This window comes from Pseudoalteromonas sp. PSi26 (assembly GCF_054960575.1).
Window position 1 is genome coordinate 57,329 of the sequence record NZ_JBHNYT010000008.1, and the last position, 115,343, is coordinate 172,671.

Here is a 115,343-nt window from a genome sequence, read left to right on the forward strand (position 1 = left end):
TGCGGGTAAAACATTTTGTGTACGTGCAAAACGTATAGGCCAACACGACTTTACCTCAACTGATTTAGAGCGTTACGTTGGTGGTGGTTTAAACCAGCATGTTGAAGGTGCTCGCGTAAAGCTTAGCCGCCCAGAGGTGACTATTCGTCTAGAAGTAAAAGATGACAAAGCCTATATTGTTACGCAAACACACTTAGGTATGGCGGGCTTCCCTTTGCCAACTCAAGAAGATGTGCTGTCGTTAATGTCGGGTGGGTTTGACTCAGGTGTTGCTAGCTACCAAATGATACGAAAAGGTGCGCGTACGCACTTTTTGTTCTTTAATTTAGGTGGCGCTGCCCACGAAATTGGCGTTAAACAAGCGAGTTACTTTTTATGGAAAAAATACAGCTCTACTCATAAAGTAAAATTTATTACGGTCGACTTTGAACCTGTTGTTGCCGAAATTTTAGAAAACGTTGAGAACAGCCAAATGGGCGTTGTACTCAAGCGTATGATGATGCGTGCCGGTAGCGCAGTGGCTGAAAAGCTAAATATTCAAGCACTTGTAACGGGTGAGAGTATTGGGCAGGTGTCTAGCCAAACGTTGGCTAACTTAAGTGTTATTGACCGCGTAACTGAAACGCTTATTTTACGTCCACTTATTCAGCACGATAAGCAAGAGATTATTAATATTGCGCGCCAAATTGGTACCGCTGAAATGGCTGAAACTATGCCAGAATACTGTGGTGTTATATCTAAAAAGCCAACGGTAAAAGCAAAAATAGACGTGATTAAAGGCGAAGAAGAAAAGTTCGACTTTGATGTACTTGATACCGTTATAGATAACGCGCGTGTTATGGATGTTCGTGATATCGACGTAGAAGCTAAGCAAGAGCTTAAAGAGGCTGAGTCGGTTGCCGATTTACCGCCTGGCTCTGTGGTTGTTGATATTCGTTCACCAGAAGAAGAGGACGCCGCGCCGCTTGAAATTGAAGGTATTGAAGTAATCCACTTACCGTTTTTCCGCTTAGCTACTAAATTTGGCGACCTACCAAAAGATAAAGATTATTACCTGTATTGCGATAGAGGTGTAATGAGCCAGTTGCAAGCGCTTATTTTACACGAGCAAGGCTTTACAACGGTAAAAGTGTATCGTCCTTAAAGGGTAAGTAAATACGTTAATAGTTTATAAAGCGTGGTTTATACCACGCTTTTTTTTGCCTGAATTTTAGCAAGTAGCTCATTATTTGTAGGGGTATTAATGTTGTAGCGTTTGCCTTGCTCGCTAATATACCCACAAATGGCCTTTATTTCTGTTGGTCTGTTATTAGCAATATCTTGCTGCATTGAAGAGTAATTTTCAGCGGTAAGCGCCATTACGGTGTAAGCATTATTTAACGCATCAGCTAAAGCAATATTCAACCCTTTTGCGTTAGCAACTCTGCAGCCCTCATAAAGTAAACTCATTATCGTTGCGCTAAATACAGGGGCACGCAATTGGCCGTTTTTTATATTGTGAAGTGCAGTTAGTGGGTTAATAGCCACATTAACCAACAGCTTTTCAAATCGAAGTTGCTCAATGTTATTGACCACTTTTAAATTGGGAATTGCTTGAAGTAGTGGTGATATAAATTGTGGGTTTTTAGCTGCAAGTTTATTACAGCCACCAATCATGCTTTGCCCTTCACCGGTATGTTGCACAATGTACTGGGTAGACTTGAATCCGGCCATGCTGGTGGTTAAAAAGTATAGTGCTTGCTTAGTGTGTAACTGAGGAATAAGCTCTTCAATATTTCCCATTCCATTATGAGAAATTACCAGTGTTGAATTATTAGCTAGGTAAGGTTTTACTTGTGTAAACGCGTCTTGAACCTGAAAAGCTTTAACTGTAAAAATAACAACATCATAACGAGGTTGCTGCACCAGTTCACCTAAATTAATAAAGCGTGCATTAATGTTATGTGAAGGGGCATTTTTACGGCTATAAAAACGCGTATTGCAGGTTGGTTTGCGTGTTAAAACATGAACATTATTTTTGTGACTTAAAAAGTGGCTTAGTAACAAGCCAATAGCGCCATCGCCTACAATTAAAATATTAGTCATAGGGATTCTTTTTTCGAGGTGTAAAAATAACTCTTAGTAAAAAGTAACTAGCAGCACCAGCAAAATCAGCGATAAAATCGCCTATAGAGGCTTGCCTATAGGGAAGTGCATCTTGCATTATTTCAATTGATGCGCCGTAACCGGCCAATAACAAAATTTGTGCGTACAAAGGAAGCTTAAACGCTTTATCCATAATAATAGCAAGCACAAAAAAAATCCCAAAATGGGCTACTTTATCAATGTGTGGAAATAGGTTAGCTGCGCCTTTTATTTCTTTGGCAAATAAAAAAGTAAACGCCACGATGCTGAGCAAAAAAACAGCTTGGTAAACACGCCTTGTCACGTAAAATCCTAGAGTAGCTTAAAAAAGAAACTTGAGTATATCAAACTAAATGAGTATCGCACCTGAACAAGATGCAGAAAAATGTAAAGATTTATAGTTTTAGCGTTATAATTGCGTCATAAAAATTAAGATTGAATAGTTAGGAGAAAACCAATGCCTTCATTTGATATTGTATCTGAAGTAGAAATGAACGAAGCACAAAATGCGGTTGATAACGCAAACCGTGAACTTGAGACTCGCTTTGACTTTAGAGGTGTTGATGCATCTATTGAGCTAAACGACAAAACAATTAAACTTAAAGCTGAAGCTGATTCACAGGTTATGCAGTTGTTTGATATTTTAGCCGGTAAAGTTTCTAAGCGTGGTATGGATGTAGCTAGCTTAGAGTTGCAAGATATTAGCCGTGCAGGTAAAAATGTATTTCGTAACGTTGCGCTAAAGCAAGGTATTGAAAAAGATGTGGCTAAAAAAGTAGTAAAAGCCATTAAAGATTCTAAAGTAAAAGTGCAAGCGGCTATTCAAGGCGAGGAAGTACGCGTAACGGGTAAAAAGCGTGATGACTTACAAGCTGCTATGCAAGTGGTGCGTACTGCCGATTTAGGTCAGCCATTTCAGTTTAAAAACTTCCGCGATTAATTATAAAAGCCTTTTTGGGCGCTTTATAAATAAAAAGCCAAATAGCCGCGCAGGTTATTTGGCTTTTTTATAAACGCTACATAGTTTTTGTTTTTAATTGATTCGCTTTTTAGCTGTATAGACGTCCGTTGACATTTTTTATTAAACTCCTCACAATAGCGGCCTATTTTCAAGGTGCTTATTAATCTTTTCAATGGTTTGATTTTTTTAATAAGATAATCGGGAAGTTGGTGCGTTTTCATGATGACTACAATCCCAACACTGCCCCCGCAACGGTAAAGTAATACATAAAGCTATGTACTTACTGAGTCCGGAGACCGGCCTTGATGTAATCTTACTTAGTTCTTTGCGGTGGGCAAAGAAGGGGAACTTCATGTTAAAAAAAACAACTCTTGGCGTTGCAATTACTGCTGCGCTGTCACTATCTGTATCTGCTGCAGAGCAATCAATCGAAACCATTACGGTAACCGCTAATAAGTTTGAACAATCAATTACTAATGTATTAGCGAGTGTAAATGTTATAACTCGTAATGACATTGAAACCAGTAATGTTCGCGACTTACCAACGCTATTAACCACTCAAGTTGGGTTTCAGGTTAACCCTAACGGCGGTTTTGGTCAAAATGCAGGTGTTTCATTGCGCGGTACAGGGTCAGGTGATACGCTCATTTTAATAGACGGTGTACGCACCGGTTCGGCAACGCTTGGTCAAAAAGCATTAAGTAATGTGCCATTAAATAGTATTGAACGCATAGAAATAATTAAAGGTTCACGTGCAGCTATTTATGGCTCTGATGCGTTAGCAGGTGTTATTAATATTATTACTCGGGAGTCAGATAACCTTTCGGTTAGCGCTACGTTTGGATCTGACGCGTACCAAGACTACCAGATTGCTGGCTCTGTAAAAGCAGGCGATGTAACAACGGCTTTTAATGCTGGGTTTGAAAAAACAGATAACTTTGATGTACTCCAAGGTGTTGCTCCCGATGAAGACGGCTTTGAAAACAAAAACCTTGGCTTTAAAGTAAACTATACCGACACACATTTCGGTAACTTTAAGTTACTAGGGCAATACAGTGAAGGCTTTGCTGATTACGACAGCCGCTTTAGTCCTGCCGATAGTACGATTGAGCGAGGGGATTTTAAAAATTACCAGCTTTCGGCTGGTTGGAATAAAGACTATAAAAACCAAACTCACAGCCTTGATATAGCATTTGCAACGGATGATTCAGACAACCGTTATGTTGATTTTTCTCAAGGGCCAACAACGAGTACCTTTGTTACTAAGCGATCACAAATTGACTATAACGGTCAATACCGTTTAAACGACACCTTAAACATTAGTGGTGGCGTTAATTGGTACAACGACGATGTATCGCAAAGCTCAACCATGTTTGAAGTAGAGGAACGTGATGTATTAGCGGTATTTGTTGGCGCCTATTACGATGCGGACGAGTTGCTTGCCAATTTAACCGTTCGCCAAGATGACGATGAGCAATTTGGTAATGAAACAACGTACACAGCGGCAGCTGGCTATCACTTATCTGAAGACGCAACTTTCAGAATAAGCCAAAGCACGGGCTTTAAAGCGCCAACATTTAATGATTTGTACTTTCCTCTTTACGGCAATGCCAATCTTCAACCTGAAACGTCAGTAAATCGCGAGCTTGGCTTAAACATTGACTTTGAAACCGCACGTGTTGATGTCGCTATTTTTAGAAATGAAATTGAAGATAAAATTGCTTACGACACTAATTTTGCACTCACCAATATTAATGAGGCTCAATATGAAGGTGTTGAGTTTAGCCTGGTTAATCAAATTTTTGGTTTTGATAGTAATGTGAATTTTGCTTACCTAAGTGCCGAAGATAAAGAAACAGGCGAAGCGCTTAGAAACGTTGCCAAACGAACCTTTAATTGGGAGTTTGCAAAACAGCTTGGTGCATTTGATATGAGCCTAGCAATGCAATATCGCGGTGAGCGAGCTGGGGCGGTTTCGCAATTGGGTTCGTATACGCTTTGGAATTTAGCGGGCAATTACCAAGTAAATGATGAAATTACGGTGTCGCTTCGTATAGAAAACGTATTCGATAAGGAATACAACGCAGTCGATTCTAACGCTGATTTTACAACAGGGCAGGTGTATTACTACAACACGCCAGAGCGCCGCTTTTTTGCTGGCATAGATTACCAGTTTTAAATAATCTAAATAAAAAGCCCGGTTTTACCGGGCTTTTTTGTGTTTTTACTCAGCTAAAAACTCTTTAAATACGGTTTCAAACTTATGTAATTTTGGTGCGATTAACATACTGCAATAACCCTGTTGTGGGTTTTCGTTGTAGTAATCTTGATGATAGTGCTCAGCAGGGTAGTAAGTTGTCACTGGGCTGACTTCGGTAACAATAGGCTCACTAACATGGGTTTGTAGCTGTTCAATCATAGTGTTAGTAAGCGCAAGTTGTTCGTCATTATGGTAATAAACAACACTTCGGTATTGTGTGCCAATATCGTTACCTTGGCGATTTAATTGCGTAGCATCGTGCAGTGTAAAAAACATCGCGAGCAATGTTTCAAAGCTTACAATAGTGCTATCAAATTCAACTTTTACTACTTCGGCATGGCCCGTTGTACCACTGCATACTGATTTGTATGTTGGATTGTCAGTATTGCCACCGGTATAACCCGAGCTTACATCAGACACGCCATTTACACGCCTAAATGCTGCGTCAATACACCAAAAACAGCCACCACCAAAGGTTGCTACTTGCGTTGTTGAACTCATAATTATTCCTAATATTTGACAAAGGTCACGCAAAGCATAAAGCTTAGCGCCATAACAACAAGGTTACGACGCGTTAGCTTGCTTAGATCTCTTCAAGCGGTTTTTCGGCTGCTTGTTTATTAAGTTTTTGTTGTAAATATTCAGGCGATTGTGTGTTACGAGCAAGCGCATAATACGCTGCTGGCACAACAAATAAAGTAAGTAGCGTTGAAACAATAACCCCGGTAAATACCACAACACCAATTACCATACGGCTTTCAGCGCCAGGGCCTGATGCTAATACCAATGGCACTGAGCTCATAACCGTTGTTAGCGATGTCATTATTATTGGGCGTAAACGTTGTGTAGCCGCTTGTAATATTGCTTCGCTAAATTCTACACCTTTGTCGCGTAATTGGTTGGTAAATTCGACAATGAGTATCCCATTTTTAGCGCTTAACCCTATGAGCATAACAATACCAATTTGGCTGTAAATATTAAGCGTAAGTCCGGTAGACCAAAGGCCAAACATCGCGCCCATTAAACCAAGCGGTACTGTTAGCATAATTACAAATGGGTGCATAAAGCTTTCAAATTGCGCTGCCAATACCAAAAAGGTAACTGTTAGCGCTAATACAAATACGTAGGTCATTGCTGATGCGCCTTCGTAATAAAGCTGAGATTCACCTTTGTAGTCTATTGCGCCGTCAATATCATTTTCTTCTGCGGCAACATTGTTTAAAAAGTTAAGTGCTTGTTCGAGTGTGTAACCATCGGCTAAGTTTGCGCTTAAGGTTATTGAGCGCATACGGTTGTAACGGTTTAAGCGTGAGGCCGTTGCTTCTTCTTTTAAGCTGATTAAGCTGTCTAGCGGAACAAGCTCACCACTGCGTGATTTAAGGTATATATTTGAAATATCGGTCGGGTTATTAAAGTCTTCTTTTGTACCTTTCAAAATTACATCGTATTCTTCACCTCTATCTATAAAGGTTGTCACACGACGCTGACCCAGCATGGTCTCGAGTGTACGACCAACATCAGACACAGACACTCCTAAATCGGCCGCTTTATTTTTATCAATACTTACTAAAAACTGTGGGAATGTTTCTTTGTAATCATGATCGATTCTAACAAGGCCTGGGTTTTGTTCTGCACGTTTGATAATACGGTCACGCCAATCGGCAAGCTGATCATAATCATTACCTTGTAGAACAAATTCAATAGGGCGAGATGAACCGCCACCGCCAATACCTCTGCGCATAATAGCAAACGCACGTACATCGGTGACTTCGCGCATTTTGCCACTAATTTCATCCATTACTTCCCACGTAGAGCGCTTGCGTTTGTCCCAATCAGCCATACCAACAATGGCAACACCGCCGCTACCGCCCCAGCCAGGAACACGAACAAGCACACGGCTTAGCTCGCCAGACTCGGAGTAAGGCATAAGGCGCTCTTCAATTTTTGCCATATTGGCGGCATTATTTTCGTAGCTAGCACCCTCAGGCCCGCTCATCATAATGAAAAAGGTGCCGCGGTCTTCTTTAGGTGTTAGCTCTGATGGCACTTGCAGTAACAGTGAATAACTCACAAAACCCGCTAAAACTAAGCTGACTAACAAGCCCCACTTTTTGGTCATATTTGTTGAAAGTGAATGACGGTAACTGCGCTCTAATTTAGTAAACTGGCGGTCCATCCATTGGCTGAATTTATTTGGCTTGTCGGCGCTTTTTAGAACTTTTGAACACAATGCTGGTGCAAGCGTAAGCGCGGTAACACTTGAGAAAAATACAGCGGCGCTGACAGCCATTGCAAATTCGGTAAATAACGCACCTATTCGGCCATCCATAAATACTAAAGGAACAAACACCGAAATAAGCACCAATGTTGTTGCTACAATTGCAAAACCTACTTCTCGTGCGCCTCTATATGCTGCAAGTAATGGTGGTTCGCCAAGCTCTATGCGGCGGTGAATATTTTCAAGCATTACAATAGCGTCATCAACAACCAAGCCAATAGCAAGAACTAACGCAAGTAGGGTTAGTAAGTTGATAGAATACCCCATAGCGAGCAAAAACATAAAGCTACCTACCAAGGCTACCGGTACAGTAACAGCAGGAATAAGCGTTGCACGAATGTTGCCTAAAAACAAAAATATCACTAAAACAACTAAGCCCATAGAAATGGCAAGCGTGCTATATACTTCGCTAATCGATTCTTTAATGAATACAGACGAGTCGTAACTGTCTTGAATTGTTGTGCCTTCAGGTAGGTTTCGTTTGATTTTTTCAAGCTCACTACGTGCGTTGTCTACCACGGTTAATGTGTTTGCTTTAGCTTGTTTTACAATACCCAGGCCAATCATGTTGCGGCCGTTACCACGGAACAAACTTTCGTCGTCGGCGGCCTCTAGTTGAACATCGGCTACTTCGCCAAGGCGAACTAGATAGCCATCTTCGCCACGTTTAATTACTAAATTTTTAAAGTCGCGCTGATCTTTGTAGCTTCGGGCTGTGCGAACGGTAAAATCGCGATCAATTGATTCAATTTCACCAGCAGGTAACTCAACATTTTCTGTGCGCAGAGTGTTTTCTATATCGCTTGAAGTTATGCCGCGCGCAGCCATTGCTTGGCGGTTTAACCAAATTTTCATAGCGTATTGACGCTCGCCGCCAATTCGTACATTAGATACGCCATCCACAACGGCTAAGCGGTCAACAATAAAGCGCTGTGCATAATCAGAAAGCTGTAATGAGTCCATGGTTTCACTATTAAGTACAAACCATGCAATAGGGCTTTCATCACTGTTTGATTTAGATACCTCAGGCGGACGAACTTGCTCAGGTAAGCTGTCGAGTGCACGTGCGACACGTTCACGTACATCGTTAGATGCTGCATCTATATCGCGGCTAATATTAAATTCAATAGTAATGTTTGAGCGACCATTACGGCTCGACGAATTAATACTTTTAATACCCTCAATACCCGATATACGGTTTTCGATAACTTGGGTTATTTTAGTTTCGATTATCTCCGCTGATGCCCCGGTATATGAGGTGCTGATATTTACAATCGGAGTTTCTATATCGGGGTATTCGCGAAGCGGTAACATGCTAAATGCCACTAAACCAAAGGTGAGTAGCAATAAGTTAATTACAATCGCAAAAACGGGGCGTTTAACGCTAGTGTCGGTAATTTTCACGTATTACCCCTTAACACTAACTTTACTGCCCGAGCGAATTTTAATCAGCCCTTCAGTAATAATTTGCTGGCCATCGGTTAAGCCTTCATCAATAGCTACCCAACCGTTATTTCTGCTTGCAACGTGTACTTCTATTTTGTTTGCTACGCCATCTGTAATTTTAAACACGTAGTGTTTGTCTTGTAGTGGTATAACGGCTTTTTCAGGAACCATAAGTGCTTGGCTTGTACTTAGCTCAAGTGCCGTATTTAGCAACATCCCAGGGCGTAATAGGCCCGATTTATTGGCAAAACTAGCGGTTACTTCAATGCTGCGTGTTACGGCGTCAATACGTGAGCTAATATGCGTTACTTTTCCTGTGAATGTTTGACCGGGGTAAGCGTCGTTTTGCGTTAATACTTTCATGCCAATGGCAAGTTGCGCTAAATATTTTTCAGGGACTTTAAAGTCTACTTTTATAATACTAATATCATCAAGGGTAGTGAGTATGGTTGCATTATTAACATAAGCACCTACAGATATTTCACGTTTACCTAGCAGGCCAGAAAAAGGCGCACGAATGGTCATTTCGCTTAAGGTTGTTTTAGCGCTTTCGAGCTGTGACTTGGCCGCGTCTACAACAGATAACTGCTCTTCTAGCAACGATTTAGCTGTAGACTGTGTACGTGAAAGTTCTGTAAGGCGGTTAAGCTGACGCTTTTCTTCTTGTAAATTAATGCTGAGTTCTTCAACGGCCAATTCTTCTTGTCTGCTTTGCAGTTGCACAAGTTTTTGACCTTTACTCACTAAGTCACCATCTTTGAAAAATATGTCGGTAACGTAGTCGTTTTGTGCGCTTTTGATATAAATAGCTTGATTTGCGCGTGCGCTACCAATTGCTTCTATCATTACAGCGTTTTCTTGGGAGGTGACTGTGTGTGCAGAGACCTGTGTAGACATGTTAGAAAAATTAGCTTGTTCGCCATGGCTTGAGGGTAAATATAAGTAAACACTAAATATTAAAAGTAGTGTAATAATGAATGGAAAAAGAGCTTTGCCTGATTGTCTAGAGTACATCGTTTTCATACCTGAAAATTAATTATAAGTATTGTACGAAATAAGACCGGATAAAGTCTGTTATGTGTCTCATAATTTTGTGCGTTAGGCGTAAAAGTAAGTAATATTAAAGGTGTGTACCGGTTTTTATTTAATTAAAGCGATAAATATATGAATTTTAAAACATCTTGTAAGGCCTGTTTGACAGCCAGAAAGGTAATTTTATGGGCTATTATTATGTTTATATTTTATATGGTTTTTTATCAGTATGGATAAACACACTAAAAAGCGCATTAAATACCGTGCGCAAGGTTCACGTAATGGTATTGAAATCCTGATAGTGGGCGCTATTGGTTTAGTATTTATTATGACATTTAATTTACTAAGATCAGGCGCAATCAGCATTGTTGAAATTTTTTTAGTCAGTGCCTGCCTTGGGGCTATTTTTGTAGGTTTTTTAAAAACCCAAGAACCTTATTACAGCGTAATTTTAAGTGAATCTGCTATTGAATATAGGCATAAATATGGCCGTTGGTGTTTATCTCATAACAACTTTCATTCTTGCGGTGTTCCAAAAGTAGAAAAAGGCTTAGAGCATATAGAGCTAAACGCGGTTGGGATAAAACTAAATGATATTGATGAGTTTTTAATGAATATAACCCCTAGAATTGCGGGTAAATTACTTATAGAACAACGACATTTTTTTATGCAGGCTGTTCAAAATCATTGCAAAAATGGCAATTGCCCATCAGAATGGTTAGTAGAAGATACACAACATCGATCTGCGCGTGGAATTAGCTATAATGGTTTAATAGCTATGTTTGCAAACAGAACCAAGCACTTTAAGTTGTTAACAGGGTATGATTTATTACTACCTGCCAGTGTACTAGATACCGATATTTGGGCTTTTAGCGCTAATTTAAATAAATGGAAGCGCGAGCCACATCAGTTTATAGCGTCGCAGCTTAAAGATTAAACTGCGGCTGTAGGAAAAGACAATGAGCCAAGAAAGAGCCTTTTTAAAAAGTGGTCGTAATACCATAATACATAAAGACAAAAAACTTGATTTAGTGGTTGTTAACTCTGACATCCACCCACGAATTAAAGTAACTCAAAACGGGTTAGAGCCCTTTAAAGAAGAGTTACCAAAAAATAGACGCGACGCAAAAGACCGTTACCTAGAAATGGTATATATAAGTAGTGCTGAAGTCTTTGGTGAAGAAAAGCAGTTACTTTTTATTCAGTCGTTAGATGGGCGGGAATATAAAGTTGATTACAGTAAAATTGGCACTAAATTGTTTGTTCGTATTCATCAAGACGCTTATATGTAAAGCTTAGTGGCACCTTTATTGCTTAAATCACGTCATAGTAATTATTTGACACTTTAAGGTGCTACGAATGAAAGCGTTAGCGTTAATCCCTCTTTTTTCCTGCATTTTTATCACAGCATGCGGCGGTGGCGGCGGTGGCGGCGGTGGTGACAGTACCACAAATATTGAATCCTCTGTGAATGCTGGTCCGGACATACAAGTAATCGAAAAAATTGATTTTACAATTACCGCCCAAGGCTCTCCTGCCGACGGTACTTTTACGTGGCAGCAAGTAAGCGGGCCAAGTATAGACGGCTTTCCACTTGAAGGCGCAGAGCAAACACTTACGGCACCGGATGTTAAAGCAGACAGTGAAATTGTACTAAGGGTCAGCTATCAAAGCACTGGCAATAGCACAGTAAGTGACGACGTTTTAATTTCGGTTAGCTCTAATAATCAGCTCCCTATTGCTGTAATAACACAAACAGCACCAGCTACGCTCCCTTCTGTATACCAAGATACCATTATACTGAGCGGCGTTGATTCCAGTGATCCGGATGAAAATGGGATGGTTAATAGCTATTTTTGGGAACTTATATCAGGCCCTGACTTAGATATTTCCAGTTTTGATGATTCAACATTAAGCTTTACTCACCCTTTATTAGAAGCAAACACGACATTGCTTTGGCGTTTAACGGTTACAGACGATGAGGGTGGCGAAGCCAGTACTCAATTCACGATGAGCCTTAATAAAACCAATGAATTAGTTGCGGCAAATGCAGGGGATGATCAAAATGTTGAAGAATTTGACCAGGTAACATTAGATGCAAGCAATAGCGAAACAGTTACTGATACATACCAGTGTGAATGGCAACAATTAACCGGGAATGCCGAAACACTCAGCAATAGCAAACAGTGTGTATCTAGCTTTTTTGCCTCCGATGTGGACACCAATACCACAGTTAGCTTTGAAGTAACCGTTACCGATTCGAAAGGACGCACCGATACAGATACTGTGTTTATTGATATAACGCCAAAGGCGCTTGGCCTGATAAACGATAGTGGTATGGGAGAATGTTACAACAATACGCAGCGCATAAATTGTGGCAGTGATGACTTTCCTGAGCAAGACGCAGAGCTCGGTCGAGATAGCTTTGCTAACCGCATAGATAAAGCAGGTATAGGTAATCTCGCGTTTGATTATACAAAGCTTAATCAGTTTGCCGACGAGGTGGATGACTCAAGTGAAGACTTTAGCTGTATTCGTGACAACGTAACTGGGCTTGTTTGGGAAGTTAAATCACCGTCGTCTGGTACCTTACCAAACACAACGTTACGGGATGCACAAAACAGCTATTATTGGGACATTGGCGACACAACTACCGATGCAGATAGTACAGCAAATACAACATGCCCTAACGACACAAGCTGTGGCCTACAAACCTATATAAATGAAGTTAATGCTATCGATTTTTGTGGGGGAACAAATTGGCGAGTACCCACGTATACAGAGCTTTTGGGGTTAATTGATTATGGGAAACAAGGGCAAAGCGTTTTAATTGACTTAGCTTTCTTTCCAAATATGTCAGAAGCGGGTGCTATTGATAATGTTAATTTACCTTATTGGACATCTCAAACTGCAGCAGATGGCACCAGTTTATCGCAAGCTTATATTATTGATATGAGCAATGGTAATGACCTTGCCTATCCAAAAGAGAACAACGCATATGTTCGTTTAGTCAGAAGCCGATAGGAGAGTGTTATGAAATTAAAATTATTAAATACGTTTATAGTTTTTGGCTTTAGTTTTAATGTAGCTGCGCAAACATGTTATGGCGGTGCTGACACAACAACCCCAACCGATAGGTTTACCGTTAATGCTGATGGTACAGTATCTGACACTGAAACTGGCCTAATGTGGCAGCGTTGTAGTTATTCTCAAACCTATAATACAGAAACATTACTCTGCGAAGGGTCTACGCCTGCAGTGACGTGGCAAGAAGCTTTACGAGGCGCGACTAACGATACAACTGCAAATTATGATGATTGGCAGGTGCCTAATATTAAAGAGTTAGCCAGTATTTTAGAGCACAGCTGCACAGAGCCAAGCATAAATGAAGTTGTATTTTTAGGCACTAAATCTCAAAACTATTGGTCAAGCACGTCGGGTGTTAGTAGTATGAGCTCGGCCTGGGTGTATCAGTTTGCTAGTGGGCTAAATAGTTTACGCCCTAAAACCAGTGATGTTTATTTACGACTAGTTCGCTACGAAAAATAAATACCAAACAAGTTTGATTAAAAAGCATAGTTATCGGAAGTCGTTTCTGTAGCTGCGCTTTTTTGTTTTTACATAAATTTACTTTATTTCAACAATAAAGCGCTCACAATGATGTTACTGTGCGCGTTTTTTTGCCATTATAGGCGGTGATTTAATTACGAAGGAACATCGCGGTGTATTTAAGCTATTTTGGTCTGAACGAAAAACCTTTTTCGATTTCGCCTAATCCTCATTATTTATTTTTAAGCGAGCGCCATAAAGAAGCCTTAGCACACTTAACCTACGGATTGGGTGAAGACGGTGGTTTTGTATTACTGACGGGTGAAGTAGGCACCGGAAAAACAACAATCACCCGCAGCATGCTAGAGCAATTACCTGAAAATACACAAGTAGCGATGATTCATAATCCTGCTCTATCAGAACTAGAGCTGTTAGCCAGTATTTGTGATGAATTGAAGATTAGTTATGACGCACACAACGCGACGCTTAAAAGTTTAACTGACATAATTAAAAAGCACTTAGAGAGTAATAACAAGGCTGGTGGCCATACTATTTTAATTATTGATGAAGCGCAGTTACTTGCCCCCAATGTGCTAGAGCAACTTCGTTTGTTAACTAATATAGAAACCGATCATAAAAAACTGCTGCAAATCGTGCTAGTAGGTCAGCCTGAATTACAAGATTTACTAAAACGTAATGAGTTACGGCAGCTTGCTCAACGGATCACAGCGCGTTATCACTTATTACCTTTAACACAAGGGCAAACAGTCGCGTACATAAAGCATCGTCTACATATTGCAGGGTGTGATAAAGGTTTATTTTCAATGGATGCAATGCAGATGGTTCATAAAATGACAGGCGGTGTACCACGGTTAATGAATTTAGTATGTGAACGTGCTTTGGTGGGAACGTTTTCTAAGCAGCAACTCGTTGTCGATGCCGACATTGTTAAACAATCTGCGCAAGAGTCATTACCTACCGACTTTGTTGCAACAACGAATAAACCTGAGCAGTCGCCATCGATTTTAATTTATTGCTTTGCTTTTGGCGCTTTGTTTGCCGCAGGTATTGGGCTTTCCTTTATTTTATAGTTAGGTGATGTATGTCTTATTTACTAGATGCATTAAAGCAATCTCAACAAGCTGATATGAGCGCCGAGCAATACGATTTACAATCGGAGCAGTTAAAACAGCAACAAGCACTCGCTCGTTACCGCCGTATCGCCTTTGTTTTGGGTGGTAGCTTGGCTGCCTTTGTAACGGTGGCGGCCGGATTTACTTTTGGTAAATGGGTGCAATCACCTGGCTCTGTTGAACTCTCAAATGTAGTTAGCACTCAAAGTAATGAACAAGTAACGACCGAGTTACAGACAGCAGCATTATCTGCCACTGAACAAGCTGAGGTGAATGTAAAGCCTAAACCTGAAAAAGCGCCAAGCAACACAGCGACTATTGAAGGGCAGTTAGTGCATGTGCAAACACCTACGGGTATTCAGCAAATGCTATTAACGCCAACGGGGCAGTATATTCCGATGCCATCAACAGGTGCAGCTAACGGCATTCAACAAATTTATAATCAGTCTCAGCTTTTAAATACGCAAAATTATAATCAGCTAAACCAAGGTCAACTTAATTCAAATACACAGTTAACTTATAACCAAGGTGGTTTTGAACAAACTCAAAGTACGTCGTCAGCAAGTATTGATATGAGTAAATATAAAGTGTTGGGTAAGCCAATTAATGATGTAGCGCAAGCTGAACCTAAAAGTGACCCTGAGCTTGATGCTGTACCAACTACACTTAAAAATGCGTTTGCCCAGGCAGTGCAAGATGTCGATAGAAATCAAGATTATGAGGTAACCCAGGCCTCTAAATCGTCATCTCGGGTAGAGCCTGTAGAATTGTTACCAGATGGCCTACAAGCCATGCTACCAAGTATTAAATACCAAGCACATATTTATTCATCAAGTGCAGATAAACGCTGGATAAAGCTAAATGGGCGAGAGCTTCACGAAGGTGATAGCATTGGTGCATTAATGGTTAAAGAAATTACACCTGAGCAAAGCGTGATTGATTTTGACGGTTATGAGTTTAGTTTGAAAGCCCTCCAAGACTGGCCAGAGTGACAAGCAAGTATAAGCTCAATGAGTAAGTAACATTGAGCTTATAATGACAATTTAAGGTAATACAGAGTTTTTGTAAAAGCGCTCTAAATCAATATTGAAATCGCTGGCTTTTACGGTTGTTTCGAGTGAGTCTTCAGTTCGTTTGTTCGATAAATCAATATCAAGCACTTCTGTGTAACGGCTGTGCTTTGCACTATAAAACGTTTTAACAACCGGCTTTAATGGCATCGCTGGGTTACTTTCTGTCACAAGCCCAACTTTTTGGCTTGAAAGCTTTACTAATGTGCCCACTGGGTGAATTCCAATACACTGAATAAACTTAGTTAGTAAAGCGCCGTCAAAGCTATCTGGGCAGCCATCTTTTAATATTTTAAATGCCTTGATGGGTTCCATGCCCGATTTATAAACTCGCTCTGCTGTTAGGGCGTCGTAAACATCTACAATAGAAGCCATGCGAACATACTGGCTTATTTCACTCCCTTTTTTACCAAAAGGGTAACCAGTACCGTCAATACGTTCATGGTGCATGCCTGCAATATCTACAGCAATACCCGTTAAACCTGACTCTTCTAAAATTTGTTTAGAGTAAACCGCATGCTGCTTCATTATTTTAAATTCTGCTTCGGTTAAACGCCCAGGTTTATTGAGGACTTCATCTGGCGTTTTTATTTTACCAATATCATGAAGTAAGGCCCCCGTTGTAAGCTCAACGATGATATCTTTTTCAATATTAAGGTGTTTTGCAAAAATACCCATTAAAATAGATACGTTAATGGAGTGCTCAAGCAAATATGCATCTTTTTGGCGCATTTGCGTAAGGCAGGCTAGGGCATCTTGGTTTCTAAAAACTGAATCCATAAACCCATTAGCAAGCTCTCTAAATGGAGCAATATCGATGTTCAGGCCAGACTTTATATCTTTAAATGCTTTTACTTGCAGTGTTTTAGCTTCGTCATAAAGCTTTTTAGCTTTATTCATTTCTTGAGCTGCACTATGCGTTTTTTGCCAAGGGTCGCGTTTTATTTTTGTGGCAGGTGCTTTGTTTTGTTCTTTTTCAGGTACTGTTTCGGTGAGTGTTTTATCTGGGTCGATTTCGACCTCTAAAATACCCGCTTTAATTAGCTTATCAATACTGGTTTGGGTTTTTACCCAGCCTTGGCTTTTTATTTTTACTCTGCCCGTTTGTTTTGTAACGTTTTGCACAAACATTCCGGGGAGTAATTTAGAAACAGGGAGCTTTTTCAATTTTACTGCTTAACTAACAAATCTGTATTAAATGTAACAAACTTTACGCGTTATAAATAGAAAAAAGGCACCTAAAGGTGCCTTTTATATACATATTAAGTAATTAGTACTAGCTTAATTAATCATCATCTTCAACTAAAGTCATCAAGGATGTATTTCCACCCGATGCCGTTGTATCTACACTAATTGTTTTTTCAGTGATAAGACGTTTGATTAATGTGTCGTAATACTCAGAACTGATCACCGGTAATATAGCGCCTTTACGTTGCGCAAGTTGTTGGCTGAAGTAACCCAAACGAGATGAACGCGCTGCAACAACTGCGCCGGCTAAATGAGGGTGGGCCAAAATAGCTTGTAACTGATTAGGCTTAGCTACTTGAAACACCCCTTCGGCAACACCTGTAGCAATAAACTTCTCTCTGAATGCTTCGGCTTCTTCGTAAAACATTTCAGAGGCAACTGTAATTACCGTATTACCAGCGGCCAAGGCTGTAATGATAGATAACGCCCAAAAGTTAAAAGACGTGCTCTTATCGGCATAACAAACAACACAGCCGCGTGCTTCTAGATGAAGAGTATTAGACTCACCCGTAGGCCCAGGCAGCGTTGTAAATTTACGCATATGCTTTTCGAGGCGATTAAGCTGTGCACGCGCATCTGCTAGCGTTAAAGCTAAATCGTCAGCAAGGTCATCAATAATTTCAACCGTAGCAATTTTGGCTAGTAGCTGACGAACAGCAGATACACGATCGTTTAGCGGGGTTGCTCGCCAAATTTTTTCATCGCGCATTGAATTAGCCATTAGCTTTTCTACTTGGGCATTTGCACCGCTGTAGTGGTGTAAGTCAAGCTCATCTGGGGTGAGGTTTGTCATTTGCACGTTTTCTGGTGATGCTTTTTCTTTCACCAAACGCTGTAGGTAGTTAGGGCCACCGGCTTTAGGGCCCGTGCCCGATAGACCTCGGCCACCAAATGGCTGCACACCAACAATTGCGCCAATCATATTACGGTTTACGTATACATTACCTGCACGAGACATTTTAGCAAGGTACTCGCAACGCTCTTCAATACGTGAATGCACACCCATTGTTAAGCCGTAACCTGTATTGTTTATTTGATCAATTACGTCATCAAGTTGATTCGCTTTGAAGCGAATAATATGAACACATGGACCAAATACTTCGCGCTTAAGTACAGAAAGGTCTTTTATTTCGTACAAACGAGGAGCAAAGAAGTACGCACCATTTTCACTGTTGTCCGGAATTTTACATTCGTAATGAAGTGTTGCGTTGCCTTTTAAGTACTCAACATGGTTTGTTAAGTTTTTAAGTGCTTTTTCATCGATTACAGGCCCTACATCAGTAGATAACAATGACGGATCACCAATATGTAATTCAGCCAAGGCACCTTTAATCATTTCAATGATGCCGTCGGCTACGTCTTCTTGAATAAACAATACACGCAGTGCTGAACAGCGTTGACCAGCGCTTTGGAAACCAGAACTTATAACATCATCAACAACCTGCTCAGGCAGTGCTGTTGAGTCAACAATCATACAGTTTTGACCACCTGTTTCGGCGATTAATGGCACTTGTATATCGTTTCGTGCTGCAAGCGTTTGAGAAATTAGTGTGCCGGTTTCAGTTGAACCTGTAAACATAACCGCTTGAATGCGCTCATCAGGAACAATTGTTTTACCCACTTCACTACCGCGTGCAATAACAGGTTGGACGACGTGCTCTGGTAAACCCACAGATAGCATAAGTTCAATGGTACGCAATGCAATTAAGCTTGTTTGTTCAGCCGGTTTTGCAATAACAGTGTTACCCGTAACAATGGCAGCAGCCACTTGGCCTAAGAATATAGCGAGTGGGAAGTTCCATGGACTAATACACAGAATTACACCCCGTGCTTCAAAGCGCTCATCTTCTGAGAGTTCTTCGGCACGTGCAGCGTAGTAACGACAAAAGTCGACTGCTTCACGTACTTCGTCTATGCCATCTTGTGCTACTTTACCCGCTTCTTTAATACAAATAGCAACGAGCTCGTCGTGATGACGCTCTAAAATATCAGCAATGCGGCGTAATAAATTAGCGCGGTCTTTAACCGGTGTTTGCGACCATGGCTCAAACGCAGCTTCTGCATTAGCAAGCAGTGTTTTCATTTCATCGCTGCTTTGTAGTTTTACATGGCCGATAATTTCTTTATGGTTTGCAGGGTTTTTAACAGCAAGTGATCCATCAGGGACTTGGCTTTGATCTATTAGGTGCTCGTTAAACCAGTTGTCTAGGTTTTCTTTAAATGGGGTGATAACGTTTATATCGGTTAAGTCCATGCCTTTAGAGTTGGCGCGTTCTTCGCCGTATAAATCAATTGGCATTTTAATTTGCGTATTGTATTTGTTGCGAAGCCCTTGCAGCGTTTCTACCGGATCTGGCAGCAGTGCTTCGACCGGCTTAGAGGTATCAACTATGGCATTTACAAACGATGAATTTGCACCATTTTCTAGCAAACGTCTAACAAGGTATGCCAATAAGTCTTCGTGTTGGCCAACTGGGGCATACACTCGACATTGAATTTTTTCTTCAGTTACAATCTGGTCAAATAACGATTCACCCATACCGTGTAAACGCTGGAATTCAAACCCTGTGTTATCGCCTTTAGCAACTTCTAAAATAGTTGCTGCTGTGTATGCGTTGTGAGTTGCAAACTGCGGGTATAGTACATCGCGTGCTTCTAGCATTTTAATTGCACAGGCTTTGTATGATACGTCGGTTGTGGCTTTTCGGGTAAATACAGGGTAGTGATCTAAACCATCTTGCTGTGTAGTTTTAATTTCAGTATCCCAATAGGCACCTTTAACCAAGCGCACCATTAGTTTACGACCTACACGCGTAGCAAGCTCTGTTAGCCATTCAATAACGAAAATCGCACGTTTTTGATATGCTTGAACAGCTAAGCCAAACCCTTGCCAGCCATCCAAATCTTTATCGCTAAATACGGCTTCGATAATATCCAGTGAAATATCTAAACGGTCAGCTTCTTCAGCATCTACTGTAAAACCAATATCGTACTGCTTTGCAGCCAGAGCAAGCTCTTTTAGCTTAGGTACAATTTCTGACATTACTCGGTCTCTATGAGTGAACTCATAGCGCGGATGAATAGCTGAAAGTTTTACAGAAATACCCGGACTTTTAATAGGACCACGGCCATTTGCCGCTTTACCAATTGAGTGTATTGCATTCATATAGCTGTCAAAGTAGCGTTTAGCATCTTTACTTGTGCGTGCGCCTTCTCCAAGCATATCGTAAGAGTATACATAGCCTTTTTGCTCTGTATCGGCAGCACGTTCAATTGCTTCGTTTATGGTACGACCCATAACGAATTGCTTGCCCATAATTTTCATTGCAAAGTTCACAGACTTGCGAATAACTGGCTCACCTAAACGACCAATGGTCTTTTTAAGCATACCAAACTGTTGGTCTTTGGTTTTATCTGTGTAGTTAACCATTTTACCGGTTACTAATAGACCCCAAGATGATGCATTTACAAATAAAGAGTCGCTACTACCTAAATGAGAGCTCCAATCACCTTTTGCTAACTTGTCGCGAATAAGGGCTTCTTGGGTTTCTTTGTCTGGTACGCGAAGCAGCGCTTCGGCTAAACACATTAACACGACGCCTTCTTCACTTGAAAGCGAAAACTCATTAAGTAGCGCATCTACACCGCCTTGACCATCTTGTTCTTTACGAATATTTAAAACAATTTGGCGAGCTCTTTCCCAAGCACGGCTTCGTGCTTTAACGCCTACTTCTGCAAGCGGTAAAATATGATCGATAACCGCATTTTCGTCTATGCGGTAAAAGTCACGGATTTTTTGTCTTATAGGACAGTCAGTTGTTAAATCGCCGTTGAATAACATAAGCAACCCTTAGCAGTGTTAAGATTTAAAGTAAATTTAATTACCAATAAAATACCAGTGATATTGAGAGTGCATTCTAAATAAAATTCAGCAGAATATGCTGGTTAAATTTGTCGATTTACGATAATTTACAGGGCATAAATTTAACTTATCCGCATAAAATTCTGTATGACAAATCCAAATAGATTACGCATGCTAGATCGCATTGATTTAGCAATTTTAGACGTTTTGCAAAAAAACGGCAGAATTTCTAACGTTAACTTAGCAAAACAGGTTAATTTAAGCCCAAGCCCATGCCTTGATCGCGTAAAGCGATTAGAGCAAGAAGGCTATATTGAGGGTTATTATGCTAAATTAAGCGAAGCTAAGTTAAACCAAAGCTTAGTGGCTCATGTTCAAGTGTCGTTGGTTACCTCAAATACTGCTGTATTTAAAGTATTTAAAGAACACATATTAAGGATAGATCAAGTTGTAGAATGTGACATGGTCGCAGGCGGTTACGATTACTTATTAAAAATACGTGTATCTAATATGGAAGAGTACAGACAAGTGTTGGGAGACTTAGTTGATATCCCCGGTGTAGGCACACACCATACTTATATGGTTATTGAAAAAGTAAAAAAAGATGAAGGGTTATTAATCGAAATTTAATCTCACTCATCTTAGAACATACATAATGGTTGTGTACTTTAGTATTCATAGTTTCTCAACTTCTTTCCCTTTATGTTTTCTAATACCTTAATTTCATATTTTTAATTTATATAAAAATAATTAGTACCGTCTTTGCTTTGCCCATACAATGCGAAAAATAGCATGCACATCTTTAATAAAGTACGGTTTTTCCTGCAATTTTTAATTGAGAAGGTAAACTGTAAATAATGTGCTTTTTAATTTTAAGGTTTTTTTAATGATTGAGTATCCGGTAGATCAGCTTCCACAGCTCATAAACGACTTACTGCAATGCGACACCACAGAACGTAAGAATAAACTGTTGATCGACGCACAAAGCACACTTTCTACAGAGCATCTATCGTTATTGTTTGAAGCAATACCCAAAGAGCAGCGACTCGAAATTTGGCAATTACTTGACGAAGATACACAGCATGAAATTTTTGTAAATTTAAGCCCTGACAGTTGTTTATGGTTACTGCAAACACTTGATGACAGTGAGGCATTTAAATTACTTGATGAAGTAAATGTAGAAGAGCTACTCGAATTAGAAGAAGTTATACCAGAGCGGTTTGTTGAATATGCAAAAAAGCAGCTAGATGAAGCGCAAACCAAGCAGTACGAGCTAGCACAACAATACCCACCAGAACAACTCGGTCACTGGCTAGGTTTTGATATTTTAAAAGTGTCTGACAAGTTAACAGCTGGTGGTGCAAAAAAACTTTTACTAAAAGGTGTACCGCAATACAGCGAAGTTATTTATTTAGTGACCCGAAAAGGCAGTTTAATTGGTGAAGTGGCCATTAACGATCTTGTTAAAGCACACGATAACGATAATTTAATGACACTGGCAAATCATGATTTTTCATCGTTGCATGCAGACGATGATTTATATGAAGCTGCTGAAGTGGTAATTCACTCTGAGCAAATGGCTATGCCGGTTGTAAATTCAGATAATAAATTATTAGGGCGATTAACAATTGCCTCTGCTTACGAACTTCGCCAAGAAATAACCGATGAAGCCACCGCAAAGGCCGGTGGTTTACGAGAGGACGAAGATTTATTTGCCAGTGTACGAAAAAGTGCTAAAAACCGTGGTATTTGGCTAGGTATAAACTTGGCCACTGCATTTTTAGCATCGTGGTTTATTGGTTTATTTGGCGCCACTATAGAACAAGTGGTTGCTTTAGCGGTACTTATGCCGGTTGTAGCCTCAATGGGGGGAATTGCGGGTAGCCAAACATTAACCGTTATCGTGCGTGGTTTGGCTTTGGGGCAGGTGACTGATTCAAACCGCAATGCGTTACTTAAAAAAGAACTAAGAGTCGGGGCTGTTAACGGTTTAGTGTGGGCATTTGTAATTGGCTTGCTTACCTACTTATGGTTTAACGATTTGATGTTAAGTGTAACGATTACAGTCGCTATTTTATTAAACTTAGTAGCGGCCTCGCTCGCGGGAGTTGTAATACCATCGATTTTAGACAAAATGAAAATAGATCCAGCGTTATCAGGCTCTGTTATTTTAACTACGGTTACCGACATTGTTGGGTTTGTGACCTTTTTAGGTTTAGGTAGTTTGTTGTTGCTTTAAACTTTCTAGCCGAATAAAAGCCCATAAAAAAGCCGCAAGTAGCGGCTTTTTTATTAAACAATTTTCATTTTATTTATTCATGCCCAACCTTCGTAACGCTTACGGCGCGACAAAACAATGGTTAAAATAATTCCCAAAAACAGACCCAAAAATGCAATCGCACCGCCATAGGTTAGTAGTTGGCGTTTTTCTTTTGAGCTGGCGGCTTCTTTTTGCGTGCGCTCTTGCGCGAGTGTTGTTTGCAGGCTTGTAATTTGCGCAGATAATTGCAGGTTTTGATCGGTTAAAGTTTGGTTTTGTTTTTGTAGCTGCGGTAGTTCTATTTGAGCAAGGCGTAAATTTTCCTGCATGGTGCTCATTTCGCTGCTTAAAACTTGGTATTGTTGATGTAACCCAGGTGTAGTAGAAATAAATTTAGTTTCAATCCAACCTTCGCGGTCTTTATCGTCTTTTATTTTAATAAAGCCGTTTTCTTCGCTAGATAGTACGGTTATTTTTGTTCCTGCGTCTACAGAGCCAAGTAGTCGATAATTTTTGCTCGCGCCTGAACGCATAAATGTATACAAATTATCAATAACGTAAGCGGTATTTGCATCTGATGAGCTCGCTGTTTGTGCTTCATCTTGTGCGTAGCTTATAAACGTAGTGGCTGTTAAAAGTAGCCCGAATAAACAATGTTTTAGCATTTATCTACCTTGTTGTTCTTACTGAGTCCGTTATGAACATGGTTTTTTAATTCACATATAATGCAAGATAGTAGGGATTTAGCCTTTTAAAAGCAAGGCTGATATTGTAACCCTGACATGATTAAAGCACTTAATAAGCCTAAAAAATTTGCATTGTTAGAGCGCTTTGTTTATTTTGACTACTTATTTTTTTTAAAGGTAATCCGCAAACCGAATGGATACTGAGATAGAACTGAAATTTTTGGTATCAGATGCCGTTGTCCCACTGATCCCCTCACTAATTACTCAATTTGCTAAAACGGTTATAAATAAACCATCCCGTAGTTTGCAAAATGCCTATTATGATACGCCAAGCCGTGAACTACGAGCACTTGATATTGGCTTTAGAACCCGTTGTTCTGACAATCAGTGCGAACAAACTATCAAGCTTGCCGGCGAAGTTGTAGGTGGTCTTCATCAGCGCCCAGAATATAACTTACCTATTGATTCCAGCCGCCCTAATTTAATGGCGTTTAGTGCTGATATTTGGCCACATGGCATGCAAGTAGATGCAATTTCACAAAATTTGTATCCTATTTTCAGCACTAACTTTATTCGCCGTACGTGGTTAATTGAAACGCAAGCTGGTGCAAAAATTGAAGTGGTGCTTGATAAAGGCGAAATCGCAGCCTCTGGGCAAGTTGAGATGATCAGCGAGTTGGAAATAGAATTAATTGAAGGCAGCCGCAATGAGCTGTTTGCTTTGGCTGATATTTTAGTTAGCCAAAACTGTATCCGACTCGGTTTGTATTCAAAAGCAGCACGTGGCTACCGTTTAGCCGACGACAACCCGCTTAAGCCTAGTAAGTCGATTGGCTTTGTTAAGCTTCCTCGCTCTGCAACCCAAGAAAGCGCTTTAAAAGAAGCAATGAACTTTGGTATTCGGTTTGTGCAAAAGCATGAACAGTGTTACTTCGATAAACCGAGTTTAAAAACCTTAAAAAGGGTAACTGATGGTATTAGTTTAATTCGTCATACCTTTTGGTTGTTTGACGATATAGTCTCTAAGGACAGTACTGAACAGCTTCGTACTGAGCTTAAGTGGCTTTTGAGTGAGTTAGCATGGGTAGAAAATGCAATTCAGTTAAAAACTTATACGTCAAAACGCCATGCATTTTATAAAAAAATAAATGCGGCGCCAGCTTTGGCGCAAGTTATTAACGATTTAAAAGAGCTGCAGCCTAGTATTGATGACATTAATGCGCTTTTTCATAGTGCTCGTTACAATCGTTTATTGCTCTCGTTAACAACGTGGTTGATTGACAAGCAATGGCGAAAAGATTGGGGGCAGGTAGAGCTCCAAGCTGCAGAAAATCCAGTGTCTTCTATTGCTGAAAGATTGTTTAATAAAGACTGGAAAAACCTGCATCAATTATTGCCTAAAGAGCAAACGCTAGGTGTAGTTGACTACCTTAATTTACGAATGCAGCTTGAAAACAGCTTGCTAAGTGGTAACTGCTTAGGATCGATGTTCGATAAAGAAGAGCGTCTTGAGTTTAGGTTGCCGTGGTTAGATATTTCGCATGGTGTTTATGAACTCAGTACCCTTGAGTACTTAAAGCAATTATGCGCAGGCCAAGACGATGAGCAACTTGCAAAAATTCAATCTTGGCTTGAGCAAAAGTCTGAATATTTAGTCAGTGCAATGGAGCAAAGTAGACTTGCTTCTTATGACATAGCGCCTTATTGGCAAAAATGATGATAAAGCACTTTTGCAAATTAACCCCTATGCAAAAGTGCATTAGTTTATTAATTATTTTGTTAAGCTTTAACGCTTACTCTGAGCCCAGTTGGTTTTTATATAAAAACGAGCAAGGAGTAAGCATTGAATATCAGCAATTCTCTGATGATATATTTGTTGTAAAAGGTCAGCTTAATATTGAAGATGTAACAGCAAATGACTTTTTAGATTTATTAAGTGATACGCGTATTGCTTCAAGCTGGCTTGAAAACACGTCTAAAGTACGTGTAATTAAAACTCTAAGCCCTTCAGAAAACCTCGTTTATAGCTATATCGACTCTCCTTGGCCAGTGGCAAACCGTGATGCCGTTACCTATTCGTGTTACTCAAGATTATCTCCTCAGCAAACTAAGCTTTCTATTGAATCGCGTCCTGAAGAGTTACCATTAACTAAGCAGGTAGTTAGAATAAAAACCTTAAACGCACATTGGTTACTTACACAAAGTGGCGAAGATTTAAATATTGAATATCAGGTTTACGCCTTGCCCGGGGGAAATATTCCAATTTGGCTATACAATAAGGTGGGACTTAAAAGTACCTTTAAAACGCTCGTTAATTTACGCACAATGTTAGAAACTAAAATCTACACCGCAATCGAACCGGTTATTAAAGTTGGAAGTTGTAATCTACGCGAACTAACCGTCAAATAAGTCATTGCAAAACTGGATGGGTGTGCACCTATAAATGACTCAGGTAAGCCATTTATAGGTGGTTGATCAATATTTTAATATTTGGCAGCTTTAGATTCTTTAGGTAGTGAGTTTTGTATAAACTCCCTTAAGTCGTTATTTGAGCTTTCTAAATCGGCGTGGCGAAGATACATCATGTGCCCACTTCTGTAGCCTTTAAAGCTTAGACGGTCTTTCATTTTTCCACTTGGATCTAATTGCCACATTGTGTATTTGGCATCAAAGTAATTAGTTGCACCATCGTAATAACCCGCCTGTACCATTACATTCAAGTAAGGGTTTTGAGCCATCGCAAGACGGAGGTTTTCACCAGTATTATTACCACTTCTATCCCAAGGATGAACGTTACCAAATAAGTTATATTTGATGTCGGTTTTATAGTTTAACTCCTCGCGTAGGTAGTAATTAATTGCTGGCGTAAATGAGTGCAACCATGAAGTCAGCTCTGCCCAGTAGTCAGGTGAGTCACCAGCATCGCGTTTGTCTATACCTAGGTAGCGAGAGTCTAAACGGCCGACTGTTTGTCCTCGGTCACGCAATAATTCCTTCCAGAAGAATTGTGTAGGGATATCGAGGTTGTTTTGATCGACAAAGGTTTCTGAAAGGCCTGCATACTCAGCCATTTTTTTAATAATACGACGCTTTTCGTCTTGCGCTAAAAAACCGCCCTTTGCTAATGCTGGTATTAGTTCATTTAAAGTAAACTGCTCAACTTCAGGAAGGAGTTCATCTAAGTCTTTTGCTTGTAAGTCGGCGTTTAGTGCTTTGTGATACCACGCTGTGGCTGCAAAGTACGGCAAGCGATTTGCCGCTTTAACTGGGCCTTCGCGTTTGATACCAATGTCTGTTGGTGACACTAATACAACACCGTTGATATACATCCATTGGCTATTTTGTAATTCATGTGCAAGGCCTGATACGCGTGTTGTGCCATAACTTTCGCCAATTAAAAACTTTGGAGAGCGCCAACGTTCTGTTCTGTTTACAAAAGTATTTAACCACTCGCCAAGGTATTTAATGTCGGCGTTAACGCCAAAAAACATGTCTTTTTGTTGAGCTTTCGAAAGCATTTCGCCTTTTTCGTTTTCAATAACTCGCGAATAACCTGTATTCACAGGGTTTACATAAACAATGTCGGCAACATCAAGTACAGAGTATGGGTTGTCTTTAACACCATAGGGTTGAATAGGGTAGCCTTCATCATCAATTTTTAATACGCGAGGGCCTGTGTAGGCTAAGTGCATCCAAACTGAGGCTGAGCCAGGGCCACCATTAAAAGAAATGAGCAATGGGCGTTTGGCTCTATCTTCAACTTTATCGCGCGTGTAATACGTGTATTGAAGCGTAGCAACGGCATCACCTTTGTCGTCCCATACGGGTTGAGTGCCTGTGGCAACCGTATAATTAAAGCGTTGGCCATTAATTTTAGCTTTATGTTGGGTGACTACTTTACTGTCTACATCAATACGGCGCTGATTATTAGCATCAGCAAGCGGGCTGAGCATTAATGCAAAAACCGTGATTGGTAAAATACGACTAAGCTTCATGGGGAGTCCTTATTATAGTTGATAACCTATTAAAGATAAAAATAAGCTAAATAACAAAAGTAATGAGACTAGCTGCCGATATTAATGGTTGAGTTAATTAACATAACCCTATAAGTAAAATAATCAATTATTTATGGTGTAAATTTTTGTTTAATTATTTAGCTAAGAATTAAAATCGGGTATATTTGCCAGCAAGTTTGTTTTTATTACGATTATTGATTTACAAGCTTGTAAATGGAATGTGCTTTAATATTTAAAGTGTTAAATAACAATGACTCTGGGATGTTTTTTATTTACTTATTTTTGCTGCTTAAAGTGTGGTACCAGTAAGTTTTATTATTTTGTATTTGCAGCAGATGTTGCAAAAATAATGAGAACAAAGAGAAGGTCTATGCAAAGAGTATTAGTGGTTGAAGACAGTAAAGTAGTCCAACAGGTTTTACGCCACTTAACTGCCCAGTATTTAGATGTTGCCGTCGATTTTGCCTGGTCATTAGCTGAATGTCAGGATCACGTAGAAAAGTTCGACTATTCATTAGCGCTTGTTGACCTGACTCTCCCCGATGCCCCAAATGGCGAAGTTGCCAAATATACGCTTTCTAAAGCAATTCCTACGGTTGTGCTTACATCAAAAATAGACGAGTACAAACGTCAGCAAATGCTAGAAGATGGTGTGGTAGATTACGTTATAAAAGATAACCGTGATTCTTATCATTATGCCGTTAAGTTGGTTTCTCAACTTTTAAGAAACCAAGGTTGTAAGGCATTAATTGCGGACGATTCTATGTTGAGTCGTTCGTTAATGAAGCAAATGCTCGAAAAGCAATTGTTTGATGTAAGCACCGCAAATGACGGCCAGCAAGCACTTGAAATATTAAAAGCTGATCCAGACATAAAGCTGCTTATGACCGATTACGCCATGCCAACAATGGATGGTTTTGAACTAGTTAAAGCAGTTCGTAATTTTAGAGGACGAGACGATTTAGCTGTAATTGGTTTATCTGGAGCGGGCAAGCACGGTTTATCAGCACGCTTTATAAAATATGGCGCAAACGACTTTTTGACTAAACCCTTTATGAATGAAGAATTTCACTGCAGGGTGTTGCAAACAATGGAACAGTTATCACTGATTGCAGATATCAAAGAAAGTGCTTTTAGAGATCACTTAACCGGTTTATACAATCGACGTTATTTTTATCAATATGCTGAAAAGTTATTAAAAAATAAAAATCAAAATAATACGCTTGCTTTACTCGACGTGGACTTTTTCAAAAGTATAAACGATACATTTGGTCACGAAGGGGGCGATCAGGCGCTTAAACAGGTTGGCTCACTTATTCGCTCAACCTTTGCAAAATTTACGGTAGCAAGAGTCGGTGGAGAAGAGTTTGCCATTGTGTTACCTGACATAGATTTAGCGAGAGCTCGCGAGTACCTTGAAGCATTTAGAAAAAAAATGGCGAGTTACGATTTTTCTATCAGTGACAAGCCATGCACGATAACAGCGAGTATTGGGCTTGCAGAGTTTCAAAATACCAATTTAAAAGATGCGATGCGTGTTGCCGACAAGGCGTTATATGAAGCAAAAAGTAAAGGTAGAAATTGCATAGGATAAAAACGTGTTAAATTTTGGTGCAGTGTGACATGTGCACCAATGTAGCTAAGTTGTTAAAAAATCGCACCTAAATGGTGCGTTTTTTTTGTGGTAAAGCAAAGTATATTAATTAAGTTGTTGTTTTTAAATTAGATTAAATAGTGGCACAAAGGTTGGATTATGTAACCCAACAGGATAACAATAAAGAGTCCGAGGGGGCCGCTATGAAAATGATTAGTGCAATCATAAAACCATTTAAATTAGATGATGTGCGTGAAGCACTCGCTGATTTAGGAATTGAGGGGATGACTGTAGTTGATGTTAAAGGTTTTGGACGTCAACGAGGTCATACAGAGTTATATCGTGGTGCAGAGTACCAAGTCGATTTTATTCCAAAGATCAAACTTGAAATTGCAACTCGTACAGAAAATTGCCAACGCGTAGTTGAAGCTATCACTAAAATTGCATCAACAGGCAAAATTGGTGACGGCAAAATTTTTGTGTACGACTTAGATCAAATTGTTCGTATCCGTACTGGCGAACTTGACGAAGAGGCAATTTAAGAGGGGCTTATGGAAAATACAATTGTAGAACTTAAATTTTCACTCGATACATTTTACTTTTTGATATCGGGTATATTGGTAATGTGGATGGCAGCAGGTTTTGCCATGTTGGAAGCAGGCTTAGTTCGCTCTAAAAACACCACTGAAATTTTAACTAAAAACATCGCGCTTTATTCAATCGCATGTACCATGTTTTTGTTAGTTGGCTACAACATCATGTATGTAGACAACGCTGAGGGCGGAATCATGCCATCACTGGGTGCGTTAATTGGCACGCAAGCAGCTGATGCCGACCACTCTTTAGAGTCTGATTTTTTCTTCCAAGTGGTTTTCGTTGCAACAGCTATGTCAATTGTATCGGGTGCGGTTGCTGAGCGAATGAAGCTATGGGCTTTCTTAGCATTTACTGTTGTGTTAACTGGCTTTATCTACCCAATGGAAGGTTACTGGACATGGGGCGGTGGTTTCTTGTCTGAAATGGGGTTTGTTGATTTTGCAGGTTCTGCCATTGTTCATGGTGCAGGTGCAGCAGCAGCACTAGCAGGTGTTATTTTGTTAGGCGCTCGTAAAGGTAAATACGGTAAAAACGGTGAAGTTTACCCAATTCCAGGTTCTAACTTACCGCTTGCTACTTTAGGTACATTTATTTTGTGGATGGGTTGGTTTGGTTTTAACGGTGGTTCGCAGTTACTACTATCTGATAAAGAAAACGCAACGGCTGTAGGTCAAATCTTACTTAACACTAACGCGGCTGCGGCAATGGGTGCAATTGCGGCACTATTTGTATGTAAAGTATTATGGGGCAAAGCAGATTTAACAATGGTACTTAACGGTGCGTTAGCGGGCTTAGTTGTTATTACTGCAGACCCTCTTTCACCTTCTCCATTAATGGCTTGTTTACTAGGCTTACTAGGTGGTTCATTAGTTGTATTTAGCATTATAGCTTTAGATAAAATTAAGATTGATGACCCAGTAGGTGCTATTTCTGTACACGGTGTATGTGGTGCATTAGGTATTATGCTGGTTCCACTTTCAAACGGTGATGCAAGCGTTATCAATCAGTTAATCGGTTTAGTAACTATCTTGGCATTTGTTTTTGTAGCATCACTTATTGTGTGGGCTATATTAAAATACACAATGGGTATACGTGTTACAGAAGAAGAAGAGCTAAACGGTATGGATCAGCACGACTGTGGTGTAGAAGCTTACCCTGAGTTTGTATCTGTTCGTAATAACTAAATTTATATAGTGTGTTCATCAAAGCTCTACTTTAGGTAGAGCTTTTTTTCGTTTCAGGGAAGGTTAATTTTTCAGGTGTTAGGGTTATGGCCAATATGCTAAGCTCCCCTTTGTAAATAAACCGTTGGAACACATTACACTTACATGGCTGATAATAAAAAAACACCTAGTAGTAAAACACCTTCTAAACGTGCAACGAAAGCAAGCAGTTCGCCACGTAAAGCTAAACCCAAATCTACAAAAAAAACGGCAACTACTGTTGTTAAACGCTCATTTATGAGAAAAACATGGTCAGTTTTTTGGAAGCTGAGTTTGGCTGTTTTTATTGCTATGGCCATGTACTTTATTTATTTAGATTCAAAAACCACACGTGTATTTGAAGGAAATAAATGGCAACTCCCCGCTCAAGTGTATGCGCGTGCAATGCAGTTTTACCCAGGGCAATTCTTATCAAGTCAAGAAGTGGAATTTGAACTCGAACGTCTAAATTATTCATCGGTCAATAGGCTCAGTCGGACCGGCCAATACGTAAAAACGGCCGATAGCATTAAAATTTATCGGCGTGAGTTTGAATTTTATGATGGGCTGGAGGAGTCTAAGGTTGTTGAACTGCGTTTTGCAGGGCAAAAGGTAGCCTCTGTAAAAGATAAATTTGGTAGGCGCTTGAACAACGCTCGATTAGAGCCTGTTCAAATAGCCCGCATTGGTAACGATTCGAAGCAAGATAGGGAATTTGTTCCCCTTGATAAGTTTCCTGCTATGTTAAAAGACACTTTGCTAGTGGTGGAAGACCGTAATTTTTATGAACACCACGGTGTCTCTGTTTTTTCTATTTTACGCGCTTTGTATACCAATATTAGAGCAGGGCGAACAGTCCAAGGCGGTAGTACATTAACGCAGCAACTCGCTAAAAATATATATTTAACCCGTGAACGTTCGCTGCTGCGAAAAATAAATGAGGCGTTTATAGCGCTTATTCTGGATTATCGTTATTCAAAAGACCAAATATTAGAGGCCTACTTAAACGAGGTTTATTTAGGGCAATCGTATAACCAAGGCGTGCATGGCATGGGCTTGGCGTCTGAGTTTTATTTTTCAAAACCCGTTGATGAGCTTGAATACGACCAAATAGCGCTGCTAGTAGCTATGGTAAAGGGCCCGTCTTATTACAATCCTCGCCGTTATAAAGAGCGCACTATGGAGCGTCGCGATTTAGTGCTTCGCCTTATGGTAGAAAACAAATTAATAAGTACAAAAGAATACCGAGCATCGCTAAAGCGCTCAATAGACATTGCGCCAATGAAAGAAAGTTTACAAAAATCATACCCAGGGTATTTAGAATTGGTGAACCGTGAATTAAATAAATTACTACCCGATCAGCAAATATTAGATGCTGGCGTTAGAGTTTTTACTTACTTTGATTTACAAAAACAAACAGCAATGGAAAATTCGGTTGAGAAAAGCTTACCGTATTTAGAGAAACACCCTAAAACAGATAAACTTGAAGTGGCTATGATCTCTGTAAACTCAGATAAGGGGGGGGTATCGGCCCTTGTAGCAGGGCGTGACGTTCGATATTCAGGCTTTAATAGAGTGCTTGATACAAAGAGAAATATAGGATCTTTAGTTAAGCCCGCAGTTTATTTAACAGCACTACAATCACCAAATTATAATTTAGCCACATTACTTGATGATTCGCCGTTACAGGTAACAAACGAAGAAGGTAATGTATGGCAGCCTGAAAATTTTGATCGCCAATACCGTGGTGCAATCCCACTTTATCAAGCATTTAGTAATAGTATTAATATTCCTGCTGTTAATTTAGGCTTAGATATAGGAGTGGATAAAGTTGCAAACACGCTTAAATCACTCGGAGTGGAAGATCAAATAGATGAATACCCGTCTCTACTCTTAGGTGCTTTAGAGTTATCTAGCTTTGATGTTGCCCAGCTTTACACCACCATAGCAAATGATGGCGAATATAAGAAGTTGACGTCTATATCAGCACTTACCGACTCGGTAGGTAACGTGCTATATAAACATCAGGTGAGTGCAGAGCCTCGTTTTGATGAAGCCTCTGTGTACATGACCAAATATGCAATGAAGCGTGTAACAAAAGACGGGACAGCAAGGCGGTTAAACTTACACTTTCCGTCTATTCAATTAGCTGGCAAAACAGGCACCAGCAACGATTTGCGCGACAGCTGGTTTGCTGGATTTGATCAAAATACGGTAACTGTTGCATGGCTTGGCCGCGATGATAATAAAAGCACAGGTTTAACTGGCAGCGTAGGGGCACTTGAGGCTTATATTCGTTATTTAAAACCACTTAACCCACAAGCTATTGCTGATACTCGTCCACCTTCAATTCGTTGGGCTTTTGTAAACGAACACACAGGTAAACAAGCTCCGCCAGGATGTGGCAAAGTGATACAGCTTCCATTAAGAGTGAGTGAATTTGAGCCAAGGCCGCGCTGTATAAAATGACAACTCAAACAACACAGCCGCTATTTAGCGGCTGTGTTGTTTATAGATATTAATAACTAAGATTTAAAAAAGCGCATTGACGTTGTTAAGTCGTTCGATAAGCGTGAGAGCTGCTCCGCGTCTTGCAGCGTTGATTGTGCTGAGACGAGTGTATGGTCAGCCAAGTTATTAACTTCTTGCGAGTCATTTAGAGCCTGAGTTGTCGCATTGGCTTGTTGCTTAACTCGTTCAGCGATTACCTCGCCTTGATGCTTTATATCACCCATACTACTTTCCGCACTTTGCAGTACCGTATTTGTTTGGTTTGCGGCTTCAACAGATAACTCCATTTTTTCAACGCTTGAACGCATTTTAACTTGTGTATCGTCAGATGCTTTTTGCAGAGAGCTGATAATTTGGTGAATTTCTTGTGTTTGTGTTTGAGTACGTAACGCAAGTGTTCTTACCTCATCTGCGACTACCGCAAAACCTCGTCCGTGTTCACCGGCTCTGGCCGCTTCAATTGCTGCATTTAGCGCTAATAAGTTTGTTTGGTCGGCAATTTCACTGATCCCTTTACTGACTTTGCTTATTTCTTGGCTATCTTGGGCTAGTCGGTCGAGTGCTTGTTGGCTTTCGGTAAACTCCATTTTTAAGTCTTGCATATATTGAGCAAGCTCCATGGTATTGCTCGACCCTTCTTTTACATGCTCTGCGGCATTTTGAGCGGTGAGGGTTGCTTGATGAGCCGATTCTTCAATTGTATGTGCAGTTTGCGCCATATCGCTTAATGCATGGCTAATTGCATTTATCCGCGTTTGCTGTTTTATTACGTCGTCGCTGGTTTGGCTACTGGCATGCGAAAGAGACTTAGTGGCATCGCAGAGTGCTTTTGTGCTGGTTTTAACATCTGAAAGTAAATGTGAAAAGGCATTGAGTAGAGCGTTGTATTGCTCAGCAATAACGCTCATTTCGTCATTCCCGATTGAGTTAAGGGTTGCTTTTAAGTCACCGTTAGCCGCTTTAGTGGCTGCTTTAGTGAAGCGACTTATGGTATCAACGACTGCAAAATAAAACCCAACCATTAAATAAAGTGCAAATAATAAACTCACTATTGAGGCAACTAATACGGTGTTTCGGGTCCACTGCTGGGTTTGTATTTTATTACTAATTAAGGATTCTAGAGTTGGAATACTGATGTTGATTAAAGTGCTAATATTTTTTTGAACCTCGTCAGTGAGTGCTGAAAATTCACGCTGAGTTAACTCTATATCGTCGGGTTCTAGTAGCTTTTTATCTATCGCGTTCTTAAATGCTGAGACTGATTTTTGTAGTTCATTTAAAGTGGGAGAAAGCGCTTTATTTACCGATTTATCCGCTGACGTTGCAATAGCTAGTGTTTTTAAAAGTTGCTGCTCAAATTGGGGTAACGATTTACTTAGGTTTGAAAGTGCAATAAAGGTATCTGGTGTAAATTGGTTATTGTTCAGTACTGTATTTGCGCTCACGGCAGTTAGGTTTATTTGAGTGATAAAAGCAGGGACACGGGTTACCAATGCACGATTTAAATAGGCGCTGGCAAGTTCGCTATCTAGCGCTAAGTTAGATTGAATAGACATAAGTTCAAGGACATCGTCTACTTCGCTGTCTTTAATTTTAAAGCCCAGCGAGCGTGCCACATCTATATTTTTATCGGTTGTCCCTTGTATTTGATTGGTAAGTATTGCCCGATAGCCTTTTAAACCTTGCTGTTCCATTTTCGACACATCAATACTTTTACTCAATAACGACACCAAAAAAAACATGCTTAGTGCTAGTGGGATCAAGAGAATGCCAAACGTGATGCTTATTTTAGTTTTGTATTTTAGATTCGCCATTAAGCGCATTGCAGGCGCAGCTAACTGCCGTAATCCAGACATAAGACTCTCTTGTATTTAATAAAGTAGGGTGAAAATAAGTAGACCTTGTTATGCTTAATTATCATTCAATTATATATATTTACAAATAAAAAAAGCCCTTAAAGGGCTTTTTCAATCTTTAGTATTGATTGCCTGTTTTAAAAGTAGGTATATAAACCCCGTTTAGGCAATGCTTGCGATTAAAGTTTTGCGAAACAGCGCTCTGCTGCAGCTATAGTTTCTTGTACTTCCTGTTCCGTGTGCGCAGCACATACAAAACCAGCTTCAAATGCTGATGGCGCAAGGTATACGCCTTCTTCAAGCATAAGATGGAAAAAGCGTTTAAAACGCTCTAGGTCACACTCAGTCGCTTGTTTGTAAGTGGTTACCTTTTCAGCATCAGTAAAGAAAAAGCCATACATGCCGCCCGCGTAGTTTGTTGTAAGTGCGATACCTGCTTTTTTAGCGCCTGCTTCAAAGCCTTCACATATTGCTTTTGAAATAGCTTCTAGTTTGTCGTGTAATCCAGGCTCACTTAATAGCTCTAATGATTTTAAACCTGCAGCCATAGCTATTGGATTACCAGACAGTGTTCCGGCTTGATATACTGGGCCAACAGGAGCAATGTAATCCATAATTTCAGTTTTGCCGCCAAATGCGCCTACCGGCATGCCGCCGCCTATTACTTTACCTAAACATGTTAGGTCAGGTTTTATGTTGTAATACGCTTGTGCACCACCAAGAGCTACACGAAAACCGGTCATTACTTCATCAAAAATAAGCACCGATTTGTATTCATCACATACTGCGCGCAGGCCCTCTAAAAAGCCTTCAACAGGTGGAATACAGTTCATGTTACCCGCTACCGGTTCAACGATAATACAGGCAATTTCGTCAGCGTATTTTTCAAAAATAGCTTTCACTTCTTCAATGTTATTAAACGATACTGTTAATGTGTGCTTAGCAAAGTCTTCAGGAATACCTGGTGAATTAGGCACGCCCATAGTTAATGCACCTGAGCCCGCTTTAACTAAAAGTGAGTCGGCATGGCCGTGGTAACAGCCTTCAAATTTAAGAATTTTGTCACGATTAGTAAAACCACGCGCTAGGCGAATTGCGCTCATAGTTGCTTCGGTACCTGAGCTAACCATGCGTACTTTTTCAATTGATGGTACAAGCGCTTTTACTTTCTCAGCCATTAAAATTTCAGCTTCAGTTGGCGCGCCATAGCTAAGGCCGTTCTCAACTGCTTCATGAACCGCTTTTTTTATAGCAGGGTGATTGTGGCCCATGATCATTGGGCCCCACGAACCTACGTAATCGATATAGCGATTACCATCGGCATCAAAGGTGAATGCACCTTCTGCTTTTGTGATAAATAATGGTGTGCCACCTACGCCATTAAAAGCGCGCACTGGTGAGTTTACGCCACCAGGAATTGAGGTTTGAGCGCGTTCAAATAAGTCTTGGCTAATTGTCATGAAAAATCCTATAAATTGTCACTTAAAAAAGGGTTAGCTGTCGCGTTTACGGCTAAACCAAGGCACGTCTACTTCATATTGCTCAACTTTGTTTTCTACGCCGAGTGTCAAAGCAAACAATGCCATACGAATTAATACGCCGTTTTGTACTTGGCGAAATATAGCTAAATTGTCGTTGCTGTTTAAGTCGTTATCAAGCTCGTTAGCTTCAGTACGACTATCACGAGGAAGCGGATGCATAAGCACTGAATTAGGCTTACAGTGAGCGTTATAAATTGACTGGCTAATTCTAAATCCGCCACGGTATTTATTTGCTTCTTCTTGAGATGGAAAGCGTTCTTCTTGAATACGTGTTTGATACACGATATCGGCCGCTAAGTTACCTTCCATTTTGTTCACTAGTTCTATTTTATGACCAGCATTTTCTACTGCATCTAAAATACTGGTTGGCATTTGCAAGCCATCGGGTGCCACCATTGAAAATTTAACGTTTTTGTAATGACACAATAGTTTTGATAGCGAATGAACAGTTCGACCGTATTTTAAATCGCCAACCAAAGCGATGTGCATACCATCAATGTTTTGATCAAAGCGGTGTAATTCACGTTCAATAGTAAGTAAATCTAGCAGTGCTTGAGTGGGGTGTTCATTTGGGCCGTCACCGCCATTAATTACAGGTACGGTACAGCCTTCGGCAAATTCACTAACCGAGCCTGCGTCTGGGTGGCGCATAGCTACCGCGTCTGCATAGGCTGAAATAACACGGGCTGTATCGTATAAAGATTCACCTTTAGCAAGAGCTGAACTTTGCATGCCTGTTGTTTCACGCACGCCTCCACCAAGCAGGTTAAACGCGGTACCAAAACTAACGCGTGTACGAGTGCTGGGTTCAAAAAACAAATTAGCTAAAATGGCGCCCTCAAGCACCGTTGTTTGCTTTTGCTTTTTAGCATAAGGCTCCATCTTTTTTGCTACTGCAAAAATACGTTCAATGCAGTCTCTGTCTAACTGATTAACAGACAGAATATGTTCACCTTGGAAACTTAACATGGGGTTATTCCTAGTTTTTCAAAAGGGCGCGATAATCCATAATATGGGGCACGCAATCGCGCATATTAGATTTTAAGTCGTGTGTAATTAATGCGGTATTTTTTATACCAAATAGCTTAAAGGCTCGGTTTAATTACTGCCAGTGCAACTATAATAAGTAATGCAATAACAGGTAATTCATTAAAAATTCGGTAAAAACGATCTGTTTTAGTATTTCTGTCGTGTTTAAAGTCGGCTAGTAATTTAAAGCAGTACGCATGGTATAAATATAAAATTATAACTAGCACTAGTTTATAGTGCAGCCACATACTGTATTTAAACCATTCACGGCCATATTCCACAATCGTTAGTACACCAAAAACAGCCGTTAAAATAGCAAATGGCGTTACAAAATAAAGGAGCCTGCGTTCCATTACTTTTAGCATAGAGTTACATGCACGCTCTTGGCTCATTGCGTGGTAAACAAATAACCGTGGTAAGTAAAAAATGCCTGCAAACCATGCAATCATAAAAAATATATGCAGCGTTTTATAAATCAGTAATGCGCTCATAATAACCCTTATTATTTATAGTAAGCTGTTACGAATGGTTAAAATATGATGAATTTGATCCCAACGTAACAGCCCCATTATTTGTTGATTATCTAACAGGTTGTATACATATAAAGCGCCACTGCGCTTATCTTTTAGTATATCAAAGGCATCAGCTAACGTTGCTTGACTGCTAATACCTTGTAAGTTTACATAGTTCAGGTTGATTGCTTGATCAGACATTAAGCTTAAATCGTATTCTGCAAGTCGATACCCGTTTTCTTCGTCAAACACAATCAATGGCGTTTGGCTGTCCATGGCATCGAGTGTATTTTTTATTTGCTCTTTGTCGTTTGAAAAAAGCAATTTAAAGTTTTCATCCATATCATCCATTATCCCCACCTTTTGTAGTGCCTCTGTGGCAGGGGAAACATGATAGGGAAGGCCCTGAAAATCTAGTTGTTGCAAAAATATAGAGCGATTACCAAATACTTGTAATGCGGTTACATAAGCCGTTGTTATAACAAGCATGGCTGGGACAATTATTTCTGGCGACGATGTAAGCTCCATCACTGTCGTTAACGCGGCAAGTGGTGCATGTAATGTAGCGGCCATTAACCCCGCCATGCCCAATACACCGTAGGTGCCAGCTATATCAGTACCGGGGCTAATAAACTGGGCAAAAAACGCCATCATCGTTCCAACTAAAACGCCTAACCCAATAACAGGACCAATTAACCCTCCCGGTATACCCAAACCTATAGCAAATAAAGTTGCTAGTAATTTAGCAATTAAAATAGTGGTGAGTAATTGCACATTATCTGGCGACTCCACCGCAATAGCTATCGCGCTCATGCCAGATCCCATTGCTTGTGGAACGGCATAAGCAATTAAACTTGCGATACAACCTGCAATGAGTAAACGAGGAAACATACTTAAAGGTTTAAATGTTTTAATAATTAACATTAAGTTTTGATTAAAGCTGTATGCAATAGCGCCCAGCGCCATACCGCATAAAATTAAATATGGATAGTGCCAGCCACTCAAAGGAGCAATTGTTATGAGTGCAAGCTCTGACCCTTCTCCAAAGACGAACTGAGTAGCAAGCGCGCCTGTTACTGCAGCAAGCATAATAGGCACAAAAATATGAACTTTGTATTCTCTTAACACCACTTCCATAACAAAAATAACGGCGGCAAGAGGGGTATTAAAGGATGCTGCAATACCCGCAGCAACACCGCAACCACTTAATGTACGCATGGAATTGTGAGGTAGGTGTAGTTTATCGGCTAAAATACTGGCTCCAGTCGCTCCCATATGAACAGATGGACCTTCACGTCCAACTGAAAAGCCACTGATTAATGCCAGAGCCCCCCCAACAAATTGGTTGAGTGTATTGTATAAAGGCATTTGCCCGTAGTGACGTTTAATGCGATGAATTACGAATGGGATACCTAACCGGTAATGCTTGAAACCAGTAAAAGCTGCAAATGACGCAATTAAAAATGCGGCAATTAAAGGCATTAAAACACGTTCAAGAGTTGGTAAGGTTGTGAAGTCGTCTGGTGTTTCTAAAAATAAGCTTTGAAAAAAAAGAATTGTTAAGCGGAATAAAATAATAAAAAATGCAGCAATTAACCCAGCAACTACGCCTAATAGGCATAATTGTATAGATGTTTTAGGTTGTGCGAGTCGACGCCTGAGCTGCTCCAGCCACATGCATTATTTCCCCAGTGCATTTTTCAGTTGTATTTTAGCAAAAGCCAACCACTAAGTCCTTGTGATTTTATAAAATTATTAACTTAAATTAACTATTTAGGGCAAATAGTAAAACTAAGACTTTTTAGTTAAAATAATTACTCATTTAATATGCAACTAGTTGCATATTAAAGTGCTGTATTTTTTAGTTCACATAACTGATATTCATATATTTTTTAATGTATTTATGGATATAACTTAGAGTAAAGCGTTAATTGACTATACTTGATTAAAACACTCGGGTATTGGATAATCACACCATTACGATATTGAGGGTTTTAAAATGTCAGAAGAATTACCAATTCAGTTTAGCGATGCCGCTGCTGTTCGTGTTAAACAATTAATCGACGAAGAAGAAAACCCAGAACTAAAACTGCGTGTTTACGTAACCGGTGGTGGGTGTTCTGGCTTTCAGTACGGTTTTACTTTTGATGAAAAAGCAAATCCAGGTGATTTAGAAATTGTTAAAAACGGCGTAACTTTAGTGGTTGATCCTATGAGCATTCAATATTTAGTTGATGGTGTAGTTGACTATACTGAAGGCTTAGAAGGCGCGCGCTTTTTTGTATCTAACCCGAACGCAACCACGACGTGTGGGTGTGGCGCAAGCTTCAGTGTGTAAATAGATATCAATTTATAAAAAGCCGCATTAGCGGCTTTTTTAATGCCTATAAATTAGTGGGAGCGTACTCTGTTATTTGCATTATGAGCACAAAAAAACCTAATACAAATGCCGACAGCGCTAAAATATATAGAAAGCCTTTCTTACCTTGCTTAATAGGAATCCCATTGTGACGCAAGAAAAAGTACCACCCTGCGCATAAAATAATCGGTAATAAAAAAAGAAGCCTGAACATTGTGTAACCTTTTCTGCGTTGATCATTGTCTAATATTAAACACAAAACGTTAATATGAAATAAATTTGTTATAAAAATTACGTGCTAATATTTCAAACATAATAAATTTATTTTTAATGATTTTGATAACTTAGCTGAAATATTCAGTGTTTGTAAATGTTTGCCTAGGTTGATTTTGAGTTGAAAAGACAATTAACTATTCAACCAAAGTGTTAATAGTATATAATGTATCCAAGAATGAGACGGGCAAAATTTCATTCTAATAACAAAAACCTTTTACCACATTTTAAGCGCCGTTTTTAGCTATGTGGGTGGGAGTGAGTAGCAACCAGTGCTTTAAGAAGCGATAGATTGCTATTTAAAACATAAGTTACTGCTTACTTGCCTACAGCTATGATCACGACTGCCGCTTTTGTGGGGTTGTCTAATCGTCTAGTAGGAGATGTAAAATGATGGGGAAAACCGTTTCTTCAGAAGAGAACGCTAAGTTAACAACATGGCTTAAAAGTAAACGTCATGAAAAAGGCCACACAATGAGAAGCCTTGCACAGGTGCTTGGAACGCCTCACTCGTTTATCGGCAAAATTGAAAATCAAGAACGCCGTTTAGATGTGGTTGAGTTTGTTCGTTATTGTACTGCGCTTGAAGTTGACCCACATGAAGCACTAAGCCTGCTTAAAGTAGATTAATAGTGTATTGCTTAGTTCATTTAGGGGCATATTAAATGTGCTAAGCAAAATATTAATGCATGGATGCATTAAGCCTAATAATTACTATGGTAGTTTTTCTCAAGCTCATACAATTTGTGTCTTATTGCATACAAAAATAGTAAAGAGGGGAGCACCATTAAAGCAGTTAATACAAAAAATAACGACCAATTTCCCATTAGCCAATCATCAATTACAACCCCACTGTAACTCGAAAGTAATGTTCTTCCTAAATTCCCCAGCGACGCCAACAACGCATAATGTGTTGCACTAAATGCTCTGTCACATAGCATAGATATAAACGCGACCATAGCAACGAGAGACCATGCTTGTGTAAAGCCATCAATTACTATAGCAAAAGCATATAAACCTAAGTTAGGGCCCACTAACGCAATAGCAGAAAATGCTAAGTTAGATGCAGCCATGGCTAAACCACTAACAAATAACCCCTTCACAATGCCATACTTTTGATTAAATAAGCTGCCTACAAAGGTAAAAGCAATGGTAAGCACTGCGGTGCCAACTTTTGAAAAAGTAGCTATATCGCTATTGCTAAAACCTATTTCTTTATAAAAAACAATCGACATTCGTCCTAAAAACGCTTCGCCAATTTTAAATAAGAAAATAAAAGCAAGTAATGCGAGTGCAGTTTTAACCCCGTTTTTTGCAAAAAATGTTCTAAAAGGGTCAATAACTGTAACAACCAACCAGGCAACGACTTTATTGAGAGGTGTTTGATTAATAGTAGCAAGCTTTTCAATGTAAACACGTTCTAGTTCTTCGTGAACGGCTTCTCTATTAGAGGCGGGCTCTTTAGCAAATAGCACTCCTCCCATTAATAGCAATATCACAGCAGCTAAAAAGTAGTAAACTTGTGGCCAACCAAGTGAAGGAATATCTGCCATATAAAATGGAATCGCACCCAATAACGCGTAGCCTGTCCACCATCCTGAGGTGGCCATGGCTGCGGCAGCCGTTGCTTTGTGTGATTCACTTTCGCTTAGGGTATCTATTCTAAATGCGTCTATCGCAATGTCTTGTGTAGCAGATGCAATTGCAATTAATAAACACAGTGCTGCAGCAATCGCCAAGTTAGCTTTGAGATCAAGACCAGCAAGAAATAATGTGCCTAAAAACATGAAGCTTTGGCAAAATAATATCCAGCTACGGCGTTGGCCTAGCCACTTATATAAAATAGGCAGTTTTGTACGATCGATTAAGGGCGACCATAGAAAGTTGATGCTGTAGGCACCAAATACAATACCAAATAAGCCTATCATGCTTCGGCTCAGGCCTTCATCTTTTAGCCATGCCGACATTACAGAGCCAATTAATACCCAAGGAAAACCACTGCTAATACCAAAAATAAACACATTAATTAAACGTTTATCTTTAAAATACGAAAAGTATTCGCTGAAAGAGAGAGTATTGCTCATAGGGCCTTCATTGGCGAGTGGGCGCAGCTTTACTGCACCTCATTAATTATAATGGTGTTGGTTCAATCATTTTAATATTTAAAATAACCACCGGTGTTTCTGGCACAAAGTCATAACCAATTTTTTCATTATAAACTGTTTTAACAGCCATAATTTTATCTAGGGTTTCGTATCCTTCCATTACAGTTCCAAATACCGCAAATCCCCAGTCTCTTCCTGGGTTTAAATGGTCATTGTTATCCATGTTAAAGAAAAACTGGCGAGTACCTGAGTGCGGTTGTCTATCTTGGTATGCCATGGCAATGCTGTACATATCATTCTTCAGGCCGTTCCCGCTTTCATTAAAAATAGGGTCGTTTTGATATAAACCTTCCATGTCTTTGTCATATCCACCACCTTGAATAACAAAGTCGCGTTCGTTTTCTTCGTCGCGTTCCACGCGATGAAAAATACTACCCTGATAACTTTTATCTGAAACATAAGTTAAAAAGTTATTGACTGTAATAGGGGCCCGAGAACGGTCTAGCTCAACAATAATACTGCCTAGTGATGTCACTATTTCAACACGTGGAAACATATTGTCTTTTTGTATAAATCTGCCCTCTTGGGCTGCTAAACTTCCTGCGCTAAAATAAAGAGCTAAACAAAGTATAAAAAGTCGTTTCATGGTTAACCTTCTAAAAACTGTATTAATTCAGGATCTGACACAATGCGGGTTATCATTTGTTCAGTCAACTTATTGAGTTGACCTTCTATTTTTGCTCTGTCATGGCCAAGCGGGCCTTCTAGCGCTGCATTACCGCTATACTTTTTTGTAAAATTACTTGTAGCACGGATTACGCGAACAATCAGTTCAATTTTTGCTTCACTTTTATGGCTTACTAAGGTTTCAGTAACCACTGCTTGTAAGGCATTTATATCTAGCTCAAATCGAGTGGTGGCTAAATTTGAAATGCTCGCGCCATTACGGCTAAGAGCACTGTCTAGGGCACTTTTAATCGACTCAGTAATACCTTGGCTTGCAAATGTTTTGGTTTTGTCTGACTCAACTAGAGTGAGGGTAGAAGTATCGCCACGTACATCAATAACACTCGTACTCAGGCTACTATTTATTGTGCTCACTTGGCCATTTTGGTAAACCGGATTAAGTATGACTTGGCTAGGTTGGTTTGCACAGCCTGCTAAAATACAAAATGCAGCGCAGCCAAATATACGGTTTATTATTGTCATTGTTATAACACCCCACTATTTTTAGTTGAACTTAAAACTACAAATTTTTTGTTTGAACCTAATAGCTTACAGTTACCAAACATACGGTTTAACTTGTCATGATAATCTAAATGACGATTACCAATAATACGCAGCTCACCACCTTCTTTTAACGTGTCTTTTGCTTGTTTAAACATTTGCCAAGCAATGTGATCAGTAACCGCTTGTGCTTGGTGAAATGGTGGATTACATAGCACCATATCTACACTGTTCTTTTCAAAGCCGGTTAGGCAATCATTTTCGATAAATTCACAATCATCAAATCGTTCTGTCATGTTTTGCTCTACGTTAAGTCGTGCAGACTCAACTGCCATGTACGACTCATCAACAAACGTTACAGACGCTTTAGGGCAGCGCGCTAAGGTCATAACACCAACTACGCCATTACCACAGCCTAAATCGATAATTTTTTTAGCTTTTGGTGTTTGCGGCAAGTAGTTAAAAAAGAAGCGCGCACCAATATCTAACGAATCACGCGAAAACACATTTGCATGGTTTGTAATAGTATACTCGGTGCCTTCAAGTTGCCATGAAACAGGGTAATCAGCAGCTTTATAACCGCCTTTTGCGCTACTTAAAATAAGGCGTGACTTTTTCACCGCTAAGCTTGTTTTAGTTTCACCAATAAACTGTTCAAACGCCTTAATTGTTGAGTTGTGAATATCTTTGGTTTTACCAGCTGCAATAACAGGTGTGCCTGGTGCAAGAACTTCGCTTAACTCACTTAATTGAAACTGCAAAAAGCCAACATTACGTGGTATTTTGATTAACACTAAATCTACGTCTTCTGGAAGTGCCGAGAGGCTGTCCAATTGCGTAAATTGCACAGTAGACAGCTTATTCTCTTGTAAATTATATGCCGCGGCTTGGTGGCTAATATACGAGTCATTAACTGAACAAACCGTTAATTGATTAAAACTACAGGCAAGAGCACCAAAGCTGTCATTTAAAATAAGCAATGAGCGACAATCAGGATGATGTTCGTTAACATAATTGATAAGGTACTCATCGCCCGAATCCCACGCTTGTAAACTGCGGTTTTTTTGATCCAAAGGGAAGCGTTCAAGAGTAAAAGTTTTATCGCCTAGCTGGGCTTGCGTCGTCATAGTGGTTTTTGTATCAGTAAACTAATGTAGGTAAATTCTAACATGCAACGGCAAAACGCCAACCCCCAACAGTTGCCAAATGGCTTTTCTTATCAAACAAAGGCGCTTAGCGCACAAAAAAGCCTCGATTTATTTTATTATCTGCAAAAAAACCTTAAGTGGCAGCAGCCAGAAGTCACGGTTTACTCTAAAACTGGACCAATCCCACGCCTGCAATGCTTTATTAGCGACCATAAAATTGAATACGGTTATTCAAACAGTAAGTTAATAACTGAACCTTGGCCAAGTATATTAATGGCTATGCGAAAACGATTAGAGGCACATTTAAACCAGCCGTTTAATTCGTTGTTAGTTAATTATTATCGTGATGGCAACGACACTATGGGGTGGCATAGTGATGATGAAATAGAGTTGGGTCAGCAACCCACTATTGTGTGTATATCGTTAGGGGCTGAACGTGTATTAAAGCTAAAAGACAAAGCCAATAATAAAATAACGGATTTAAAGTTACACAGTGGTAGTTGTTTGGTCATGAGCGGCAATAGCCAGCGAGATTTCCAGCATGCTATTTTAAAGCAAACCACCTTAGCCCATCCACGCATAAGTTTAACCTTTAGGTATATCAAACAAGGTTAGTTGCATAATTTAGTTAGCCAATGGGCAGGGCAGCTTGCTATGATAAGTTCATAAATTAGCTATAAATAATGGTTTTATATGTCAATGCAGCAACAAATCCAAGAGAAAATCAGCAATGTTATTGCTTGTAAGCATTTAAATGTAATTAACGAAAGTCACATGCATAGCAAGGGCACTGACTCACATTTTAAAGTTATTGTGGTAAGTGAAGAGTTTTTAGGTAAGCGCCTTTTGCAACGTCATCGTCAAATTAATGAAATTTTAAAAGAAGAGCTTTCAAACCATATACATGCATTGGCTATTCATACGTACACTCCGGATGAATACGCTGAACATGATAGCGAAGCCCCAGCGTCGCCAAACTGTTTAGGCGGGTCTAAATTAGATTAATTAATTGAGGTTTGACAGCTATTTACCTTGTATTTAACTGATCAGATCAGTGTTTTAAGTATTAGCCTTTAAACTAGCGCTAATTTTTATAGTAAAAGATATAGGATCATCAATGGTCATTAAGCCAAAAATTCGTGGATTCATTTGTACAAACGCTCACCCAGTAGGCTGTAGTGAACATGTGCAAGAACAAATTAACTATGTAAAACAACAAGGCGCATTAAAAAACTCGCCGAAAAATGTGTTAGTTATTGGTGCATCGACAGGCTACGGCTTGGCATCGCGTATTACGGCAGCATTTGGTGGCGGTGCTAAAACATTGGGAATTTTCTTTGAAAAAGAAGGTACCGAGCGTAAAACAGGGTCAGCAGGTTGGTACAATACGGCTGCTTTTCAAAATGCGGCAGACGAAGCCGGTTTGTGGTCTAAAAATATCAACGGTGATGCCTTTTCAAACGAAATAAAACAAAAAGCAATTGATACGATTAAAGCAGATTTAGGCAAGGTTGATCTGGTCATTTACAGCTTAGCGTCGCCTCGTCGTACTGACCCAAACACGGGTGAAGTTTACTCATCAACCTTAAAGCCAATCGGCAACGCAGTTACAACAAAAAATCTAAATACGTCAAAGCGTGAAATTGACGAAATTACTTTAGAGGCTGCAACACAAGACGATATCGACAACACCATTAAAGTAATGGGTGGTGAAGATTGGGAAATGTGGATTGACGCTTTAAAAGAAGCCGATGTACTTGCTGATAATTTTAAAACGACTGCTTATACTTATATCGGTAAAGAGTTAACGTGGCCAATTTACGGGCACGCGACTATTGGTAAAGCAAAAGAAGACTTAGACCGTGCAACGGTTGCGATAAAAGAGTCAACTAAAGCGTTAAATGGTCAAGCATATGTTTCATCACTCAATGCTGTTGTAACACAAGCGAGCTCTGCCATACCAATTATGCCATTGTATATTTCAGCTTTATTCAAGGTAATGAAGGCGGACGGAACATACGAAGGCACCATTGAGCAAATTCATGGCTTATTTACCGAAAACCTGTACGGTGAAAAGCCGCGTTTTGATGATGGCGGACACTTATTTCAAAACTACAAAGAACTTGAAGACGATGTTCAAGCACGTATCCAAGCAGTATGGGACAAAGTAGATACTAGTACGATTGATGAACTGACAGATTACGTTGGTTACCACAATGAGTTTTTACGCTTATTTGGTTTTGGCATTGAGTCAGTTGATTACGACCAAGATGTAGAGCCAGTTCAAGCAATTGCAAATATGATTGATTAATCAATTAAGTGAATAGTCAGGGCTTGTTTGTCTTTTTTGGTAAAATGTTAAGTAACCTGTTTGGCATTTCGGTAATACAGAGCTGATGTTGTGTGGTTATTTCCCATAAATAAGTATTATTGCTAAACAGGTACCGCCTTAAGATTTAGTAAGCTTCAATCCTATAAGGTCAACATGCCCTAATTTAAAAGTCGCTGCATGCGACTTTTATCAATTAAAAAACCTCATTCTTTGCTTAAGCTACCACTTTGGTCTAACTTAAATTTTATTAAATCTAGCTAACAAAACCAAATAAGCGTTTCAGTCGTATAATTTTCATAAATACACTCGCATAGTCACCCACAATGGTGTTAAAATTAAGGCAATATGTGAAGAGTTTTTACCGCGTTGCCTGTTTAATGACCAAAGCGAGTTTTTCTTTTATACATTGAAATAACTTGGGGTAGCTTAAATGGCGACGTGGTTGGTACGATTTTTCAGTTTCTTTCCGTTAATGTAGTGCAAGTGCGTATGATCAACATAAAAAAAGGTCTGGATTTACCATTAGATGGCGCACCTCAGCAAGTTATTCACGACGGTTCACCCGTCAAAAGAGTAGCCGTGCTAGGTGAAGAATTTATAGGTATGCGTCCAACCATGCATATTCGTATGGATGACCAAGTTAAAAAAGGCCAGGTACTTTTTGAAGACAAAAAGAACCCAGGCGTCCTGTTTACCGCACCAGCTTCTGGTGTTGTAAAAGAAATAAATCGTGGTGCTAAACGTGTGCTGCAATCTGTTGTTATTGAAGTAAACGGCAGTGAGCAAATCACCTTTGACTCTTTCTCTGAATCTGAGCTTACAAGCTTAGATCGTGAAAAAGCTAAAGAAGTACTTATTCAGTCAGGTCAATGGACAGCACTACGTGCTCGCCCATTCAGCAAAGTAGCGGCTTTGGATGCAAACCCTAGCTCTATATTTGTTACCGCTATAGACACTAACCCTCTTGCTGCAGATCCTGCAGTGATTATTGCTGAAAATGCGCAAGCGTTTGAAGCAGGCTTAGCTGTTGTATCGCGTTTGACCGATGGAAAAGTATTTGTTTGTAAGCAAGCTGGCAGCCAAATCCCTAGCTCATCTATAGCTCAAGTAGAAGTGCATGAGTTTGGTGGTGTGCATCCGGCTGGCCTTGTAGGCACTCATATTCACAACCTTGACCCTGTATCTGCTAGCAAGCAAGTTTGGCATATCGGTTACCAAGACGTTATTGCGTATGGTCACTTATTCCTTACTGGTGAAATCTACACAGATCGTGTTGTTTCTCTTGCAGGTCCTCGCGTTAAAAATCCACGTTTAGTGAAAACACAGCTAGGTGCTTCATTAGATGACTTAGTTGCAGGGGAATTAGAAGACGGTGATAACCGTGTTATTTCTGGTTCTGTACTTGCAGGTGCTACGTCGTCTGGTGTTCATGCATTCTTAGGTCGTTACCATGTTCAAGTATCTGTTTTACTTGAAGGTCGCGAAAAGGAATTGTTTGGCTGGATTGCACCAGGTAGAGATAAATTCTCTGTAACGCGTACATTCTTGTCTCACCTTACGCCGAGTCGTTTATTCAAAATGACAACGTCTACGGGTGGTTCAAAACGTGCCATGGTTCCACTTGGAAGCTACGAGCGTGTTATGCCACTTGATATTTTGCCAACGCTATTACTACGTGACTTATTGTCTCGTGATTTAGACAGTGCAATTTCATTAGGTGCGCTTGAATTAGATGAAGAAGATTTAGCGTTATGCACCTTCGTTTGTCCTGGCAAATACGAGTACGGCGCAGCCCTACGCGATTGCTTAACTACGATCGAGAAGGAAGGCTAAAATGGGTTTAAAAACTTTCTTAGAAGATATCGAACCGCATTTTGAACCAGGTGGAAAACACGAAAAATGGTACGCACTGTATGAAGCAGCCGCGACTATTTTTTACACACCAGGTTATGTAAATAAAGGTTCAACTCACGTTCGCGATAACATCGACCTAAAACGTATGATGATTTTAGTGTGGATGGCGACGTTCCCTGCCATGTTTTTTGGTATGTTCAACATCGGTCATCAAGCAGCTATGGCGCTTGGTAATGGTTTTGAGCTAGCTAACATTTGGCAAGTAGGTTTGTTCCAGCTACTAGGTGGTGATTTGACTGCCGATGCAGGTTGGGGCGCAAAAATGTTCTACGGAGCGTGTTTCTTCCTACCTATTTATGCAACAACATTTGTTGTTGGTGGTTTTTGGGAAGTGTTGTTTGCTTCTGTGCGTAAGCATGAAGTAAATGAAGGTTTCTTCGTAACATCAGTGCTATTTGCACTAATTTTGCCTGCTACAATTCCTTTATGGCAAGTTGCACTAGGTATTACTTTCGGTGTTGTAATCGCGAAAGAAATATTTGGTGGTACTGGTCGTAACTTCTTAAACCCTGCTCTTGCAGGTCGTGCGTTCTTATTCTTCGCATACCCAGCGCAAATTTCAGGTGACACAGTATGGACTGCCGTAGACTCGTTCTCTGGTGCAACTATGCTAGGTCAAGCATTTGCAGGTACGTTAGGTGGTGACTTAGGTTACGCTAACATGCAAATGTGGTGGAATGCGTTCTACGGCTTTATCCAAGGTTCTATGGGTGAAACGTCAACGCTTGCTGTACTTATTGGTGGTTTATTCTTAATTTACGTTCGCATTGCTTCGTGGCGTATTGTGCTAGGTGTATTCCTAGGTATGGTGATCACTTCATCAATACTAAACACAATTGGCTCAGAAACTAATGCAATGTTTGCTATGCCTTGGTACTGGCACATGGTACTAGGTGGCTTTGCATTTGGTATGTTCTTTATGGCAACTGACCCTGTATCTGCTGCATTTACTGATAAAGGTAAATTAGCATACGGTGCGCTCATTGGCTTTATGGTTATCATGATCCGTGTTGTTAACCCTGCATACCCTGAAGGCATCATGCTGGCAATCTTGTTTGCTAACTTGTTTGCACCATTATTCGATCACTTTGTAGTGCAAGCTAATATCAAGCGGAGGTTGGCACGTAATGTCTAGTAATAACGAATCAATTGGCAAAACGCTAGCTGTTGTTGTCTCATTATGTTTGGTGTGTGCAGTAATTGTATCGCTAACGTCAGTGCAACTTCGCCCTTTGCAAAAAGCAAACAAAGCAAAAGATATTCAAAGCAATATTTTAGCAGCCGCGGGTATTAGCAAAGTTGATAACGTTGCTGAAACGTTTGAAGCTAAAATCGAAACTCGCTTTATTGATATGCAAAGCGGTGATTTTGCAGACCCTGTAGAAGACTTTGACTTTGAAAAAAGCAAATATGATGCAGAGCTGAGCAAATCTTTAAAAGAGAATGGAATTAAGGACATCGCTGGTATACAACGTATTACTAAGCGTGCGCCTGTTTACATCTCTAAAAAAGACGATGGCTCTACAGATGCAATTATTCTTCCTATCCAGGGTTATGGTTTATGGGGTTTGATGTACGGTTTTATCTCGCTTGAAAGCGATGGCGAAACAATTAAAGACATCATCTTTTATAAGCACAACGAAACACCTGGTCTAGGTGGTGAAATTCAAAACCCACAGTGGACTGCAACGTGGGAAGGTAAAGAATTACCAATCCAGATCGTTAAAGGAACTGCGGGCGGTGATGAGCATAAAATCGATGGTCTTTCAGGTGCTACATTAACATCTAACGGTGTTGATCACGCGGTTGATTTTTGGACTGGCGAAAACGGCTTTGGCCCTTTCCTTGCTAAAGTACGTAATGGAGCATTGAAATAATGGCTGATACTAAAGAAATGAAGGCGGTCCTGTTTGGGCCAGTTTTCGCTAACAACCCAATTGCACTTCAAGTACTCGGTATTTGTTCTGCGTTGGCTGTAACGTCTAGCTTAAAAAACGCATTAATTATGTCAATCGCATTGACATTGGTAACCGCGTTTTCAAGCCTTTTTATCTCGACTATTCGTAATCACATCCCATCGTCAGTACGTATTATCGTACAAATGACGATTATTGCGTCATTAGTAATCGTAGTTGACCAAGTACTGCAGGCTTTCTCTTATGCTACGGCAAAAGAGCTTTCTGTATTCGTTGGTCTGATTATCACTAACTGTATCGTAATGGGTCGTGCTGAAGCATACGCGATGAAGTCACCACCATTAATGTCTTTCCTTGATGGTATTGGTAACGGCTTAGGTTACTCTGTAGTACTTCTTACTGTTGGTTTCATTCGTGAGCTATTCGGTAAGGGTTCACTATTCGGTGTTGATATTATTCCATTAGTACAAAATGGTGGTTGGTACCAACCTATGGGTCTATTGATCTTACCACCGAGTGCATTCTTCATTATTGGTTTATTCATTTGGGTACTTCGTACTTATAAGAAAGACCAAGTAGAAGCTAAAGCGTAAGGGGCGATAAGTGGAACATTATATTAGTTTATTTGTAAAAGCCGTTTTTATTGAAAACTTAGCTTTAGCGTTCTTCCTAGGTATGTGTACATTTTTAGCCGTGTCTAAAAAAGTAACTACATCAATTGGCCTAGGCGTAGCGGTTATTGTTGTACTTGGTATTTCTGTACCAGTTAACAACTTGGTTTACCACGCGGTATTAGCACCAGGTTCACTTGAGTGGCTTGGTTACCCAGAAGCTGATCTTAGCTTCTTACGTTTCTTAACTTTCATTGGTGTTATTGCAGCACTAGTGCAAATTCTTGAAATGGCATTAGATAAGTTCTTTCCACCATTATACAACGCATTAGGTATTTTCTTACCATTGATCACAGTTAACTGTGCAATCTTTGGTGCGGTAGCCTTCATGGTTGAGCGTAACTATAACTTCGGCGAGTCTGTTGTATATGGTATTGGCGCTGGTGTGGGCTGGGCGCTTGCAATTACATTACTTGCAGGTATCCGTGAGAAAATGAAGTATTCAGACGTACCAGATGGTTTACGTGGTTTAGGTATTACCTTTATCACTGTTGGCTTGATGGGTCTTGGCTTTATGTCATTCTCTGGTATTTCACTGTAATAATAGCGAGGTCAATCATGGATATTTTCTTAGGCGTTGGTGTTTTTATCGCTATCGTTGTAATACTAGTTTTAATCATCATTGGTGCTAAGTCTAAACTAGTTGCAAGCGGTGATATCATCATCGGTATTAATGGCGATGCAGACAAAGCCATTAAAACATCAGCAGGTAGTAAGCTATTAGGTGCACTATCTGAGTCGGGTATTTTTGTATCTTCTGCATGTGGTGGCGGTGGCTCTTGTGGTCAGTGTCGCGTTCACATTAAAGAAGGTGGCGGCGATATTCTACCGACTGAACTTGATCACATCTCTAAAGGTGAAGCCCGCGAAGGTTGTCGTTTAGCGTGTCAGGTAAATGTTAAAAATGACATGGAAATTGAACTTGAAGAGTCAATTTTCGGTGTTAAAAAATGGGACTGTGAAGTTATCTCTAACGATAACAAAGCAACTTTCATTAAAGAACTTAAGCTACAAATTCCAGATGGCGAATCAGTGCCTTTCCGTGCGGGTGGTTACATCCAAATAGAAGCACCAGCTCACCATGTTAAATACGCCGATTTCGATGTTCCTGAAGAGTATCGTGGCGACTGGAATCATTTTGGTTTCTTTGACCTGGAGTCAAAAGTAGACGAAGAAACAATTCGTGCTTACTCAATGGCTAACTACCCAGAAGAAGAAGGCATCATCATGCTTAACGTGCGTATCGCTACGCCGCCGCCAAGAAACCTAAGCCTACCTTGTGGTAAAATGTCATCGTACATTTGGTCACTTAAAGAAGGTGACAAGGTTACTATTTCAGGTCCATTTGGTGAGTTCTTCGCTAAAGAAACTGACGCTGAAATGGTATTTGTAGGTGGTGGTGCAGGTATGGCACCAATGCGTTCACATATCTTTGACCAACTTAAACGTTTAAACTCTAAGCGTAAAATGAGTTTTTGGTATGGTGCGCGTTCTAAGCGTGAAATGTTCTACGTTGAAGATTTTGACGGCCTAGCTGCTGAAAACGATAACTTCGTTTGGCATACAGCGCTTTCAGATCCACAACCTGAAGATAACTGGGAAGGCTATACTGGCTTTATCCATAACGTGTTATTTGAGAACTACCTTAAAGACCACGAAGCGCCGGAAGATTGTGAGTTCTACATGTGTGGTCCTCCAATGATGAACGCGGCAGTTATCAATATGCTTAAAGACTTAGGTGTTGAAGACGAAAATATCTTATTAGATGATTTCGGTGGCTAACACGCATATCAAAACAGATTAGTTTTGGTTAAAATATCAGCCTCGTAGCACTCTGTGTTACGAGGCTTTTTTATTCTTATTTATTAATTTTTAACCTATTAAGTAGGGTTGTTATGAACAAAGTAAATACTCCCCAGGGCATAATCGCCTTATTTATTATTACGCTGACTTTACTGTTATCTGGATGCGCAGAATCGGTCCCAAAGGAAACCTATTTAGAAGGTAAAACCATGGGGACTACCTATCATATTAAATATTATGACGAGCAAGGGGCAATGTCTGCTCTTCAAATACAAGAACAAATAGATGCTGTATTAGTCGACGTAAACCAGTCTATGTCTACATACATTAAAGACTCGGAGATAAATACATTTAATCGCTTGCCAGCAAATCAATTTATGCCGATAAGTGAAGACTTCAGAGCCGTTATAAGCGAATCCATTCGTATAGGAGAGTCTACCAATACACTCGATGTAACAATGGGACCATTGATTGATTTATGGGGATTTGGCCCTGATAAAAAGCCGACCAAACGGCCAACTGATGATGAGCTTCAGGCAATGGTTGCAAATATTGGTGTAGATAAGCTTGTATTAAATGAACAAGGTTTAGCAAAAACAGTTGATGGACTAGAACTATCATTTTCTGCAACTGCTAAAGGGTACGGCATAGACAAAGTGGCGCAATTACTAGAAAGCCACAGCATTACTAATTACATGGTTGAGATTGGCGGTGAGCTGCGTATGTCTGGCGAAAAGCCAAATGGACAAGGCTGGGTAATTGCAATAGAACAACCAGACGCAGAGCCTGGTATGCGTGAAGTACACCGCATTTTACTACCCGGCACAATGGGAATTGCTACATCTGGGGATTACCGCATCTTTTATATAATGGATGGTGAAACATACACCCATTTGATTGACCCTGTAACAGGAATGCCAATTAAGCACGACCTAGTTTCTGTAACAGTATTACACCCAAGTGCAATGACCGCAGATGGCTTAGCAACTGCTTTAACCGTTATGGGGATGGAAAAAGCACAAGCTTATGCACAAGCTAATAACTTAGCAGTGTATTTAATTGCTAAATCGCCTGATGGCTTAGTCACGTATTCAAGCCCTGCATTTGAGCCCTACTTGTAAGTGTTTAAAGCTGGTTTATTTCCATAGAGGTTGGGTATATAATATCTACTGCTCAAAAATAGTTTGGGCTTAATTTATTGCTGATCAATAGGGGCTAAGCAATGTCACTTTTTTTTCTTACTTTTGGCTTACTAATTTTAATTGTTACAGCAATGGCTGTAGGTATGATCGTGCAAAAAAAATCAATGGCGAGTAGCTGTGGTGGATTAGGTTCGGTGGGTATAGACAAAGCCTGTGATTGCGATGATCCTTGTGACAAGCGTAAAAAACGCCTAGCCAAAGAACAAGCTTGGAAAGAAAACCAAATAATTTAAATATTTTTTTAGAACAAAAAGCGCTTTTATAGCGCTTTTTTTGTGCCTGTTTTTTAGAGGGCTAATACAAGTTCAATTTAAAAAGTTCATTTTATTTAATAAGAAATAGACTAGCTTATGTATAAATTACAATTATAAAACAATAACTTAATTAGCTTCATGCTAAAGCGTTGAGTTGTTCTATGCCCAATAACATAAAGATTTATATAGTTCCTTATAGGTAGATATTTAGTAACTTAAAAGCATAGCTATTAGACTAAGGTCTATAGTTTAGTTTTTTTCATCTATCAGGTTTATTTTTATCGCTTGTGAAATTTGAGTAATAACTCTAAAGTTAATCCATAGACACGGCTAAGAGCTTAATCAGTAGCCTTAGCAAAGTAAAATGTGTTTATAGGCAATGGCCAGAATTCGTTAGTGTATAACTAACACAAAGAATCTTTATATTGTGTGTGAAGATGTTGTCAGTGTGAAAGGCAACTCAAGTTCGGTGGTGACTTAGCTTGGGTTGTTTTTATTTACCTACAATTGCCACGCAGTTAAAACCAGAATCTTTATATTGTGTGTGAAGATGTTGTCAGTGTGAAAGGCAACTCAAGTTCGGTGGTGACTTAGCTTGGGTTGTTTTTATTTTCCTACAACTGCCACGCAGTCTAAAACCAGAATCTTTATATTGTGTGTGAAGATATTATTAGTGTGTAAACGGCTTAAATTCAATTATGTTGAGTTTAAGCCGTTTTTATTTTTACTCTACCTATGCTTATTTCATCATAAAAACGCTGCAAAACGTGTAAATAATAAACTAAAACATATCAGCAATAGTATGCTTTTTGGCATTAACTAAACTTTTCTTAATTTCCATTCTTATACCTTCAGGCTTGTTTTGGCTTAGTTTAAAATTACCGCTCCAATGAATAGGTTTAAAATTTATAAAGCATAGTTGCTGGTAAAGCTGTTCACGTAACTGGATTGGTATTTCATTTAGTTGCCATTTTGGCTCAAAACTTTCTTCAAAATGCGATGTTAGTCTCTGCATAATATGATGTTTTTGATTATTACACTCAACTATTTCAACCTTGGCAAGTACCTCTAACGAGCAGTAAAGCCAGCTTGGCAGAGTTTTATTATTACTATACGAAGGAGATAGATAACAGTTTTCACCGTTAAATAATAATTTTATAGACTGCCCAGCGCAGTACGTTAGCGGGTTACTTTTTGCGACGTGTGCAATAAATACATCGCGTGAGTGTTCATATAATACAGGCACTCGACATATATTATTTAAGTCACTTTGCGAGCAAGGCATTAAAATACTCGCCAGAGGGAACTGCTCAACTAAAGTCTGCAAACGTTTAATATTATGTTCTTGAAAATGCATCGGAGGGTACATTAAAGCCTCCTCTCTAGTTGTGATTTTATATCCGGCCATTGCTCATCGACTATGCTAAATTTTGCTGTGCTTCTAAAGCTACCATCACTTAGTAATCTATCTTTATGAGCCACACCTTCAAAACGTGCACCTAAGCGCGTAATTGCATTTCGTGATTTTTTATTATTTTCGTGGGTGTTAAATGAAATTCGCACTAAACCTAGCTTTTCAAATGCGTAATTAAGTAATAAGTATTTAGCATGTGAATTTATATAAGTACGCTGCCAGTCATTACTAATAAATGTATGACCAATTTCAGCGCTTAAATTATGTGTATCTAACTTAAATAACCGTGTTGTGCCCACTACTTGCTGTGTGTTTTTATCAACAATGGCAAAAACAACTTGCTCGTTTTTATTAAATTGCGCCTGAGTTAAAAACCATTCTTTTAATATTTCAGGGCTTTTAGTGTAATTGCTTAATACCCACTGCCATACATCAGGGTGCTGGCCCGCTTTATATAATCCATTTAGGTGCTTATGGTTTAATGGCTCTAAAATGACCTTGTTTGTTTTATGTGTTTGCAGAGTAAACATTATTGGCTCCATTTTTGCAGTTTGTGAGCAACAAATATATGCTTATTTGGGTTGGTAAAAACAACCAGAATGTAACTTTTACCTATACCAGATTAAGGAAGTATATGCAGCCGTTGAGTATTGAGTTTAATGAGCAGCGCAAAGCAAAGTATTTGCAGCTAGCGCAAGCACTTCGTAGCGCAATTATTAAAGGCGATATTGCGGTAGGCACTAAGCTCAGCTCAGCCAGAAAAATGGCGCAAACCTACCAGCTAAACCGCCATACAATAATGAATGCTTTACAGCTATTAGTAGCTGAAGGCTGGGTTGAGTCTCATGAGCGCTCAGGATATAAGGTAACCCAAACCCTACCAATTCAAAGCAGTGCTAATACTAAGCAAGTACCTATTGTAACGCCTAAACCCTATAAATTTGCTAAGGAGTTAGCAGTGCCTGCGCCTGCTATGAACCTAAATGATTTCAAATATAACTTCGCAGGAGGGCTTCCTGATCTTAATTGCTTTCCATATAAACAATTTAAACGCTCTTTAAGTTATGTCTTTAATCATGCAGATACCAGTAAGTTTCACTATGGTGATATAAGCGGAGTAAGTGAGCTAAAGCAGCAAGTAAGCAGCTATTTACACAAAGCACGTAACCTTAAAGTAACTGATTTACTAATATGTAATGGCTCTCAGGAAGCATTATTTTTAATTTCAAAAGCTTTTATAAATAAAGGTGATTTTGTCGCGGCTGAGACGTTAGGTTATCCGCCAGCTCGTAAAGCTTTTGCGGCATGCGGTGCACAATTAGTAGATATAAAACAAGATGAGCATGGTCTTTGTGTTGACGATTTAAAAGCACAACTTAGTCAATACTCAATTAAAATGCTGTACTTAACTCCACTGCATCAATATCCGACAACCGTAACTTTATCGCCTACACGGCGAATGCAAATTTATCAGCTGTGTTATAAGTATGGCGTGATGATCATAGAAGATGACTACGATCATGAGTTTCACTATAAATGTCAGCCACTACAGCCTATGGCAGCAGATGACCCAGCCGGTATTGTAATTTACCTCTCTACTTTCTCTAAAATTATGTTTTCGGCAGCCCGAATAGGCTACATTTGTGCACCGCCAGAGGTTATTGCGCAGCTAAGTGCTTGGAAACAGTTAATGAATCATAAAAACGATGTTGTTATGCAATTAGCTGTAGCGCACTTTATGAAGGAAGGGAGTTTTGAGACGCACTTAAAGCGAATGACCAAGCTCTACAAGAAAAGATTCGAGGCAATGGACAACGAGTTAAGCCTTATGCTATCAAAGGGTTTACCAATAGAATATGTAAAACCAGATGGTGGTATGGCTATGTGGGTTAATTTAAACAAACCAGTGCACGGCTTAAAAAGCGCATTGCAAATGCAGGGAGTTTATATTCAAGCAGAGCCTGAATTTTATTATCAAGAAGCCGCGCGTAGCCTAATACCAAAAAAGCAAAGTTATATACGGTTGGGATTTGCAGGGCAATCAACTCATGCCGCGCGAGAAGGGCTTGAGTTAATTGCTAAACATGTTTACTAGCTTATTTAAGTAAGCTTTCGCCATCATAAAAAAGAGGCTTTAAGGTTCCACAGTTTATAAATTTGTAGGTGAGTTCGTTTTCAGGAGGAACACGCTTTGATGTGCGAACTTTCTGCATACAGGCATTAACCAAGTCCACAAAAATTAGGTGGTTGAAGCTTGGTGCTTTTTGAATTTTATGTACATAAATACGCTCTGTACCATTTAGCTCAATCATATCGTACTCATGCCATTGCGAAGATTCGCTTAGCTCATTGAGTTCTCTGGCGTACAGTTGCTTATCAAGCTCAAGTTGTTTAGCTTCATAAATTAAAGTGCCCCCTTGGCGGTAATCACCTTCGTAAATGTCGGCTGTAATTGTTATTTCATCCCCGCGCATTAAATGTTGAATATTAAACTTTTGCGGCTTAATAGTGATCATGTCGGCATTTTTCACAAAGCTTAAAAAAGCAACGTTTGAATTTTTAACTTCGTAAACAACTTGCAAGTCATGTGGCGATCTATAAGAAGGAAGATTAATAGCAAAAATAGAAGACCCTCTATTAACTAGTGCCATGGGGTGAACTGCATTGTAGCTAGGATCTAATGGTGGAAGTTCTACTTTTTCTTCTTCAGCAAACGCTGTAGTACTTAGCAAAAACAATAATAAAGTAAATATTAAACGCATAATAACCCCAATCAATTTATGAGCTTAAATTGTAGTATAAAGTTTATATAACTCATATTTTAATACGCATTAACTCCCTTAATTATTAAGCTATTTAGCTTTAATTGAGTTTAGTAGAGTGCGGGCTTTCAAATGTATATTTGCATTATCTGGGTCTGATGAATTGGTCACCCAAACAACATGCCCTTTTTCATTTATAAATAACGTAGTGGGTGTGCCGTGTATTCCTAGGTGTGTCGCAATTTTATCTGCTTGTATTGCGGTTTTAAATGTATACCCCCTATTGGTTAATGCTTTTGCGGGGGAGGCGTTGTCATCCTCCTTAAAACTAACAGCTATTACGTTTAAGCCCATATCGTGTATTTTTTGAAGGGCGGGTTGTAACTTTTTGCAATAAGGGCACCATGTAGCCCAAAAGTGCAGAATATACGGTTCGCCTAATAGGTTTCGTGTTTTTATACTTGTACCATCGGCCATGTTTAATGTTAAGGGGGGGAGTTCAGGATGGTTTGAGTCTTGAATAGATTGCTCTGCAAATATCGAAAAACTAAAAATGGTAAGTGTTATAACTATAAAAATGTGCTTCATTGTGGTGTCGTTTTTATTCTAGTTAGCAAATAAGAACGACAATATTAAGTTTTTATTTCATATTAAAAGCGTGCCGCTTGTTCAACTACAATGCCATGGCGCTGTGCAAGGCGAAGATGATCTTTATCGTAACCACCACCAATAACTGTTGCCACTGGTATGTTGTGCTCAAGGCAGCGTTTTAAAACCAAATGATCGCGTTTAGTAATCCCATCCCAACTTATATCTAATTTACCTAAGCCATCGTTTTGCCAAATATCTACACCGGCATCGTATAGTACTAAGCTTGGGTTTAGTTCTTTAAGTAGGTAGCTTAAGGTATCGTCAACTATGGCTAAGTATTCTTCATCTTGCATATGATTTGCTAAGCCAATATCTAAATCGCTAGCTGATTTCCTAAACGGGAAGTTTTTTTCGCAGTGTATTGAACAGGTATAAGCATAGGGCTGATGCGCAAGCATAGCAGCGGTGCCATCACCTTGATGTACGTCTAAATCAAAAATAAGCACATTGGTTACTTCGCCGCTATTAATCAAGGTCTGGGTGGTAAAGGCTAAGTCGTTCACCATGCAATATCCTGAGCCAAAATCAAAGTGCGCATGGTGCGTTCCTCCTGCTAGGTGACAGGCTATACCGTGTTTTAGCGCTAAACGTGCGGTTTGTAATGTACCTTGCGGTGCTGTAAAAGTGCGCGCCATTAACTGGGGTGACCAAGGTAATCCTATACGACGCATGGCTTTATCGTCTAAGCGATTGTTCCATAAATCGTGAATGTAGTTGTCGCAATGCACTAACTCTAAGGGCTCGGGAGAGCCTAAAACAGGTTGTGTGAGGTTATTACCAATTAAGCCTAGTTTTTTAACGTGTGCGTATAAATTTGCAAACTTACTCATTGCAAAGCGGTGCTTAGGATCAAAACTAAACGAGTAGTTTGGATGGTACACTAATGGTAAATGAGGGTTTAGAGTCATATTCACACAGGCTATAAAGTTTCCCCTATGGTAATCAACTCCCCTCAAAGTGTCTATTCTTGCGAGTCGTGAATAAGCATGGCTAATTCGCGGTGAAGTAATTCATCGTCCGCTAAGTTGAGTTCAATGAGCCTTTTTAGATAGGTAATGCTATCAATATCAATATGCTTACACTTTAAACCAATGTGATTGGCTTCTATATGGCAAATAGTTGTCTCCATTTTTATTTCAATTTCGCTGTCGGGTAAAATAAAATGCAGTATGGCATCATTTTCTATTTGATCATTTAACACATCACATTTACTGACTAACGCGCCGTGCAATGAAATATCAAGCAAGGTACATGGGTACTCATTTTCTTGAAAAATTATGTGCGCATCGGTTGAAAATAAAATACGTGAAAATTGACGACGTTCTTGCATGACTCTGCCTTATTGTTTTTTTAGTAATATCAATAGCATTAAATTAGTGTTCAGTAATAGTGCGAATAAAACAACTCATTAATAATCACTAAAATTACGGCATATGGTTGTTCTATGTAAATAATTTTTTATTTAGTTAGCGAGTGATTCAACATCAATCAAATGCATAATATTTTAAATAAAATTGGTATAAGCATAGCTTTAAATTACACAGTTGCTAGCAACAAACACAGATAGTTTATTTAATGCATAAAAAACCCTGCGTGAAGCAGGGTTTTAAAGGTATTTCAGTTAATTTAGCGATTAACCAATTTTTTTGTATTTTATACGTTTTGGTTGAGCTGCTTCTGCACCGTAGGTCTTTTTGAGCCACTCTTCGTATTCAGTATAGTTACCATCGAAAAAGTTAATTTGTCCTTCGTCGCGGTAATCTAAAATGTGTGTGGCAATACGATCAAGGAACCAACGGTCATGCGATATACACATTACACAGCCTGGGAATTCTAAAATAGCATTCTCAAGTGCACGAAGTGTTTCAACGTCTAGATCATTGGTTGGCTCATCCAGTAGCACTACGTTACCACCGGCTTTTAATAATTTAGCAAGGTGTAAACGGTTACGCTCACCGCCCGATAAGTCTTTTACAAACTTTTGCTGATCGTTACCTTTAAAGTTAAAACGGCTAACGTAAGCACGGCTTGGGAATTCAAAGTTACCAATTTTTAAAACGTCTTGTCCGTCAGATATTTCTTGAAAAACTGTTTTGCTTTCGTCCATATCGTCGCGGAACTGATCAACCGTTGCTAGTTGTACGGTTTCACCAACGTTAACACTACCGCTATCTGGCTGCTCTTCGCCACTTAACATTTTAAATAGTGTAGATTTACCCGCGCCGTTGGCACCAATAATGCCCACAATAGCGCCTTTAGGCATGGTAAAGCTTAAGTCGTCTATTAATACGCGGTCGCCAAAGCTTTTACGTAAGTTAGTCACTTCTAATACTTGGTCACCTAAACGTGGACCAGGTGGAATAAATAGCTCGTTTGTTTCGTTACGTTTTTGGTAATCTGATTGTTGTAGCTCGCTAAACTGCGCCATACGTGCTTTAGACTTAGCCTGACGACCTTTAGGGTTTGAACGCACCCATTCAAGTTCTTGCGCAATTGATTTTTGACGTGCTTTTTCAGATTTTTGTTCTTGCTGTAAGCGCGCGTCTTTTTGTTCAAGCCAAGAAGAGTAGTTACCTTCCCATGGAATACCTTCACCACGGTCAAGCTCTAATATCCAGCCAGCAACATTATCAAGGAAGTAACGGTCATGCGTTACTGCCACAACAGTGCCTTCGTAGTCATGTAAGAAGCGCTCTAGCCATGCAACCGACTCAGCATCCAAGTGGTTAGTTGGTTCATCAAGAATAAGCATGTCTGGTTTTTCTAGTAACAAACGACAAATAGCAACACGGCGGCGTTCACCACCTGAAAGGTGCTCAATTTTAGCATCCCACTCAGGTAAACGAAGTGCATCAGCAGCGCGTTCTAAAACGTTATCGATATTATGACCATCGTGCGCTTGAATAACTGCTTCTAATTCACCTTGTTCTTTAGCCAGTGCGTCAAAGTCAGCACCTTCCATTGCGTACTCGTTGTAAACTTCGTCAAGGCGATTAAGAGCGTGTTTTACTTCGCCAACAGCTTCTTCAACTATTTCTCGTACTGTTTTACTTTCATCTAGTACTGGCTCTTGTGGTAAGTAACCAATTTTAGTGCCAGGCTGAGGACGTGCCTCACCTTCAAAGTCTTGGTCAACACCGGCCATAATACGTAGCAATGATGATTTACCAGAACCATTTAAACCAAGCACACCAATTTTGGCGCCAGGAAAAAAGTGCAACGAAATATCTTTTAAAATTGTACGCTTAGGCGGCACAACTTTAGATACTCGACTCATCGAGAAAATAAACTTATCAGGTAAAACCATGGAGGAAAGCCTTCAAATAATAATAAAAATTTCAATGTTGTATTGTAGTTGTTGAGAGGTGAAACAGTCAACGAATGGCGGGTGGGAATATCTGTTTATCGTTTTACCTTGTTAAATGTATAGTTTTATTTGGATGTGCTAACGTATTTAAACCATAGTAAAAATAAGAAAAACTCATGACCATACAAAAAATAATAACAATACTGCCTTTGCTAATACTATTTACAATCAATTCCAAAGCAAATGCAGAAGACTCACCTTGGCCCGAAATAAGAAAACAAAGAATAAACCAGCTCCTGCCAAACGCTTTAAAAGCGGCTAATGTAGACGCTTGGCTTATTGTTTGTAGAGAAAATAACAACGACCCATTGGCCGACCATATTGGCTGTGAAAACGCAGGATCGCCAGCGGCGTACTTATTTTACTTCAATAAAGGGACGTTTCATTCAGTTGCTTACTCACCTTCAAGCGAAGCAAAAGCACTCGACGAGCTAAATATACATGAAAAAGTAATCTCGGTGCCACGCAGTGTGTCTGCGTTAAAATACGCCGCTGAGTTTATAAAAAAGCAACCTTTTGAGCGCATTGCAATAAATGTCTCTGACCTTAACGCGCAGGCTGATGGCTTATCTCACTCACAATACAAGCAACTAGCGAGCTTATTAGGCGCAAAGCAAACAGCAAAACTCGTATCTTCTGAAGAAGTCGTTTATCAATGGCTTTCAATTAAATTACCTGCGGAGGTTGAAATAATGAAGGAGGCTGCAATGCTTTCAGCAAAGTGGCAACTAGAGGCTTATAAAACCATTGTTCCAGGCAAAACCACTGATGCCGATGTAGCCAAATTTTTAAAAGCTAAAATGAAAGCTCGAGGTGTAACCGACGCATGGGCTGCCGACCAAAATCCTAATGTAAACTCAGGCCCAGACCGCGGACATTCGCATTCTACAAATAAAGTGATTATGCCGGGTGACGTAATTCAAATTGATTTTGGTGTAAAGCTCTACAATCGCTGGGTAAGTGATATTCAGCGTTTTGCTTATGTACTTAAAGAAGGGGAAACCTCTGCACCGGCCAACATTCAGCAATATTGGATTAACGCAAGAGACAGCGGTTTTGCCGCATTTAATGCCATGAAACCTGGCGTAAAGGGTATAGACGTGGATCAAGCTCAAACCGTATTAATGAATAAATACAACTCAGAACCTGTGCCATGGAGTACCGGCCACCCGGTTGGGTATGTTGCACACGATACCGGGCCCAATTTAGGTGGCTCTCGCAGTGCCCAAGTAAGGCCTGCTGCTCATCGTAAACTTAAAGAAGGAATGGTGTTTGCTTTTGATGGCTTTTTTAGTTGGCCTTTGAACAACACTGAGTTTAAAACCATTTCAGTTGAAGAAATGGCTGTGATTACCAAAAACGGCGCAGAGTATTTAATTCCTCCTCAACAAAATTTAGTTTTAGTAAGTAATAACGAGTAGTTTTAAAAGTAAGTGTTTTAAATGCAATGAGTTAAGCCTATTTTTAGGGGGTTAACTCATTGCTTACCACAGACTTAAGTAATAATGAATAAATTTCATTTAGACATCTATACATCTAGAGGTTGATATTTTTTGCTTTCAGTTCATAATTAGTACGAGTTTTTATGAGTAGGAGTTAAAAATATGCCAATTACCGTAAAGGATGAGCTTCCAGCCATTGCACGTTTGCGCCAAGAAAACGTATTCGTAATGCCAAAAAGCCGTGCAAAAACGCAAGAAATCCGCCCAATGCGTTTGGCTATATTAAACTTAATGCCTAATAAAGTAGAAACCGAAGTACAGTTTATTCGCTTACTTGCAAATTCTCCTTTGCAGGTAAATGTAGAGCTGCTGCGCCTAGACACTCACCGTAGCAGTAATAATTCAGAAGAACACCTAGATACCTTTTATCGCTATTTTTCAGAGGTAAAAGATAACAACTACGATGCGCTTATTGTTACAGGCGCACCGCTTGCGCATTTAGAGTATGAAGATGTTGCCTACTGGGAAGAGCTTAAAGTCATTATTGATTGGGCAGAGCAACACGTTACCTCTACGTTGTTTTCGTGTTGGGCGGCTCATGCAGCGCTATTCCATAGCTATAATTTAAAGCGCGACTTAAAACCCAATAAGCTGTGTGGCGTATTTACCCATCAATGTTATTTTAAACATGGCGCATTAACCCGGGGTTTTGACGATACCTTTTTAGTACCACACTCACGTTATGGGCACATTGATATAAACAAAATAAACGCATGTGATGATTTAGTTGTATTAGCAGGCTCTGAGCGAGTAGGTGCTTACTTACTAAAAAACAAATCGGGTAGCCAAGTATTTATAACCGGCCACCCAGAATACGATGCCGACACCCTAAAAGGGGAGTACGAGCGCGATTTACAAAAAAGCCCAGATGCGCCAAAACCTGAAAACTATTTTCCCGATGATGATGCAAGCAAGCAACCGTCAAAAACGTGGCAAAGCCATGCTTTTTTACTTTTTTCGAACTGGTTAAATTACTACGTGTATCAAACCACACCGTATGATATTAATTTAGTTAGCCAAGATGTGAGGACTAACAACTATGCCGAATAATACAGCCGCCAACAAACAAGCCGAACTAAGTGAAGCGCTTAAAGAGCGTATTTTAATTTTAGACGGCGCTATGGGCACTATGATCCAAACTCATAAACTTGAAGAAGAAGACTACCGAGGCGAGCGTTTTAAAGATTGGCATGTGCTAATTAAAGGTAATAACGATTTATTAAGCCTCACTAAGCCAGAGCTAATAACCGATATACACCGCGGTTTTTTAACTGCCGGTGCAGATATTATTGAAACCAATACCTTTAACTCAACCACCATTTCGATGGAAGATTACGACATGGCAAGCATAAGCCGTGAAGTAAACCTTGAGTCGGCCAAACTCGCGCGCGCAATATGTGACGAGTTCACCGCTATAAATCCAGAAAAACCACGCTATGTAGCCGGTGTGTTAGGGCCAACATCTAAAACTTGTTCTATCTCGCCAGATGTAAACGACCCAGGTTACCGAAACGTAACGTTTGATAAGCTGGTTGCTGCGTATGTAGAGTCTACCCTTGCATTAATGGAAGGCGGCGCTGATTTAATACTTATTGAAACCATATTCGACACGCTAAATGCAAAAGCTGCCTCATTCGCAGTAGAAGAAGCGTTTGAGCAAGCAGGGCGCACACTGCCTGTAATGATCTCAGGCACTATTACCGATGCCTCAGGGCGTACGCTTTCGGGGCAAACCACCGAAGCATTTTATAACTCTATTCGCCATATCAAGCCGCTTTCTATAGGCCTTAATTGCGCCCTTGGGCCAGATTTACTTCGCCAATACGTAGAGGAGCTTTCGCGCGTATGCGAAACATTTACCTCAGTACACCCAAATGCAGGTTTACCAAATGAGTTTGGTGAGTACGACCTAGAAGCAGAGGACATGGCGAAAGAGATTATAGATTGGGGTAAATCGGGCTTTATAAATATTGTGGGTGGGTGCTGTGGCACCACGCCTGCGCATATTCGCGCCTTTGCTAAAGGGCTTGAAGGGGTTAAACCTCGCCCTTTACCAGAGCTTGATGTTCGCATGCGTTTATCAGGCCTTGAAGCCTGTAACTTAAACTAGGAGCCAACATGACCCAGCAAATTGCAGTATTTACCAATGTTGGCGAGCGTACCAACGTAACTGGCTCTGCCATGTTTAAACGCTTAATCATGGAAGAAGATTACGAGACCGCCCTGAATGTTGCCCGCGAGCAAGTAGAAAACGGCGCCCAAGTCATTGATATAAACATGGACGAAGCCATGTTGGACTCAAAAGCGGCCATGGTTAAGTTTTTAAATTTAATTGCCTCAGAGCCCGATATTTCTAAAGTGCCCATTATGGTCGACTCCTCTAAATGGGAAGTAATAGAAGCAGGCCTTAAATGTATTCAAGGCAAGGCTATTGTTAACTCAATATCCCTTAAAGAAGGGGAGGAGCCTTTTAAACACCAAGCTAAAATTATTAAACGTTTTGGTGCAGCTGCTGTTGTTATGGCGTTTGATACCGACGGCCAAGCCGACACCGCAGACCGTAAATACGAAATATGTGAGCGCAGCTACAAAATATTAGTAGACGAGATTGGCTTCCCGCCGGAAGATATTATATTCGACCCTAATATATTTGCAGTAGCCACCGGTATAGAAGAGCACGACAACTACGCCGTAGAATTTATTGAAGGCACACGCCGCATTAAACAAAACTTACCGCACTGTAAAGTGTCGGGCGGGGTGTCTAATGTCTCGTTTTCGTTTAGAGGTAATAACCCCGTACGTGAAGCCATTCACTCGGTGTTTTTATACCACGCAATAAAAGCGGGTATGGATATGGGGATTGTAAACGCAGGCCAGCTTGCTGTTTACGACGACATCCCCGAAGAACTTCGCAAAGCCGTAGAAGACGTAATACTTAACACCGACCCAGGTGCGGGCGAGCGTTTAGTAGAGCTTGCGCCTAAGTTTTCAGGTATGGCACAAGCTGAGCGTGTAGAAGATTTAGAATGGCGCACATGGCCTGTTGAAAAACGTCTAGAGCACGCCCTTGTTAAAGGTATAACCACCTTTATAGATGAAGATACCGAAGAGTGCCGCGCAGCTGCCGATAAACCTATTCACGTAATTGAAGGGCCACTCATGGATGGCATGAATGTGGTAGGGGATTTATTTGGCGCAGGTAAAATGTTTTTACCACAAGTTGTTAAATCGGCACGCGTAATGAAACGTGCCGTGGCCTACCTTGACCCATACATAGAAGCTGAAAAAGAAGAAGGCGCCACTAACGGTAAAGTGGTTATGGCCACCGTAAAAGGCGACGTGCACGACATAGGTAAAAATATTGTAGGCGTAGTACTGCAATGTAATAATTACGAAGTAATCGACTTAGGCGTAATGGTACCTGCCGAAAAAATACTGCAAACAGCGATTGACGAAAAAGCCGACATAATCGGCCTTTCGGGTTTAATTACCCCATCGCTTGATGAAATGGTACACGTAGCCAAAGAAATGACTCGTCGAGGCTTTGAGTTACCCCTTATGATTGGCGGCGCTACGACCTCTAAAGCGCATACTGCCGTTAAAATTGAGCCGCAGTACGACAAAGGCGTGGTGTACGTAAATAACGCCAGCCGAGCCGTGGGTGTAGTATCGAGCTTGTTATCTAAAGAGCTAAAACCAGCCTTTTTAGAAAAAACTAAAGCCGAGTACGTAAAAGTACGCGAGCAACAAGCGCGTAAAAAACCACGTTCAAAACCGGTTACCATACAGCGTGCCCGAGATAACGCAGCCAAGCTTGATTGGGATAACTACACGCCACCTGTGCCTAAAAAGCTGGGCGTGACCGAATTTAAAAATGTATCAATAGCCACGTTACGTAAATACATAGATTGGACCCCATACTTTATGACGTGGTCAATCGCTGGTAAATACCCGCGCATAATGAACGATGAAGTCGTTGGCGAACAAGCACAAAGCTTATTTAAAGACGCTAACGACATGCTCGACGACCTTGAAACGTCAGGTGCTTTGCAACCTTTAGGCGTAATTGGTTTATTCCCTGCAAACCGAGTGGGTGATGACATAGAAATTTACACCGACGAAACCCGCAAAGAGCTATTAACTACCTCATGCCATTTACGCCAGCAAACCGAAAAAACCGATTTTGCTAACTATTGTTTAGCCGACTACATTGCGCCAAAAGGTACACCTGATTACTTTGGTGCGTTTGCAGTAACGGGCGGTTTAGAAGAAGACGATTTAGCCGACGCGTTCGATGCCAAGCAAGACGACTACAATAAAATAATGGTAAAAGCGGTTGCCGACAGGCTCGCAGAAGCCTTTGCCGAATACTTGCACGAACAAGTACGTAAAGAGTATTGGGGTTATGCACCTGATGAAAACCTCGGTAACGATGAGCTAATTCGCGAAAACTACCAAGGTATTCGCCCAGCGCCAGGTTACCCAGCGTGCCCAGAGCACACCGAGAAAAAGAAAATTTGGCAGTTACTCGATACCGAAAAACGCATTGGCATGCAGCTCACCAGCTCATACGCCATGTGGCCAGGGGCTGCGGTTTCGGGCTGGTATTTCTCACACCCAGAGGCAAAATATTACGCCGTAGCCGCTGTGCAAAAAGATCAGGTGGAAGATTACGCTAAGCGAACTAATATGACGCTCACAGAGGCCGAAAGATGGCTGTCGCCTAATTTGGGGTATGAACCGGAATCATAGTGAAGCGGTCAGTTTTTAGCTGTCAGCTACCAGTAAAAGAAAAACGAGCCAAATTGGCTCGTTTTTTATTACATAGCACTATCTAATACCTTTCAAATTTAGGTAATTACTTGTTTACAATAAGTTTATTAAGTGGAATTATAGGGTAAGGAAATGGAAACCATTTTGAGAGATCCTCAAATGGTATTTGATAAGCTGTTATACTTTATCAATAAGGGATATTGTGACTAAAAATACTATTCAATCAAATAAAACTAACCATGAATTTAGTTTTTCGACTCTGGGTTTTTTCGTAAAGCTTTTTCTGGTTGGACTCTGCCTTTTTTCACTAATTCTTGCTTCTGGAATGATATTTATTGTTCTCAAAAAAGGAAGTGTACATCCCTTAGCGCTAGCTTTGGCTGTTCTTGGCCTTTGTAGTTATGCTTTTTGGCATTTATGGGCTGTATCTAAGAGAAAAGTTAATCAAATAACTATTTTAGCCATACTCAACTTATTAATAGGTGGGAATATTGCAGGCTGCGTAATAATGTTTTTTATTCGCCAATCTGCAGTTAAAGAAAGAGCTTTAATAAATAAAGAGAAGCTCTAAATACTGGTTTTTTATCCCAACCTCAATTAACGTAATTTGGTTAATTGCCCATTTAAGTTCAAATAATTTAAAGGAATAAAATGAAATTTATACTCTGCATTATGATATGGGTTGCAAGCTCATTATTGGCATACGCTCAGCCTATAGAAAGAGTCACTGCACAAAATGAGCAAAGTGAAAAAATTATGCTATTAACTAAAAAGGTCAACGAGTTAGAAAATGAGTTATCGAGCTTGTCTTACGACACAGAAAAGTTAGAAGAGGAATTTAATCGTAGTGCATTGGCTGTATTATTTTTTGCTTTTTTCAGTGCTTGGTGGGCTAAATCTACAGGTCGAAGTGCTTTACTTTGGTTTGTTCTTGGCATTTTCTTTAATTTTATTACCGCTATTGTAATCGTTTGTAAAACCGAAAGAGGCATTAAAAAATAGCTATAGCTTACTCCCTCAGCTAATTAAGATACTTTGGGATAACTGCTTAGTTTTTTTAGTAAACTAAAAAGGCAATTTTATGAAAACGATTGGCATGCTTGGTGGTATGAGTTGGGGGTCAACTACTAGTTATTACAAAGCGTTAAACCTGGGCGTAAAAGATGCGCTGGGCGGGCTGCATAGTGCCAAAATTTGTATGGTGAGTGTTGATTTTGCACAAATTGAAGCGCTACAGCGTCAGGGCGACTGGCAACAAACAGCCAAGTTACTTACCGAGGCGGCTAAATCGGTAGAGGCAGGTGGTGCTGATTTTTTACTTATTTGTACCAACACCATGCACAAAGTGGCTGACCATATCGCCAGTAATATTAGTATTCCTATTTTACATATCGCTGACGCAACCGCAGATAAGTTAAAACACGATAAAATAACGCGAGTAGGGTTGCTGGGCACGCAATTTACAATGGAGCAAAGCTTTTACAAAGGGCGGTTAACCAATAAGCATAACATTGAAGTGTTAATACCCGAGCCTGATGAGCGAGAGCGTGTTCACGACAAAATTTACAATCAGTTATGCCAAGGAATTATTAATGATGAAGCCCGAACTGAGTTTATAAATATTATTGAGCGAATGTATGATAAAGGCGCACAGGCCATTGTTTTAGGCTGTACTGAAATTGCTTTATTGGTAGAGCCGCAACATACAAGTGTACCCCTTTACGATACCACCCAAATTCATGTGCAGGCCGGGGTTAAATTAGCACTAACTAAATAACTAGCATTTAGTTTATGCATAAAACCGCCATAGGGCGGTTTTTATGTTTAGCGACCTGCCAAAGCTTATTAAAGCCACTTACCGATAAAAATTTCAAAAAACCAATCCTAAGTGGTAGGCTAAAAATGTAGCAAGTATTCAAACCGTTCTCGCGCAACAAGGCATTCCTTTAAAGCGCTTTGCCAAGGAGTTAAATATGATCACGCTTACCGTTAATGGTAATAAACATGAGTTTACAGGCGATCCGTCGACGCCGGTGCTTTGGTATCTTCGAGATGAATTAAATTTAACCGGGCCTAAATTTGGCTGTGGTATGGCGCAGTGTGGTGCGTGCACTATACACATTGATGGCGTAGCGCAGCGCTCGTGTGTATTACCGGTATCGGCTGTAGTCGGGCGTAATATTACCTCTATTGAAGGGTTAAGCGAGCAAGGCGACCATCCTGTGCAAAAAGCCTGGGTTGAGCATAAAGTGCCACAGTGTGGCTTTTGTCAGTGCGGGCAAATAATGCAAGCGGCAAGCTTATTAGCAGCTAACCCTAACCCCACTGATGATGAAATAGTGAGTAATATGTCGGGCAATATTTGCCGTTGTGGTACATACCCACGTATTCATAAAGCGATTAAGTCGGCGGCTAAAACCATTGCGGGCGTTGAATATTTTGACCCAAATGAACAAGGGGAAGAAGTATGAAAAACGACAATACGTACTTTGACCTAAACCGTCGCCAATTTTTAAAAACCAGCGCAATAGGCGCATTAGTATTAGGCACTTATTTTGTAGGCAGTGCACCAAGAGCGTTTGCAGGCGTGTTAGAGCAACCCTCTGAGCAAGCAAAACGTGCCAACTTATTTATAGCACTGCGTCCCGATGGCATGGTTGAAATAACCTGTCATCGCTCTGAAATGGGCCAACAAATTCGTACCGCCATTGCCCAAATTGTGGCAGACGAAATGGAAGCCGCGTGGTACAAAGTAGTGGTTATTCAAGGTAAGGGCGACCCTAAATACGGGGATCAAAATACCGATGGCTCGCGCAGTATTCGCTACAACATGCAGCGCCTGCGCGAAATGGGTGCAAGTGTACGTTATATGATGCAGCACGCAGCTGCTAAATATTGGAACGTTGAGCCGCAAACCTGTACAGCTAATCAGCACGTGGTTACCCACAGCTCGGGTAAAACGCTGGCTTATAAAGATTTAATTGACCTCGCGCTTGGTATTACCCCGCCAGAGCCTGACAAGCTAACACTTAAAACACGTAAAGAATGGCGCTATATAAATACCGGTATGGCGCACATAGATTTAACCGACTTAGTAACCGGTAAAGCCACATTTGCTGCTGATGTACGCGAGCCAAAAGCGCTGGTGGCTATTATTGAGCGCCCGCCGGTAGTTGGTGGTGTGATTAAATCGTTTGATGCCAGCGCCGCTAAAGCAATTAATGGCGTAGTTGATATTATTGAAATGCCTGTACCAAAAGGCGCGCCGCAATTTCAGCCAAAAGGCGGCGTTGCTATTGTTGCTAAAAATACCTGGGCTGCATGGCAGGCGCGTAAAGCCCTAAAAGTGGTGTGGGATGATGGTAAAAATGGCGACTATAATTCAGAAAACTTTAAAAAGTCTTTATTACAAACAGTGAGTGAGCCGCAAGCGCATGTGCGCGAAAAAGGCGATACCACCAGCGTATTGGCTAAATCGAGCAATAAGTTAGTTGCCGACTATTACGCGCCGCACTTAACTCAAGCACCCATGGAGCCACCTTGCGCCACGGCAATGTACAATAAAGACAGTGTAGATATTTGGGCTGCAACGCAAAACCCGCAAGCCGATATGAAAACTGTGGCTGCATTACTGGGTATGGACGAGAGTAAAATTAACGTGCATGTCACCATGTTAGGTGGCGGATTTGGGCGTAAATCAAAACCTGATTTTTCAGCAGAGGCCGCCTTCCTTTCAATGAAAACTGGAAAACCTATTCGCGTTCAGTGGACGCGAGAGGATGATATTCAGCATAGTTTTTATCATGCGGTATCGGCTCAACATATTGAAGCTTCACTCAATGAAAAAGGTAATATTGAGGCTTACTTACATCGCACGGCGTTTTCGCCAATTATGTCTACCTTTCAAGAGGGTGCATCTGCACCTGGTGGCTTTGAGCTAGACCTAGGTTTTACTGATAATCCAATTTTAGCACCCAATATGAAACTGGAACGAGGTGAAGCACCAGCAAAAGCCCGAATAGGCTGGATGCGCTCGGTCACAAATATTTTTCATGCGTTTGCCGTGCAGTCATTTATAAATGAGGCTGCCCACAAGGCGGGTAAAGACTCAAAAGATTATTTATTGGAAACCATTGGGCCAGCGCGTACTATCGATTTTGCAAACCAGAACGCAAACTATAATAACTACGGTGGCGATAAAGCGGTTTATCCACTTGAAACAAGCCGTTTGCGTCATGTTATTGAAAAAGCAGCGAGTATGGCAAATTGGGGGAGAACACTTCCAAAAGGGCGCGGCTTAGGTATTGCTGCGCACCGCAGCTTTTTAACCTATGTGGCTACGGTGGTTGAGGTAGAGGTATCGGACGCTGGTGATTTAAACGTGATAAAATCGTGGGTGGCTATTGATGCGGGTACGGTAGTAAACACCGATACCGTTAAAAACCAAACGCAAGGTGGTTCTATTTACGGTATTACCACTGCTATTAGCGACGGTATTACCTTTGATAAAGGTCGCGTACAGCAAAGTAATTTTCATGATTACCGCGTGCCGCGTATGAGCGATTCACCTTTAGAGGTAGAAGTAGAAATAATACAAAGCGATGCCCCACCTGCAGGTGTAGGCGAGCCCGCAACGCCGGTTTATGCCCCTGCGCTGTGTAACGCTATTTTTGCCGCTTGTGGTAAGCGCATTAGGCAACTGCCTATAGGTAACCAATTAAAAGCGTAAATAACGTCCTTTTTTAGCCGTTAAACAAAAAAACCGCCAAATGGCGGTTTTTTTAGAAGTTAGCGATTAGTGCGTTTTTTCAAACTCATCTACTTCACGCTCTGCTTCCTCTTTAGATTTACCATATTGCTGCTGGATTTTACCCACTAGCTCTGTACGGCTACCTTCAATTTTGTCTAAATCGTCGTCAGTAAGATCGCCCCATTTTTGTTGCGCCTTACCTTTAAGTTCGTTCCAATTACCTTTCATACGATCGCTGTTCATAAGTTTCTCCTTACTTAGATTTAATTAACGTTCACTGTAAAAGGAGCAAGGCGTGTACCAATCAGTTAAATTTAAATTTTGTATTTATAATCATACTATTATGTTTTTGTTCGGGCAGTAGTAATTAATATAGCGCGCATGTCCTTAAAAAATGTACAGAGCGGTCTGTAATTATTTCTGATTATGGATACGCGTAAACTCATCTGCTTTTGCGGCGCGTTTATTTTTGGTTTTTGTTACAATGCGTGCAAAGCAATTTTTGGTAAATAGCAGTGCTGCCGGTTCAAAATATATATCAACAACTCGTAACTACATTACAAAGTAACCCCATAACGTTATTACAAGCACCGCCTGGTGCAGGTAAATCAACCTGGTTGCCGCTACAGCTTATGCGCGACGGCCATTTTAAACGTATTGTAATGCTGGAGCCGCGCCGCTTAGCAGCACGTAATATTGCTAATTACTTAGCACAGTGCCAAAACGAAAAAGTGGGGCAGAGTGTTGGTTTGCGAGTACGTGGAGAAAGCAAAGTAAGTAGTAATACGTGCCTTGAAATAGTCACCGAAGGAATGCTTACTCGCATGCTACAAAACGACCCAGAATTAAGCGACATTGATTTACTGATATTTGATGAATTTCATGAACGCTCAATTGCAGCCGACACATCACTGGCCTTTGCTCTAGAGACCCAAAGTGCGCTGCGCGACGATTTAACCATACTACTTATGTCGGCAACCCTCGATACAGAGCGCTATACGCAGTTTTTTGATTGCCCGGTTATTAAATCGAGTGGGCGTAGCTACCCCATAGATGAAGTATATGTACCAATAAAAGATGAAAGCCGCTGGCTTGATGCTATTCCAGCTTTAATAAAACAAGCACTAAATGAGCAAAGCGGCAGTGCGCTGGTGTTCTTGCCTGGGCAATTTGAAATATCACGCGTACAACAGGCCCTTAATGATTTGCCAAGTAATTGCCTAGTTGCCACGTTATTTGGCGAGCAAGATAAAGCCAATCAGCAGGCGGCGATTGCCCCTGCGCCTGAGGGGATGCGCAAAATAGTGCTTACCACCAATGTAGCCGAAACCAGTTTAACCATTGAAGGCATTCGCATTGTTATAGATAGCGGTAAACGCCGCGCGGCCAGTTATAACTTAAAAACAGGCGTAACGGAGCTTACAACACAAAGTATATCGCGCTCCTCTGCCGTGCAGCGAGCAGGGCGTGCAGGGCGAATAGAGCCCGGTGTGGTTTACAGGCTTGGCTCAAAGCAAACCTTTGAGCGACGTAATAGCCACGATAGCCCGGAAATACTCACCTCAGACATAAGCCAACTTATGCTGGAGGCAAAACAGTGGGGCGCGAATATTAGCGAACTCACCTTGCTTGATACGCCAACAGCGCAGCAATGCACGCAAGCGGCAAACTTACTTACCATGCTTGAAGCCATCGACGGCAAAGACAAGCTAACCAAGTTGGGCAGCAACATGCTGGGTTTTGGGGCGGATATTCGTTTAGCGCATATGCTTTTAAAAGCATATGCGCTTGAGGCAGAACTCCCGGGCATTTATCGCTTAGCACTTTATTTAGTGGCGCTGCTTGAGAGCCGAATAAACAGCGCCAACGAGCTAAGCTTGGCGCTACATAGCCAACAACAAAGGCCACACCCAGTATTTAAGCAGCAGTTAAAATACTGGCAAAGCCGTTTAAAAGTAACCGACAGTAACAGCGAGCTAAACACCGAGTATTTAGGTTTGCTGGTGGCATTAGCTTACCCCGATCGCATTGCAAAAAAACGCGGCAATGGCTACCTACTTGCCAATGGTGCGGGCGCTGATTTAAACCCCGACTATTGGCATAACGATGACTACCTTGCTATTGCAAGCATGGGCGGCCATAAAGGCACGCGTATTTTTGCAGCCACCGCACTTAGCCCATTTGAGCTACAAGATTACTTACCGCATTTGTTTACTTCGCTTACCCGCTGTGAATTTGATGAAAAAACCGCACGCTTTATTCATCAAGACGAAGTAAAGCTCGGCGCTATTACGCTTACAAGCCAGCCGAGCAAGCAAAAGCTCGATAAAAGCGAGCGCGCCAAAGCGTGGCTTAATTTATTTACTAAGCATGGTTTTGCATTATTTAATGAACAGCCCGATGCACAGCAATTATTAATACGCATGAGTTTAGCTAGTCAGTTTATGCCTGATAAATTCCCAACTATTAGCGAGCAACACCTTATAGAAACGGCTAATGATTGGTTGGGCGTGTATTTACAAGATATAAAAACACTCGACCAGCTTAAAAAGTTTAACTACTTTGAAGCGCTGCAAAATTGTTTTGACTGGCCACAGCAAACAGCGTTAAAAGCGTTATTACCGCTTAGATTAACGGTACCGAGTGGCTCAAATATAAAAATTAATTACCAGCTAAATGGCCCCGCAAAGTTAAGCGTGCGCATGCAAGAAGTGTATGGCTTAACCAGTACGCCTGTGCTTGCAAATGGCAAGCTACCACTGCTTATGGAATTACTCTCGCCTGGTAAGCGCTCATTACAACTTACTCAAGATCTTGCGCACTTTTGGGCGAGCAGTTATCGCGATGTACAAAAAGAAATGAAAGGTCGCTACCCTAAACATTTTTGGCCTGATGACCCAGCCAACAGCGTCGCAACCAATAGAGTAAAAAGCAAAATGTAGGTGTTAGTTACGTAACGTTATTTGGTTGATTATTGAACTCACTAAGGTAATGTATCTATAAAATACTTTTAGCTACAGGGAATAATCAATGAGGTTACTTTTAACATTAGGTTTAGTATTGGTTGCTACCTTTTCAGCTCGAGCCGAAGAGCCATTTGATTTAAAAGCATTTGCACAGCATTACTATAAAACAATGACCGCCACGCAGGCCCCTGGCGCCGGTACTAAAGAGCTTGAAGCTTACCTTGCATTGTTAACTGACGATGTAGGCAGCCAGCACATACCGTATCAAGTAGATGACTCTCGCACCGCTAATGGCAAAGAGCTAATGCGCAAAGGCATGAGCTTTTACTTAGGCGCGCATACCCTGTATGAAAGTGAGCTACTCAATACCTTTATATTTAACGAGAGCGGTTTTGCGATTCGTTATAAAAATCATGCTAAAGGCATTCACCCACAAAGTAAGCAGCCAATTGAGTATACCTCAGTAATGATGGAGGTGATCGAAATTGAAAACGGTAAAGTGGCGATGATCCGTAAATATCATGAATAAAACCATGTGTTTACTTTTTATTAATTAGCGCCTTTGAAAGTAGGGGTATTGATAAATTTATACTACGCTTTAGTTATAAACTAGTACGTTATAGCTTTAGGTGAAGTAGATGCATGATTTAAAAATCAATATTCTCATTATTGATGACGACGAACTGCTGTTACGTGCGTTAATACGCACACTTAACCGTTTATGCCCCAGCGCTTATGTGCACACAGTTCAAGTTGCTACTCAATTTGAACAGCAAATAAATAACAATGCCTTACCTGATATTATTTTTTGTGATTCGATGATGCAGCTTCCAACAGGTAAAAATGTACTCGAACAAGCCAAACAGCTTTGTCCTTCTGCGCTTAGGTGCTTACTTACAGGTGATATGAGTGGTAATTATCAGCTCCAGTTAAATAATGTCATCCATTTTCATCTTGTTAAGCCGTTTACTCAGTCTCATTTAAAAAGCGTAATAAACAGCGCAACCGTTTTAAAAACACTCCCTATTAGCAATAAGCATCGCGTGATTTTAGGGCAACTCTCTGAGCTGCCATTTTTAGGTGGTGTAACGCAAAACCTAATCACCGAGCTCAACAAAGATGAGCCTAGTATTTCTATTTTAGAAAAAGATGTCAGGCACGATCCTATACTTGCGGGTAAGGTTTTACAAATTGCTAACTCGGCTTTTATGGGGTTTGATACCCAAACATTGAGTTTGAAAGAAGCCATTGTACGTATTGGCTTAATAAACCTCAGAGCTATTGTGGTTTTTTCAGAATTATCCCATCAATTACTGAGTAAAAATAAACAAAAAGCAATTAATCACCTAATAGACAAAGGTTATAAAAAAGCAGAGTTATCGCAATCGTTAGCAAAATATATAAAGCAAGATCGCCAAACTCAATTACTCGCATGTGCTGTAGGGTTATTAAGTGTTATAGGCGAGTTAATTATAACGAGTGATCCTCATGGCGACTTAGATAACGAAGTTGTACCTAAGTTTGTGTTAAGTGCTTATTTACTGGCGCTTTGGGGGTTTGACCAAAAAATAGTCGATGCGCAATTGATTGATGAATTACCCTCACAAAAAAGCATATCATTAACTTTGATCCACATAATTGTTGAACATATGTTTTGCAATAAAGCATTGAACTTTAATATTGAAGAGTTTGATTTTATAGATGACTTAGAGCTATTTCCCGACATAGAGCAATGGTGGTTAAGTAATAAATAAGGATAAAACATGAAAGGCATAATTTTTAGAGGCTTAGAGGCACTGGTTATTGAAAAGTGCGGTATGGCGGCATGGGATGATTTACTTGAAAAAAACGCCCCAGATGGCCGTGTGTATATTTCTGCGCAAAGTTATCCCGATGAAGAGATAATTGGTTTAGCTCAGGATGTAGCGACAGCCCTATCGATGACTATGCCCGAAGTATTAAAAGCATTTGGTGAGTATTTGTTTGGTCACTTAAACAGAAGCCACCCAACGGTTGCAAAAGGCTTTAATAGTTTTGCAGAGTTAATTATGGGGATTGATAAGGTCATTCATGTTGAAGTCGCTAAGCTATACCATGAACCAAACCTACCAGAAATAGAGTCTAAACTGATTGAAGATGGGTTTATTTTAATGCATTACCGTTCTAAAAGGCAGCTATGTATGTGTGCAGAAGGGCTTATTTATGGTGCGGCTTCTCACTTCGGTATTGATGTTTCTTTAAACCATGTTGAATGTATGCACGACGGCTGTGACAAGTGCGTAATTGAATTGAAGTATGAGGCTTTAAATGGCTGAAGACGATTATAACTACAAAAAAGCGTATTTGCGTGAAAAAGCGGCAAGAGATCAGTTAGAAGTTTTACTTGAAGATAAAACACGTAAGTTATTTTGCGCTAATCAAGAGTTAAAAGAAAAGCTGAGCATGCTAAAAAGCCAGCAGGTAACCATAATGCAAACCGATAAAATGGCAACACTCGGTACGTTATCGGCAGGCGTAGCACATGAAATAAATAACCCGCTTGCTTATGTAATGAGTAATGTAGAAAGCATTAAGTATTTTAAACCAACACTTCATTCATTAATGCAGATATCTAAGCAGTTTATAGATAAGTCTATCTCGGCTTCAGAGCTTGAAGCACAATTGGTCAAGCTCGACCAAGAAACGAATATAGATTTTATTTTAGAAGATTTAGATGAACTGTTAGACGACACGCATGAAGGACTGCATCGCATTGCGGCAATAGTAAATAATTTACTTAATTTTGCCAGACCTAAAAATAACTTATTGGCTATGGCTGATATTACTGAATCTTTAAAGGGGGCGATTAAGTTACTAGCTAATCAATTAAAAAGTTGTGACGTTGAATGTACTTATGACGAGCTGCCATTGAGTTATTGTAATTTATCGGCAATTAATCAAGTGCTTGTAAATATATTGCTAAATGCAAAGTATGCGTGTGATTTAGTTGATGGCAAGCAAGGTCGAATAGTCATCAAGTTATTTTCAGACGAAAAAAATATTTATATTGAAATTGCAGATAATGGCTGTGGAATGGACGAGCAAACTAAAAGCCATATTTTTGAACCTTTCTATACAACAAAACCAGTAGGGAAGGGAACGGGGATGGGAATGGCCATCGTTTATAACGTGCTAAAAGAGCACAATGGGTCCATTGAGGTAGAAAGTGAGCTTGGCGAAGGTACGCTAATGCGCTGTACTATGCCAATAACATTAATGCCGGAATCATCGTTAAACTAATAACGGCGCCATTTAAAACTTAAGCAGATTTAAACAACTATATATAAGGGCTATACGGCAAATGCGTTTAGCTGCTTACATTTTAGGCACTAATAATGACATTAAGATTTTTTGTAATAATAGGTACCCTAATTTTGATGTGCTTTGTAACTAGCCTATTGGTTAGTTACCGATACTTTTTTACGTTACCAACCATAAATGAAAACATTAAAGACTATCAAAATAGAGAGCTATTGAGCCTAGAAATAGCATTAAACAGAGAGTTTGTTTTTTTAAAAACCCTAAATTACGATTATTCGGTATGGGATGACTCATACAATTACATGACGAGCTTTGATAAAGACTATATTGAGTCAAATTATGTGGACGATACCTTTAAATCACTCAAAATAGATGGTGTATTTATTTACGACATGAACTTTAAACAAGTTTATGGGCATACTTTTGATTACATTCAGGAGCAATCCTTTGAGCTGCCAGAATTTGATCTAAATACTCATTTACCTAACCGTACTATCCTACCTTATAAAAAAAATACGTCAGAACGCTTCGGTTTTTTAAGAACAGAGCATGGCCCTGTTATGTTTGCATCCCACGCAATTCAACGAACAAATAAAACAGGAGAGCCTGTTGGTAGTATTGTTTTTATTAAAAAAGTAAGGGAGTCACAATTTGCTAAAATGGCAGAAATGGCACAAGTAAAGCTAAGCTACACTTTAATAAACAAAGACAGCGCACCACAAAAAGCAATTGCTCTTAGTGATGGAATTCAAAATGAGGAAATAGCCACAGAGCGCCAAAGAACATTATTAGATATAAATGGTAACCCAATTTTGCTTATGAATATTAAGCATCATCACCAGCGTATCCCCGTTTTATTTGACCAATACTTAATAATTATTTTGTTAATGTTTTTTATTGTCTCACTAATTGGCTTTTATATAGTTAACCGCTTTTTTATTACACCGTTAATTAATGGCGCATCAGCAATCAATTTAATGTTGCTTAAAAATGACCTTCAACCACTTCACTTTAAAAATCAGTTTTTAGAAATGCGTGTGCTTATAAATGGTTTTAATTCATTAATAAAAGAGGTTAAAAAGCAAAATGCACAACTAGAAAAAAGTAGTAAAATAGACGAGTTAACACAAATTTATAACCGGCGTGCTTTTGAAGAAATTTACGCAATACAGTGGCAGCAGGCCCATAGACTAAAAACAACACTGGGGTTAATGCTAATTGATGTAGATTATTTTAAGTTTTATAACGACTTGTATGGTCACCAAGAGGGTGATAGTGCCTTACAAGCACTATGTCGTGTTTTAAAAGAGACAGCCCAATCAAATAATGGTATGGCCGCACGTTATGGAGGTGAGGAATTTATAATGCTGTTTAACCAGCTTTCGTTTGAGCAATTTGAACTAATATCTCAACAATTACAAAAAAATGTAAATGCGCTTAAATTACCTCACAAAGGCTCTAAAGTAAGTGATGTTTTAACTATAAGTGTAGGCTGTGCTTTTGCAACGGCAAAGGCTATGGATAATGAAAGCATCACAGCCAAATCATTAATTAAAGATGCAGACGTTATGCTGTACGAGGCAAAAAACACCGGAAGAGACAGAGCCTTAATTAAATCAATATAATTAAACCGCTACTGCTAAATTGTTACTATTAATGCTAAAAAGTTTAATACATATTACGTTGTGCTAAACTTCTTTTCCTCCATGTTGCTCGGCTAAATCATCAAGCTCGGCAATGGTATAATCGAAGCCTGTTTCGTCGTAATCATAGCTTACTTTTACGCTATCACCTCCATTAAAAAGACGTGTTTTAACATCGTTCACTGGCCAGTTTTTTAACTCATGTAAAAAACGGTTGGCCACTTGCGATGATTCAAAACGATAACTAATTTCTGTTTTCATGTGTGAGTCTCTGGCTGTTTAACCCCCGTAGTTTGTGCAATTTTGAACGTTAGTCAAGTTTCGATTACAAAAAATAAAAGGAAAAAATGTAAATTTTGTGTTTCAATTAATGCATTAAACTAAGTAGGCAATTGCTTACTTAAACCAAAATATCATGGCGATTTAACATGCATTATAAATTAGTTTTGATAGTAAGCTCAGTCTTTTTTCTAAGTGCCTGCGGTGGTTCTGGCTCCGATGGTACCCCAACCGTTAATGGTAACAAACTTCCTTCTTTAACCCTTTCGGGTTTACCCAGTGATATAACAAAAAGCCAAACTATTGAGCTAAAAGCAACAGCCAGCGATGCTGACGGCAGCATCGCAAGTGTAATTTGGCAACAAACTTCGGGGCCTACGGTGCTAAGTGAGCCAGTAAGCGCAAACTTAGTTAGCGTTAAATTGGCTGATGCACTAACTTACACGCCTTCAGAGTATGCGTTTAATGTTACCGCGACCGATAACGAAGGGGCCACTACCGTAAAAACGGTCAATTTTTTTGCCCGCAATAGCATGGATGCATTTTCTGCAGCTCGGTTGTTGCATCAAGGAAGCATGGGGCCAACGCTTGCAGAAATACAAAGCGCGCAAGGGCAAAGTGAGCTGCAATGGCTTAATGCCCAACTGGCATTGCCCATTAACTACCATCGTGACTATATGGTGTTTACTAATGACGATGAAGATTTTAGGTATATAAGCCGAATAGACGCGTGGTGGAAAGCCGTCATGCAAAGCGACGATCAATTGCGCCAGCGCGTTGCCTTTGCGCTGAGTGAAATACTTGTAGTGTCTGATCTTAATAACGATTTACGCTCGCAGCCTGAGGGCATGGTGACATATTACGATTTACTGCTAACGCATGCATTTGGTAATTTTCGTGATTTACTTGAGGCGGTAACTTTATCGCCAATCATGGGAACTTACCTTAGTCATTTGGGCAACGAAAAAGCCGATGAGGCCCTAAATATTCGCCCAGATGAAAACTATGCCCGTGAGGTTATGCAGTTATTCACTATTGGGCTTGATGAGCTAAACCAAGATGGCACTGTAAAATTAGACGCTAACGGTAATACCATTGCAACGTATGGCCAAGCAGAAATTGAAGGCTTTGCTCGTGTGTTTACAGGGTGGACATTTGCAGGAAGCGAAACATTTAAGCGAAAAAGTCGCGATTATGTTGCGCCCATGCAAGCATTTGAAGAGTACCATTCACAAAAGCAAAAAACGCTATTAAACGGCGACGTTATTCCCCAAGGATATGGAGCGCAAGAGTCCTTACAACTAGCGCTTGATAATTTATTTAATCATCAAAATGTAGCGCCGTTTATTAGTAAGCAGCTAATACAACGACTTATTACATCAAACCCTACACCGCAATATGTAGAGCGAATTGCCAGCGTGTTTAATGATAATGGCGAAGGCGTAAGAGGGGATTTAGCTGCAGTAGTCAAAGCTATTTATTTAGATGATGAAGCTCGCCATTATGGCAGTGTATTAAACTACCAAGGGAAAATAAAAGAACCCCTTCTTAAAACAGTCCAATTTTGGCGAAACTTAAACGCAAGGTCACCCGAAGGTTATTACAAAACATGGAATTTAGTTGACCGATATGGGCAAGGGCCTATGCAGTCGAGTTCGGTGTTTAACTTTTTTAGACCTGACTACCAGCCTGCTCAGTTGCGAGCAGATGCATTAGTGGCTCCTGAGCTACAAATAGCGGGTGACGCTACCCTTATTGGCACGATGAATGAGCACTTTGCCGATTTAGTGTGGAGTACCGCAGAGGCGCACACCGATTTAAATCCAAATGGCATTTATGTTTACATCATTAACGATATGAATACCTTGCAAAGCAATGGGATTAACTACTTACTCGATCAATACAACGTACTGTATTTTGCAGGCTCTATGAGTAGTGACACACGCCAAGCATTATTAGATTTAGATGCCTATTTTGATGACGATCAATATCGCGAACGGGTATCGTATTTACTTTATATGATTGCTATTTCACCTGAATTTAATTTGCAGTATTAGGAGAAGCATAATGAGCATTAATAGAAGGCAATTTTTATCGTTATGTTTAAAAGGTGGTGTATCGGCAGCCGCACTGACTAGTTTGCAACTACAAGCGCTTACCGGCTCTGTTAATGCAGTTGAACTAGGCGACTACAAAGCACTGGTATGCATTTTTTTATATGGCGGTAATGACTCACTCAACATGTTGGTGCCCCTTGAGGGTGAGCAGCGAAGCTTGTATGAGCAAAGCCGACAAAATTTAGCTGTTGCTTCGCCAATTACATTAAATACTGTCACCCAGTTTGCTGGTGGTGTGGGTTTGCATCCATCACTGTCGCCAATTCAAAATGTGTTTAATGAATCTAATTTAGCGTTTGTTGGTGGGGTAGGTACCTTACTTGCGCCAACAACTTACAACGATTACAAAAATAACGCAGTGGCGTTGCCTAAACACTTATTTTCTCATAATGATCAGCAAGCGTCTTGGATGTATGGCCGTGAAAAACAGTCGCTCAATAGCGGTTGGGGCGCGCGTTTGTTAGAGCGTCTAAATCAGCAAGATCAGTTTGCTGCCAATGTGTCCTTAGATGGAACCAACCTGTGGCAAACCGGCAGTCAAACAAAAGCGTTTGCATTAAATAAAAGTGGGATTAGCCGTATAAATGCATTTGGTGGTTATCAACCTCGCACAGACCATGTAACTAATATTATGAACCGCATAATGGGCAATACTAAACATCCACTCAGTGACGCTTATGCAAAAAGTTTTAATTCGGCCATTAACAATACTCAAACCATGAACAACGCGTTAGAAACTGCCCCTGAGCTAGTAACAACATTTAGCGATTCGAGTGTTTCTCAGCAATTGGCTGCAGTGGCAAAAGCCATTAGTGTGCAGTCTACGTTAGCAACACAGCGCCAAGTGTTTTTTGTTTCAATGGGCGGGTTTGACACTCACGATAACCAATTAGATATGCATCCGTTATTACTAAACTCATTAGCGCAAAGTTTGAATGAGTTTAATAATGCGATGCAAGAGCTAAATATGGCAGACAAAGTAACGACCTTTACAATGTCTGATTTTGGCAGAACGTTGACCTCAAATGGCGATGGCACCGACCATGGTTGGGCGGGTAATCAACTAGTAATGGGAGGGGCTGTTAAAGGCGGGGATATTTATGGTGATTTTTTAACTCAGCATCTAGATGGGCCGCAAGATGTTGGCGGGGGCCGACTTATTCCAAGCGTATCTAACGAGCAATACTTTGCAACGCTCGCGCAATGGTTTGGCGTTGCACCCTCTGAATTGAGTGATATTTTTCCTAATCTGACCAACTTTGATCGCACAACATTGGACTTTTTTGTGTAATTAGTTGCTAATGGTAAACCAAAATCAATCACAAGCAGTATAAGTGCTGTTTGCAAAATAACAATTACACACAAAATGGAGCACAAAAATGAAAGTTTTAGTCAGCTTGGTGAGTTTAATCGCCTTTTTACTCGTTGTATTACCTGGCCCTTTATACAAGTTTGGCGTTGTTGATTTAGGCCTTGCCTTTACCGGCTTTAGATACGGCGTTTATGTAGGGGGGGCAGCGCTTGTATTGTTACTGGTGCAGCTAATATTTATGCGCAAAACCGCTTCATTCGGTAGTGCTATTATTGCCGTTATATTTTCTGTGGTTGCTATTGCTATGCCGCTTAACATGATGAGCAAAGCTAAAAGTGTTCCGCCAATTCATGATATTTCTACCGATTTAGTTAATCCGCCCAAATTTGTTGCTATTGCACCGCTTCGTGCTGATGCACCAAACCCAGTTGAATATGCAGGGGAAGAAACCGCGGTACAACAACGAAAAGCGTACCCAGAACTAACAACACTTAACTTTGCACAAACGCAAAATGATTTAATGGCAGCAACCGAGCAAGCCGTTAAAAGCTTAGGCTGGGAGTTAGTAAGCGTTAATAAATCACTTGGTTTGATAGAAGCAACAGACACTACAACCTGGTTTGGCTTTAAAGACGATGTTGTCGTTCGTATCGTCGATGAAGGCAGTGAACGTTTTGTTGATATAAGAAGTAAATCACGCGTAGGTCGCAGCGATTTAGGAAAAAATGCGGAACGTATTAATACCTTAATTGATGAAATAAACGCTGAACTTACTAAGTAGCATTTTTTAAACATTGCTATGTAATTGAGCCCAAATAGTATTTGGGCTTTTTTTGTGGCTGTTTTTCAGTTTGTATTCACCCCATAGAGTGCATACTCAATACGTTTTAAATTTTTAAACAACTATGGAGTTATTATGAAAACAGTAGGATATGCAGCACAAAGCCAAGGGTCTGAGCTTACAGAGTTTGCCTTTGAACGCCGCGATTTACGAAATAACGATGTAGAAATTGAAATTTTATACTGCGGTGTGTGCCATTCAGATTTACACGCGGTAAGAAATGATTGGGGCGGTGTAAAATACCCACTCGTGCCAGGCCATGAAATTGTTGGCAAAGTTAAGTCGGTTGGTAGCGACGTAAAAAAATACAAACAAGGTGACACCGTTGGCGTAGGCTGTATGGTTGATTCGTGTAAAAGCTGCGATCAGTGCGACAATAATGAAGAGCAATTTTGCCGTGAGGGCATGGTTGGCACTTATGCCGGTAAAGACAGAGAAACCGGAGAAATAACCCAAGGCGGCTATTCTAAGCATGTTGTAGTTCGTGAAGAGTTTGTACTTTCAATACCACAGAATTTAGATCTCTCACGCGTAGCACCGTTGTTATGTGCAGGTATTACTACGTATTCTCCACTAAATAAATGGGGCGTTAAAAAAGGCAGCCGTGTTGCAGTTGTGGGCCTTGGTGGCTTAGGTCATATGGCGGTAAAAAATGCCGTAGCAATGGGGGCCGATGTTACTGTTATTGGTCGAAGCGAATCTAAAAAAGAAGATGCTGTTAAACTTGGTGCCCAGCATTACTTAGTTTCAACAAATGATGACGAAATGAAAGAGTCACAGTCGGCTTTTGATGTGATCATTGATACAGTGCCTGTTAAGCACGACCTATCAATTTATACACCGCTATTAGACATAGATGGCGCATTAATTATTGTTGGTCAAGTCGGGCCTGTTGAAGAGTTAAATACAGTGCCATTATTAATGGGACGACGTCAGGTTGCAGGTTCACTTATAGGTGGTATAGCAGAAACGCAGCAAATGCTCGATTTTTGTGGTGAAAACAATGTATTGCCTGAGTGTGAATTGATTAACATTGACGAAATTAACACCGCATACGAACGTATGGAAAATTCAGATGTACGTTATCGTTTTGTGATTGATATGGCGTCGTTAGATTCGTAAAAATTATTGATATGAAAGTAAAAGAGCGGCTTATCTGTCGCTCTTTTTGTGTCGTGATTAATTAACTGTTTTTAAATCCGGTGACTTATTAAGTTGTAAATAGCTCAGCAACCACATTCCTAAGCCACCTAAAAATAATGCCGCAGCGACATAGCCAGTTTGATTTGGCGCAGCCCCTTTGGCAATCGCGATTCCACCTAGCCACGGGCCAATTGCGTTTGCTGTATTAAATGCACATTGAACTAATGCGCCTATCATTGCATGCCCCTCAGGTGCAACATCCATTAAAAGGCTTTGAATTAATGTAGCTAAACCGACACTGCACCCTATGAAAAAAATAACCACATAAAGCACCCAAATATTATAACTTGCCGTAACATAGGCAAATGCAAAAATAATGGTACACACAAGCGCAAAGCCTGTGGTTTTTATTGCCGACTTGTCAGCGGCTTTTCCTAATACGTAGTTACCCAGTGTACAGCCAATGCCAAACATCACCATTGCAACCGAAATAGTATAAGGCGCTGTTTTTGTTACATCTAAAATTGTGTCGGCAATGTAAGTGTATATGCAAAAAACACCACCAAAACCAATAATAACAATGCCTAAAATTGACCAAACAAGTTTGTTTTTTAGCACGCCAAACTCATTCAATAAGTTAGAGGGCTTAGCGTTATCTATGTTTGGCACTACTTTATAGACTAAAATAAAGGCGATAAATGCTAAAACAGCAGCACCTGCTAAACAGTAGCGCCAACTTAAATTTTGGCCTACCAGTGTTACAACGGGCACTCCAACAATAGTGGCAATGGTTAATCCCATAAATACCTTTGACATAAAGCTGGCTCGATGGCCTGCTGGCGCAATATCTGATGCAAGCAAAATGGCAGCACCAAAATAGGCACCATGGGGCAGACCACTCAAAAACCTAAATATGATTAACTGCTCTAACGACGTAGCCAATGCACTAAGTCCGTTAGATACACACATTAAACTTAAAAAAATGAGCAGTGCTTTTTGTTTTCGCATATTAGCCGTTGTTAGCATTAACAGTGGCGCGCCAACAACTACGCCCATAGCATAAGCGCTTATAGCATAACCACTTTGAGAAGGCGTTGTGCCAAATGTTTCGCTTATAAGGGGCAACGTTGGCATCATCGAAAATTCAGATAACCCTAAAATAAAGGTACCTAGCGCCAGCACAATTAAAATAGCCGTTTTATCTAGCTGATTGGGTATAGACGTAACATCAGGCTTCATAAATCCCCTTTTGAATTAGATGTTTAAATATAAAAAGTAACGCCAGAGCCAAAAATGCAATGGGTTATAAATGCAAAAATTTTATGAGATGAATATAGAAAAAACGAGAATTAACTAGTTTAAGTGAAGCGGTAGGCTAAGTCATTAGATAGAGTTAAATAAATATGATTTATATTATTTAATTAGTACCTACATACTTAACAAACGCTACAGCTGTGATGAGGGTGACGAATGAAAAACCGCTTAAAAGTACTCAGAGCTGAGCAAAATCTAACACAGGCTAAACTAGCTGAATTATTAGATGTATCGCGCCAAACCATTAATGCAATTGAAAAAGGTAAGTTTGATCCCAGTTTACCGCTGGCGTTTAAAGCAGCGCGGTTATTTGAATTAAAAATAGAAGATATTTTTGATGATGAATAACGCAGGCATATTTAAAATAAAATGAGCAAAGTGCGACAATTTGTCGCGCTTTTATTCAAGCCTGACGAATTATAATTAGTCCAACTATTACAGTGGCATAATTATAAAATGGCAGATTTAAGCAACACTCCAAACACATATTTATTAACGCCTTTGGCTTTTTTTATAGGCAGCATATTTTCTTCAGCAGCCTTTGCAGACGACACCTCTTTAGAAGTTATTGAGGTTTATGGGCATTCGCAAAATAAACATCTTGCACTTGGTTCTGCAGAATCATTACTAAATGATTTAGGTGTGGATTTTTCTGCTGCAGGTGGGGTGTCTAATTTGCCTATTTTAAATGGCTTGATGGGGGATAGAGTAAAAGTATTAGTCGATGGGGCTGATGTTACAGCGGCATGTGCTAATCATATGAACCCTCCGCTTTCGTATGTTTCTGCTAATCAAATTACGGCTTATCATGTCATTGCGGGTATATCAGCGGTGAGTGCCGGTGGCGATAATATTGCTGGGGTAATAAGCGTAAATACTATTTCACCACAGTATAGCCAAAGTAATGAGCTTCAATGGCACTCAGGCTATGTATCTGCTCAATATAATAGCGTAAACAATGCGCGAAAAGTTGGGGTAGGAGCACGTATTGCGAGCAATACCCTGAGTTTTAATTACCAAGGTGCGTTTAGTGATGCCAAAAGTTATGACGACGGAAATGGAAACTTGGTATTAGATACCTTATATCGCGTTCAAAACCATGCGCTTTCTGCAGCAATACGAGACGAAAAACAACAGTTTGTTGTTAAGCTTACACATCAAAAAATACCTTATCAGGGCTTTGCCAATCAGTATATGGATATGACTGATAACAAAAGTTATGGCGTTACTGCCCAGTACAAGCGTGTATTGGAAAACAGTGAATTGGAAGCCCAACTTAATTGGCATGATGTTAAACACGAAATGGGTTTTTTTAGCCCTGAAAAAACCGGCATGATGCCAATGAATACCGATGCGCGCGATATAAGCTCACAAATTAAATGGCGTTTAAACCTAGATAGCAATAGCAGCTTATTACTTGGGCAAGCATTTTATGATTACCGAATTGATGATTGGTGGTCTGCTGTTGAAGGTTCCGCCATGATGGGCCCTAACGACTACATTAATATAAATAATGGTCAGCGTAAGCGTATTGCAGCATTTGCAGAATTTGAGAGCCAAATAAATACTAAGTTGTGGTTAAATTCAGGTATACGTGTTGAACATGTAAAGACACGTGCTGATGATGTTCAGCCTTACAATGAAAGCATGGCAATGATGAATATGAGTGCTATGCCAATGCAGCCCAGTAACGCAAGTGCCGCTGCTGCTTTTAATGCCATTGAGCACGATAAATCAGACACGGTGGTTGATATCAGTGCACTACTTAATTATCAGCTTACTCATTCTGACGAGCTACAAATTGGTCTTGCTCGTAAAAACAGAGCACCTAATTTGTATGAGCGATACAGCTGGGGTGTGAGCAATATGGCAACCACCATGATTGGTTGGTACGGTGATGGCAATGGCTATATAGGCAACCAAAATTTAGAAGTAGAAACCGCGCATACAATAAGCACTACTTATATTAAATCGGCTCAAAACGAAGACTGGCAAGTAAGTGCTAACATTTGGTATACCAATGCATCTGACTACATTGACGCAGACTTCGTCAGGTCTTTCAATCGATTTGGCTTAGAAAATACAACACGTAACATACTTAAATTTACTAATACGGATGCCGTATTGTATGGGGTTAAGTTTGATTTAGCCGCTAATATTCATCAATCTAAAGCACTCGGTAATTGGCAATTAAATGCCAATATTACTAATACACGTGCCAAGCGAGATGATACCAACCAGTCGCTTTATCAAATAAAACCACTGCATACTAAGCTTGCAATTAACCATCAACTCGGCCGCTTTGAAAATACGCTGTCGTGGCAATGGAATGATGCTAAAACACGCGTCGATAGCAACCGATTAGAACACCAAACCGATAGCTACAACATTGTAAATTTAGGTTCAAAAGCGTCATGGGGCGACTTAACGTTAAGTGCACAAGTGAGTAATTTATTTGACGAGTACTATCAACTACCGCTTGGTGGGGTGAGCATTGCGCAGCTTAAAAAAGGCGAAAGCACTGGTTTTGAGCAGCTCGCAGGGCAGGGGCGTTCGTTTAATATAGGGATGAGTGTCGCATTTTAAGGTAATTATATAATTTACAACTAAGAGCAGGTTACGGCTGCTCTTGGTTTAGTTCAATTTGGGTTGATTGTTCTGCTTGTTGTTCTAGCTTCTCGCGCTCTGCTTTTGATATATACGCGGGCTTATTACTTTTGTGTAATTTAGCGTTAGCGCGTTTGTCTTTCTTTTGAAACTTTGTGACTATTTTTTTACGACGATTCACACTGATTTACCCCAATTATTTTAAGCCGCTTATTATACCGCTATCCAAATTAAAGCTGCCATATAAATATTTACACTTAATAGTTTGTTAAGTTACCGCAAAGCGCTATTTGTAATGCTGTGTGAGCGCTATAATTAAAGCCCTTAGTTATTAATTAAATGGAATAAGTTTTGAAAAAGTTAGCTTTTGCCAGTGCTCTTTTGTTCGCGTTTAGCGCGCACGCACAGTTACATAAAAATATTGATAATGTTGCCGATTACGCTGTAAATACCTACCAAAATGCACAAATACACACGCTAACTAACTTAGTTGCTTTTCCTACAGTAAATAAAGATTCAATACCCGCACCACAAAACTCAGATTTTATTAACTTTAAATCGGTATTAAAAATGAAAGCTGCAGAGCTTGGGTTCGACTACCAAGACCTTGGCTACACCGTGCTTATTGGCATGGGTAAACAAACAGACAAGGTAACAGTGGTAACACACGGTGATGTGCAGCCAGCTAATGCGAGTAAGTGGAAGCAAAACCCCTTTATTATTGATACCTCAGAGCCAGGCAAGTTAGTTGGCCGTGGTACCGAAGACGATAAAGGGGCAATAGCCACAGCGCTTTATGCAATGAAAGCGATTAAAGACAAAGGCATAGAGCTTGATAACCGCATAGAGCTGATGATTTATTTAGCTGAAGAGTCTGATTGGGGCCCATTGACCGAGTTTATGAAAACCTATGAGCAACCAAAGTATGCCGTAACGATTGATGCATCATACCCGGTAGTGGTTGCTGAAAAAGGGTGGAGCTTAATTTCTCCTACATTTAATGCCATATCAGATCAAAAAGCAGTGTATGTAAGCGACCTTGCTGGTGGTGCTTTCAAAAGCCAAATACCAGAAGATGCAAGTTTAGTACTGCATAATGCAAACAATGCGCTATTTAACCAACTAAAAACAAAAGCCAAGCAACTAAATGAAGTTGAATTTAACTTTACTGAACAAAATAATGCCATTGCCATTAATGTAAAAGGCATGTCTGCCCATTCTTCTGAGCCCGAATCTGGCGTGAATGCCATTGCACATTTAGCTGAACTATTTAATGGAATAGCGCTTGAAAACAACAGCGATGGTCAACTCATTAAGTTTGTAAACCAACTTATTGGATTAGACCTTCACGGTAAGCAGTTTGGTGATATTGCCTATAAGCATGATTTTATGGGCCCAATGACAGTTTCTCCAACCGTCATTGAGCGCAGCGGGAATAAACTAACGTTAGCCATTAATGCTCGTCGCCCTGTTGGTAAAAACGAAGATGTTTTAAGGCAGCAAATAGAGACGGCCGTTAATCAGTGGCAGGCTAAAAATAACGTTACACTCGAGAGTATAGAGACGGTAATAGGTAACCCTATGCTTTTAGACAGTGCGCCGCATGCGCAAAAGCTACTTGATATATTTAAGCACTTCACCGGCGACGAAAAAGCCGATTTTGTATCAATTGGTGGAGGCACTAACGCAAAACTATTTGATAATGCAGTCTCGTTTGGACCTTCAATGCCTGGTAAACGTTATACAGGACACTCTGAGCATGAATTTATTACACTTGAGCAATTAGAGCTTAATTTACGCATGTATACCGCAATGATGATTGAGCTGGGTAATATGTAAGCTAAATTTAAATACTCATAAAATAGGTGTTGGTATTAATTAGCACCTATTTTTCAAAATTAACTTTGGGGAGATTTTCAAAACTGGGCTTTGCAAATAAGTAGCCTTGCATTAACTCAACCCCCGCGTGTTTAAGCCACACGTATTCTTCTACTGTTTCTATACCTTCAGCCAGTGCTGTAATATTTAAATCTTTAAACATATTTAGGCAGTGGGTTACTATTAATTGGCGTTTTTTATCGCTGTTTATATCTCGTATAAGTGCCATATCTAGCTTAATGATATCTGTTTGAAAGTCAGCAAGTAGATTTAAGCCAGAGTAACCTGCGCCAAAGTCATCTGTCGCGGTTTTAAAACCAAGCGATTGGTAATAATCAACCACACGTTTTATATGTGCAGTGTCTTCTACTTTTTCTACCTCGGTAAATTCAAACATAATATTTTTAATTGGGAAATTATACTTTTTTGCCGCTTCTAATGTGGTGCGTATGCAGCGCTCAGGCTTATAAATAGCGTTGGGTAAAAAATTGATACTAAGCATTGAGGTAATGCCTAGTTTGGCAGCAAGTTCAATTGCTTTAATACGGCAAAGCTGGTCAAACGCATAGCGGTTACTTTCGTTTATCTTAGAAATAATAGAATAAGCAGATTCGCCGTTTAGCCCCCTTACTAATGCCTCGTAGCCAAAAATATGGTTGGTTTGGCAATTTATGATAGGTTGAAACGCCATTGAAAAATCAAACTCAAGTGTGTTTGCATCTTCACAGTTACTGCAGGTAACTTTTGTGCAATTTGTTGATTTTTCATTCATTTAGTTCGGCCTGTTTAATATAAGCATTTAAGGTTAGTTTAAGTTCGATCTTAACACAAACAAGTTAAAGTATGAGTTTTTATATTTTTAACTAGTGAAAAATAACTAATAAGTAAGCCCTAATTAATGACACTTGTCATAATATTGAGTGACTTTTAACAGCTGTATTTGTTTTGTTTATGCTTAAAAATAACCCTATACACAAAGGGGAGAGTAAATATGAATACATCAACATTTTTTGAAAACCTAAAACGTTACTTAGTTGTGTTAGTATTTTTTACAGCAATTAATTTAATTACATCGCCAAATAATTTATGGGTAGTTTGGCCTGCGTTGGGTATGGGGATTGCGCTACTTAACGATTTATTAGATTTAACCACTTCAAAAAGGGTTGGGTAATAAATACAAAGCCAAGTAAAAACTTACTTGGCTTAGATTGCTTACTATTAAGCATGGTATTAGTCGGTTATGAGACGCTCTCGAGTGTTGCATTAAGTGATATTTCGGTATTAAGCAGCTTTGAAATAGGGCAGTCTTTTTTAGTTTGCTCACACAATGCTTGAAATTGCTCGTTAGCAATATCTTTAATACGTGCGTTTACTTCAAGAGCTATATGCGTCACTGCAAAGCCATCGTCTACCTCATCAAGGCTTACCGTTGCTTTGGTATCAATTTTATCGGCCATAAAACCAGCATCACCTAATGCAAGCGACAGCGCCATGCTAAAACAGGCACTGTGCGCCGCACCTACTAGCTCCTCAGGGTTTGAGCCTGGCTCATCTTCAAAACGGGTATTAAAGCCGTACGGCTGTTTATCAAGTGCGCCACTTTGCGTTGAAATACTGCCTTTGCCTGTTTTAATATCGCCAGACCAGGTTGAGTTTGCCGTTTTTTTTATCGTCATCATCTTCTCCTTGTTTAAATGTAAGTTTTTCAGATTAGGTAAGCGTTATTTACAAAAAGCTTAAATAAAACCGAAAAAACATTAATTTCAGATGATGTTGCAAAATAGACGCCAGTAAATTGCAATCACTTTTTATTTCGTTTACACCGCTCTGAGCAGTAAATAACGTTATCCCAATCTCGCTGCCATTTTTTACGCCACGAAAATGGCTTGTCGCATACTGGGCATATTTTGTGAGGTAGGTTTAGTTTTTTATGCGCCATAATTACTTAACCTTAGTATTATTTTGAGTGGTGCTTTTATTTTTTACTTTGCTTGTTTTAGGTGTGATTGCAACATGCTTTCTAAGTATTTTGCCTATGGCACGTTTAACGTCTGGACGCTCTCGGTATTGCCATAATCGTTCGCGGGCGTCTTTTGAGGCGAGTGCTAAATCAAGCATAGGCTCGGGGTAATCTTCACCCAGTTTAAAATCGTTAAAAAGCGCTTCCATTGGTGTTTGCTCCCACGGCTCGTGTAAGTATTCAATAGGGAGCTTTTCAAGTTCAGGGCACCACTTTTTTATAAAGGCGCCGGTAGGATCTTGATCTTCTGATTGTTTAATCGGGTTGTAATGGCGAATAGTATTAATGCCCGTAACCGATGCTTGCATTTGAATTTGCGGGTAGTGAATACCCGGTTCAAAATCTAAAAAGTAATTTGCCAGTGGTAAACTTGCTTGCTGCCAACTTATATTTAAATGATGGGTTACAAAGCTCACCAACATAGCGCGCATTCTAAAGTTAATATAGCCGGTGGCTTTTAAACAGCGCATGCATGCATCTATTATTGGTATGCCTGTTTGCCCCTTTGCCCAGCGCTCAATGTCGCGTTCTACATACTCATCGGTACGATATGGAAATGAGTGATATCCCGGATTTAATGCGTTAAATTCCATGGTGCATTCACTTTCAAATTTTTGCATAAAGTGGCAATGCCAATGCAAACGAGATACAAAAGCAGCAAGCGGACGCTTCCAGCCTTTTTTATCGGGATGGTTTGAATGATAAGCATCTATCGCCATTTGATAGACTTGCCTAAGGCTTATATTTCCCCATGCTAAATATGGCGATAGTCTAGAGCAATGGGTGCGGCTTAAGCTAGGGCTAGATATTCCTTTTTGATAGCCTTTACCGCGCTGGTCAAAAAAACTTTGCATAACTACTCTTGCGTGAAGCGATCCTCCTTGCTGAAAGTTATCATCATCTTGCGTGTAGGTTTTAGGTAACGCTGGAGTTTCATAATCTTTAAGTTTTACGGTATTAACATTTTTCCAATTGGGTATAGCAAGCGGGGAGTGCATTGTTTTTTGCCAGCGCTCATTCCAGTTATCACGATTTTTTTTACCACGAATAACAGCGCCAGTTGGCGATTCTAGCCAGTTTATATGGTTATGCTGGCACCAAGCTTTAATTGCTAAATCGCGTTCAAAGGTATTATTTAGTCCTATTTCTTGGTGGCTAAAAATACGTGATATTTCAAATTGGTTATTGAGCCTTTGAAGCAGTGTTTGCATATTTTCATTAAATATATAAACCTTTGCATTAAAGCGCGCTAACTGAGAATTTAAATTAACAATAGATTGATATACAAAGCGCCAATGCCGCTCATTGTAATGAGCATCTTCAAGTAGAAGTGGTTCAAAGTTATAAAGTAGTAAGGTCGCTATGTCAGTATCGAACGCATTTTTTAAGGGCTGATGATCGCTTAAGCGTAAATCGCGTTTGAACCACACTATGTTTATTTTTTCACGCATTTAATTTACGACTCATCGCTTAAAGTTAGTATATTAGTGTTCACGTTATTTGTGTTTTTTGCTTGCGTATTAGCTAGTTGGTACTGGTTGCTAGATAAAAGTATTGAAATACAAAACAGTTAAAGTTGTTAATACGTAAAGGTTTTAAATTGCGATTTAGTTTTAATAATAAAAAGGAAAAACATGTTTTTAGATTTAACTAATAATGCCAATCACAATGTGTATTCATATTTAGTGGGTGGTATAAGCCCGCGACCTATTGCATGGATCAGCACGTTAAGTGAGAAGGGAATTGCGAACATTGCCCCTTACTCATTTTTTACCGTAGCAAGCTGTAACCCTCCTGTATTAAGTGTTACTCAGGTAAATCCGCGAGATCAAGCTAACAAAGACACCTTAACTAACTTACTGGCGACTAAAGAGTGTGTAGTCAATATTGTTAGCAATAACTTAGTTGAACAAATGAATCAAAGCTGTGCTAATTATCCAAATGACGTGAGCGAGTTTGATGAAGCAAATATACAACAGGCGCCAAGTTTGTTAGTGAGCCCGCCAAGTGTAGCAGCTTCTAAAGTACGTTATGAATGCACATTACGTGAGGTCATTACTATTTCAGACCAGGCAAGTGGCGGTAAAATGATGTTATTAGATGTAGTAGGTATTTGTGTTGATGATGCAATATTAGTAAACGGTTATATTGACCCTGCTCGCTTAGATGCTGTAGGAAAAATGGGGGGTGATTACTTTAGTACAACAAAAGATAAATTTGTTCTTAAGCGCCCTCAGTTGTAGAATACGGACCTGATTTAAAAACATAAAAATAAAAGGATTTTTGATGCGTAAATTCATTGCTGCTGCAATAATCACTCTTCTGAGCTTTAACACCCTTAGCGCGCAAGATAAAAAACTACCAATAGAAGCCTTTGCGGGCTTAAAAGACTTTAGCCAAGTAAAGCTTTCGCCTAATGGTGAAAACCTTGCCTTTGTAAGAAACAACAAAGGCACTTTAATTCTAATGGTAAAAAACTTTAAAACAGGTGTTATTACCCCTGTTTTACAATCTGACAACCAAACTGTATTTTTTGACTGGTATAGCTGGGCGAATGATGATGTGCTGTTGCTTGGTGCACGCCATATAAAGTACCAATTTGGTGGTGCTAAATATACTTCAACACTTATGTATGCTTATAACTTAACTGACGATAAAGGCATTAAGTTGGCTATGAGGGGCAATGCAGCCCGTGGCGAAAGACAACCACAGTTTGCCGATAAAATTGTTAGTTTTTTACCTAAACAAAAAAATAAAATTTTAGTGCAGGGTGACTTTAAAATAGCTAATACCCCAGCGGTATACGAGTTAGACCTAACCACATTGCGCAGAACGCAAATACAAAGGCCTCGTAATAATGTTACAGCGTGGTTTGCCGACAGACAAGGCAATGTGCGAATCGCTAAAATAATGGATGATACCCAATTTACTTATGAATTACTTAACGCTGAGACCGGAGACTGGGACACGTTATTTGATTACGAAGTATTTAGTGAGCAAAGTATTTCTATATTAGGGTTTGATAAAAACCCTAACCTTTTATATATCTCGGCTTTGCACAACGGGCGAGATGCATTGTTTAGACTTAACCTAACTACCAAAGAGCGCGAGTTGATTTACAGTAATGATAAATACGACTTTGATGGTTCTATTTTTTATTCTAGTAAAACAGGTGAGGTTGCAGGGTTTACTGATTCTCACATAGAGGACGGGGTAAACTACTGGGATGCAGATTTAGATAAACTTCACCGTTCTTTAAGAGTATCGCTTCCTAAAGACGACTACGATATTGATATTTTAAGCACCACCGAAGACCAGCAAAAGTATATTGTTTACTTTACCTCAGACAGCACCTCTGGCATGTACCTTCTTGGCGATAGAACTAAAAATGAATTGGCTTTACTTGCTCATGCTTACCCAAAAATAGATGAGACAGTATACGGCGGTAAAGAGCGCATTAGTTATAAAGCGCGAGATGGATTAACCATTGAGGGTTATTTAACGTTGCCTGTAGGGTATAAAAAGGGCGATAAATTACCCACTATAATATTCCCGCATGGTGGTCCAATGGCGCGAGATTACGCTAACTTTGATTATTGGACTGCATTATTGGCTTATCATGGTTACGCTGTATTACAGCCAAACTTTAGAGGCTCAAGCGGATATGGTTACGAGTTTTTAATGGAGTCAATTCAGGGTTTTGGTTTGGCCATGCAAGACGATTTACAAGATGGTGCTAATTGGCTAATTGAGCAAGGTATTGCACAACCTGAAAAAATTTGTATTGGTGGCGCAAGTTATGGTGGTTATGCAGCGTTAATGGCGGTTGTTAAGCACCCTGAAACATTTAAATGTGCTGCCAGTTTTGCAGGCGTAAGTGATTTAGAACACCTTGTTTTTAAAGCGCGTTACTTTACCAATAAAGAAATAGTAAGAAAGCAGTTTGGTACAGATGACGATATGCTAGAGGCTAACTCACCTGTAACGTACGCAAAGCAAATCAACCGACCTATATTATTGGTTCATGGCAGTGATGACAGTGTAGTGCCTGTTTACCATAGCCGGGAAATGGAAGATGAATTAGACGATGAAAATAAAGAGGTTACTTATATTGAGTTAGAAGATGGCGATCACTATTTATCGCATCAAGCACATCGCGTTAAAACGCTGCAGGCTTTTTTAGATTTTTTTGATAAACATTTAAAAAACTAAACAATACAAAGGCGACTTAGGTCGCCTTTTTTGTACAATCTTTTTAAGTAGGTGCACATTGTTTGCACGTTTAGTTGTTAAACTTATTTAAATATGGCCAAGTTATAAATGGCGGTTTAATTTTTAGGTGAACGCTTCCCCATGAAAATTCACAATAAACTTTTTTTAATTTTGTTTAGCTTTACCTTTAGCATTATTGCAGGGCTGGTGGTGCTCATACAATGGAGCATAGGCCAAGGTGTTATTGATTATGTGAATGCAAAAGAAATAAAAGCACTTGAGCCGCTTGTTACAAAGCTCGCAAAGCAATATGAAAGCAGTGCCTCGTGGGACGAAGTCATCCGTGACAATAAAAGTTTTAGACGCCTTGTTGAAGCCGAGTTACAAAGCAGCCAATTTTCTGAATTTGCAGAACGCCCAAGTCCTAGAGGCCGGTCAATGAGGCCACCACCACCTGAACGCGGTCGCTTTGATATGAAAGGCCCTCCCAGACCAAACGATATTGCTCATTACGCGTTACTTGATAAAAATAAGCAACCGATAAGAGGGCGTTATCTCAATGAACTCACCTATATCAATACGCCAATTACTGTTAACAATATAGTCATTGGTTATTTAGCTGTTTCAAAAAGAGATAATTTAGTTGATGGCTACGAGCTTGATTTTTTAGAACAGCAAACAGACTACTTATGGTTTATTGCTATAGCTGCTGCTTTATTTACGTTGCTGTTAACTTTTTTACTATCACGGCATTTAGTCAGCCCCGTAAAACAAATTGCAACAGGTATGCACCAGCTGACCCAAGGTAATTTCACCACTAAGCTTACTCTTGATAGAAAAGACGAATTAGGCCAATTGAGTGAAGATTTTAACATGCTTGCCTTAACGCTCGCTAAAGATGAGCAAGTGCGTAAACGTTGGCTGGCAAATATTTCTCACGAATTAAGAACACCCATGAGTATTTTGCTGGGTGAACTTGAAGCCATGTTACTTGGGGTGCGTGAGCCTAACGCCAAAAATATTAGTTCAGCCAATGATGAGGCGATGCATTTAAAGCGCCTAATAGATGATTTACATATGCTAAATAGTGCCGAATTGGGGGGGATGCACTACACCATGCAGCCAACCGATTTAACAATACTGTTAAATACAATCGAGCAAAAATATCAGGTTATATTTGAGCAGCATACAATCAAACTTTACCTATTAAATAGCGCTCAATATGCCAATGTTGAGGCTGATAAAACACGGCTACTGCAGTTGTTTGATAATATTTTAATGAATGCAGTTCATTATGCTCAGTGCACGACTATTTCAATAACTGCTAAAAACATAAGTAAAAAAGGGCAGTCATTTATTGAGCTGAGTATTGAGGATAACGGAGTTGGGGTAGAGTCTTCACATTTAGCGCATTTGTTTGAATACCTGTATCGAGTTGATGGTGCGCGTAACCGCCAAGAAGGTGGCTCAGGCCTTGGTTTATCAATCTGTAAACATATAGTTGAAGGCCATAACGGTGAGATAGTCGCAGAAAAAGCGGACCTAGGTGGTTTAGCTATTATTATACGCCTGCCAACCATTTAACAATGTTTAAACCTAATCTTTAAATTGCCTACTTTATTAAGTGGTTTGAATTTACGTTACGAATAGAGGTGCCAATGAGTGAACACATTTTGATAGTTGAAGATGAAGAAAAATTATCTAATTTAATGAGTGATTTTTTAATGAATCATCATTTTAATACTCATCAAATACACCATGGGAATGACGTACTTCCATGGCTTGAAATTAATAGGCCAAGCCTTATTTTGCTAGACGTAATGTTACCAGGTCAAAGCGGAATCGAATTATGTAAAGCGATTAGGCGTTTTTCCAATGTGCCTATTATTATGGTATCGGCCAAAGTAGAAGAGATAGATCGCTTGCTAGGGCTTGAGTTAGGCGCAGATGATTATATTTGTAAGCCGTTTAGTTACGCAGAGTTGGTTGCGCGGGTAAAAGCTATTTTAAGGCGTCTCAACGTTTCAGCAGTACAAACATCGGTAATGCAATTAGATGAAACCACCTATAAAGTAAAATACCAAGATAACGACATCGAGCTAACTAACTTTGAGTTTCAGTTGTTTAAACCTTTGTTTAATAACCCGAGTAGAATTTATTCACGAGATAGCTTAATGGATACCATGTACACCGATCAGCGTATTGTGAGTCATAGAACGATTGACAGCCACATAAAAAAATTGCGTAAAAAGCTGGATGAATTAACTAAAACAGAGAGTGTGATTCAATCTGTTTATGGGGTAGGTTATCGCTTTGTACACCCGCAATAAGGGAACAAAGCGATTAACAAAAACGTTGGCGTTTTATTCTTCGTCTGAAAAGTTAATGCGCGCTAGTCGCTCTTGCTCTTCATCGGCTGCAGCTTGTATCTCGTCTAGTACTGAATCAACGTCAGCTTCTTCGCTGTCATCTTCAAATTCACCGGTGAGTATAGAATTAGGTGTAAGTTTTGCCTCTTCAAATAGCGCCCACATTTCTTTAGCGTATTGGGTATTTAACAACTCAGGTGCAAACTCACTATAGTAACGACGCATGTTGTTTACGTCACGAGCAAACATGGCTTCAGCGTTATTGTTAGCAGACGCATTTACAGCTTGCGGTAAATCAATAATCACAGGGCCTTTATCGTCAACAAGCACGTTAAACTCTGATAAATCGCCATGAATAATACCCGCGCACAGCATAAGCATAATGTAATGCATCATCAGTGTATGTTGTTTGATAGCTTCCTCTTTACTCATACTTACATGGCCTAGCTGCGGCGCAACATCGCCTTCGCTGTCAGACACAAGTTCCATAAGTAAAACACCATCAACACAAAAATATGTATCGGGTACACGCACACCGGCTCTAGCTAAACGAGAAAGAGCATCAACCTCAGCATTTTGCCAAATCTCTTCTTCTAACTGGCGTCCGTAACTTGAGCGTTTTCCCATTGCGCGAGCTTGGCGACCACCGCGAACTTTTCGGCCTTCTTGGTATTGTGCGGCTTTTTTAAAACTGCGTTTAACAGCATCTTTATAAACCTTTGCACACCGAATGTGTTCACCACAGCGAACTACAAATACATCGGCTTCTTTACCGCTCATTAGTCGGCTAAGTACTTCATCAATTAAACCGTCATCGATAAGGGGTTGTAAGCGTTTTGGTGTTTTCACAGCTTGCCTGCTAAGTGGAGTTGGTTATTAATCATTATTTAAGAAAGTGCTCTGTAATTAGTTGTTTTATATGCTCAAGCAGTATATCAGCTTTGAGAATTAAGGGCAGTATTACGCGCATTTACACATGCTTGCGTTAGCTTATCTGCTGATTGTAAATTGAGCAACCAGAACGCCCTAGAACACATCAATTTTTTAAATTATTTAATGCTTCCTTATTGTTTGCACATTTTTTGCGTTTTTAAGGTGTAAGTTTACGGTATCAACACGCCCTAAATATAAGGTTATTACTATGAAGCATTTAACATCAACGGCAATGATTGTATTACTTAGCATTGTTTTTTCGGCCAATATTGCTGCAAAAGGAAGTAATAACAAACCGCCTAAGCCAGACTTTTCAACTCTCGACACCGATGGCAATGGTGCAATTAGTTTTGATGAATTTAATACTAAAAAGCCACCTCACGGTGACGCACAGACTATTTTTGATGAAATTGATGCTGACGGTAATGGGGAAATAAGCGAGCAAGAATTAAGTGAACATAAACCACCTCGTCGTGAACGTTGAAAGGAAACTAACATGATCAATTCAATAAACAATAACGCTACTAGTTTTATGCCGCAGCAAAAAAGCCAAGCTGTATCGCTAACATCAGAACAAAGTGATTTTGTAAAAGAAACGCTAGCGCAATTTGATCCCGAAAACTTGACCTCTGAAGATGCAAAGAGCATTCAAGCTGCGTTTGAAGAGCAGGGTATTTCACCCACTAAAGAGCTGGCAGAATTGATGAGCGAGCTTGAATTTGATGCTAAAAGTATTGGTGATGCTGGCCGACCTGAAGGGCAAAGACCGCCTCCACCGCCACAAAATTCACTAGAGCAAGTTAATACAGAAGAGGTAGTAAGTTACCTTGATGAATTACTCGAGCAGTATTCAAGCCAAATAAATGATGAAGATAAAGGCGCTATACTCTCGGCCGTTCAAGAAAAGTTTGGCTTGTCTGAATCTGATTCGTTACTCAGTATTAAAGCGTAAATATATGCAAAAGCTGACATTAAAAGCCCAGTAATACTGGGCTTTTAATGTCGGTGGTTAGTTTAAGCGGGTTTTAATTTTACTGGTGCCATCTTCTTCGGTAAATTTAAACACAAAGTCTTTTTTACCGTCTTGGTTAATATCAACTAACAAAATATCTTTACTTTTTTTAGGTAGGGTTAATTTTATTTTTTTACGCTTTTTGCTCAGCAAATTGTTCTCATCGCCGTAGTAAACATAGAGCGTTTTTTTGCTGTACTTATAGACTGCATCGGTTTTGTTATCGCCGTTTATATCGCCTATGTATAAAGGCGGGGTTGCATCGCCATTACTCATATTTATTTCCATCTCAAGATCAATTTCTATGCTTGATTTGCTGGCAAATGAGCCATCTGCTTGTTGCTTATAAATATTCATTTCTACATCTACGTCAGTTTTACCACCGCCCATAGCCATAGAGGCAATAGTGCCAAGGCCAATGTCTAAGTCCATTGTTTGAAGGTCTATTAAGCCATCGTTATTAAAGTCTGTTTCAAATACAAGCTGACTAGGGCCGCTGGTATTTAACAATTTAATAGGTGTTTCACTAAACCCTGTTTTATTACCCAAATAAAGGTTATGCGCTATGTCAATATCGAGCGAATCCATACCTTTCACTGGCTTATATTGCTTGGTAATAAAGTCTAAATAACCATCGTTGTTTATATCAATAAGCTGTTTTATTTTGCGTTTTTCACCGTTACTGAGCTCTCCCAACTCAATATTAAAATTAACGTCAGTCATGGTTTTATTGTAACCATTAGCATTAGCGTAAAGTACATCGGCGCCTTGCTTATTTAAAAATACTAAGTCGTTTAGGCCGTCGTGGTTAAAGTCGGTAATAGTAGGCTGGTTATTAATATCAACCTCAAGGGTGAGTCCTTCTTTTGAAAAATCACCGGTAAATAGCGCTTTTTTTTCAAAAGTATGAGGAGTAAATTGGCCGTTGGTGTTTTGAACATACAGAGTTGTTTGGTTTAAGTCAGGGAGCAAAATATCACTCAGTCCATCTTTGTTTGCGTCAATAATAAAGTTTATTTTTTCAAACTCGGTGACTTCTAGCTGGTTTATTACTGATGTGTATGTAAATAACAGTGAAGGTGTATCCTTACCTGCTTTGTAAATGCCATCGCTTGCTACAACAAGCGCTTGTTTACCACTCGTATTAGCCAGTGTTGCCACGTCAAAGCCAATGGCATTATCAGGCAAAATTAGCTGAGTACTTTGTGCTGATATCAAATCAATATGTTCTAGCTGTTTAAGCTCTTTGTTGAATGCAAATAACGTCGTTGAGCCGGTTGTTACTAACTCTTCGGTGGTTTTAATCGACATAGTTTGTGCCGATAAAACACTAGGCACAAGCAATATAAGTAATGCACTAAATGGTTTCAACATGGTAAGTCCCTTTGTGTAGTTTTAAGTAGGCAAGTATTTAACTCTCTTAAGCCTACGGCAAAAACTAACGTTAGGGTGTAAGTAATTGTAATAAAATGTTTATACTAAATGGATTAATAAAGTAAGTGCTTTTAGGTGTTAGTGCGAATTGTTATGGCGATGTTTATTCTATTTTAGGTAAAAATAATGCGCTAATAGCGCCACAAAACCCAAGCATGCTATAGAGCAAAATAAGTTCAGCGGTAGACAAAAAGCTCTCAAGTAACCCAAGACTGCCTAACATGAGTAAAAGCACACCAATAACCGTATTACTTACCGCAACATAATCGGTACGTTTGTTTCCTTGTGCCATATCGACTAAATACGTTTTGCGGCCAAGGCGAACCCCCTGGTGAGCAACAGAAAGTAAAAAGTAAAGCGTAGGCAGTAGCCACCATGCACTCAATAAATGGTTAAACCACGTTGCAATAACAAATACCGCTAAACCATTGAAAGTGACTAGCATGGCACTAAGCACTAAAACTCGCTGGCTTGATAGGTCACTTAATCGCCCCCAAATTGGCGCCGACACTAAACTAGCTAACCCCGATACGGCAATAAACGTTGCAAGTAATGAAAACTCAAACGACTGGCGACTTGCTAAAATAATATAAAATGGTGCGCTTAAAGCTGAGCACAACAAAAAAGCCCGTGTGACAACAAAGTGGGCAAATTGCTTATCGTGGTAAAGGAGTTTAAGTTTTGTAAATGCGTGCAGTAAACCGTTTTTTCCTCCCTCAGTGGCCCCTTTGTATTCATTTATGCGACTATAAAAAAAGGACGCCACAATCCACATTATTGCGCCCAATACCAAGGCAATTAATACTGTGTTTTGTTCTTTCTGCTGAGAAAAAAACCACATCAACAGCCCAAAGGTCAGGGTTGCCAAACCTGCAATACTTGCCGCTAAGCCACTAATATTACCTCGCTGTTTTTTTGGAATCACTTTTCCCAGTACATCTTTTGCTGCTACTGAATTAAAGCCACGCGCTAAACTAAATAAAATTAACAAACCTAAAATAGCGTAGCCTGCTTGTTTTCCCTCTAATACAAAAGCAACGCCTACCATGGCTAATATACATATCGCTTGCGCAATAGCGCCAATCACCCACACCCATTTTCGAACAGATAGTTTGCGGATCACATCGGCAATGGCCAACTGCGGAAGTAAAGAGCCAGATTCCCTTATTGGTACAAGCCAAGCTATAAAGCTGCCAGGCACGTTTAAGCTGTGCATTAACCATGGGAGCGTTACTTTAGGGTTGAGCAGTGCATCTGCAAATTTACTAAACAGTTGGCTCAGTAATAGAACAATGAAGTTACCGGGTACCTCTTTACATGCAGATTCATCAATTTCTTTGCAGGCTTTAGCATCTTCTTCATTATTAAGGCGCTTATAAATTTGCTCTTTTGTTAGTTTGACCACGGTGTTTTCACAAATTTTGAAGTAAGTAAATTTATACTAGGTTGATATGATTAAATATTCTACTCTCAGTTAGGGTGGTGTGATCACTTTAGCAACGCCATATTAAAATTGAGTATAAAAAACCAGCATTTAAGCTGGCTTTTTTTTATGCATTCTAGCACTTTATTTAAAGTCGTCTGCGCTATGTCGTTCGGCTAACTGATCTTCTTCGGGGCCCCATGTGCGATTAACACGACGACCTCTTTTAACCGCGGGACGCTCAGCAATTTGTTTAGCCCATCTAACAACATGAGTATAAGAGGCAACGTCTAAAAACTCTGCAGCATCGTACAAGTCGCCTAAAACAAGCGAGCCATACCAAGGCCATATAGCCATGTCGGCAATTGAATATTCATCGCCAGCCATATAGTCATTATTACTTAAATGCTGGTTAAGTACATCGAGTTGGCGTTTGGTTTCCATAGTAAAGCGGTCAATAGGGTATTGCATTTTACTTGGCGCATAACTATAAAAATGGCCAAACCCGCCGCCTAAGTAGGGTGCAGAACCCATTTGCCAAAATAACCAGTTACGACACTCGGTTTTTGCTACAAGGCCTTTAGGTATAAATGCGTTAAATTTTTCACCTAAATATTGCAAAATAGAGCCCGACTCAAATACACGTGTTGGCGGTGTTGTTGAGTGATCAAGTAACGCAGGGATTTTTGAATTTGGATTAATATTAACAAAGTCAGAACCAAACTGATCCCCCTCGCCAATATTAATTAGATAAGCATCGTATTGCGCCTCATTAATACCAAGCTCTAAAAGTTCTTCAAACATAATCGCGGCTTTTTGGCCGTTCGGTGTTGCTAGCGAGTAAAGCTGAAATGAATGTTCACCAATAGGTAAGGTTTTGTCATGAGTTGCCCCAGCTATGGGCCTATTAATATTGGCAAACTTACCGCCACTTTCACTTTCCCACGTCCATACTTTGGGTGGTGTGTAATCGTTTTTATTGCTCATAAATAACCTCACTGTTAGATTAATTTACTTAAAATAGTTTTTCACAAACCTTTTTGTCTATCTGCTTTTGCTAATTTATAACCCAAAAACAATCCACTTAAGGCTCCGAATAAGTGGCTTTCAAACGAAATATGAAAACGTTGCGGCAATACGCCCCAAATAAAACCGCTATAAAGTATGGCAACGACTACAGCGATTACGATTGATTTTAGCGAGCGCCTAACCACGCCATAGCAGAGAATAAAACCCCATAAACCATATATTACACCGCTCAAACCAACATGAAAATTACTGCGACCAAATGCCCATACAAGCAAACCACCTAAAAGCGCAGTAAAAAAAAACACGGTGTAAAATCGTTTAACACTGTATTGACAAATAAGCCAACTGAGCACTGCAAAAGGCAGCATATTACTGGCAAAGTGCCACCAGCTACCGTGTAAAAAGGGAGCGCAAAGTATGCCAATTAAACCTTGAATGCTACGCGGATAAATACCTAAACCATTGAGGTTTATTCCAGGGAGGCTATTAATAACTTGAAGTACAAAGCAAACAGCAACAATACTAAATATTGCAAATCGTGAAGTAGTAACTAATGACAGAGACTGGGTTGTCATATATTTTCCCTAATGAGCTTGAGCAGTTGCTAGTATAGGAATTGTATTGAGTAATGAAAAGCAAATAAAAAGCACAGCTAAAATGCTGTGCTTAATCAAGGCCGTATTGGCCTTTAGTGTATAATTGCTATTAACCTAATTTAGTTAATAGTTTTTTAGCAGCAAGCTCTGAACTCGCAGGGTTTTGACCTGTGATCAATAAACCATCTTCTAAAGCAAGCACACCCCAATCTTCAGTTTTTTGGTAGTCGCCGCCTTTTTTGATTAGCTCGTCTTCCACTAAAAAAGGAACTACGTCAGTCAGTTGTACTGCTTCTTCTTCGCTATTAGTAAAGCCGGTTACTTTTTTACCTGCTACAAATGCGTTGCCGTCTGCATCTTTGACATTTAAAAACACAGCACTTGCATGACATACGCCAGCAACTGGTTTTTCTTCTTTAATAAAGCTTTCAATTAGCGATACAGAATCGGAGTTATCTACTAAATCCCATAATGGGCCGTGGCCACCAGGGTAAAATACTGCGTCGTAATCACTTGAATTTACTTCGCTTAGTGCATGGGTATTAGCCATTAGCGCTTGCGCTGCGCTGTCTGCATCGTAACGTTTAGTTGCATCGGTTTGAAAATCAGCAAGCGTGCTTGTAGGGTCAATTGGCGGTTGGCCGCCAGCCGGAGACGCAAGCGTTACTTCAGCGCCTGCATCAACAAATGCATAGTAAGGTGCTGCAAATTCTTCAACCCAAAAACCGGTTTTTTCACCTGTGTTACCAAGATCCGAATGTGAAGTAAGTACCATAAGTATTTTTTTAGCCATAACAATATTCCTTCGATAATTGAGTTAATTAGTATTTGGTATTCACCAAACTCGTGTATTTACTATATGCATTTAAACCACTTTAAACAACGATGATAAATTTGACTTTATTGGTTTAATAATTGATACAATATGTGGGTTGAATTTTAAACTAGGCGGAAACAGCCATGAAAGTCTCATTCGAACAATTAAAAAGTATGGTGGTGTTTGCACAAATTGTAGAGCAAGGAAGTTTAACTGCCGCTTCTAAGCAACTAGGTTTAACACGCGCTGTGGCAAGTTATCACTTAAAAAAATTAGAAACCCAGCTTGAAGTTACACTTTTAAACCGCTCTACTCGCACAATGACACTTACAGAGGCCGGTATAGCGTACTACGAGCGTTGTCGTGTTATTACTGAGCAAGCCAATGCCGCTAATCAACAAATAGAAAATATAAAAAGCGAGCCGCAAGGTTTACTTAAAGTGAGTTGCCCAGTGAATGTAGGTATGCAATTAATTGTACCCGCTATAAATACGTTTAAGCGTCAATATCCAAAAATTGACATCGACCTACAACTGACAGACGACGTAGTAGATATAATAAAAAATGGCTTTGATATTGCCATTCGAGGTGTTGCGTTAAGTGACTCAAACTTACAAGCGACAAAACTAACCACAATGAGCACCTGTATTTGTGGCTCGTCAGATTACTTTAACTATTTTGGTAAACCTAAAACGCCAGCTGAGTTAAAAGCGCACAAATGGGTCGTTTATCAATTAGGGAGTAAAACATTAACACTGCAAAAAGATGGCAAACAATACGACATTGCAATGCAAGGTGGTTTAAGTACTAATAATGCGGCAGCTCGAACGGCATTTGTAGAAGCGGGGCATGGCCTCGGTCGTATTCCTCTTTATGATGCGTGGCCTAAAGTGCAAGCTGGGCTACTAGAGATCATACTAGACGATTACAAAACTAAAGATATTGAGCTTTACGGGGTGTTTCCGCCTGGTGCCACAGGCTCTAAAAAACTTAGGTTATTTATTGATTATTTAAAAGCCTACTTTGTAAAGCAGCATACCGCGCTGGGTATGCTGAAAAGTACTTAATAAGACGTTTTTTTACGTGTTTATAAAGTGCGACTAAATAGCGCCACGGCTTGTTGGTACATTGCGATTGCCAGTGCGCCGTCGTATCGCTCACCTTCATCACGCATAAAGGCATGTTGCGCGTTAACCTCTTGCCACTGGTAGTTAATGCCTGTCGCTACACATTGCTGATAAATTTTACTGCGGCCTTCTTGTGGTACATGAGGGTCTTGTTTACCCCAAATAAAATGTATTTCACCTTGTATATCGGCCATGCGCTCAAATGAATTGTTTCCTTCTTGAGCTGGTAATGTATTGCTGTGAATATCCGTTGCGTATAAGCAAAACGCTGCTTTAATTTGGGGATTAAGTGCAGCTCTGTAAGCTAAATGTCCGCCAATACATACACCCATCGCTCCCACTGAACCTGAGCAATACTGCTGCGATTTTACAAAATCGATTAATGTTTGTGTGTCGCTATCGTGATGCTCAAGCGGTTTTTTCCACTTATCCGCATTGCCTTTGTCTTTACCTGCATCATCGTAGGCAAGTACAGTTCCGATAGGGTTTAACTCATGAAATACTTCAGGCACGAGTACAACAAAACCATGGCTTGCCAAAAGTGCGGCACTTCGAGCAATAGGAGCCGTTTGCTGAAAAATCTCAGAATAAAAAACAATGGCAGGAAACTGCCCATCGGCTTGTGGACGATACACTGTGGTTCGCATTAGGCCTGTTGGCGTTGGTAAGTCGGTATTATGTTGTTGGATGATCATAAAAGCGCTCAGTTAAAAAGGTTTGGTAATTTCTTTATGGTAACTGAGCGCAGCAGAATAAACGACCGCTGAAATGCGTTTTTAAATGCTGGCTGGCATTTTATTACAGCTTGCGTAGTAGCTTACCGTGGCTGGCCAATCAGAAAATATACCCATTACACCCACTTGTTTTGCTAAAACATCTACTACAGTCATCATATCGCCATCGTTATTGATTACATCAGCAATTGACTGATAATAATAACCACCCCCTTCATTTAGCGGCCCTGAGCGCTCTAGGCTCCATGCTATGAGCTTCAAACCTGCCGCTTTTGCTTCAATTGCGTATTGTGAAGGAACAATATTGTTGTCGTTATCGATGGTAAGCATCATCCAAATGGGAGGTGCAAGTATTTTAACGTCGTCAGCAACCAGTTCAGCCATGCTTGGTTGCCATGTTGCTGGATTGCTCGGGTCAAAACCAGCTTCACTATCGCGACCATCTAAATAAACACTTTGACCTGCAAATTCAGGGTTGGTGTTAATCCAATATTTTACATCGTCTAAATTAAACGATTGTGGGTATACATGATTTGCGGGAACATCTAATTGCGTGTACTCATCAAGCATTTTTTGTGCGTATTGTTCTTGGCTCATACCATCAAAAGGCATGCTAACTTGAGGCGACTTAAGCTCTGGGGTCATTTTTACACCCAACTCTTTAAATAACTCAATACTTTGCTTGTGGGTTAATAGCGTTCCTGTTTTTGAGTATAAATCGGTACGCCAATTTGGGGTGCCGTCAAGGTATTCTGCCACTGTGGTGGCTTTAGGATTCGCACCATCCATTTTTCCTTCAAGGGTTAAAAATTCGCTCAGGCTAATATCGCTTGTACAGCACTTTGCTGAGGCCGGAGTCCCAGTATTTGGATCGGCTGGGGTAAATGGCACACTGCATTTGGCGGCAAGTTCTGGGATAGCTAAAATGTTAGTGGTGGTATGTAAGTCACATTGTGAGTGGCGACACACTAGTTCTTTATCGTTTGTAAACGTTACATCGCACTCTACAATACCTGCGCCCATTCGCGCTGCTGCAATATAAGATTCTTTAGTGTGTTCAGGGTATTGCATTGGGGCACCGCGATGCCCAATTGAAAAGTCTGTCTTATAAAATGGGCCATCTTGGCATGATGCTAATTGTGTTTTTAACTCGCTTGGCGCCATGTCGTTAATTAAATAATCAGGGCGTGTGCCAAGTTGAACATTGCTACCTTGGGCCACTTCTACAACGACTGGCGTGGGTACTTCTACAATTTCAACTTCAGTGTTAGTTACTAAAACGTCTTTTTCGACTACTTTAACTTCATCGTCACAACCGGTAAGTGCAACAATTAGAAGGCAACTGGCAGATAAGGTAATACGCTTCATTGTTTATCCTTAAAAAATAAAAGTTGCACTACCTTAGTAACTCTTAATGACAATTAAACGACAGAAAAGTGAACTTATTTTTTCGTCATTATCTGATTAACCACTAACGCTAAAAGCATTATTGCTGCACCAATACTTAGCCTAAAAATATCGGCATCTCTATTCCAAATAACAATATTAACAATAATACCGGCAGGGATGAGTAAGTTATTCATGACCGCCAACGCCCCAACATTGACAAGCGTTGCGCCTTTATTCCATAAAAAATAACCTAGGCCAGAAGCCACAACCCCTAAATAAATTAAAATACCCCATTGTGTATTTGTGCTTGGCAGCTTGCTTGGATTGCCAAATAAAGCGTAACATAATCCTGCAACAATAAGCGCACCAATAAAAAACCAGCTAAATGCCGCCTTGTCGTCAAATTCCTTGCCTTGCATTAACCGTTTGTAAGTAACTTGCCCGGTTGCAAAACTTAAATTGGCTCCTTGTACAAGCAACAGCCCTAGCCAAAAGTCATTGTCGAGATTTTCATAACGAATTGCTACTGCACCCAATACGGCAATTAAGGCGACAATAAAAAATTGCGGATTAAACTGTTTGTTAAGGGTATCGTTTAATAAAGTAATATAGAGCGGCGTCATAACCGTAAAAAGCAATACTTCAGGGACGCTTAAAAACAAAAATGAGTGGTAGTAAAAAATGTACATAACCCCAAGTTGCACAGCGCCTATTAACATAAGCTTGATTGCGAGGGTGGGAGGAAGGCGTTTAATAAACGGTAAAAATACCAATGTAGCTAGCGCAACACGTATTAATACGCTAAACCATGCATCAACGTGCCCAGCTAAATATACGCCAATTAAACTAAACGAAAATGCCCAAAGCAGGGTCACTGCAAATAAATAGCCCATAACCATCATTTTGTAATAATTAATTGGCTAAGTTTATCTGTTATAAATTAAGGTATAAACAATAAAAGCCCGCAAGCGGGCTTTTATATTAAAAATAATAAGTTATTATTCTACTAAACCACGGCGCTTAAGTAGTGCGTCGGTTGTTGGTTTTTGACCTCTAAACTCAATGTAGCTTTGCATTAAGTCGCGGCTATTACCTTTTGATAGGATTTCTTTACGGAAGTTATCGCCGTTTTCACGTGTTAAACCACCGTTGTTTTCCATGTGTGCAAACGCATCGGCTGCAAATACTTCAGTCCAAAGGTAGGCGTAGTAACCCGCAGAGTAACCGCCAGCAAAAGTATGGCTAAAGTAGTTTGATTTATAACGCGGTGGTACAGGGTAGTAATCAATACCATGAGCTTTTAGTGCTGCGTTTTCAAACTCTTGAACATCATTGATTTTCTTATCTGAACCAAATGAATGCCATTCCATATCCAGTAAAGCAGCAGCTAAATATTCAGTAGTACCAAAACCTTGGTTGAATTTTTGCGATGCTAATACTTTATCAAGTAATGCTTGTGGAATTGGCTCACCTGTTTTGTAGTGCTTAGCGTAATTAGCAAGTACGCTAGGCTCAATCATCCAATCTTCATGCGCTTGAGATGGAAATTCAACAAAGTCACGCGCCGTTGCAGTACCAGCAAGGCTTGGGTATTTAACATCTGAGAATAAACCGTGAGCCGCATGACCAAATTCATGGAACATAGTCGACACTTCGTC

Annotated in this window: 105 protein-coding genes and 1 riboswitch (2 of these 106 running past the window's edge); of the genes, 61 read left to right on the top strand and 44 right to left on the bottom strand. The window is 40.0% G+C overall.

Annotation, left to right across the window (positions count from 1 at the left end; translation table 11 throughout):
• Positions 1 to 1,144: the 3' portion of a tRNA uracil 4-sulfurtransferase ThiI gene (thiI, locus tag ACFI34_RS10510; RefSeq protein ID WP_008129371.1), read on the top strand. It extends 314 nt beyond the left edge of the window; the window shows 1,144 of its 1,458 coding nt (coding positions 315-1,458); its start codon lies off the left edge, out of view; its stop codon occupies positions 1,142 to 1,144.
• Positions 1,145 to 1,182: 38 nt separating this feature from the next.
• On the opposite strand, the gene ACFI34_RS10515 is transcribed toward thiI, so the two are convergent.
• Positions 1,183 to 2,085, bottom strand: coding sequence for a ketopantoate reductase family protein (locus ACFI34_RS10515; RefSeq protein WP_462673441.1), 903 nt, complete (start codon positions 2,083 to 2,085; stop codon positions 1,183 to 1,185).
• Positions 2,078 to 2,428, bottom strand: coding sequence for a VanZ family protein (locus ACFI34_RS10520; protein WP_006791537.1), 351 nt, complete (start codon positions 2,426 to 2,428; stop codon positions 2,078 to 2,080). Before ACFI34_RS10520 ends, ACFI34_RS10515 begins: the two co-directional genes overlap by 8 nt.
• A 153-nt stretch (positions 2,429 to 2,581) precedes the next feature.
• Here ACFI34_RS10520 and ACFI34_RS10525 point away from each other — a divergent pair, with 153 nt between their 5' ends.
• Both ACFI34_RS10525 and ACFI34_RS10530 read left to right on the top strand, forming a co-directional pair.
• Positions 2,582 to 3,064, top strand: coding sequence for a YajQ family cyclic di-GMP-binding protein (locus ACFI34_RS10525; protein WP_006791536.1), 483 nt, complete (start codon positions 2,582 to 2,584; stop codon positions 3,062 to 3,064).
• A gap of 176 nt (positions 3,065 to 3,240) precedes the next feature.
• A riboswitch (cobalamin riboswitch) is annotated at positions 3,241 to 3,404 on the top strand.
• Between the two features lie 33 nt (positions 3,405 to 3,437).
• The gene (locus ACFI34_RS10530; protein WP_462673442.1) at positions 3,438 to 5,264 is read left to right on the top strand and encodes a TonB-dependent receptor domain-containing protein; all 1,827 of its coding nucleotides are present in this window, start codon (positions 3,438 to 3,440) and stop codon (positions 5,262 to 5,264) included.
• Positions 5,265 to 5,309: 45 nt separating this feature from the next.
• Here ACFI34_RS10530 and msrA read toward each other — a convergent pair whose 3' ends face one another.
• From msrA to ACFI34_RS10545, 3 genes are all read right to left on the bottom strand, one after another.
• A complete protein-coding gene (msrA, locus tag ACFI34_RS10535; protein ID WP_010556971.1) occupies positions 5,310 to 5,846 on the bottom strand; it encodes a peptide-methionine (S)-S-oxide reductase MsrA in 537 nt (178 codons plus the stop codon).
• Positions 5,847 to 5,928: 82 nt separating this feature from the next.
• The gene (locus tag ACFI34_RS10540) at positions 5,929 to 9,027 is read right to left on the bottom strand and encodes an efflux RND transporter permease subunit (protein ID WP_462673443.1); all 3,099 of its coding nucleotides are present in this window, start codon (positions 9,025 to 9,027) and stop codon (positions 5,929 to 5,931) included.
• Positions 9,028 to 9,030: 3 nt separating this feature from the next.
• Positions 9,031 to 10,083: an efflux RND transporter periplasmic adaptor subunit gene (locus ACFI34_RS10545; protein ID WP_462673444.1), complete on the bottom strand. Its 1,053-nt coding sequence runs from the start codon at positions 10,081 to 10,083 to the stop codon at positions 9,031 to 9,033.
• Positions 10,084 to 10,330: 247 nt separating this feature from the next.
• On the opposite strand from ACFI34_RS10545, the gene ACFI34_RS10550 reads away from it, so the two are divergent.
• From ACFI34_RS10550 to ACFI34_RS10575, 6 genes are all read left to right on the top strand, one after another.
• Positions 10,331 to 11,038: a DUF2982 domain-containing protein gene (locus ACFI34_RS10550; RefSeq protein ID WP_462673445.1), complete on the top strand. Its 708-nt coding sequence runs from the start codon at positions 10,331 to 10,333 to the stop codon at positions 11,036 to 11,038.
• 22 nt (positions 11,039 to 11,060) lie between these two features.
• Positions 11,061 to 11,393 (top strand): hypothetical protein, encoded by a 333-nt coding sequence (locus ACFI34_RS10555; protein WP_010556974.1) that lies wholly within the window; start codon positions 11,061 to 11,063, stop codon positions 11,391 to 11,393.
• Positions 11,394 to 11,460: 67 nt separating this feature from the next.
• Positions 11,461 to 13,125, top strand: coding sequence for an Lcl C-terminal domain-containing protein (locus tag ACFI34_RS10560; RefSeq protein WP_462673446.1), 1,665 nt, complete (start codon positions 11,461 to 11,463; stop codon positions 13,123 to 13,125).
• Between the two features lie 9 nt (positions 13,126 to 13,134).
• A complete protein-coding gene (locus ACFI34_RS10565) occupies positions 13,135 to 13,650 on the top strand; it encodes an Lcl C-terminal domain-containing protein (protein WP_462673447.1) in 516 nt (171 codons plus the stop codon).
• Between the two features lie 173 nt (positions 13,651 to 13,823).
• Positions 13,824 to 14,741 carry an ExeA family protein gene (locus ACFI34_RS10570; RefSeq protein ID WP_462673448.1) on the top strand — a complete coding sequence of 306 codons (918 nt, stop codon included), beginning with the start codon at positions 13,824 to 13,826 and terminating at the stop codon, positions 14,739 to 14,741.
• 11 nt (positions 14,742 to 14,752) lie between these two features.
• Positions 14,753 to 15,775 carry a general secretion pathway protein GspB gene (locus ACFI34_RS10575; protein ID WP_462673449.1) on the top strand — a complete coding sequence of 341 codons (1,023 nt, stop codon included), beginning with the start codon at positions 14,753 to 14,755 and terminating at the stop codon, positions 15,773 to 15,775.
• A 51-nt stretch (positions 15,776 to 15,826) separates the two neighbouring features.
• Here the strand turns inward: ACFI34_RS10575 and ACFI34_RS10580 are convergent, their stop codons facing one another.
• Together ACFI34_RS10580 and putA are read right to left on the bottom strand one after the other, a co-directional pair.
• Positions 15,827 to 16,984, bottom strand: a complete 1,158-nt coding sequence (locus ACFI34_RS10580; RefSeq protein WP_462673556.1) for an HD-GYP domain-containing protein — start codon at positions 16,982 to 16,984, stop codon at positions 15,827 to 15,829.
• A 154-nt stretch (positions 16,985 to 17,138) separates the two neighbouring features.
• Complete coding sequence (putA, locus tag ACFI34_RS10585; RefSeq protein WP_462673450.1) at positions 17,139 to 20,942, bottom strand: bifunctional proline dehydrogenase/L-glutamate gamma-semialdehyde dehydrogenase PutA; 3,804 nt, start codon at positions 20,940 to 20,942, stop codon at positions 17,139 to 17,141.
• Positions 20,943 to 21,110: 168 nt separating this feature from the next.
• Between putA and ACFI34_RS10590 the strand changes: the two genes are divergently transcribed.
• Positions 21,111 to 21,593, top strand: coding sequence for a winged helix-turn-helix transcriptional regulator (locus ACFI34_RS10590; RefSeq protein WP_410899090.1), 483 nt, complete (start codon positions 21,111 to 21,113; stop codon positions 21,591 to 21,593).
• Positions 21,594 to 21,849: 256 nt separating this feature from the next.
• A complete protein-coding gene (locus ACFI34_RS10595; protein WP_462673451.1) occupies positions 21,850 to 23,202 on the top strand; it encodes a magnesium transporter in 1,353 nt (450 codons plus the stop codon).
• 77 nt (positions 23,203 to 23,279) lie between these two features.
• On the opposite strand, the gene ACFI34_RS10600 is transcribed toward ACFI34_RS10595, so the two are convergent.
• On the bottom strand, positions 23,280 to 23,888 hold the full coding sequence (locus ACFI34_RS10600; protein WP_006791519.1) for a TIGR04211 family SH3 domain-containing protein: 609 nt from the start codon (positions 23,886 to 23,888) through the stop codon (positions 23,280 to 23,282).
• A gap of 214 nt (positions 23,889 to 24,102) precedes the next feature.
• Here ACFI34_RS10600 and ACFI34_RS10605 point away from each other — a divergent pair, with 214 nt between their 5' ends.
• Together ACFI34_RS10605 and ACFI34_RS10610 are read left to right on the top strand one after the other, a co-directional pair.
• Positions 24,103 to 25,626 carry a CYTH and CHAD domain-containing protein gene (locus ACFI34_RS10605; protein WP_248519165.1) on the top strand — a complete coding sequence of 508 codons (1,524 nt, stop codon included), beginning with the start codon at positions 24,103 to 24,105 and terminating at the stop codon, positions 25,624 to 25,626.
• Complete coding sequence (locus ACFI34_RS10610) at positions 25,626 to 26,318, top strand: START domain-containing protein (RefSeq protein WP_462673452.1); 693 nt, start codon at positions 25,626 to 25,628, stop codon at positions 26,316 to 26,318. The genes ACFI34_RS10605 and ACFI34_RS10610 overlap by 1 nt, the downstream gene beginning before the upstream one ends.
• Before the next feature lie 74 nt (positions 26,319 to 26,392).
• Here ACFI34_RS10610 and ACFI34_RS10615 read toward each other — a convergent pair whose 3' ends face one another.
• A complete protein-coding gene (locus tag ACFI34_RS10615) occupies positions 26,393 to 27,904 on the bottom strand; it encodes a S10 family peptidase (RefSeq protein ID WP_462673453.1) in 1,512 nt (503 codons plus the stop codon).
• A gap of 391 nt (positions 27,905 to 28,295) precedes the next feature.
• Between ACFI34_RS10615 and ACFI34_RS10620 the strand changes: the two genes are divergently transcribed.
• From ACFI34_RS10620 to mrcB, 4 genes are all read left to right on the top strand, one after another.
• Positions 28,296 to 29,519 (top strand): diguanylate cyclase domain-containing protein, encoded by a 1,224-nt coding sequence (locus tag ACFI34_RS10620; protein WP_462673454.1) that lies wholly within the window; start codon positions 28,296 to 28,298, stop codon positions 29,517 to 29,519.
• 203 nt (positions 29,520 to 29,722) lie between these two features.
• Positions 29,723 to 30,061: a P-II family nitrogen regulator gene (locus ACFI34_RS10625; RefSeq protein ID WP_004587162.1), complete on the top strand. Its 339-nt coding sequence runs from the start codon at positions 29,723 to 29,725 to the stop codon at positions 30,059 to 30,061.
• A 9-nt stretch (positions 30,062 to 30,070) separates the two neighbouring features.
• Positions 30,071 to 31,300 carry an ammonium transporter gene (locus tag ACFI34_RS10630; RefSeq protein ID WP_006791512.1) on the top strand — a complete coding sequence of 410 codons (1,230 nt, stop codon included), beginning with the start codon at positions 30,071 to 30,073 and terminating at the stop codon, positions 31,298 to 31,300.
• Positions 31,301 to 31,444: 144 nt separating this feature from the next.
• The gene (mrcB, locus tag ACFI34_RS10635; RefSeq protein WP_462673455.1) at positions 31,445 to 33,787 is read left to right on the top strand and encodes a penicillin-binding protein 1B; all 2,343 of its coding nucleotides are present in this window, start codon (positions 31,445 to 31,447) and stop codon (positions 33,785 to 33,787) included.
• 56 nt (positions 33,788 to 33,843) lie between these two features.
• Here mrcB and ACFI34_RS10640 read toward each other — a convergent pair whose 3' ends face one another.
• The 5 genes from ACFI34_RS10640 to ACFI34_RS10660 form a co-directional block, all read right to left on the bottom strand.
• On the bottom strand, positions 33,844 to 35,685 hold the full coding sequence (locus ACFI34_RS10640; protein WP_462673456.1) for a methyl-accepting chemotaxis protein: 1,842 nt from the start codon (positions 35,683 to 35,685) through the stop codon (positions 33,844 to 33,846).
• A gap of 179 nt (positions 35,686 to 35,864) precedes the next feature.
• Complete coding sequence (gene hemL, locus ACFI34_RS10645; protein WP_006791508.1) at positions 35,865 to 37,145, bottom strand: glutamate-1-semialdehyde 2,1-aminomutase; 1,281 nt, start codon at positions 37,143 to 37,145, stop codon at positions 35,865 to 35,867.
• Positions 37,146 to 37,178: 33 nt separating this feature from the next.
• Positions 37,179 to 38,195, bottom strand: a complete 1,017-nt coding sequence (locus ACFI34_RS10650) for an aspartate carbamoyltransferase (RefSeq protein WP_006791507.1) — start codon at positions 38,193 to 38,195, stop codon at positions 37,179 to 37,181.
• 116 nt (positions 38,196 to 38,311) lie between these two features.
• Positions 38,312 to 38,746, bottom strand: a complete 435-nt coding sequence (locus ACFI34_RS10655; RefSeq protein ID WP_006791506.1) for a CopD family protein — start codon at positions 38,744 to 38,746, stop codon at positions 38,312 to 38,314.
• A gap of 15 nt (positions 38,747 to 38,761) precedes the next feature.
• A complete protein-coding gene (locus ACFI34_RS10660) occupies positions 38,762 to 40,444 on the bottom strand; it encodes a chloride channel protein (RefSeq protein WP_462673457.1) in 1,683 nt (560 codons plus the stop codon).
• Between the two features lie 322 nt (positions 40,445 to 40,766).
• On the opposite strand from ACFI34_RS10660, the gene erpA reads away from it, so the two are divergent.
• The gene (erpA, locus tag ACFI34_RS10665; RefSeq protein ID WP_006791504.1) at positions 40,767 to 41,105 is read left to right on the top strand and encodes an iron-sulfur cluster insertion protein ErpA; all 339 of its coding nucleotides are present in this window, start codon (positions 40,767 to 40,769) and stop codon (positions 41,103 to 41,105) included.
• Positions 41,106 to 41,151: 46 nt separating this feature from the next.
• On the opposite strand, the gene ACFI34_RS10670 is transcribed toward erpA, so the two are convergent.
• Positions 41,152 to 41,340 (bottom strand): hypothetical protein, encoded by a 189-nt coding sequence (locus ACFI34_RS10670; RefSeq protein WP_462673458.1) that lies wholly within the window; start codon positions 41,338 to 41,340, stop codon positions 41,152 to 41,154.
• A gap of 449 nt (positions 41,341 to 41,789) precedes the next feature.
• On the opposite strand from ACFI34_RS10670, the gene ACFI34_RS10675 reads away from it, so the two are divergent.
• Entirely contained in the window at positions 41,790 to 42,029 is a 240-nt protein-coding gene (locus tag ACFI34_RS10675; RefSeq protein ID WP_006791502.1) for a helix-turn-helix domain-containing protein, read from the top strand.
• 74 nt (positions 42,030 to 42,103) lie between these two features.
• Here the strand turns inward: ACFI34_RS10675 and ACFI34_RS10680 are convergent, their stop codons facing one another.
• From ACFI34_RS10680 to ACFI34_RS10695, 4 genes are read right to left on the bottom strand one after another with little or no spacing between them, the layout of a single operon-like run.
• The gene (locus ACFI34_RS10680) at positions 42,104 to 43,483 is read right to left on the bottom strand and encodes an AmpG family muropeptide MFS transporter (protein WP_462673459.1); all 1,380 of its coding nucleotides are present in this window, start codon (positions 43,481 to 43,483) and stop codon (positions 42,104 to 42,106) included.
• 46 nt (positions 43,484 to 43,529) lie between these two features.
• The gene (locus ACFI34_RS10685; protein ID WP_462673460.1) at positions 43,530 to 44,150 is read right to left on the bottom strand and encodes a peptidylprolyl isomerase; all 621 of its coding nucleotides are present in this window, start codon (positions 44,148 to 44,150) and stop codon (positions 43,530 to 43,532) included.
• Between the two features lie 2 nt (positions 44,151 to 44,152).
• Positions 44,153 to 44,713 (bottom strand): YajG family lipoprotein, encoded by a 561-nt coding sequence (locus ACFI34_RS10690; protein WP_462673461.1) that lies wholly within the window; start codon positions 44,711 to 44,713, stop codon positions 44,153 to 44,155.
• A 2-nt stretch (positions 44,714 to 44,715) separates the two neighbouring features.
• Positions 44,716 to 45,858 carry a methyltransferase gene (locus tag ACFI34_RS10695; RefSeq protein WP_462673462.1) on the bottom strand — a complete coding sequence of 381 codons (1,143 nt, stop codon included), beginning with the start codon at positions 45,856 to 45,858 and terminating at the stop codon, positions 44,716 to 44,718.
• Positions 45,859 to 45,900: 42 nt separating this feature from the next.
• Between ACFI34_RS10695 and ACFI34_RS10700 the strand changes: the two genes are divergently transcribed.
• The 11 genes from ACFI34_RS10700 (at position 45,901) to nqrM (ending at position 55,950) form a co-directional block, all read left to right on the top strand.
• Positions 45,901 to 46,494 carry an alpha-ketoglutarate-dependent dioxygenase AlkB family protein gene (locus ACFI34_RS10700; protein WP_462673463.1) on the top strand — a complete coding sequence of 198 codons (594 nt, stop codon included), beginning with the start codon at positions 45,901 to 45,903 and terminating at the stop codon, positions 46,492 to 46,494.
• Between the two features lie 78 nt (positions 46,495 to 46,572).
• On the top strand, positions 46,573 to 46,884 hold the full coding sequence (locus tag ACFI34_RS10705) for a BolA family protein (RefSeq protein WP_462673464.1): 312 nt from the start codon (positions 46,573 to 46,575) through the stop codon (positions 46,882 to 46,884).
• Positions 46,885 to 46,996: 112 nt separating this feature from the next.
• The gene (gene fabV, locus ACFI34_RS10710; protein WP_462673465.1) at positions 46,997 to 48,190 is read left to right on the top strand and encodes an enoyl-ACP reductase FabV; all 1,194 of its coding nucleotides are present in this window, start codon (positions 46,997 to 46,999) and stop codon (positions 48,188 to 48,190) included.
• Positions 48,191 to 48,700: 510 nt separating this feature from the next.
• Positions 48,701 to 50,044 (top strand): Na(+)-translocating NADH-quinone reductase subunit A, encoded by a 1,344-nt coding sequence (locus ACFI34_RS10715; RefSeq protein WP_462673466.1) that lies wholly within the window; start codon positions 48,701 to 48,703, stop codon positions 50,042 to 50,044.
• A gap of 1 nt (position 50,045) precedes the next feature.
• Entirely contained in the window at positions 50,046 to 51,260 is a 1,215-nt protein-coding gene (locus ACFI34_RS10720; RefSeq protein ID WP_006791493.1) for an NADH:ubiquinone reductase (Na(+)-transporting) subunit B, read from the top strand.
• Positions 51,253 to 52,002, top strand: coding sequence for a Na(+)-translocating NADH-quinone reductase subunit C (locus ACFI34_RS10725; RefSeq protein ID WP_010556997.1), 750 nt, complete (start codon positions 51,253 to 51,255; stop codon positions 52,000 to 52,002). The genes ACFI34_RS10720 and ACFI34_RS10725 overlap by 8 nt, the downstream gene beginning before the upstream one ends.
• Positions 52,002 to 52,634, top strand: coding sequence for an NADH:ubiquinone reductase (Na(+)-transporting) subunit D (locus ACFI34_RS10730; protein ID WP_006791491.1), 633 nt, complete (start codon positions 52,002 to 52,004; stop codon positions 52,632 to 52,634). Before ACFI34_RS10725 ends, ACFI34_RS10730 begins: the two co-directional genes overlap by 1 nt.
• Before the next feature lie 10 nt (positions 52,635 to 52,644).
• Positions 52,645 to 53,253 (top strand): NADH:ubiquinone reductase (Na(+)-transporting) subunit E, encoded by a 609-nt coding sequence (gene nqrE / locus ACFI34_RS10735; protein ID WP_006791490.1) that lies wholly within the window; start codon positions 52,645 to 52,647, stop codon positions 53,251 to 53,253.
• A gap of 17 nt (positions 53,254 to 53,270) precedes the next feature.
• The gene (gene nqrF / locus ACFI34_RS10740) at positions 53,271 to 54,494 is read left to right on the top strand and encodes an NADH:ubiquinone reductase (Na(+)-transporting) subunit F (RefSeq protein ID WP_010556998.1); all 1,224 of its coding nucleotides are present in this window, start codon (positions 53,271 to 53,273) and stop codon (positions 54,492 to 54,494) included.
• 113 nt (positions 54,495 to 54,607) lie between these two features.
• Positions 54,608 to 55,636 (top strand): FAD:protein FMN transferase, encoded by a 1,029-nt coding sequence (locus tag ACFI34_RS10745; protein ID WP_462673467.1) that lies wholly within the window; start codon positions 54,608 to 54,610, stop codon positions 55,634 to 55,636.
• A gap of 101 nt (positions 55,637 to 55,737) precedes the next feature.
• The gene (nqrM, locus tag ACFI34_RS10750) at positions 55,738 to 55,950 is read left to right on the top strand and encodes a (Na+)-NQR maturation NqrM (protein ID WP_058404997.1); all 213 of its coding nucleotides are present in this window, start codon (positions 55,738 to 55,740) and stop codon (positions 55,948 to 55,950) included.
• An 802-nt stretch (positions 55,951 to 56,752) separates the two neighbouring features.
• Here nqrM and ACFI34_RS10755 read toward each other — a convergent pair.
• Complete coding sequence (locus ACFI34_RS10755) at positions 56,753 to 57,340, bottom strand: FMN-binding negative transcriptional regulator (protein WP_462673468.1); 588 nt, start codon at positions 57,338 to 57,340, stop codon at positions 56,753 to 56,755.
• Positions 57,340 to 57,915, bottom strand: a complete 576-nt coding sequence (locus ACFI34_RS10760) for a GNAT family N-acetyltransferase (protein ID WP_462673469.1) — start codon at positions 57,913 to 57,915, stop codon at positions 57,340 to 57,342. The genes ACFI34_RS10755 and ACFI34_RS10760 overlap by 1 nt, the downstream gene beginning before the upstream one ends.
• A 104-nt stretch (positions 57,916 to 58,019) precedes the next feature.
• Here ACFI34_RS10760 and pdxR point away from each other — a divergent pair, with 104 nt between their 5' ends.
• Positions 58,020 to 59,480, top strand: a complete 1,461-nt coding sequence (gene pdxR, locus ACFI34_RS10765) for a MocR-like pyridoxine biosynthesis transcription factor PdxR (RefSeq protein WP_462673470.1) — start codon at positions 58,020 to 58,022, stop codon at positions 59,478 to 59,480.
• 1 nt (position 59,481) lies between these two features.
• On the opposite strand, the gene ACFI34_RS10770 is transcribed toward pdxR, so the two are convergent.
• From ACFI34_RS10770 to ettA, 5 genes are all read right to left on the bottom strand, one after another.
• A complete protein-coding gene (locus ACFI34_RS10770; RefSeq protein ID WP_462673471.1) occupies positions 59,482 to 60,147 on the bottom strand; it encodes a hypothetical protein in 666 nt (221 codons plus the stop codon).
• A gap of 90 nt (positions 60,148 to 60,237) precedes the next feature.
• Positions 60,238 to 60,735: a TlpA family protein disulfide reductase gene (locus tag ACFI34_RS10775; RefSeq protein WP_462673472.1), complete on the bottom strand. Its 498-nt coding sequence runs from the start codon at positions 60,733 to 60,735 to the stop codon at positions 60,238 to 60,240.
• A gap of 62 nt (positions 60,736 to 60,797) precedes the next feature.
• Positions 60,798 to 61,706 carry a histone deacetylase family protein gene (locus ACFI34_RS10780; RefSeq protein WP_462673473.1) on the bottom strand — a complete coding sequence of 303 codons (909 nt, stop codon included), beginning with the start codon at positions 61,704 to 61,706 and terminating at the stop codon, positions 60,798 to 60,800.
• Positions 61,707 to 61,759: 53 nt separating this feature from the next.
• Entirely contained in the window at positions 61,760 to 62,128 is a 369-nt protein-coding gene (locus ACFI34_RS10785) for a PilZ domain-containing protein (protein ID WP_462673474.1), read from the bottom strand.
• Between the two features lie 303 nt (positions 62,129 to 62,431).
• Positions 62,432 to 64,105 carry an energy-dependent translational throttle protein EttA gene (ettA, locus tag ACFI34_RS10790; RefSeq protein ID WP_006791482.1) on the bottom strand — a complete coding sequence of 558 codons (1,674 nt, stop codon included), beginning with the start codon at positions 64,103 to 64,105 and terminating at the stop codon, positions 62,432 to 62,434.
• A 176-nt stretch (positions 64,106 to 64,281) separates the two neighbouring features.
• Here ettA and ACFI34_RS10795 point away from each other — a divergent pair, with 176 nt between their 5' ends.
• The 9 genes from ACFI34_RS10795 to ACFI34_RS10835 all read left to right on the top strand — a co-directional run bounded on the left by ACFI34_RS10795 (position 64,282) and on the right by ACFI34_RS10835 (position 75,169).
• Entirely contained in the window at positions 64,282 to 65,586 is a 1,305-nt protein-coding gene (locus tag ACFI34_RS10795; RefSeq protein ID WP_462673475.1) for a M24 family metallopeptidase, read from the top strand.
• A 183-nt stretch (positions 65,587 to 65,769) separates the two neighbouring features.
• On the top strand, positions 65,770 to 66,717 hold the full coding sequence (gene metA, locus ACFI34_RS10800; RefSeq protein ID WP_462673476.1) for a homoserine O-succinyltransferase MetA: 948 nt from the start codon (positions 65,770 to 65,772) through the stop codon (positions 66,715 to 66,717).
• Positions 66,707 to 67,777, top strand: coding sequence for a homocysteine S-methyltransferase family protein (locus ACFI34_RS10805; protein ID WP_462673477.1), 1,071 nt, complete (start codon positions 66,707 to 66,709; stop codon positions 67,775 to 67,777). The genes metA and ACFI34_RS10805 overlap by 11 nt, the downstream gene beginning before the upstream one ends.
• A gap of 8 nt (positions 67,778 to 67,785) precedes the next feature.
• The gene (metH, locus tag ACFI34_RS10810; RefSeq protein WP_462673478.1) at positions 67,786 to 70,419 is read left to right on the top strand and encodes a methionine synthase; all 2,634 of its coding nucleotides are present in this window, start codon (positions 67,786 to 67,788) and stop codon (positions 70,417 to 70,419) included.
• 223 nt (positions 70,420 to 70,642) lie between these two features.
• Entirely contained in the window at positions 70,643 to 71,011 is a 369-nt protein-coding gene (locus ACFI34_RS10815) for a hypothetical protein (protein WP_462673479.1), read from the top strand.
• 80 nt (positions 71,012 to 71,091) lie between these two features.
• Positions 71,092 to 71,442 carry a hypothetical protein gene (locus ACFI34_RS10820; protein ID WP_462673480.1) on the top strand — a complete coding sequence of 117 codons (351 nt, stop codon included), beginning with the start codon at positions 71,092 to 71,094 and terminating at the stop codon, positions 71,440 to 71,442.
• Between the two features lie 79 nt (positions 71,443 to 71,521).
• Positions 71,522 to 72,217 carry an aspartate/glutamate racemase family protein gene (locus ACFI34_RS10825; RefSeq protein WP_462673481.1) on the top strand — a complete coding sequence of 232 codons (696 nt, stop codon included), beginning with the start codon at positions 71,522 to 71,524 and terminating at the stop codon, positions 72,215 to 72,217.
• 196 nt (positions 72,218 to 72,413) lie between these two features.
• The gene (locus ACFI34_RS10830) at positions 72,414 to 72,911 is read left to right on the top strand and encodes a (2Fe-2S)-binding protein (RefSeq protein WP_006791476.1); all 498 of its coding nucleotides are present in this window, start codon (positions 72,414 to 72,416) and stop codon (positions 72,909 to 72,911) included.
• Positions 72,908 to 75,169: a xanthine dehydrogenase family protein molybdopterin-binding subunit gene (locus tag ACFI34_RS10835; protein ID WP_462673482.1), complete on the top strand. Its 2,262-nt coding sequence runs from the start codon at positions 72,908 to 72,910 to the stop codon at positions 75,167 to 75,169. Before ACFI34_RS10830 ends, ACFI34_RS10835 begins: the two co-directional genes overlap by 4 nt.
• A 66-nt stretch (positions 75,170 to 75,235) precedes the next feature.
• Here ACFI34_RS10835 and ACFI34_RS10840 read toward each other — a convergent pair whose 3' ends face one another.
• Positions 75,236 to 75,433 carry a CsbD family protein gene (locus ACFI34_RS10840; protein ID WP_002958133.1) on the bottom strand — a complete coding sequence of 66 codons (198 nt, stop codon included), beginning with the start codon at positions 75,431 to 75,433 and terminating at the stop codon, positions 75,236 to 75,238.
• Between the two features lie 272 nt (positions 75,434 to 75,705).
• Here ACFI34_RS10840 and hrpB point away from each other — a divergent pair, with 272 nt between their 5' ends.
• The 6 genes from hrpB (at position 75,706) to ACFI34_RS10870 (ending at position 83,081) form a co-directional block, all read left to right on the top strand.
• Complete coding sequence (gene hrpB / locus ACFI34_RS10845) at positions 75,706 to 78,132, top strand: ATP-dependent helicase HrpB (protein WP_462673483.1); 2,427 nt, start codon at positions 75,706 to 75,708, stop codon at positions 78,130 to 78,132.
• A gap of 88 nt (positions 78,133 to 78,220) precedes the next feature.
• Positions 78,221 to 78,685, top strand: a complete 465-nt coding sequence (locus ACFI34_RS10850; protein WP_462673484.1) for a nuclear transport factor 2-like protein — start codon at positions 78,221 to 78,223, stop codon at positions 78,683 to 78,685.
• Positions 78,686 to 78,794: 109 nt separating this feature from the next.
• A complete protein-coding gene (locus ACFI34_RS10855) occupies positions 78,795 to 79,910 on the top strand; it encodes an HDOD domain-containing protein (protein WP_462673485.1) in 1,116 nt (371 codons plus the stop codon).
• A gap of 9 nt (positions 79,911 to 79,919) precedes the next feature.
• On the top strand, positions 79,920 to 80,471 hold the full coding sequence (locus tag ACFI34_RS10860; RefSeq protein ID WP_462673486.1) for a heme NO-binding domain-containing protein: 552 nt from the start codon (positions 79,920 to 79,922) through the stop codon (positions 80,469 to 80,471).
• Positions 80,464 to 81,435 (top strand): sensor histidine kinase, encoded by a 972-nt coding sequence (locus ACFI34_RS10865; RefSeq protein WP_462673487.1) that lies wholly within the window; start codon positions 80,464 to 80,466, stop codon positions 81,433 to 81,435. Before ACFI34_RS10860 ends, ACFI34_RS10865 begins: the two co-directional genes overlap by 8 nt.
• A 95-nt stretch (positions 81,436 to 81,530) precedes the next feature.
• On the top strand, positions 81,531 to 83,081 hold the full coding sequence (locus ACFI34_RS10870) for a sensor domain-containing diguanylate cyclase (RefSeq protein ID WP_462673488.1): 1,551 nt from the start codon (positions 81,531 to 81,533) through the stop codon (positions 83,079 to 83,081).
• Positions 83,082 to 83,144: 63 nt separating this feature from the next.
• Here the strand turns inward: ACFI34_RS10870 and ACFI34_RS10875 are convergent, their stop codons facing one another.
• Positions 83,145 to 83,360 carry a hypothetical protein gene (locus ACFI34_RS10875; RefSeq protein WP_006791468.1) on the bottom strand — a complete coding sequence of 72 codons (216 nt, stop codon included), beginning with the start codon at positions 83,358 to 83,360 and terminating at the stop codon, positions 83,145 to 83,147.
• 167 nt (positions 83,361 to 83,527) lie between these two features.
• On the opposite strand from ACFI34_RS10875, the gene ACFI34_RS10880 reads away from it, so the two are divergent.
• From ACFI34_RS10880 to ACFI34_RS10895, 4 genes are all read left to right on the top strand, one after another.
• Positions 83,528 to 85,435, top strand: a complete 1,908-nt coding sequence (locus ACFI34_RS10880) for a DUF1800 domain-containing protein (RefSeq protein ID WP_462673489.1) — start codon at positions 83,528 to 83,530, stop codon at positions 85,433 to 85,435.
• Between the two features lie 10 nt (positions 85,436 to 85,445).
• Positions 85,446 to 86,786, top strand: a complete 1,341-nt coding sequence (locus ACFI34_RS10885; protein WP_462673490.1) for a DUF1501 domain-containing protein — start codon at positions 85,446 to 85,448, stop codon at positions 86,784 to 86,786.
• An 88-nt stretch (positions 86,787 to 86,874) separates the two neighbouring features.
• A complete protein-coding gene (locus tag ACFI34_RS10890; protein ID WP_462673491.1) occupies positions 86,875 to 87,588 on the top strand; it encodes a DUF1499 domain-containing protein in 714 nt (237 codons plus the stop codon).
• Between the two features lie 135 nt (positions 87,589 to 87,723).
• The gene (locus tag ACFI34_RS10895) at positions 87,724 to 88,770 is read left to right on the top strand and encodes an NAD(P)-dependent alcohol dehydrogenase (RefSeq protein ID WP_462673492.1); all 1,047 of its coding nucleotides are present in this window, start codon (positions 87,724 to 87,726) and stop codon (positions 88,768 to 88,770) included.
• A 57-nt stretch (positions 88,771 to 88,827) separates the two neighbouring features.
• Here the strand turns inward: ACFI34_RS10895 and ACFI34_RS10900 are convergent, their stop codons facing one another.
• Positions 88,828 to 90,030 (bottom strand): MFS transporter, encoded by a 1,203-nt coding sequence (locus ACFI34_RS10900; protein WP_462673493.1) that lies wholly within the window; start codon positions 90,028 to 90,030, stop codon positions 88,828 to 88,830.
• A 231-nt stretch (positions 90,031 to 90,261) separates the two neighbouring features.
• Here ACFI34_RS10900 and ACFI34_RS10905 point away from each other — a divergent pair, with 231 nt between their 5' ends.
• The gene (locus ACFI34_RS10905) at positions 90,262 to 90,453 is read left to right on the top strand and encodes a helix-turn-helix transcriptional regulator (protein WP_006791459.1); all 192 of its coding nucleotides are present in this window, start codon (positions 90,262 to 90,264) and stop codon (positions 90,451 to 90,453) included.
• A gap of 108 nt (positions 90,454 to 90,561) precedes the next feature.
• Positions 90,562 to 92,691 carry a TonB-dependent receptor gene (locus ACFI34_RS10910; RefSeq protein WP_462673494.1) on the top strand — a complete coding sequence of 710 codons (2,130 nt, stop codon included), beginning with the start codon at positions 90,562 to 90,564 and terminating at the stop codon, positions 92,689 to 92,691.
• 31 nt (positions 92,692 to 92,722) lie between these two features.
• Here the strand turns inward: ACFI34_RS10910 and ACFI34_RS10915 are convergent, their stop codons facing one another.
• Entirely contained in the window at positions 92,723 to 92,893 is a 171-nt protein-coding gene (locus ACFI34_RS10915; protein ID WP_462673495.1) for a DUF2986 domain-containing protein, read from the bottom strand.
• A 170-nt stretch (positions 92,894 to 93,063) separates the two neighbouring features.
• Here ACFI34_RS10915 and ACFI34_RS10920 point away from each other — a divergent pair, with 170 nt between their 5' ends.
• Positions 93,064 to 94,551 (top strand): dipeptidase, encoded by a 1,488-nt coding sequence (locus ACFI34_RS10920; RefSeq protein ID WP_462673496.1) that lies wholly within the window; start codon positions 93,064 to 93,066, stop codon positions 94,549 to 94,551.
• A 46-nt stretch (positions 94,552 to 94,597) separates the two neighbouring features.
• On the opposite strand, the gene ACFI34_RS10925 is transcribed toward ACFI34_RS10920, so the two are convergent.
• A complete protein-coding gene (locus ACFI34_RS10925) occupies positions 94,598 to 95,362 on the bottom strand; it encodes an EAL domain-containing protein (protein WP_462673497.1) in 765 nt (254 codons plus the stop codon).
• Between the two features lie 219 nt (positions 95,363 to 95,581).
• On the opposite strand from ACFI34_RS10925, the gene ACFI34_RS10930 reads away from it, so the two are divergent.
• On the top strand, positions 95,582 to 95,761 hold the full coding sequence (locus ACFI34_RS10930) for a 2TM domain-containing protein (protein WP_462673498.1): 180 nt from the start codon (positions 95,582 to 95,584) through the stop codon (positions 95,759 to 95,761).
• A 67-nt stretch (positions 95,762 to 95,828) separates the two neighbouring features.
• Here ACFI34_RS10930 and ACFI34_RS10935 read toward each other — a convergent pair whose 3' ends face one another.
• The 3 genes from ACFI34_RS10935 to ACFI34_RS10945 form a co-directional block, all read right to left on the bottom strand.
• A complete protein-coding gene (locus ACFI34_RS10935; RefSeq protein ID WP_462673499.1) occupies positions 95,829 to 96,266 on the bottom strand; it encodes an OsmC family protein in 438 nt (145 codons plus the stop codon).
• 125 nt (positions 96,267 to 96,391) lie between these two features.
• On the bottom strand, positions 96,392 to 96,529 hold the full coding sequence (locus ACFI34_RS10940) for a DUF2256 domain-containing protein (RefSeq protein WP_462673500.1): 138 nt from the start codon (positions 96,527 to 96,529) through the stop codon (positions 96,392 to 96,394).
• Positions 96,530 to 96,531: 2 nt separating this feature from the next.
• Complete coding sequence (locus ACFI34_RS10945) at positions 96,532 to 98,061, bottom strand: cryptochrome/deoxyribodipyrimidine photo-lyase family protein (RefSeq protein WP_462673501.1); 1,530 nt, start codon at positions 98,059 to 98,061, stop codon at positions 96,532 to 96,534.
• A 183-nt stretch (positions 98,062 to 98,244) separates the two neighbouring features.
• Between ACFI34_RS10945 and ACFI34_RS10950 the strand changes: the two genes are divergently transcribed.
• The 4 genes from ACFI34_RS10950 to ACFI34_RS10965 all read left to right on the top strand — a co-directional run bounded on the left by ACFI34_RS10950 (position 98,245) and on the right by ACFI34_RS10965 (position 103,152).
• Positions 98,245 to 98,853, top strand: coding sequence for a flavin reductase family protein (locus ACFI34_RS10950; protein ID WP_462673502.1), 609 nt, complete (start codon positions 98,245 to 98,247; stop codon positions 98,851 to 98,853).
• 43 nt (positions 98,854 to 98,896) lie between these two features.
• A complete protein-coding gene (locus tag ACFI34_RS10955; RefSeq protein WP_462673503.1) occupies positions 98,897 to 100,822 on the top strand; it encodes an alpha/beta hydrolase family protein in 1,926 nt (641 codons plus the stop codon).
• A gap of 141 nt (positions 100,823 to 100,963) precedes the next feature.
• Positions 100,964 to 102,406 carry an ATP-binding protein gene (locus tag ACFI34_RS10960; RefSeq protein WP_462673504.1) on the top strand — a complete coding sequence of 481 codons (1,443 nt, stop codon included), beginning with the start codon at positions 100,964 to 100,966 and terminating at the stop codon, positions 102,404 to 102,406.
• Between the two features lie 74 nt (positions 102,407 to 102,480).
• On the top strand, positions 102,481 to 103,152 hold the full coding sequence (locus tag ACFI34_RS10965; RefSeq protein ID WP_006791444.1) for a response regulator: 672 nt from the start codon (positions 102,481 to 102,483) through the stop codon (positions 103,150 to 103,152).
• A 33-nt stretch (positions 103,153 to 103,185) separates the two neighbouring features.
• Here ACFI34_RS10965 and ACFI34_RS10970 read toward each other — a convergent pair whose 3' ends face one another.
• The gene (locus ACFI34_RS10970; RefSeq protein WP_462673505.1) at positions 103,186 to 104,040 is read right to left on the bottom strand and encodes a PA4780 family RIO1-like protein kinase; all 855 of its coding nucleotides are present in this window, start codon (positions 104,038 to 104,040) and stop codon (positions 103,186 to 103,188) included.
• A gap of 292 nt (positions 104,041 to 104,332) precedes the next feature.
• Between ACFI34_RS10970 and ACFI34_RS10975 the strand changes: the two genes are divergently transcribed.
• Together ACFI34_RS10975 and ACFI34_RS10980 are read left to right on the top strand one after the other, a co-directional pair.
• Positions 104,333 to 104,608 (top strand): EF-hand domain-containing protein, encoded by a 276-nt coding sequence (locus ACFI34_RS10975; protein WP_008132299.1) that lies wholly within the window; start codon positions 104,333 to 104,335, stop codon positions 104,606 to 104,608.
• 12 nt (positions 104,609 to 104,620) lie between these two features.
• Positions 104,621 to 105,076: a hypothetical protein gene (locus ACFI34_RS10980; protein ID WP_462673506.1), complete on the top strand. Its 456-nt coding sequence runs from the start codon at positions 104,621 to 104,623 to the stop codon at positions 105,074 to 105,076.
• A gap of 57 nt (positions 105,077 to 105,133) precedes the next feature.
• Here the strand turns inward: ACFI34_RS10980 and ACFI34_RS10985 are convergent, their stop codons facing one another.
• The 5 genes from ACFI34_RS10985 to ACFI34_RS11005 form a co-directional block, all read right to left on the bottom strand.
• A complete protein-coding gene (locus ACFI34_RS10985; protein ID WP_462673507.1) occupies positions 105,134 to 106,510 on the bottom strand; it encodes an FG-GAP repeat domain-containing protein in 1,377 nt (458 codons plus the stop codon).
• Between the two features lie 163 nt (positions 106,511 to 106,673).
• Positions 106,674 to 107,975 (bottom strand): MFS transporter, encoded by a 1,302-nt coding sequence (locus ACFI34_RS10990; RefSeq protein WP_462673508.1) that lies wholly within the window; start codon positions 107,973 to 107,975, stop codon positions 106,674 to 106,676.
• A gap of 162 nt (positions 107,976 to 108,137) precedes the next feature.
• Positions 108,138 to 108,980: a glutathione-dependent disulfide-bond oxidoreductase gene (gene yghU, locus ACFI34_RS10995; RefSeq protein ID WP_462673509.1), complete on the bottom strand. Its 843-nt coding sequence runs from the start codon at positions 108,978 to 108,980 to the stop codon at positions 108,138 to 108,140.
• A 41-nt stretch (positions 108,981 to 109,021) separates the two neighbouring features.
• Positions 109,022 to 109,597, bottom strand: coding sequence for a rhomboid family intramembrane serine protease (locus ACFI34_RS11000; RefSeq protein ID WP_462673510.1), 576 nt, complete (start codon positions 109,595 to 109,597; stop codon positions 109,022 to 109,024).
• A 130-nt stretch (positions 109,598 to 109,727) separates the two neighbouring features.
• Entirely contained in the window at positions 109,728 to 110,411 is a 684-nt protein-coding gene (locus ACFI34_RS11005; RefSeq protein ID WP_462673511.1) for a type 1 glutamine amidotransferase domain-containing protein, read from the bottom strand.
• A 167-nt stretch (positions 110,412 to 110,578) separates the two neighbouring features.
• On the opposite strand from ACFI34_RS11005, the gene ACFI34_RS11010 reads away from it, so the two are divergent.
• Positions 110,579 to 111,502 carry a LysR family transcriptional regulator gene (locus ACFI34_RS11010; protein WP_462673512.1) on the top strand — a complete coding sequence of 308 codons (924 nt, stop codon included), beginning with the start codon at positions 110,579 to 110,581 and terminating at the stop codon, positions 111,500 to 111,502.
• A 20-nt stretch (positions 111,503 to 111,522) separates the two neighbouring features.
• On the opposite strand, the gene ACFI34_RS11015 is transcribed toward ACFI34_RS11010, so the two are convergent.
• The 4 genes from ACFI34_RS11015 to ACFI34_RS11030 all read right to left on the bottom strand — a co-directional run.
• Positions 111,523 to 112,257, bottom strand: a complete 735-nt coding sequence (locus ACFI34_RS11015) for a dienelactone hydrolase family protein (protein ID WP_462673513.1) — start codon at positions 112,255 to 112,257, stop codon at positions 111,523 to 111,525.
• A gap of 81 nt (positions 112,258 to 112,338) precedes the next feature.
• Positions 112,339 to 113,664, bottom strand: a complete 1,326-nt coding sequence (locus tag ACFI34_RS11020) for a glycerophosphodiester phosphodiesterase family protein (protein WP_462673514.1) — start codon at positions 113,662 to 113,664, stop codon at positions 112,339 to 112,341.
• Between the two features lie 74 nt (positions 113,665 to 113,738).
• Positions 113,739 to 114,578 carry a DMT family transporter gene (locus ACFI34_RS11025; protein ID WP_462673515.1) on the bottom strand — a complete coding sequence of 280 codons (840 nt, stop codon included), beginning with the start codon at positions 114,576 to 114,578 and terminating at the stop codon, positions 113,739 to 113,741.
• A 105-nt stretch (positions 114,579 to 114,683) separates the two neighbouring features.
• On the bottom strand, positions 114,684 to 115,343 hold the 3' end of the coding sequence (locus ACFI34_RS11030) for a M3 family metallopeptidase (protein ID WP_462673516.1). Its footprint extends 1,482 nt past the window's final position; 660 of the gene's 2,142 nt are visible here — the last part of the coding sequence; its start codon lies beyond the right edge, outside the window — the gene reads right to left on this strand; it ends in the stop codon at positions 114,684 to 114,686.

Bases quoted from the DNA above. Each gene is read 5' to 3' on its own strand.
- ACFI34_RS10560 (WP_462673446.1), top strand. From the start codon at position 11,461: ATGAAAGCGTTAGCGTTAATCCCTCTTTTTTCCTGCATTTTTATCACA.
- ACFI34_RS10675 (WP_006791502.1), top strand. From the start codon at position 41,790: ATGATGGGGAAAACCGTTTCTTCAGAAGAGAACGCTAAGTTAACAACA.
- ACFI34_RS10795 (WP_462673475.1), top strand. From the start codon at position 64,282: ATGACCATACAAAAAATAATAACAATACTGCCTTTGCTAATACTATTT.
- pdxR (WP_462673470.1), top strand. From the start codon at position 58,020: ATGCAGCCGTTGAGTATTGAGTTTAATGAGCAGCGCAAAGCAAAGTAT.
- ACFI34_RS10805 (WP_462673477.1), top strand. From the start codon at position 66,707: ATGCCGAATAATACAGCCGCCAACAAACAAGCCGAACTAAGTGAAGCG.
- ACFI34_RS11015 (WP_462673513.1), bottom strand. From the start codon at position 112,257: ATGATCATCCAACAACATAATACCGACTTACCAACGCCAACAGGCCTA.
- ACFI34_RS10955 (WP_462673503.1), top strand. From the start codon at position 98,897: ATGCGTAAATTCATTGCTGCTGCAATAATCACTCTTCTGAGCTTTAAC.
- ACFI34_RS10865 (WP_462673487.1), top strand. From the start codon at position 80,464: ATGGCTGAAGACGATTATAACTACAAAAAAGCGTATTTGCGTGAAAAA.
- ACFI34_RS10590 (WP_410899090.1), top strand. From the start codon at position 21,111: ATGACAAATCCAAATAGATTACGCATGCTAGATCGCATTGATTTAGCA.
- ACFI34_RS10695 (WP_462673462.1), bottom strand. From the start codon at position 45,858: ATGACGACGCAAGCCCAGCTAGGCGATAAAACTTTTACTCTTGAACGC.
- ACFI34_RS10895 (WP_462673492.1), top strand. From the start codon at position 87,724: ATGAAAACAGTAGGATATGCAGCACAAAGCCAAGGGTCTGAGCTTACA.
- metA (WP_462673476.1), top strand. From the start codon at position 65,770: ATGCCAATTACCGTAAAGGATGAGCTTCCAGCCATTGCACGTTTGCGC.
- putA (WP_462673450.1), bottom strand. From the start codon at position 20,942: ATGTTATTCAACGGCGATTTAACAACTGACTGTCCTATAAGACAAAAA.
- ACFI34_RS10770 (WP_462673471.1), bottom strand. From the start codon at position 60,147: ATGCGTTTAATATTTACTTTATTATTGTTTTTGCTAAGTACTACAGCG.
- ACFI34_RS11000 (WP_462673510.1), bottom strand. From the start codon at position 109,597: ATGACAACCCAGTCTCTGTCATTAGTTACTACTTCACGATTTGCAATA.
- ACFI34_RS10850 (WP_462673484.1), top strand. From the start codon at position 78,221: ATGAGGTTACTTTTAACATTAGGTTTAGTATTGGTTGCTACCTTTTCA.
- ACFI34_RS10825 (WP_462673481.1), top strand. From the start codon at position 71,522: ATGAAAACGATTGGCATGCTTGGTGGTATGAGTTGGGGGTCAACTACT.
- ACFI34_RS10685 (WP_462673460.1), bottom strand. From the start codon at position 44,150: ATGAAACGACTTTTTATACTTTGTTTAGCTCTTTATTTTAGCGCAGGA.
- ACFI34_RS10940 (WP_462673500.1), bottom strand. From the start codon at position 96,529: ATGGCGCATAAAAAACTAAACCTACCTCACAAAATATGCCCAGTATGC.
- ACFI34_RS10610 (WP_462673452.1), top strand. From the start codon at position 25,626: ATGATAAAGCACTTTTGCAAATTAACCCCTATGCAAAAGTGCATTAGT.
- ACFI34_RS10900 (WP_462673493.1), bottom strand. From the start codon at position 90,030: ATGAAGCCTGATGTTACGTCTATACCCAATCAGCTAGATAAAACGGCT.
- ACFI34_RS10555 (WP_010556974.1), top strand. From the start codon at position 11,061: ATGAGCCAAGAAAGAGCCTTTTTAAAAAGTGGTCGTAATACCATAATA.
- ACFI34_RS10820 (WP_462673480.1), top strand. From the start codon at position 71,092: ATGAAATTTATACTCTGCATTATGATATGGGTTGCAAGCTCATTATTG.
- ACFI34_RS10605 (WP_248519165.1), top strand. From the start codon at position 24,103: ATGGATACTGAGATAGAACTGAAATTTTTGGTATCAGATGCCGTTGTC.
- ACFI34_RS10830 (WP_006791476.1), top strand. From the start codon at position 72,414: ATGATCACGCTTACCGTTAATGGTAATAAACATGAGTTTACAGGCGAT.
- ACFI34_RS10690 (WP_462673461.1), bottom strand. From the start codon at position 44,713: ATGACAATAATAAACCGTATATTTGGCTGCGCTGCATTTTGTATTTTA.
- ACFI34_RS10620 (WP_462673454.1), top strand. From the start codon at position 28,296: ATGCAAAGAGTATTAGTGGTTGAAGACAGTAAAGTAGTCCAACAGGTT.
- ACFI34_RS10600 (WP_006791519.1), bottom strand. From the start codon at position 23,888: ATGCTAAAACATTGTTTATTCGGGCTACTTTTAACAGCCACTACGTTT.
- ACFI34_RS10650 (WP_006791507.1), bottom strand. From the start codon at position 38,195: ATGTTAAGTTTCCAAGGTGAACATATTCTGTCTGTTAATCAGTTAGAC.
- ACFI34_RS10595 (WP_462673451.1), top strand. From the start codon at position 21,850: ATGATTGAGTATCCGGTAGATCAGCTTCCACAGCTCATAAACGACTTA.
- ACFI34_RS10875 (WP_006791468.1), bottom strand. From the start codon at position 83,360: ATGAAAACAGAAATTAGTTATCGTTTTGAATCATCGCAAGTGGCCAAC.
- mrcB (WP_462673455.1), top strand. From the start codon at position 31,445: ATGGCTGATAATAAAAAAACACCTAGTAGTAAAACACCTTCTAAACGT.
- ACFI34_RS10660 (WP_462673457.1), bottom strand. From the start codon at position 40,444: ATGTGGCTGGAGCAGCTCAGGCGTCGACTCGCACAACCTAAAACATCT.
- ACFI34_RS10730 (WP_006791491.1), top strand. From the start codon at position 52,002: ATGGCTGATACTAAAGAAATGAAGGCGGTCCTGTTTGGGCCAGTTTTC.
- ACFI34_RS10525 (WP_006791536.1), top strand. From the start codon at position 2,582: ATGCCTTCATTTGATATTGTATCTGAAGTAGAAATGAACGAAGCACAA.
- ACFI34_RS10980 (WP_462673506.1), top strand. From the start codon at position 104,621: ATGATCAATTCAATAAACAATAACGCTACTAGTTTTATGCCGCAGCAA.
- yghU (WP_462673509.1), bottom strand. From the start codon at position 108,980: ATGAGCAATAAAAACGATTACACACCACCCAAAGTATGGACGTGGGAA.
- ACFI34_RS10975 (WP_008132299.1), top strand. From the start codon at position 104,333: ATGAAGCATTTAACATCAACGGCAATGATTGTATTACTTAGCATTGTT.
- ACFI34_RS10630 (WP_006791512.1), top strand. From the start codon at position 30,071: ATGGAAAATACAATTGTAGAACTTAAATTTTCACTCGATACATTTTAC.
- ACFI34_RS10870 (WP_462673488.1), top strand. From the start codon at position 81,531: ATGACATTAAGATTTTTTGTAATAATAGGTACCCTAATTTTGATGTGC.
- ACFI34_RS10880 (WP_462673489.1), top strand. From the start codon at position 83,528: ATGCATTATAAATTAGTTTTGATAGTAAGCTCAGTCTTTTTTCTAAGT.
- ACFI34_RS11025 (WP_462673515.1), bottom strand. From the start codon at position 114,578: ATGGGCTATTTATTTGCAGTGACCCTGCTTTGGGCATTTTCGTTTAGT.
- ACFI34_RS10545 (WP_462673444.1), bottom strand. From the start codon at position 10,083: ATGTACTCTAGACAATCAGGCAAAGCTCTTTTTCCATTCATTATTACA.
- ACFI34_RS10530 (WP_462673442.1), top strand. From the start codon at position 3,438: ATGTTAAAAAAAACAACTCTTGGCGTTGCAATTACTGCTGCGCTGTCA.
- ACFI34_RS10935 (WP_462673499.1), bottom strand. From the start codon at position 96,266: ATGACGATAAAAAAAACGGCAAACTCAACCTGGTCTGGCGATATTAAA.
- msrA (WP_010556971.1), bottom strand. From the start codon at position 5,846: ATGAGTTCAACAACGCAAGTAGCAACCTTTGGTGGTGGCTGTTTTTGG.
- ACFI34_RS10615 (WP_462673453.1), bottom strand. From the start codon at position 27,904: ATGAAGCTTAGTCGTATTTTACCAATCACGGTTTTTGCATTAATGCTC.
- ACFI34_RS10945 (WP_462673501.1), bottom strand. From the start codon at position 98,061: ATGCGTGAAAAAATAAACATAGTGTGGTTCAAACGCGATTTACGCTTA.
- ACFI34_RS10680 (WP_462673459.1), bottom strand. From the start codon at position 43,483: ATGAGCAATACTCTCTCTTTCAGCGAATACTTTTCGTATTTTAAAGAT.
- ACFI34_RS10985 (WP_462673507.1), bottom strand. From the start codon at position 106,510: ATGTTGAAACCATTTAGTGCATTACTTATATTGCTTGTGCCTAGTGTT.
- hemL (WP_006791508.1), bottom strand. From the start codon at position 37,145: ATGACAATTAGCCAAGACTTATTTGAACGCGCTCAAACCTCAATTCCT.
- ACFI34_RS10670 (WP_462673458.1), bottom strand. From the start codon at position 41,340: ATGTTCAGGCTTCTTTTTTTATTACCGATTATTTTATGCGCAGGGTGG.
- ACFI34_RS10930 (WP_462673498.1), top strand. From the start codon at position 95,582: ATGAATACATCAACATTTTTTGAAAACCTAAAACGTTACTTAGTTGTG.
- nqrF (WP_010556998.1), top strand. From the start codon at position 53,271: ATGGATATTTTCTTAGGCGTTGGTGTTTTTATCGCTATCGTTGTAATA.
- ACFI34_RS10775 (WP_462673472.1), bottom strand. From the start codon at position 60,735: ATGAAGCACATTTTTATAGTTATAACACTTACCATTTTTAGTTTTTCG.
- ACFI34_RS10840 (WP_002958133.1), bottom strand. From the start codon at position 75,433: ATGAACAGCGATCGTATGAAAGGTAATTGGAACGAACTTAAAGGTAAG.
- ACFI34_RS10785 (WP_462673474.1), bottom strand. From the start codon at position 62,128: ATGCAAGAACGTCGTCAATTTTCACGTATTTTATTTTCAACCGATGCG.
- ACFI34_RS10720 (WP_006791493.1), top strand. From the start codon at position 50,046: ATGGGTTTAAAAACTTTCTTAGAAGATATCGAACCGCATTTTGAACCA.
- ACFI34_RS10835 (WP_462673482.1), top strand. From the start codon at position 72,908: ATGAAAAACGACAATACGTACTTTGACCTAAACCGTCGCCAATTTTTA.
- ACFI34_RS10965 (WP_006791444.1), top strand. From the start codon at position 102,481: ATGAGTGAACACATTTTGATAGTTGAAGATGAAGAAAAATTATCTAAT.
- ACFI34_RS10885 (WP_462673490.1), top strand. From the start codon at position 85,446: ATGAGCATTAATAGAAGGCAATTTTTATCGTTATGTTTAAAAGGTGGT.
- ACFI34_RS10725 (WP_010556997.1), top strand. From the start codon at position 51,253: ATGTCTAGTAATAACGAATCAATTGGCAAAACGCTAGCTGTTGTTGTC.
- metH (WP_462673478.1), top strand. From the start codon at position 67,786: ATGACCCAGCAAATTGCAGTATTTACCAATGTTGGCGAGCGTACCAAC.
- ACFI34_RS10705 (WP_462673464.1), top strand. From the start codon at position 46,573: ATGTCAATGCAGCAACAAATCCAAGAGAAAATCAGCAATGTTATTGCT.
- ACFI34_RS10925 (WP_462673497.1), bottom strand. From the start codon at position 95,362: ATGAATGAAAAATCAACAAATTGCACAAAAGTTACCTGCAGTAACTGT.
- ACFI34_RS10855 (WP_462673485.1), top strand. From the start codon at position 78,795: ATGCATGATTTAAAAATCAATATTCTCATTATTGATGACGACGAACTG.
- ACFI34_RS10575 (WP_462673449.1), top strand. From the start codon at position 14,753: ATGTCTTATTTACTAGATGCATTAAAGCAATCTCAACAAGCTGATATG.
- ACFI34_RS10745 (WP_462673467.1), top strand. From the start codon at position 54,608: ATGAACAAAGTAAATACTCCCCAGGGCATAATCGCCTTATTTATTATT.
- ACFI34_RS10755 (WP_462673468.1), bottom strand. From the start codon at position 57,340: ATGTACCCTCCGATGCATTTTCAAGAACATAATATTAAACGTTTGCAG.
- ACFI34_RS10640 (WP_462673456.1), bottom strand. From the start codon at position 35,685: ATGTCTGGATTACGGCAGTTAGCTGCGCCTGCAATGCGCTTAATGGCG.
- ACFI34_RS10860 (WP_462673486.1), top strand. From the start codon at position 79,920: ATGAAAGGCATAATTTTTAGAGGCTTAGAGGCACTGGTTATTGAAAAG.
- ACFI34_RS10910 (WP_462673494.1), top strand. From the start codon at position 90,562: ATGGCAGATTTAAGCAACACTCCAAACACATATTTATTAACGCCTTTG.
- ACFI34_RS10760 (WP_462673469.1), bottom strand. From the start codon at position 57,915: ATGTTTACTCTGCAAACACATAAAACAAACAAGGTCATTTTAGAGCCA.
- ACFI34_RS10655 (WP_006791506.1), bottom strand. From the start codon at position 38,746: ATGAGCGCATTACTGATTTATAAAACGCTGCATATATTTTTTATGATT.
- ACFI34_RS10515 (WP_462673441.1), bottom strand. From the start codon at position 2,085: ATGACTAATATTTTAATTGTAGGCGATGGCGCTATTGGCTTGTTACTA.
- ACFI34_RS10905 (WP_006791459.1), top strand. From the start codon at position 90,262: ATGAAAAACCGCTTAAAAGTACTCAGAGCTGAGCAAAATCTAACACAG.
- ACFI34_RS11010 (WP_462673512.1), top strand. From the start codon at position 110,579: ATGAAAGTCTCATTCGAACAATTAAAAAGTATGGTGGTGTTTGCACAA.
- ettA (WP_006791482.1), bottom strand. From the start codon at position 64,105: ATGGTTTTACCTGATAAGTTTATTTTCTCGATGAGTCGAGTATCTAAA.
- ACFI34_RS10550 (WP_462673445.1), top strand. From the start codon at position 10,331: ATGGATAAACACACTAAAAAGCGCATTAAATACCGTGCGCAAGGTTCA.
- ACFI34_RS10565 (WP_462673447.1), top strand. From the start codon at position 13,135: ATGAAATTAAAATTATTAAATACGTTTATAGTTTTTGGCTTTAGTTTT.
- ACFI34_RS10715 (WP_462673466.1), top strand. From the start codon at position 48,701: ATGATCAACATAAAAAAAGGTCTGGATTTACCATTAGATGGCGCACCT.
- ACFI34_RS10700 (WP_462673463.1), top strand. From the start codon at position 45,901: ATGCAACGGCAAAACGCCAACCCCCAACAGTTGCCAAATGGCTTTTCT.
- ACFI34_RS10580 (WP_462673556.1), bottom strand. From the start codon at position 16,984: ATGTTTGTGCAAAACGTTACAAAACAAACGGGCAGAGTAAAAATAAAA.
- fabV (WP_462673465.1), top strand. From the start codon at position 46,997: ATGGTCATTAAGCCAAAAATTCGTGGATTCATTTGTACAAACGCTCAC.
- ACFI34_RS10890 (WP_462673491.1), top strand. From the start codon at position 86,875: ATGAAAGTTTTAGTCAGCTTGGTGAGTTTAATCGCCTTTTTACTCGTT.
- ACFI34_RS10780 (WP_462673473.1), bottom strand. From the start codon at position 61,706: ATGACTCTAAACCCTCATTTACCATTAGTGTACCATCCAAACTACTCG.
- ACFI34_RS11020 (WP_462673514.1), bottom strand. From the start codon at position 113,664: ATGAAGCGTATTACCTTATCTGCCAGTTGCCTTCTAATTGTTGCACTT.
- ACFI34_RS10625 (WP_004587162.1), top strand. From the start codon at position 29,723: ATGAAAATGATTAGTGCAATCATAAAACCATTTAAATTAGATGATGTG.
- erpA (WP_006791504.1), top strand. From the start codon at position 40,767: ATGTCAGAAGAATTACCAATTCAGTTTAGCGATGCCGCTGCTGTTCGT.
- ACFI34_RS10950 (WP_462673502.1), top strand. From the start codon at position 98,245: ATGTTTTTAGATTTAACTAATAATGCCAATCACAATGTGTATTCATAT.
- ACFI34_RS11005 (WP_462673511.1), bottom strand. From the start codon at position 110,411: ATGGCTAAAAAAATACTTATGGTACTTACTTCACATTCGGATCTTGGT.
- ACFI34_RS10960 (WP_462673504.1), top strand. From the start codon at position 100,964: ATGAAAATTCACAATAAACTTTTTTTAATTTTGTTTAGCTTTACCTTT.
- nqrM (WP_058404997.1), top strand. From the start codon at position 55,738: ATGTCACTTTTTTTTCTTACTTTTGGCTTACTAATTTTAATTGTTACA.